This window comes from Lentzea chajnantorensis (assembly GCF_054300775.1).
Window position 1 is genome coordinate 4,177,811 of record NZ_JBSDZT010000002.1, and the last position, 113,282, is coordinate 4,291,092.

103 protein-coding genes and 2 pseudogenes (1 of these 105 cut by a window edge) are annotated in these 113,282 nt (G+C 71.6%); 56 read left to right on the plus strand and 49 right to left on the minus strand.

What is annotated here, in order from left to right:
- Positions 1 to 193: 193 nt before the first annotated feature.
- Positions 194 to 592, plus strand: a complete 399-nt coding sequence (locus ACVDFE_RS21130; protein WP_458431553.1) for an NUDIX domain-containing protein — start codon at positions 194 to 196, stop codon at positions 590 to 592.
- A gap of 22 nt (positions 593 to 614) precedes the next feature.
- On the opposite strand, the gene ACVDFE_RS21135 is transcribed toward ACVDFE_RS21130, so the two are convergent.
- Together ACVDFE_RS21135 and ACVDFE_RS21140 are read right to left on the minus strand one after the other, a co-directional pair.
- Entirely contained in the window at positions 615 to 1,517 is a 903-nt protein-coding gene (locus ACVDFE_RS21135; protein ID WP_458431554.1) for a phosphotransferase family protein, read from the minus strand.
- Positions 1,517 to 2,746 carry a helix-turn-helix domain-containing protein gene (locus tag ACVDFE_RS21140; RefSeq protein ID WP_458431555.1) on the minus strand — a complete coding sequence of 410 codons (1,230 nt, stop codon included), beginning with the start codon at positions 2,744 to 2,746 and terminating at the stop codon, positions 1,517 to 1,519. Before ACVDFE_RS21140 ends, ACVDFE_RS21135 begins: the two co-directional genes overlap by 1 nt.
- A 515-nt stretch (positions 2,747 to 3,261) precedes the next feature.
- Here ACVDFE_RS21140 and ACVDFE_RS21145 point away from each other — a divergent pair.
- The 8 genes from ACVDFE_RS21145 (at position 3,262) to ACVDFE_RS21180 (ending at position 9,176) form a co-directional block, all read left to right on the plus strand.
- On the plus strand, positions 3,262 to 3,906 hold the full coding sequence (locus tag ACVDFE_RS21145; protein ID WP_458431556.1) for a hypothetical protein: 645 nt from the start codon (positions 3,262 to 3,264) through the stop codon (positions 3,904 to 3,906).
- Positions 3,907 to 3,912: 6 nt separating this feature from the next.
- A complete protein-coding gene (locus tag ACVDFE_RS21150) occupies positions 3,913 to 4,062 on the plus strand; it encodes a helix-turn-helix domain-containing protein (protein WP_458431557.1) in 150 nt (49 codons plus the stop codon).
- On the plus strand, positions 4,059 to 4,304 hold the full coding sequence (locus ACVDFE_RS21155; protein WP_458431558.1) for a hypothetical protein: 246 nt from the start codon (positions 4,059 to 4,061) through the stop codon (positions 4,302 to 4,304). Before ACVDFE_RS21150 ends, ACVDFE_RS21155 begins: the two co-directional genes overlap by 4 nt.
- A 574-nt stretch (positions 4,305 to 4,878) precedes the next feature.
- Positions 4,879 to 5,304, plus strand: coding sequence for a PPOX class F420-dependent oxidoreductase (locus tag ACVDFE_RS21160; protein ID WP_458431559.1), 426 nt, complete (start codon positions 4,879 to 4,881; stop codon positions 5,302 to 5,304).
- 5 nt (positions 5,305 to 5,309) lie between these two features.
- Entirely contained in the window at positions 5,310 to 6,065 is a 756-nt protein-coding gene (locus ACVDFE_RS21165; RefSeq protein WP_458431560.1) for an HAD family hydrolase, read from the plus strand.
- Positions 6,058 to 6,954, plus strand: coding sequence for a phosphotransferase (locus ACVDFE_RS21170; protein ID WP_458431561.1), 897 nt, complete (start codon positions 6,058 to 6,060; stop codon positions 6,952 to 6,954). The genes ACVDFE_RS21165 and ACVDFE_RS21170 overlap by 8 nt, the downstream gene beginning before the upstream one ends.
- Before the next feature lie 81 nt (positions 6,955 to 7,035).
- Positions 7,036 to 8,556 carry a UbiD family decarboxylase gene (locus ACVDFE_RS21175; protein ID WP_458431562.1) on the plus strand — a complete coding sequence of 507 codons (1,521 nt, stop codon included), beginning with the start codon at positions 7,036 to 7,038 and terminating at the stop codon, positions 8,554 to 8,556.
- Entirely contained in the window at positions 8,553 to 9,176 is a 624-nt protein-coding gene (locus ACVDFE_RS21180) for a UbiX family flavin prenyltransferase (protein WP_458431563.1), read from the plus strand. The genes ACVDFE_RS21175 and ACVDFE_RS21180 overlap by 4 nt, the downstream gene beginning before the upstream one ends.
- 13 nt (positions 9,177 to 9,189) lie before the next feature.
- On the opposite strand, the gene ACVDFE_RS21185 is transcribed toward ACVDFE_RS21180, so the two are convergent.
- The gene (locus ACVDFE_RS21185; RefSeq protein ID WP_360393363.1) at positions 9,190 to 10,224 is read right to left on the minus strand and encodes a LacI family DNA-binding transcriptional regulator; all 1,035 of its coding nucleotides are present in this window, start codon (positions 10,222 to 10,224) and stop codon (positions 9,190 to 9,192) included.
- A 189-nt stretch (positions 10,225 to 10,413) separates the two neighbouring features.
- On the opposite strand from ACVDFE_RS21185, the gene ACVDFE_RS21190 reads away from it, so the two are divergent.
- Entirely contained in the window at positions 10,414 to 11,421 is a 1,008-nt protein-coding gene (locus ACVDFE_RS21190) for a glycosyl hydrolase (protein WP_360393365.1), read from the plus strand.
- A 92-nt stretch (positions 11,422 to 11,513) separates the two neighbouring features.
- Here ACVDFE_RS21190 and ACVDFE_RS21195 read toward each other — a convergent pair whose 3' ends face one another.
- Complete coding sequence (locus tag ACVDFE_RS21195) at positions 11,514 to 13,922, minus strand: hypothetical protein (RefSeq protein ID WP_458431564.1); 2,409 nt, start codon at positions 13,920 to 13,922, stop codon at positions 11,514 to 11,516.
- 176 nt (positions 13,923 to 14,098) lie between these two features.
- On the opposite strand from ACVDFE_RS21195, the gene ACVDFE_RS21200 reads away from it, so the two are divergent.
- From ACVDFE_RS21200 to ACVDFE_RS21215, 4 genes are all read left to right on the plus strand, one after another.
- Positions 14,099 to 16,858, plus strand: coding sequence for an ATP-binding protein (locus tag ACVDFE_RS21200; RefSeq protein ID WP_458431565.1), 2,760 nt, complete (start codon positions 14,099 to 14,101; stop codon positions 16,856 to 16,858).
- Positions 16,859 to 16,913: 55 nt separating this feature from the next.
- A complete protein-coding gene (locus ACVDFE_RS21205; protein ID WP_360393374.1) occupies positions 16,914 to 17,234 on the plus strand; it encodes a hypothetical protein in 321 nt (106 codons plus the stop codon).
- Complete coding sequence (locus ACVDFE_RS21210; protein WP_458431566.1) at positions 17,213 to 18,601, plus strand: aminotransferase-like domain-containing protein; 1,389 nt, start codon at positions 17,213 to 17,215, stop codon at positions 18,599 to 18,601. Before ACVDFE_RS21205 ends, ACVDFE_RS21210 begins: the two co-directional genes overlap by 22 nt.
- Before the next feature lie 70 nt (positions 18,602 to 18,671).
- Complete coding sequence (locus tag ACVDFE_RS21215; protein ID WP_360393379.1) at positions 18,672 to 18,830, plus strand: hypothetical protein; 159 nt, start codon at positions 18,672 to 18,674, stop codon at positions 18,828 to 18,830.
- A 55-nt stretch (positions 18,831 to 18,885) separates the two neighbouring features.
- Here ACVDFE_RS21215 and ACVDFE_RS21220 read toward each other — a convergent pair whose 3' ends face one another.
- The 4 genes from ACVDFE_RS21220 to ACVDFE_RS21235 form a co-directional block, all read right to left on the minus strand.
- Complete coding sequence (locus tag ACVDFE_RS21220; RefSeq protein WP_360393382.1) at positions 18,886 to 19,032, minus strand: twin-arginine translocase TatA/TatE family subunit; 147 nt, start codon at positions 19,030 to 19,032, stop codon at positions 18,886 to 18,888.
- A gap of 12 nt (positions 19,033 to 19,044) precedes the next feature.
- Positions 19,045 to 23,094 (minus strand): hypothetical protein, encoded by a 4,050-nt coding sequence (locus ACVDFE_RS21225; RefSeq protein WP_458431567.1) that lies wholly within the window; start codon positions 23,092 to 23,094, stop codon positions 19,045 to 19,047.
- Between the two features lie 2 nt (positions 23,095 to 23,096).
- A complete protein-coding gene (locus ACVDFE_RS21230; protein ID WP_458431568.1) occupies positions 23,097 to 26,273 on the minus strand; it encodes a hypothetical protein in 3,177 nt (1,058 codons plus the stop codon).
- A 112-nt stretch (positions 26,274 to 26,385) separates the two neighbouring features.
- Entirely contained in the window at positions 26,386 to 27,000 is a 615-nt protein-coding gene (locus tag ACVDFE_RS21235; RefSeq protein ID WP_360393390.1) for a TetR/AcrR family transcriptional regulator, read from the minus strand.
- 90 nt (positions 27,001 to 27,090) lie between these two features.
- Here ACVDFE_RS21235 and ACVDFE_RS21240 point away from each other — a divergent pair, with 90 nt between their 5' ends.
- The 7 genes from ACVDFE_RS21240 to ACVDFE_RS21270 all read left to right on the plus strand — a co-directional run bounded on the left by ACVDFE_RS21240 (position 27,091) and on the right by ACVDFE_RS21270 (position 34,098).
- Positions 27,091 to 27,954, plus strand: a complete 864-nt coding sequence (locus tag ACVDFE_RS21240; protein ID WP_458431569.1) for an NmrA family NAD(P)-binding protein — start codon at positions 27,091 to 27,093, stop codon at positions 27,952 to 27,954.
- A 46-nt stretch (positions 27,955 to 28,000) separates the two neighbouring features.
- On the plus strand, positions 28,001 to 28,897 hold the full coding sequence (locus ACVDFE_RS21245; RefSeq protein ID WP_458431570.1) for a TIGR03619 family F420-dependent LLM class oxidoreductase: 897 nt from the start codon (positions 28,001 to 28,003) through the stop codon (positions 28,895 to 28,897).
- A gap of 231 nt (positions 28,898 to 29,128) precedes the next feature.
- Entirely contained in the window at positions 29,129 to 29,299 is a 171-nt protein-coding gene (locus ACVDFE_RS21250; RefSeq protein ID WP_458431571.1) for a hypothetical protein, read from the plus strand.
- Between the two features lie 76 nt (positions 29,300 to 29,375).
- Positions 29,376 to 29,876 carry a methylated-DNA--[protein]-cysteine S-methyltransferase gene (locus ACVDFE_RS21255; RefSeq protein WP_458431572.1) on the plus strand — a complete coding sequence of 167 codons (501 nt, stop codon included), beginning with the start codon at positions 29,376 to 29,378 and terminating at the stop codon, positions 29,874 to 29,876.
- A gap of 277 nt (positions 29,877 to 30,153) precedes the next feature.
- On the plus strand, positions 30,154 to 31,320 hold the full coding sequence (locus ACVDFE_RS21260) for a cellulose-binding domain-containing protein (RefSeq protein WP_458431573.1): 1,167 nt from the start codon (positions 30,154 to 30,156) through the stop codon (positions 31,318 to 31,320).
- Between the two features lie 222 nt (positions 31,321 to 31,542).
- Positions 31,543 to 32,814: a glucuronoxylanase gene (locus tag ACVDFE_RS21265; protein ID WP_458431574.1), complete on the plus strand. Its 1,272-nt coding sequence runs from the start codon at positions 31,543 to 31,545 to the stop codon at positions 32,812 to 32,814.
- Positions 32,815 to 33,135: 321 nt separating this feature from the next.
- Positions 33,136 to 34,098 (plus strand): bacteriocin fulvocin C-related protein, encoded by a 963-nt coding sequence (locus tag ACVDFE_RS21270; protein ID WP_458431575.1) that lies wholly within the window; start codon positions 33,136 to 33,138, stop codon positions 34,096 to 34,098.
- A 108-nt stretch (positions 34,099 to 34,206) separates the two neighbouring features.
- Here the strand turns inward: ACVDFE_RS21270 and ACVDFE_RS21275 are convergent, their stop codons facing one another.
- Positions 34,207 to 34,731, minus strand: a complete 525-nt coding sequence (locus ACVDFE_RS21275) for a hypothetical protein (RefSeq protein ID WP_458431576.1) — start codon at positions 34,729 to 34,731, stop codon at positions 34,207 to 34,209.
- 109 nt (positions 34,732 to 34,840) lie between these two features.
- Entirely contained in the window at positions 34,841 to 35,395 is a 555-nt protein-coding gene (locus ACVDFE_RS21280; RefSeq protein ID WP_458431577.1) for a hypothetical protein, read from the minus strand.
- 213 nt (positions 35,396 to 35,608) lie between these two features.
- On the opposite strand from ACVDFE_RS21280, the gene ACVDFE_RS21285 reads away from it, so the two are divergent.
- The gene (locus ACVDFE_RS21285; protein ID WP_458431578.1) at positions 35,609 to 36,721 is read left to right on the plus strand and encodes a vWA domain-containing protein; all 1,113 of its coding nucleotides are present in this window, start codon (positions 35,609 to 35,611) and stop codon (positions 36,719 to 36,721) included.
- Entirely contained in the window at positions 36,718 to 37,320 is a 603-nt protein-coding gene (locus tag ACVDFE_RS21290; protein ID WP_458431579.1) for a class F sortase, read from the plus strand. The genes ACVDFE_RS21285 and ACVDFE_RS21290 overlap by 4 nt, the downstream gene beginning before the upstream one ends.
- 12 nt (positions 37,321 to 37,332) lie before the next feature.
- On the opposite strand, the gene ACVDFE_RS21295 is transcribed toward ACVDFE_RS21290, so the two are convergent.
- On the minus strand, positions 37,333 to 38,190 hold the full coding sequence (locus tag ACVDFE_RS21295) for an NAD-dependent epimerase/dehydratase family protein (protein WP_458431580.1): 858 nt from the start codon (positions 38,188 to 38,190) through the stop codon (positions 37,333 to 37,335).
- 138 nt (positions 38,191 to 38,328) lie between these two features.
- Here ACVDFE_RS21295 and ACVDFE_RS21300 point away from each other — a divergent pair, with 138 nt between their 5' ends.
- Positions 38,329 to 39,201: a LysR family transcriptional regulator gene (locus ACVDFE_RS21300; protein WP_458431581.1), complete on the plus strand. Its 873-nt coding sequence runs from the start codon at positions 38,329 to 38,331 to the stop codon at positions 39,199 to 39,201.
- On the opposite strand, the gene ACVDFE_RS21305 is transcribed toward ACVDFE_RS21300, so the two are convergent.
- A complete protein-coding gene (locus tag ACVDFE_RS21305; protein ID WP_458431582.1) occupies positions 39,151 to 39,612 on the minus strand; it encodes a hypothetical protein in 462 nt (153 codons plus the stop codon). The genes ACVDFE_RS21300 and ACVDFE_RS21305 overlap by 51 nt on opposite strands.
- 320 nt (positions 39,613 to 39,932) lie before the next feature.
- Between ACVDFE_RS21305 and ACVDFE_RS21310 the strand changes: the two genes are divergently transcribed.
- The 3 genes from ACVDFE_RS21310 to ACVDFE_RS21320 all read left to right on the plus strand — a co-directional run bounded on the left by ACVDFE_RS21310 (position 39,933) and on the right by ACVDFE_RS21320 (position 42,754).
- Positions 39,933 to 41,141 (plus strand): PucR family transcriptional regulator, encoded by a 1,209-nt coding sequence (locus ACVDFE_RS21310; protein ID WP_458431583.1) that lies wholly within the window; start codon positions 39,933 to 39,935, stop codon positions 41,139 to 41,141.
- A 125-nt stretch (positions 41,142 to 41,266) separates the two neighbouring features.
- On the plus strand, positions 41,267 to 41,737 hold the full coding sequence (locus ACVDFE_RS21315) for a TraR/DksA family transcriptional regulator (protein WP_458431584.1): 471 nt from the start codon (positions 41,267 to 41,269) through the stop codon (positions 41,735 to 41,737).
- A gap of 51 nt (positions 41,738 to 41,788) precedes the next feature.
- The gene (locus tag ACVDFE_RS21320) at positions 41,789 to 42,754 is read left to right on the plus strand and encodes a universal stress protein (protein ID WP_458431585.1); all 966 of its coding nucleotides are present in this window, start codon (positions 41,789 to 41,791) and stop codon (positions 42,752 to 42,754) included.
- Between the two features lie 10 nt (positions 42,755 to 42,764).
- Here ACVDFE_RS21320 and ACVDFE_RS21325 read toward each other — a convergent pair whose 3' ends face one another.
- Entirely contained in the window at positions 42,765 to 43,259 is a 495-nt protein-coding gene (locus tag ACVDFE_RS21325) for a cation:proton antiporter regulatory subunit (protein WP_360393443.1), read from the minus strand.
- A gap of 113 nt (positions 43,260 to 43,372) precedes the next feature.
- On the opposite strand from ACVDFE_RS21325, the gene mbhE reads away from it, so the two are divergent.
- The 10 genes from mbhE to ACVDFE_RS21375 all read left to right on the plus strand — a co-directional run bounded on the left by mbhE (position 43,373) and on the right by ACVDFE_RS21375 (position 52,808).
- On the plus strand, positions 43,373 to 45,661 hold the full coding sequence (gene mbhE, locus ACVDFE_RS21330) for a hydrogen gas-evolving membrane-bound hydrogenase subunit E (protein ID WP_458431586.1): 2,289 nt from the start codon (positions 43,373 to 43,375) through the stop codon (positions 45,659 to 45,661).
- Positions 45,658 to 46,122, plus strand: a complete 465-nt coding sequence (locus ACVDFE_RS21335) for an MnhB domain-containing protein (RefSeq protein WP_458431587.1) — start codon at positions 45,658 to 45,660, stop codon at positions 46,120 to 46,122. The genes mbhE and ACVDFE_RS21335 overlap by 4 nt, the downstream gene beginning before the upstream one ends.
- Positions 46,119 to 46,556, plus strand: a complete 438-nt coding sequence (locus tag ACVDFE_RS21340; RefSeq protein ID WP_360393451.1) for a sodium:proton antiporter — start codon at positions 46,119 to 46,121, stop codon at positions 46,554 to 46,556. Before ACVDFE_RS21335 ends, ACVDFE_RS21340 begins: the two co-directional genes overlap by 4 nt.
- A 5-nt stretch (positions 46,557 to 46,561) precedes the next feature.
- On the plus strand, positions 46,562 to 47,938 hold the full coding sequence (locus ACVDFE_RS21345) for a complex I subunit 5 family protein (RefSeq protein ID WP_360393453.1): 1,377 nt from the start codon (positions 46,562 to 46,564) through the stop codon (positions 47,936 to 47,938).
- A 14-nt stretch (positions 47,939 to 47,952) separates the two neighbouring features.
- Complete coding sequence (locus ACVDFE_RS21350; RefSeq protein WP_458431588.1) at positions 47,953 to 48,441, plus strand: Na+/H+ antiporter subunit E; 489 nt, start codon at positions 47,953 to 47,955, stop codon at positions 48,439 to 48,441.
- Positions 48,442 to 48,447: 6 nt separating this feature from the next.
- The gene (locus ACVDFE_RS21355; protein WP_360393459.1) at positions 48,448 to 48,717 is read left to right on the plus strand and encodes a monovalent cation/H+ antiporter complex subunit F; all 270 of its coding nucleotides are present in this window, start codon (positions 48,448 to 48,450) and stop codon (positions 48,715 to 48,717) included.
- Positions 48,714 to 49,022, plus strand: a complete 309-nt coding sequence (mnhG, locus tag ACVDFE_RS21360) for a monovalent cation/H(+) antiporter subunit G (RefSeq protein ID WP_360393461.1) — start codon at positions 48,714 to 48,716, stop codon at positions 49,020 to 49,022. The genes ACVDFE_RS21355 and mnhG overlap by 4 nt, the downstream gene beginning before the upstream one ends.
- Before the next feature lie 108 nt (positions 49,023 to 49,130).
- Positions 49,131 to 50,078: an IS481 family transposase gene (locus tag ACVDFE_RS21365; RefSeq protein ID WP_458429237.1), complete on the plus strand. Its 948-nt coding sequence runs from the start codon at positions 49,131 to 49,133 to the stop codon at positions 50,076 to 50,078.
- A gap of 251 nt (positions 50,079 to 50,329) precedes the next feature.
- Positions 50,330 to 51,643: a peptidoglycan DD-metalloendopeptidase family protein gene (locus ACVDFE_RS21370; protein ID WP_458431589.1), complete on the plus strand. Its 1,314-nt coding sequence runs from the start codon at positions 50,330 to 50,332 to the stop codon at positions 51,641 to 51,643.
- A 1-nt stretch (position 51,644) separates the two neighbouring features.
- Entirely contained in the window at positions 51,645 to 52,808 is a 1,164-nt protein-coding gene (locus tag ACVDFE_RS21375) for an FG-GAP-like repeat-containing protein (RefSeq protein WP_458431590.1), read from the plus strand.
- Between the two features lie 149 nt (positions 52,809 to 52,957).
- Here the strand turns inward: ACVDFE_RS21375 and ACVDFE_RS21380 are convergent, their stop codons facing one another.
- From ACVDFE_RS21380 to ACVDFE_RS21460, 17 genes are all read right to left on the minus strand, one after another.
- The gene (locus tag ACVDFE_RS21380) at positions 52,958 to 54,106 is read right to left on the minus strand and encodes an ABC transporter permease (protein WP_360393469.1); all 1,149 of its coding nucleotides are present in this window, start codon (positions 54,104 to 54,106) and stop codon (positions 52,958 to 52,960) included.
- Entirely contained in the window at positions 54,103 to 55,296 is a 1,194-nt protein-coding gene (locus ACVDFE_RS21385; protein WP_458431591.1) for an ABC transporter permease, read from the minus strand. The genes ACVDFE_RS21380 and ACVDFE_RS21385 overlap by 4 nt, the downstream gene beginning before the upstream one ends.
- 30 nt (positions 55,297 to 55,326) lie before the next feature.
- Positions 55,327 to 56,265, minus strand: a complete 939-nt coding sequence (locus ACVDFE_RS21390; RefSeq protein WP_360393474.1) for an ABC transporter ATP-binding protein — start codon at positions 56,263 to 56,265, stop codon at positions 55,327 to 55,329.
- A gap of 13 nt (positions 56,266 to 56,278) precedes the next feature.
- The gene (locus ACVDFE_RS21395) at positions 56,279 to 57,307 is read right to left on the minus strand and encodes a right-handed parallel beta-helix repeat-containing protein (protein WP_458431592.1); all 1,029 of its coding nucleotides are present in this window, start codon (positions 57,305 to 57,307) and stop codon (positions 56,279 to 56,281) included.
- The gene (locus ACVDFE_RS21400) at positions 57,298 to 57,813 is read right to left on the minus strand and encodes a holo-ACP synthase (RefSeq protein WP_360393479.1); all 516 of its coding nucleotides are present in this window, start codon (positions 57,811 to 57,813) and stop codon (positions 57,298 to 57,300) included. The genes ACVDFE_RS21395 and ACVDFE_RS21400 overlap by 10 nt, the downstream gene beginning before the upstream one ends.
- Complete coding sequence (locus tag ACVDFE_RS21405) at positions 57,810 to 58,583, minus strand: alpha/beta fold hydrolase (RefSeq protein ID WP_458431593.1); 774 nt, start codon at positions 58,581 to 58,583, stop codon at positions 57,810 to 57,812. Before ACVDFE_RS21405 ends, ACVDFE_RS21400 begins: the two co-directional genes overlap by 4 nt.
- Before the next feature lie 46 nt (positions 58,584 to 58,629).
- Positions 58,630 to 59,478 (minus strand): ester cyclase, encoded by an 849-nt coding sequence (locus tag ACVDFE_RS21410; protein WP_458431594.1) that lies wholly within the window; start codon positions 59,476 to 59,478, stop codon positions 58,630 to 58,632.
- Positions 59,469 to 59,912 carry a holo-ACP synthase gene (locus ACVDFE_RS21415; RefSeq protein WP_360393487.1) on the minus strand — a complete coding sequence of 148 codons (444 nt, stop codon included), beginning with the start codon at positions 59,910 to 59,912 and terminating at the stop codon, positions 59,469 to 59,471. The genes ACVDFE_RS21410 and ACVDFE_RS21415 overlap by 10 nt, the downstream gene beginning before the upstream one ends.
- On the minus strand, positions 59,909 to 60,823 hold the full coding sequence (locus ACVDFE_RS21420; protein ID WP_360393490.1) for an ACP S-malonyltransferase: 915 nt from the start codon (positions 60,821 to 60,823) through the stop codon (positions 59,909 to 59,911). The genes ACVDFE_RS21415 and ACVDFE_RS21420 overlap by 4 nt, the downstream gene beginning before the upstream one ends.
- A 51-nt stretch (positions 60,824 to 60,874) precedes the next feature.
- Positions 60,875 to 61,756 (minus strand): alpha/beta fold hydrolase, encoded by an 882-nt coding sequence (locus ACVDFE_RS21425; protein WP_360393493.1) that lies wholly within the window; start codon positions 61,754 to 61,756, stop codon positions 60,875 to 60,877.
- Entirely contained in the window at positions 61,753 to 63,003 is a 1,251-nt protein-coding gene (locus tag ACVDFE_RS21430; protein ID WP_360393495.1) for an FAD-dependent oxidoreductase, read from the minus strand. Before ACVDFE_RS21430 ends, ACVDFE_RS21425 begins: the two co-directional genes overlap by 4 nt.
- Positions 63,000 to 63,728 carry a nitroreductase family protein gene (locus ACVDFE_RS21435; RefSeq protein WP_458431595.1) on the minus strand — a complete coding sequence of 243 codons (729 nt, stop codon included), beginning with the start codon at positions 63,726 to 63,728 and terminating at the stop codon, positions 63,000 to 63,002. Before ACVDFE_RS21435 ends, ACVDFE_RS21430 begins: the two co-directional genes overlap by 4 nt.
- Complete coding sequence (locus tag ACVDFE_RS21440) at positions 63,725 to 65,998, minus strand: beta-ketoacyl-[acyl-carrier-protein] synthase family protein (protein ID WP_360393500.1); 2,274 nt, start codon at positions 65,996 to 65,998, stop codon at positions 63,725 to 63,727. The genes ACVDFE_RS21435 and ACVDFE_RS21440 overlap by 4 nt, the downstream gene beginning before the upstream one ends.
- A 46-nt stretch (positions 65,999 to 66,044) precedes the next feature.
- Entirely contained in the window at positions 66,045 to 66,899 is an 855-nt protein-coding gene (locus tag ACVDFE_RS21445) for an aminomethyl transferase family protein (RefSeq protein WP_458431596.1), read from the minus strand.
- Between the two features lie 227 nt (positions 66,900 to 67,126).
- Positions 67,127 to 67,606, minus strand: a complete 480-nt coding sequence (gene fabZ / locus ACVDFE_RS21450) for a 3-hydroxyacyl-ACP dehydratase FabZ (RefSeq protein ID WP_360393506.1) — start codon at positions 67,604 to 67,606, stop codon at positions 67,127 to 67,129.
- Positions 67,603 to 67,908 carry an acyl carrier protein gene (locus ACVDFE_RS21455; RefSeq protein WP_360393509.1) on the minus strand — a complete coding sequence of 102 codons (306 nt, stop codon included), beginning with the start codon at positions 67,906 to 67,908 and terminating at the stop codon, positions 67,603 to 67,605. The genes fabZ and ACVDFE_RS21455 overlap by 4 nt, the downstream gene beginning before the upstream one ends.
- Positions 67,909 to 67,963: 55 nt before the next feature.
- Entirely contained in the window at positions 67,964 to 68,710 is a 747-nt protein-coding gene (locus ACVDFE_RS21460; RefSeq protein WP_360393512.1) for a 3-oxoacyl-ACP reductase family protein, read from the minus strand.
- Between the two features lie 142 nt (positions 68,711 to 68,852).
- Here ACVDFE_RS21460 and ACVDFE_RS21465 point away from each other — a divergent pair, with 142 nt between their 5' ends.
- Positions 68,853 to 70,463 carry an FAD-dependent monooxygenase gene (locus tag ACVDFE_RS21465; RefSeq protein ID WP_458431597.1) on the plus strand — a complete coding sequence of 537 codons (1,611 nt, stop codon included), beginning with the start codon at positions 68,853 to 68,855 and terminating at the stop codon, positions 70,461 to 70,463.
- 210 nt (positions 70,464 to 70,673) lie between these two features.
- Here the strand turns inward: ACVDFE_RS21465 and ACVDFE_RS21470 are convergent, their stop codons facing one another.
- A complete protein-coding gene (locus ACVDFE_RS21470) occupies positions 70,674 to 72,149 on the minus strand; it encodes an AfsR/SARP family transcriptional regulator (protein ID WP_360393518.1) in 1,476 nt (491 codons plus the stop codon).
- Entirely contained in the window at positions 72,146 to 73,366 is a 1,221-nt protein-coding gene (locus ACVDFE_RS21475; RefSeq protein ID WP_458431598.1) for a macrolide family glycosyltransferase, read from the minus strand. The genes ACVDFE_RS21470 and ACVDFE_RS21475 overlap by 4 nt, the downstream gene beginning before the upstream one ends.
- Before the next feature lie 247 nt (positions 73,367 to 73,613).
- Between ACVDFE_RS21475 and ACVDFE_RS21480 the strand changes: the two genes are divergently transcribed.
- On the plus strand, positions 73,614 to 74,723 hold the full coding sequence (locus ACVDFE_RS21480) for a DegT/DnrJ/EryC1/StrS family aminotransferase (RefSeq protein WP_458431599.1): 1,110 nt from the start codon (positions 73,614 to 73,616) through the stop codon (positions 74,721 to 74,723).
- Between the two features lie 30 nt (positions 74,724 to 74,753).
- Here ACVDFE_RS21480 and ACVDFE_RS21485 read toward each other — a convergent pair whose 3' ends face one another.
- The 5 genes from ACVDFE_RS21485 to ACVDFE_RS21505 form a co-directional block, all read right to left on the minus strand.
- Positions 74,754 to 76,148 carry an NDP-hexose 2,3-dehydratase family protein gene (locus ACVDFE_RS21485; protein WP_458431600.1) on the minus strand — a complete coding sequence of 465 codons (1,395 nt, stop codon included), beginning with the start codon at positions 76,146 to 76,148 and terminating at the stop codon, positions 74,754 to 74,756.
- Positions 76,149 to 76,167: 19 nt separating this feature from the next.
- Positions 76,168 to 76,734, minus strand: a complete 567-nt coding sequence (locus ACVDFE_RS21490; RefSeq protein ID WP_458431601.1) for a dTDP-4-dehydrorhamnose 3,5-epimerase family protein — start codon at positions 76,732 to 76,734, stop codon at positions 76,168 to 76,170.
- Between the two features lie 75 nt (positions 76,735 to 76,809).
- Positions 76,810 to 77,781, minus strand: a complete 972-nt coding sequence (locus tag ACVDFE_RS21495; protein ID WP_458431602.1) for an NAD-dependent epimerase/dehydratase family protein — start codon at positions 77,779 to 77,781, stop codon at positions 76,810 to 76,812.
- A gap of 2 nt (positions 77,782 to 77,783) precedes the next feature.
- Positions 77,784 to 79,010, minus strand: coding sequence for a methyltransferase domain-containing protein (locus ACVDFE_RS21500; RefSeq protein ID WP_458431603.1), 1,227 nt, complete (start codon positions 79,008 to 79,010; stop codon positions 77,784 to 77,786).
- A gap of 33 nt (positions 79,011 to 79,043) precedes the next feature.
- Positions 79,044 to 81,767, minus strand: coding sequence for an AAA family ATPase (locus ACVDFE_RS21505; protein ID WP_458431604.1), 2,724 nt, complete (start codon positions 81,765 to 81,767; stop codon positions 79,044 to 79,046).
- A gap of 659 nt (positions 81,768 to 82,426) precedes the next feature.
- Here ACVDFE_RS21505 and ACVDFE_RS21510 point away from each other — a divergent pair.
- On the plus strand, positions 82,427 to 82,645 hold the full coding sequence (locus ACVDFE_RS21510) for a hypothetical protein (protein WP_458431605.1): 219 nt from the start codon (positions 82,427 to 82,429) through the stop codon (positions 82,643 to 82,645).
- Positions 82,646 to 82,672: 27 nt separating this feature from the next.
- Here the strand turns inward: ACVDFE_RS21510 and ACVDFE_RS21515 are convergent, their stop codons facing one another.
- The 3 genes from ACVDFE_RS21515 to ACVDFE_RS21525 all read right to left on the minus strand — a co-directional run bounded on the left by ACVDFE_RS21515 (position 82,673) and on the right by ACVDFE_RS21525 (position 84,957).
- Positions 82,673 to 83,689, minus strand: coding sequence for an alpha/beta hydrolase (locus ACVDFE_RS21515; protein WP_458431606.1), 1,017 nt, complete (start codon positions 83,687 to 83,689; stop codon positions 82,673 to 82,675).
- A 78-nt stretch (positions 83,690 to 83,767) separates the two neighbouring features.
- Complete coding sequence (locus ACVDFE_RS21520; protein ID WP_458431607.1) at positions 83,768 to 84,556, minus strand: SDR family oxidoreductase; 789 nt, start codon at positions 84,554 to 84,556, stop codon at positions 83,768 to 83,770.
- 38 nt (positions 84,557 to 84,594) lie between these two features.
- A complete protein-coding gene (locus ACVDFE_RS21525) occupies positions 84,595 to 84,957 on the minus strand; it encodes a nuclear transport factor 2 family protein (protein WP_458431608.1) in 363 nt (120 codons plus the stop codon).
- Between the two features lie 78 nt (positions 84,958 to 85,035).
- Here ACVDFE_RS21525 and ACVDFE_RS21530 point away from each other — a divergent pair, with 78 nt between their 5' ends.
- Positions 85,036 to 85,830 carry a MerR family transcriptional regulator gene (locus ACVDFE_RS21530; protein WP_360393545.1) on the plus strand — a complete coding sequence of 265 codons (795 nt, stop codon included), beginning with the start codon at positions 85,036 to 85,038 and terminating at the stop codon, positions 85,828 to 85,830.
- A 26-nt stretch (positions 85,831 to 85,856) separates the two neighbouring features.
- Here ACVDFE_RS21530 and ACVDFE_RS21535 read toward each other — a convergent pair whose 3' ends face one another.
- Positions 85,857 to 86,558: a Vgb family protein gene (locus ACVDFE_RS21535; RefSeq protein ID WP_458431609.1), complete on the minus strand. Its 702-nt coding sequence runs from the start codon at positions 86,556 to 86,558 to the stop codon at positions 85,857 to 85,859.
- A 543-nt stretch (positions 86,559 to 87,101) separates the two neighbouring features.
- Entirely contained in the window at positions 87,102 to 88,673 is a 1,572-nt protein-coding gene (locus ACVDFE_RS21540) for a putative glycoside hydrolase (RefSeq protein ID WP_458431610.1), read from the minus strand.
- Positions 88,674 to 88,827: 154 nt separating this feature from the next.
- Here ACVDFE_RS21540 and ACVDFE_RS21545 point away from each other — a divergent pair, with 154 nt between their 5' ends.
- Positions 88,828 to 89,799, plus strand: coding sequence for a polysaccharide deacetylase family protein (locus ACVDFE_RS21545; protein WP_458431611.1), 972 nt, complete (start codon positions 88,828 to 88,830; stop codon positions 89,797 to 89,799).
- A 576-nt stretch (positions 89,800 to 90,375) separates the two neighbouring features.
- Positions 90,376 to 91,176, plus strand: a complete 801-nt coding sequence (locus ACVDFE_RS21550) for a hypothetical protein (protein WP_458431612.1) — start codon at positions 90,376 to 90,378, stop codon at positions 91,174 to 91,176.
- Between the two features lie 390 nt (positions 91,177 to 91,566).
- Here the strand turns inward: ACVDFE_RS21550 and ACVDFE_RS21555 are convergent, their stop codons facing one another.
- Positions 91,567 to 94,914 (minus strand): ABC transporter transmembrane domain-containing protein, encoded by a 3,348-nt coding sequence (locus tag ACVDFE_RS21555; RefSeq protein WP_458431613.1) that lies wholly within the window; start codon positions 94,912 to 94,914, stop codon positions 91,567 to 91,569.
- 183 nt (positions 94,915 to 95,097) lie between these two features.
- Between ACVDFE_RS21555 and ACVDFE_RS21560 the strand changes: the two genes are divergently transcribed.
- From ACVDFE_RS21560 to ACVDFE_RS21580, 5 genes are read left to right on the plus strand one after another with little or no spacing between them, the layout of a single operon-like run.
- Positions 95,098 to 96,342, plus strand: a complete 1,245-nt coding sequence (locus ACVDFE_RS21560; RefSeq protein ID WP_360393565.1) for a DegT/DnrJ/EryC1/StrS family aminotransferase — start codon at positions 95,098 to 95,100, stop codon at positions 96,340 to 96,342.
- A gap of 11 nt (positions 96,343 to 96,353) precedes the next feature.
- Positions 96,354 to 97,301: a phosphotransferase gene (locus tag ACVDFE_RS21565; RefSeq protein WP_458431614.1), complete on the plus strand. Its 948-nt coding sequence runs from the start codon at positions 96,354 to 96,356 to the stop codon at positions 97,299 to 97,301.
- Positions 97,302 to 97,332: 31 nt separating this feature from the next.
- Positions 97,333 to 97,881 carry a nucleoside 2-deoxyribosyltransferase gene (locus ACVDFE_RS21570; protein WP_360393571.1) on the plus strand — a complete coding sequence of 183 codons (549 nt, stop codon included), beginning with the start codon at positions 97,333 to 97,335 and terminating at the stop codon, positions 97,879 to 97,881.
- Complete coding sequence (locus ACVDFE_RS21575) at positions 97,878 to 99,092, plus strand: hydroxymethylcytosylglucuronate/cytosylglucuronate synthase (protein ID WP_360393574.1); 1,215 nt, start codon at positions 97,878 to 97,880, stop codon at positions 99,090 to 99,092. Before ACVDFE_RS21570 ends, ACVDFE_RS21575 begins: the two co-directional genes overlap by 4 nt.
- A complete protein-coding gene (locus ACVDFE_RS21580) occupies positions 99,085 to 100,392 on the plus strand; it encodes a UDP-glucose dehydrogenase family protein (RefSeq protein WP_458431615.1) in 1,308 nt (435 codons plus the stop codon). Before ACVDFE_RS21575 ends, ACVDFE_RS21580 begins: the two co-directional genes overlap by 8 nt.
- Positions 100,393 to 100,499: 107 nt before the next feature.
- Here the strand turns inward: ACVDFE_RS21580 and ACVDFE_RS21585 are convergent, their stop codons facing one another.
- Together ACVDFE_RS21585 and ACVDFE_RS21590 are read right to left on the minus strand one after the other, a co-directional pair.
- A complete protein-coding gene (locus ACVDFE_RS21585; protein WP_360393580.1) occupies positions 100,500 to 101,564 on the minus strand; it encodes a Gfo/Idh/MocA family protein in 1,065 nt (354 codons plus the stop codon).
- Complete coding sequence (locus ACVDFE_RS21590) at positions 101,564 to 102,523, minus strand: radical SAM/SPASM domain-containing protein (protein ID WP_458431616.1); 960 nt, start codon at positions 102,521 to 102,523, stop codon at positions 101,564 to 101,566. The genes ACVDFE_RS21585 and ACVDFE_RS21590 overlap by 1 nt, the downstream gene beginning before the upstream one ends.
- A gap of 333 nt (positions 102,524 to 102,856) precedes the next feature.
- Between ACVDFE_RS21590 and ACVDFE_RS21595 the strand changes: the two genes are divergently transcribed.
- From ACVDFE_RS21595 to ACVDFE_RS21605, 3 genes are all read left to right on the plus strand, one after another.
- On the plus strand, positions 102,857 to 104,335 hold the full coding sequence (locus tag ACVDFE_RS21595) for a hypothetical protein (protein ID WP_458431617.1): 1,479 nt from the start codon (positions 102,857 to 102,859) through the stop codon (positions 104,333 to 104,335).
- The gene (locus ACVDFE_RS21600) at positions 104,316 to 105,515 is read left to right on the plus strand and encodes a DegT/DnrJ/EryC1/StrS family aminotransferase (protein WP_458431618.1); all 1,200 of its coding nucleotides are present in this window, start codon (positions 104,316 to 104,318) and stop codon (positions 105,513 to 105,515) included. Before ACVDFE_RS21595 ends, ACVDFE_RS21600 begins: the two co-directional genes overlap by 20 nt.
- Positions 105,516 to 106,075: 560 nt before the next feature.
- The gene (locus ACVDFE_RS21605; RefSeq protein WP_458431619.1) at positions 106,076 to 106,456 is read left to right on the plus strand and encodes a hypothetical protein; all 381 of its coding nucleotides are present in this window, start codon (positions 106,076 to 106,078) and stop codon (positions 106,454 to 106,456) included.
- A 275-nt stretch (positions 106,457 to 106,731) separates the two neighbouring features.
- Here ACVDFE_RS21605 and ACVDFE_RS21610 read toward each other — a convergent pair.
- A pseudogene (locus ACVDFE_RS21610) lies at positions 106,732 to 107,350 on the minus strand (IS5 family transposase); the annotation flags it as partial.
- Between the two features lie 20 nt (positions 107,351 to 107,370).
- Positions 107,371 to 108,222, minus strand: a complete 852-nt coding sequence (locus ACVDFE_RS21615) for a helix-turn-helix domain-containing protein (protein WP_458431620.1) — start codon at positions 108,220 to 108,222, stop codon at positions 107,371 to 107,373.
- A gap of 107 nt (positions 108,223 to 108,329) precedes the next feature.
- On the opposite strand from ACVDFE_RS21615, the gene ACVDFE_RS21620 reads away from it, so the two are divergent.
- The 3 genes and pseudogenes from ACVDFE_RS21620 to ACVDFE_RS21630 form a co-directional block, all read left to right on the plus strand.
- Positions 108,330 to 109,250 (plus strand): alpha/beta hydrolase, encoded by a 921-nt coding sequence (locus tag ACVDFE_RS21620; RefSeq protein ID WP_458431621.1) that lies wholly within the window; start codon positions 108,330 to 108,332, stop codon positions 109,248 to 109,250.
- A 175-nt stretch (positions 109,251 to 109,425) separates the two neighbouring features.
- Positions 109,426 to 109,812 (plus strand): DDE-type integrase/transposase/recombinase, encoded by a 387-nt coding sequence (locus ACVDFE_RS21625; protein WP_458434371.1) that lies wholly within the window; start codon positions 109,426 to 109,428, stop codon positions 109,810 to 109,812.
- A pseudogene (locus ACVDFE_RS21630) lies at positions 109,805 to 109,909 on the plus strand (IS3 family transposase); the annotation flags it as partial. The gene ACVDFE_RS21625 and the pseudogene ACVDFE_RS21630, both read left to right, overlap by 8 nt.
- Positions 109,910 to 110,567: 658 nt before the next feature.
- Here ACVDFE_RS21630 and ACVDFE_RS21635 read toward each other — a convergent pair.
- Complete coding sequence (locus ACVDFE_RS21635) at positions 110,568 to 111,956, minus strand: KamA family radical SAM protein (RefSeq protein ID WP_458431622.1); 1,389 nt, start codon at positions 111,954 to 111,956, stop codon at positions 110,568 to 110,570.
- A gap of 129 nt (positions 111,957 to 112,085) precedes the next feature.
- Between ACVDFE_RS21635 and ACVDFE_RS21640 the strand changes: the two genes are divergently transcribed.
- Entirely contained in the window at positions 112,086 to 112,550 is a 465-nt protein-coding gene (locus ACVDFE_RS21640) for an FxsA family protein (protein ID WP_360393610.1), read from the plus strand.
- On the plus strand, positions 112,547 to 113,107 hold the full coding sequence (locus ACVDFE_RS21645; RefSeq protein WP_458431623.1) for an N-acetyltransferase family protein: 561 nt from the start codon (positions 112,547 to 112,549) through the stop codon (positions 113,105 to 113,107). The genes ACVDFE_RS21640 and ACVDFE_RS21645 overlap by 4 nt, the downstream gene beginning before the upstream one ends.
- 60 nt (positions 113,108 to 113,167) lie before the next feature.
- Here ACVDFE_RS21645 and ACVDFE_RS21650 read toward each other — a convergent pair whose 3' ends face one another.
- Positions 113,168 to 113,282, minus strand: the end of a protein-coding gene (locus ACVDFE_RS21650) for an SsgA family sporulation/cell division regulator (protein ID WP_458431624.1). The gene runs 281 nt beyond the window's last position; the window shows 115 of its 396 coding nt (coding positions 282–396); its start codon lies beyond the right edge, outside the window — the gene reads right to left on this strand; the stop codon is at positions 113,168 to 113,170.

A 113,282-nucleotide genomic window follows, 5' to 3' on the forward strand; every position in this document is an offset into this window, starting at 1 on the left:
GGTCGACGCGCTCACCGAACCGGAACCCACGCTGTTCTGAACTCCGGCACCACCCGCGCAGGCTGCCACCCCCCCCGTCAGCCGACCGCGAGGAACGCCCGCCGGATGTCCACCACCAGCCCACGCATCGGTGCTCGGGTACTGCTGCTCGACGCCCACGACCGCGTGCTGCTCATCCACGCCTGCGACCCGCATGATCGCGACCACCACTGGTGGGAGCTTCCCCGGCGGCGGCCTCGACGAGGGCGAGAAGCCGGAGGACGCCGCCCTGCGCGAGGTCGCGGAGGAGACCGGGATCATCATCCCGTCGCTGGGCCACAAGCTGTGGATCCGCGAATCCCGCTTCCACTACAAGGGCCGCGACCACCACCGCGAGGACCACGTGTTCCTCGGCCGCATCACCGACACCGAGCCGAAGGTCGCGCTCAAGCCCACCGAGAACGAGAAAGCCGGGTTGATCGAGCGCCGCTGGTGGTCAGCGCCAGAACTCCACCAGTGCACCGACAAGCTCCTGCCTGCCAGCCTCCCGAATCTGCTCGACGACCTTCTCGCCGGCGCACTGAGCGCGGCACCGCTGCATCTGTCCGACTGACCGACCAGGGTTCGTCCCACGGTCAGAGGATGCTCCACGGCTGGGCATGATCGTCACCCAGTTGAGCGATCCGTCGTGTGACCTCTGCGGCCTGCGGGGTTCCCGGCGCGGACTTCCGCGCGTTCGTGGTGATCATCCTCAGCTCGCGGAGATCCCTGAAGACCTCGTAGCCGTCCCACTCCCGGACGTCACGTCCGTAGCGCTCGCAGAAGTTGTCGTACTGCTCCGGAGGGAACCCGAACCTGCGGCAGTGGACCTCGATCGTCACGAGGTCCCATTCCGCGGGGCCGAACACCGCACTTTCCCAATCGCAGAGGACCGCCTGACCGCTTTCGTCCCACAACGTGTTGCGGTGCTGGGGATCGCCGTGGATGAGGCGAGGCTCGCTGAGCTCGACCTGCTGCAGCCGAGAGGTGACGTCGCTGAGATGTCGCTCCAGCCGGTTTCGCTCAGCAGCCGACACGATCGTGCTGGAGTCGATGGAGCGCCGGATCGCACCCAGGGCATCAAGTTGCGGCAGTTCGATCGGCGCTGTTGTCAGTCTGTGCAGCGAGAAGAGCGGCTCAGCGATCTCGCCGGCCGACATCTCGCGGTTCTGGGGGAGGTAAGGCCACAAGGTCACTGCGCAGCCGGTTATGTCCAGCGGCTGCTCGATGTCGAGCAGCGACAGCGTGGGAACGTGCCGCTCGGACAGCCAGCGCACCAGCCTGACGACGTTCTCGGTGTGCCGGATGTTCGGGCGCAGGACCTTCACGATCACCGGTGCCGTGACGAGCCGGTACACGGCGTTCGTCTGATGCCTGAGCAAGACCATCCCAGCCGGGTCGAGACCAGCCCGCCGGCTCGCCTCGGCCGCGACGAGCGCGGTGCGATCAGGTTCGAACGTGGATTCAGTCAGGCGTGGGAGTTCGTGGATCGCCGCCATCAGTTGTTGCTGACCGGCGCCACGAGTTCGCGCAGCTCACTGACTGCGGGACGCTGCCACCGCTGTGTTGGTATGGCTTTCACGACATCGGTTGCGCGTGTCAGCACGATTCGCGTCCGGTGCTCTCCAGGAAGTTCGAGAAGCGTGTTCACCGCCAGCGCGCACGCGTCGTCGACGTCGCCGTCGGCAGCCTCGCCGACGGCCTGGTCCAGCTTGATCAGCGCCGGGTCGATGACCAGCGTCGGATCGGCACGGTAGCGGTGCAGGGCTTCCTGCTGCACCTGACGAGCGCGGTCGAACTCGCCGAGGTAGGTCAGGGTGCCGGACAAGTACAGCAACAACCGCTTGTCGTTGAACTCGAACGCGGCGTCAGTCGATGGTGTGTCGAGCTGGTCAACCAGACGCTGGGCGGTGGCCATCGCGCGTTCGGCGCCGTCGGCGTCACCGAGCCGCGCGAGTGCGCGCCCTTCGGCGGCCGCGGCGAGAGCGGTGGCGCTGCTGACCGCACCCGCGGCGAGCGTCTGAGCTTTCTGCGCCAGGGAGACGGTGCGTTCCAGACGCCCGTAGTAGTACGGGAGCATTGCTTCCTGTGCGCGAACCTGCGCTCGCAGAAGGCCGTCGGTGGTGTCGTCGGCGGCCAGACGAGCGGTGCCGTACCAGGAGCGCGCGCGGGTGACCTGACCGAGCTTCATCAAGGCGTCCGCGTTCAACAGGCTGAGCACCGCGGTTGCCGTGGACAACCGTTCCTGCACCTTTGCGGGCTGCCGCTCGTCGGCCAGCTCGCGTACTTCGAGGAGGTCCGGCATCAGGTCGTCGAGCATCTCGGCGGGCGGGGTGTGGGTGTAGTTGTCGATCCAGTCGACGATCCGTTCTTCGATCAGCTCCAGGCGTCCCATCGAGCCGAGTCCTTTCGAGAGGGTGCTGTCGACGAGGCTGCGCGTTTGGTCGAGACGTGCGAAGAGAGTGTCCTGAGTGGACGACTGGGCTGGCCAGATGACCGAGACAGCGGTCGAGCCGTCTGGGGTGGTCTGGGCGAGTACGGCGTCGAGATCCGCAAGCGACAGGTCGAGCGCAGTAGCGAGCCGCTTTCGTTGCCGTGCCTGCGGTCTCTGGCCTGAGCGCCACCGTGCGACGGTTGAACGGTCGACTTCCAAAGCCTCAGCCAGGGAGTCGATCGTGAAACCGGCGTCCTCGCACGCTTTGATCAACGCGTCGCGTTTTGGACTCATCGACGTCCTCTCCGTCGCCTCCACCCTACGGTAGCGGACGCGCATCCTTGCAGGTCAAGCCAGATATGCGTACAAGATGCGCACGGACTGCGACCGAACTGCGCACTTGATGCTCTGGTCGAATGACTCGGGTCCCACTTTCCTGAGTGAACCATCTGGCGGTGAACAACCTGTCGCCGATGTCCATGGGAACGCACAAGGTGGGTGATGGCTGTGGCGGTCGTTGTTGTCGTGGATCTGACGCCAGCGGAGGCCACTGTTCTGGCCCGAGCTGCCGTGGTGGTGACTTCGGCGCTGGATTGCAGGGAGTTGAACGCGGCAGAGCATGGCCTCCTGTCGTTCCGGGCGGCAGTATCGCGTGCGCTCGCGAACGAGATGCCGCGGGCTTTCGGCAGAGCGGCCACTGCGATTGCAGCGGCAACGCCGCCAGGCGAGTTAGCGGTCTTGTTCAGTGAACTTCGTCGTCGACCTGACGACAGTCTCGAACCAGCGGCACGAACGAAAGCACAGGAGAGATGACGAAAACCGACCAGCGCAGTCTCACCGTGGCACCACACGTAACCTCGTGGTCTGCTGAACAGAACCTGCAGTGCAGCGTGGTCGTGCGCCCCGACCGCCATGGCGTCGGTCACGTGAACGAGCTGCCGGGCGACCGCGATGAGCACGGCGTTCTGTGGATGAAGGTCGCCGAGCGCCACGGTGCAGGCAAACCCGATTTCGCGCGGGTCCATCCGGCACGGCAGCGGCGGGCGATGAAAGAACTGCGGTGTCAGGTCTGTGCCGAGCCGGCTGACCGAACGTCGGACGGTGTCCTGTGGTTGATGCGGGATCACCGGGAGACCGAGGGACCGGACTGGCCTGAAGACATGGCGTCGGTGGAACCTCCCATCTGCGTTCCATGCACAGAGATCTCGTTGCAGCGCTGTCCTGCGCTTCGTCGTGGCGCTGTCGCAGTGCGGGTTCGCGAGTACAGCGTCATGGGAGTCCGTGGCACCTTGTACCGGCCCGGCGTGTTCGCGCCGCAGCCGATCAAGATCGAGCACCTCGTCTACGGCGATCCGACCACCAGCTGGATGGTCGCGGCGTCCTCGTTCCGCGTGCTCCAGGATTGCAGCTTTGTCTCGTTCGAGGAGTTGGGCATTGCGGCAGGTCTGGGATAGACCGCGATGCCAAAGGACTTCCGGGCCACGGCGCTCGAACGCGCTCTCGGGCGGAAGCTCGCTGCGTGGCGTCATCTACGGCAGCTCAGCCTGACCGAGGCTGGTCGTCTGGTGGGTTTCAGCAGTGCCAAGCTTTCGATGATGGAGAACGCGTGAAACAGGCACAGCATGCCAATCTGGTCCGTGCGGTCACCGATGACGTCGTGCTGTTCGACCCAGTCGAGGATCTTCCGGCGCTGGTCGGCAAGGCGACAGGTCTGGAGACCTTCGCGCCGGATGCCGACGACCCTGTCCGTGGTGCCAGGCATGCCGTGATCAGGCATGCCTGGGCGCAACGGCGCCGCGACGGCGAGTCGGTGGAGCTCATCGCCGAGACAGCGGCTGAGCTGTCCAGCTAAGTGACTCACTTGATCGAATGAATTGAGTGCCGCTTTGCTGGCGTCTTGGAGCAGCTCCAAGACGCGAACTTCCACCCGGAGTTGAGTGGCTCTTGGTCGAGTCCTCACCGACGCCCAGTGGCCGGGCTCGATGTGCTGCTGCCCGACCCGACGTGCCTGGACGGTCGTGGCGGATCACGCAGGTGGCCAGACCGAGGAACGCCTCGTCAATGTCGATGACCATGAACGTTGAGTCACCACAGTTGACCAATCTGTGAGGAACTTCTAGCCGCACCCGACACGCATGAGCGACACGACGGACCTGTGGGTGCCGACAGCGTGTGGCGAGGACTGAACTCGTTTAGAAAGGTGTTCCGAGAGTTGGAATGAGTTCTGGACACGTCTTGGGTCGCTTGGTTCACTGTCCACACCCAACAGAGAATCCTGTAACCGCTGTGATTCCAGGAGGCGAATTGCGCTCGTCGGACCGGTGAGCTCGCACGCCGGCCGGCTCGGAAGTCGAACACATCGTGGCTGCCTGCATCGGACGAACAGTTCGTTGCAGCAGACGACACATCTTGGTTCAGGAGGTTCGATGTCCAAACCGTCGTACGGGGTCGGAGAGCTCGATGCCGCCTCTTTGCAGCCTGACGAGATGGAACGCCTCTTCCGAGCGCCGATCATTGCAACGGTCAGCACCGTGAGTCCGGCCGGGTACCCGCAGTCCAGCCCTGTCTGGATCAAGTACGACAACGGTCGTTTGCTGTTCTCCGCGGCCAGCAACCGGGTCAAGATCCGCCACCTGCGAGCGAACCCGAGGGTGAGCGTAATGGCGTTTGATCCCGAAAGCCCACGTAGCTACGTTCACGTACAGGGCACGGTCACGATCACGCCCGACGGCGCGATGGAACTGATCGACGAACTGTCGCTCGCCTACTGCGGCAAGCCCTGGGCATCGCAGCGCGGCGAGGAACGGGTAGTGGTGCGGGTGGAGCCCTCCAAGATATTCGTGCGGCGGTAAGTCGCATGATCAAAGCCGTGTTGTTCGACGTAGACGACACCCTGATCGACTACGGGAAAGCTGAACGCGACGGAATCACCGCTTACCTGCGGTCTTTGGCCGTGGCCTGCGATCCCGCCGCCGCGGTGGCAAGGTTCGGTGAGTTGCAGGGCTACTACTTCGATCGCTATCTCGCTGGCCTGATCGACTACGTCGGGCAGGCGACCGCCCTTGCGGCCGCGATGATCGATTGGCTGGAACTGTCCCCGCTGGACGATCCGTACGACTGGTTCTTGGGCTATCGCCGGCACTACGAAGCGTCGCTGACCCTGTTTCCCGATGTGCTCGACGGGTTGGCGGCACTGGGGGACATTCCGTTGGGCATCGTGACCAACAGCGACTCCGTGTACACCAGAGTCAAACTTCGCCGCACCGGGCTGCTTGCGCGGTTTGATTGCATCGTCGGAGTGGACACCGCCGGCGTGTCGAAACCTCATCCTCGGATCTTCCAGAGCGCATGCGCGGAGATGGGACATCTCCCTGCCGTCGTCGCCTACGTCGGCGACAAGAAGCTCAGCGATGCCCAGGCCGCGGACTCCGCAGGCCTGCACGGTGTGTGGCTGAACAGGTCCAATGACGGTGCCGGGGGCTTGACCGACCTCCGTCAGCTCGCAACTGCTCTCGGGCTGTGCCCCGATCGATCGCCATCACACCGCGCGACCGTGGCGGCGGGAGTCCAATCCGGAGTGATCGGTGCCGAGGTGGCTACCTGTGATGGATGACCCGTTCGACGCTCAGCAGGCTCAGGGCGTGCTGAAGGCGGCTTGTTCGACGATCGACCTCGACTCCGGCGACGCGGAGCTCATACGTCTCGGCGAAAACGCCGTGTTCTGGCTGCGATCACGCTCTGTCGTAGCACGGATCAGCCGCAGCAGTGCCCAGGCCGCCCAGGTGGACCGGGAAGTGCGATCCGCCCGGTGGCTCGCGCGGATGTCCGTTCCTGCTGTTCGCGCGCTCGATGTCGACCAACCCCTTTTCTTGGACGGGCACGTCGTCACGTTCTGGGAATCAGCGAGTACGAAAAACGACCATGGCAGCCCTGCTGACCTGGCCGGCTTGCTGCGCGATCTCCACGCCCTGGAAGCACCTCCGGAACTTGATCTTCCAGTCGCCGACCCGTTTCGTCGTGCACGCACCTGCCTCGATCGCGCGAAAGCACTGAGCGAAGAGGACCTGTTGTTCGTCAACGGCCTCCTGAACGACCTGGCGGCCAGGTACGAAGACCTCTCGTTCGCCCTCCCTCAAGGCGTCGTGCACGGCGACGCGAACGTGTGGAACGTCTTCCTGGACCACCGTGGAGCACCTGTCCTGGGAGATCTCGACACCTTGGCGGTAGGACCACGGGAGTTGGATCTCACGCCCGTGGCCTTGTACCACCACCGACTCGGTTGGCACACCGCAGCCGAATATCGGGGTTTCGTCGGCGGATACGGATTCGACGTGAAGGACTGGGAGGGATACGAGGTGCTGGCGGATGCGCTTGAGATCGAGCTGATCGCATGGCTTGCGCAGAACGCCCATCAGAGCCCCGCAACCTTGACCGAGGTCGTCAACCGCATCGAGACGATCCGCACCGGAGCTTCCAGGCTCGGGTGGACCCCGTTCTTGTGAGCTCGGGAATTGCTTCGTTCTCTGCCAGGGCGTCCAGAGGTCAGCCGCAAATTGGAGCTGTAGACGATGGGGGAACCAGCCGTGGCCATCCGTCCCGAGCCGAGGAACGGCTCCAGGAGCTTTCGCGACTACCTGGAAGTGTTGGACGAGCTCGGCGATCTGCGCGAGATCGACTGGAAGGTCGACACGGACCTGGAGATCGGCGCGATCATCCGGCACAGCAGTGAGACGTGTGCTCCGGCGCCGTTGTTCACCAACATCCTGGGCCACGACGGGTACCGCGTGGCCGGCGCTCCTCTGGCCTACAGCTCTGATCCCGGTGCCAGGATGGCCAGAGTCGCGGTCGCGCTGGGATTGGACCCGGCGACACCCGGTCCGCGCATCGTCGAAGAGCTCGCCGCCGCACTGCGCAACGATCCGATTGCCCCGGTCGTGGTGCAAGAGGCGCCCTGTCAGGAAAACGTCCTGCTCGGCGACGACGCGGACTTGACCGACCTGCCGGTTCCGCTGCTGCACGTCGGAGACGGTGGCCGATACCTGAACACGCTGGGCATCTTCGTGCTGAACAGCCCTGACCGGAAGTGGACGAACTGGTCGGTCGCCCGCGCCATGCTGATCGACGGTCGGCGCATGACGGGTGTGGTCAGCGGGGACCAGCACAACAACGTCATCCGCCGGATGTGGCAGGAGCGAGGCGAGCCGATGCCGTTCGCACTCGTGCAGGGAGCACCGCCCGCGGCGTTGTTCGTGGGCGGGATGCCGCTGCCCGACGGCGTGAACGAGGCGGACTTCCTCGGTGGTTACTTCGGCGAGCCGATGAAGACCGTGCGGTGCAAGACGGTGGACGTCGACGTTCCCGCTTCCTCGGAGCTCGTCATCGAGGGCTACCTGGACATGTACGAGACCTGGCCGGAGGGACCGAGCGGTGAGTACCACGGCTATCTCGGCTCAGGTACTAAGTTGCGCCCGGTTTACCACATCACCGCGATCACTCATCGAAACGACCCGATCCTGCCGGTCGTCTGCGGCGGCAAACCCGTGGACGAGGACCACACCATCTGCGGACCCGCCATCGCCGCCGTCCTCCTGAACGAGCTGCGGTCAGCCGGACTGCCGATCACGTCCGCCTGGGTCGTTCCAGAAAGCGGATGCACCATGCTCGCGGTGTCGGTTGCACCGGACTGGCGGCAACGCACCAAGGCGACCTCGTCCGAGTTGGCGCGGCGCGTGCTGGAGGTGTGCAAGGCACCTGGCGCCGTTCACGCGGGCTGGTGGATCAACAGGCTGATGGTGCTGGACCAGGACATCGAGCTGTCCGACCACCGCGATCTGATGTGGGCCTGGGCAACCCGGTGCCACCCTGCCACCGGACGTCAGGTCGTCACCGACCAGCGGATCCCGGCGGGGGTCGTGTCCTACGACGACGCGGAACGCAAGGCCGCACGCGGCCCGGTCGAAGTGCTGGACTGTTTGACCCCTGCTGACCTACTTGCGTCGCGGAGCACCGCGTTCGCCGACAACTACCCGGTGGAGCTGCGTCACAAGGTCCTCGTCGACCTGTACGGCGACCGCCGGACAGGCAACGGAGGTTCGCTCGCATGACCATGGGGGAGCTGAGTGTCAACGGGCAGCACCGTCGCCACCTGGACGAGCCTCATCGCGGCCGCGACCTGCCCGTGGTGGTCGGGATCAGCGGCGGCAGCGGGATGATCTACGGAATCCGTCTGCTCCAGGTTCTGCGAACGTTGGAGATACCGTCCCACCTGGTCATCTCCGTCGGCGCCCGGAAGGCGCTGCCCTACGAGTGCGACCTGTCGGTGCGTGAGATCGCCGCGCTTGCGGATGTCCACCACAGCCCCTCCGACATGGCAGCCGCGATTTCCAGTGGTTCGTTCCGCACCAGAGGCATGATCGTCGCTCCGTGCTCCGTGAAGTCGCTGGCACAGATCGCCACCGGTGTGTGCGACACCTTGTTGACCAGGGCAGCCGAAGTCACGCTCAAGGAGCGTCGGCGTCTGGTCCTGATGGTGCGGGAGACGCCTCTCACCTTGACGCATCTGCGGAACATGGCCACGGCCACTGAGAACGGTGCGATCATCGCGCCGACGGTGCCGGCTTTCTACACCCGCCCGCGGACGCTCGACGACGTCGTGGACCACACCGTGGGTCGTGTACTGGATCTATTCGACCTCGACACCGGAGCGTTTCCCCGCTGGGCATAGGGGAAACAGGCACTCAGCGGGGACTCAGGCCGCGCTGCGCGAACGCCGTCGTCGACCGCGGCACGAGCCGAGGAGCCGGCACCTCCACCGCACCCTCCACGTCCCCGCCGGCGATCACGTCGAGCATCAACCGCGCCACCCGCGCCCCGTACCCGGCCACGTCCCGGGCCAGCGCCGTGATCGCCGGCCGCATCACCTGGCACAGCTGCGAGTCGTCCCACGCCACCACCGAGAGGTCCGCGGGAACGGAGAGCCGCATCTCGTCGGCCACCGACATGCCCGCCACGGCCATGATGCTGTTGTCGTACAGGATCGCCGTCGGGCGAGTGGGGGAGCTGAGCAGCCGGCGGGTGGCCTGTGCGCCTTCCAGGCCGGTGTAGTCGGTGTGCACGACGTCGGCCGAGTCGAGGGTGCACGACGTGGCTGCCGTGTGGAACGCCTCGTCGCGGCGGCGGGTGTGGAGCAGGTCGGGGAGGCCGGCGATGCGGGCGATGCGGCGGTGGCCCAGGGCGGCCAGGTAGCCGACGGTGTCGGTGGCGGCTGCGGCGTCGTCGGCCCAGACGTGGGGGAGGGTGCCGGTGCCCGTGGGGCCGCCGACCACGACGGTGGGCAGGGCCAGTTCTTCCAGCAGGGGGATGCGGGGGTCGTCGGCGCGCAGGTCGACCACGATCACGCCGTCCACGCGGTGGCCGCCCCACCAGGACCGGTAGACGTCCAGCTCGGCGTCGGCGTTCGCCACCACCTGCATCATCAGCGCGTAGCCGGGGGCGGCCAGCACCGACTCGATGCCGCTGACGAGCTCCATGAAGAACGGTTCCACGCCCAGGGTCGTGGCGGGGCGGGGGAGTGCCAGACCGATCACGTTCGTGGTGCCGCCGGACAGGACGCGGGCCGCGCTGTTGCGGTGCCAGCCGATTTCGTCGGCAGCGCGCTGGACGCGCTGACGGGTGCGGTCGGAGACCCCAGGGCGGCCGTTGAGGGCGAACGACGCCGCGCTGATCGACACGCCCGCGCGGCGTGCGACGTCGGAGATCGTCGGCCGCTTCAACCCCGGACCTCCTCGTTGGCTGGTGATCTCAACCTAGCAGGTAGCTAAAGCGTTCGATGGACATAGCTGATGAACGCGTCTATCTTCGAGCAGACAAACAAATAAAGCGCTTTAGTCAATCGGCTCGCCGCCGCAGCCACCGCGCAGTCCCGCCCGAACGAGGTGCGGGGTCGACGAGGAGGAGAGCGAGTGCGACACACGAAGACAGCGCCGCAGCGTTTCGGCGCGGCATTGGTTGTTGTCCTGACCGCCCTGGCCACGGTGTCACCGCCGGCGCAGGCGTTCCCCAGGTCGTCACGGCAGCAGGTGATCGACTACCTGGGCTCGGTCACCGGCCGGTACGTCGTGTCCGGCCAGCACAACAAGGAGCCGGCGAGCAACCCCGGCCAGTACACCCAGCAGGTCAAGGACATCACCGGCCAGTACCCCGGACTGTGGGGCGGTGACCTGATGTTCCGGCCTGAGGACGTGGCGAACCGGCAGCGGGTGGTCGACCAGGCGAAGGTCGAGTGGGCCAACGGGTCCCTGGTCGCCCTGACCTGGCACGTGTGCACGCCCACCGGCCCGAGCACCTGCCAGTTCGACGGCGGGGTGAAGACGCAGATCGGCCAGAGCCAGTTCACCGAGGTGGTCACCAGCGGCACCGCGCTCAACAACGCCTGGAAGCGCCGCCTGGACGAGGTCGTGCCCTACCTGCAGCAGCTCAAGAACGCGGGTGTGCCGGTCCTGTTCCGGCCGCTGCACGAGATGAACGAGGCCTGGAACTGGTGGGGCAACCGGCCGGGACCGGAGGGCAGCGCGAAGCTCTACAAGATCACCCGCGACCACCTGGTGGGCAAGGGGCTCGACAACCTCATCTGGGTGTGGAACGTCCAGGACAACCCCGCCGGCAACTGGGCCGCGTACTACCCCGGCGCGCAGTACGTGGACGTCGTGTCCCTCGACGTCTGGTACAAGGGCCTGCCCAGTTCCGGTGACTACCAGCAGGTCCAGAACATCGCCGCCGGCAAGCCGATCGCCCTCGCCGAGACCGGGAAGGCGCCGAGCGCGGCGTTCCTGGACGCCCAGACCCGGTGGAGCTACTTCATGATCTGGTCGGAGCACCTGCGCGGCAACAACACGGCGGCGGAGGTCCAGACCGCCTACTTCCACCCGCGCACGCTGAACCAGGGCGAGTTCACGATCCCGGGCGCGTAGCGCCGGCGGGTGCTGCCGGTGCGCTCCACGACGCCGGCACCGGCAGCACCCGCGCGGGCCAGGAGGTCCTGGCCCGCGTCACGACCGTGCGGTCAGAGGCGTTGCAGGGTGTAGGTCCCGCTACCCGCCTTGTTCACCAGCACCACGCCGTACCAGCCGGTGGCCGGCGGGGTGAACGTGATGGTCTCCACCGCGCCGGGACCGCCGACCGCGGCACCGGCGGCGACACTGGTGCGGCTGCGGACGTAGGTGGCGGACTGGCCGGCCACCGAACCGACGAGGAACAGCTCCGCGTCCTGCGAGGCGCTGCCCGGCGTGACCTTGATGGTCACCGGCACGCCCGCGGTGAGGCTGGTGTCGCGCACCGCCACGACCTTGGTGCTGGACATGGCGATGGACTGCGCGGACGCCGCGGGCAACGTGGTCGAGCCCTGGGCCAGCTCCAGGCTGTAGCCGCCGGTGCCGGAGGAGGCGTTGACGCGCGGGTAGAAGTCGCCGAGCGGCGTCGTCCCCGAGTTCGAGTTGATCGCCACGAAGTCCACGACACCGGCGGCCAGGCTCGCGCCCTTCTGCACGGTCTGGGCCTTGTCGTCGTACACGCGCAGGTCGTAGTCGGCGCCCGCCGGTGAGCGCAGGGCCACCACGGACCACGCATTGGTGGTGGTGTTGAAGGAGAAGTTGTGCGGCACCGGGGTCGGCCGGGACACCGCGGTGTTGTTGGCCAGCGGGTCGCGGAAGGTGTAGTCGATGGTGTTCTGGTAGAGGGACGCGAGGCCGCCGCCGGCCGCGGTGTTGAAGCCGTCGGCGGTGCGGTGGGCCCAGAACTCGGCGAACGTGTTGGACTTGTGGTTCAGGAACGTCGTCCAGATGTTGCCGGGGTTGCGGCCGCTCTCGGCCAGCCGGTCCCACGGTGCCTCGTCGGTGCTGTCGGACAGGTCGATCAGCGCGCCGGCGACGCGGCCCTCCACGGTGTCGCCGTTCTCCCACGGGAAGCTGCCCCACCACGGGTTCCAGGTCGAGCCCCAGGTGGCGCTCTCCAGGTCGATCCAGTTGCCGTCCGCCCAGTTCCACACCGGGTCGTTGTAGACCTGCACGGGGGTCCACTCGGCGAAGCCCTCGACCCAGGCCAGGCCCGCGGTGCCGTGGGTGTGGACGCCGTGCGGGCCACCGGCGCCGGGCACCGGGCTGAACTCGTAGACGTCGTCCATCACCGAGTGCGTGGCCTCGTGCACGGTGACGTCGCGGGAGTTCGGGTCGTTGGCCATCAGGTGGATCTGCCGGGTGGGCGGGTCGTAGTAGGTGCCGGTGACCGAGTCCCAGCGCCAGTTCACGACCACCCTCGGGCAGGTCGCGCCGCCGGCGTCGTTGGCGTCCCAGCAGGCGCCCGGCTTCCAGTTCCAGAAGTCGTTGATGGCGTCGTAGGCCTGCACACCGCGCTGGTGCAGCGGGTCACCGGGCTGGAGCTGGCCGAAGTTGTGCGTGGTGCCCGTGGCGAGGTTGGCCGCGACCGGGCTGTCGTAGGAGTAGACGGTGCCGGTGCCGGTCTCCTGCACCCGCCACATGTTGTTCTCGGCGACGAACCGGACGTAGATGTCCTGGCCGCCGTTGGCGACACCGCCGTCGGTGTCGGTGTTGTCGAAGCAGACGGAGTAGTTGCCCGCGCCGTCGGTGGCGACCACGCCGAGCAGGTCGTGGGCGTCGTTGACGTCGCGGTCCCACACCTGCACCCCGTAGTTGGGGGAGCTGCGGACGACGGCGAGGTTGTCGGTGTAGGTCCAGCCGCCGGTGACGCAGGCCGTTCCGGCCAGCGCGGTGGTCCCCTCGACCTGAGCGGTGGGCCTGGCGGGGGTGGTGGCGGCGGGGCGGTGGGTCAGCTGCGGGGCGACGCGACCGGCGGTGACCACGGCCGGTGCGGTGGTGGTGTGCGCGGAGCCCGCCATGCCGGGGGAGGACTTGCCGCCGCGGTCGGCGACGGTGAGGTACACGTGGTCGGCGGGGATCGGGGAGTGCTCGTCACCGGCGGACACCGCGCGCACCGCGATGTCGGCGGGACCGGCCGCGGTGGCCCTGACCCGGCCGGTGAACCGCTGGGTGCCGCCCGCGGCCAACGCCGTGCCACCCTCGGCGCGACGCACCCCACCGCGGTCGGCGGGCGTGGCCGGGGTGACCTGGCGGCTGCCGAGGCCCGCGGGCACCTGCTCCCATTCAAGGCCCGCCGGCAGGTCCACCTCGACGCGCACGTCGGGGCGGGCGAACTGGGCGGCGACCTCCACGGTCAGCACCGCGGACTCGCCCACGGCGGGCAGGGCGGCGAGCCCGGCCGAGACGGACACGCAGCTGCGCCACTGGTGCCGGTCGGAGACGTGCGGGTTCGGTCTCAGCGCGCAGGCCTCGGGTCCTCGCGCGGCGTACGCTCCCGGCGGGGCGCCGGTGACCAGGCCGCTCGCGGTGAGCACGACCAGTGCGGTCACCCATCGGGCACGCGCCTTCGCTGCAGACATCGCTCACCACTCCTCGTGCGTCGAAAGTGCTTGGGAGCACAACGATCGCCGCGCGACGCCGGACCGGACAGGCCCACTGCCCCCGCGGAAGGGGTGGACCACTGCGGGAGGTCGCCGAAAAATCCGCGCGGGAGATCACCGGCGCCATTACCGTTGTGGCGGGCGGAAGGGGGAGCGTGGCCGGTTCGCAGCTGGTGGGACGGGAGCGCGAACTCGCTGCGGCGGCGGAGGTCCTCGCACGGGCGCAGGAGCGCACCGCGCGGTTGCTGCTGTCCGGCGAGGCGGGGATCGGCAAGAGCGCGCTGTGGGAGCGGGTGCTGGCCGACGCGGCGGAGCGCGGCTGCACGGTCCTGTCGTGCCGTCCGGTCGAGTCGGAGGCCCAGCTGGCGTTCGGCGGTCTGGTCGACCTGTTCGACCGCTTGCCGGACAGCGCTTTCACGCTTCTGCCGCAACCACAGCGCACCGCGCTGGAGGTGGCGCTGCTGCGCCGCCAGGCCGGCGAGGGCGCGGGTGACCAGCGTGCGGTGTGCCTGGCCGCGCTCAACGTCGTCCGCTCGCTGGCCGCCGCCGCACCGCTCGTGCTGGCCGTGGACGACGTGCAGTGGCTGGACGAGTCCAGCGGCCGGGTGCTCGCGTACGTGGTGCGCCGGTTGGCCGGGGAACGCGTGGCGGTCGTGGTGTCCGTGCGCGACGGGGACGGCGGTGCCGCGCCGCTCGGGCTGGCCGGGCAGGACCACCTGGTGCACCTGCGGCTGAGCGGGTTGAGCATCGGCGCGCTGCACCGGTTGGTGCGCGGTGCGGTCGGTGCGCCGCTGCCCCGGCCCACGCTCGTCCGCCTCCAGCGGGCCAGCGGCGGCAACCCGTTCTACGCGCTGGAGCTCGCCGGTGTGCTGGACGACGGTGGTGCGCCAGGACTTCCGCTGCCGACCCCGCGCGCGTTGGGTGAGCTGCTCACCGACCGGATGGTCGCGCTGCCCGCCCACAGCAGGGAGGCCCTGCTCTACGCCTCGGCGCTGGCGCAGCCCACCGTCGACCTGGTCGCCCGCGCGATGGGCGACGCCGAGTCGGCGGACGAGGCGCTGGCCGACGCGGAGGACCACGGTGTGGTGGAGGTGCTGGCGGGCGCCGTCCGGTTCACGCACCCGCTGCTGCGGTCCGCCGTCTACTCGGCCGCGCCGAACGGGCGCCGCCGCCGGGTGCATCGGCGGCTCGCGGAGGTGCTGGACGACCCGGAGACCCGCGCCCTGCACCTGGCGTTCGGGGCGAGCGGCCCCGCTCCCGAGGTGGCCGACGCCCTGGGCGAGGCCGCACACCTGGCCCAGCAACGCGGTGCGCTCGAGAACGCGGCCCGGCTGTGGGAGCTGGCGGCCGGTCACGTCACCGAACCGGAACGCAGGGCCGGGCTGCGGGTCGCCGCCGCGCAGTGCCTGTTCTCCGCCGGGGACGCGCAACGGGCCCGCGAGCTGTTCGAGGCCGCCGTGGCCGATCTGCCCGCCGGCCCGCACCGCGCGGTGGCGTTGCTGGAGCTCGCGGTCGCGGTGTTCTTCGGCGGCGGCCCGGTGGAGGCGACCGCGCTCAGCGACGAGGCGCTGGCCTGCGCGGGGGACAACCCGGTGCTGCGCGCGACGACGTACCTGCGCCGGTCGTTGTTCTGCCAGAACGACACCGCCGAGCGCTACCGCAACACCCACCAGGCGCTCGACGAGATCACCGGCCACGAGGAGGAGGCGCCCGACGACCTGGTGGCGTGCATCCTCGTCAGCAGCGCCTACTACAAGCTGCTCGCCGGACTGGGCCTGCACCACGACTACCTGCGGCGGGCCGCGGAGCTGGTCTCGCCGACGGCCCAGAACCGGGACGCCAGGGCGGCCCGCAGCCTGCTGCGCGTGGTCGCCAAGTACACCGACCCGGTGCGCGGGCGGCAGGAGTTCGCCTTGTCGCGCCGCGCCTCGCTGGACCGGGGCGACGAGGCGATCGCCGTGCACGAGCTGGTGCACCTGGCCGAGCTGGACGTCTGGCTGGGTGACTGGTCACTGGCCGCCGCGGAGGCAGCGGAAGCCGTCGACGCCGCCGAGCAGACCGGGCAACGACCGTGGGTCGCCTACGCCCTCTACACCCGCGCCCTCGTCGACGCCCACCGCGGCGACCACGACGAGGCCTGGGAGGCGGCGACGGAGGGGCTGCGCATCGCCACCGACCTCGACGACTCGTGGGTCACCGTGCACCTGCGGGCCGTGCTGGGCTTCACCGAGCTGTCCCGGCACGAACCGGCGGCGGCCAGGGAGCACCTGCTCGCCGCGCTGGAGCTGTGCGCGGCGGTCGGGCTGGGCGACTTCCCGCTCAGCTCATTGTACGGCGACCTGGTGGAGGTGAGCGCGGAGCTGGGGCTGGTCGCGGAGGCCGAGGCGCTGCTCGCGGACCTGGAGCTGCGCCGCGACCGCGCGCCCCGCCCGTGGGTCACCGCGGTGGCCGCCCGATCCGCCGCCGTGGTGCGGATGGCGCGCGGTGACCTGGCGGGCGCGCAGGAGGCGGCGGAGGCGGCGCCGGAGCTGCCGATGCCCTTCGAACGCGCCCGCGCCGACCTCGTGCGCGGCCGGATCATGAGGCGCCGCAAGGAGAAGCTCCTGGCGCGGGAGCTGCTGCTGGCCGCCAGGCAGGAGTTCGAACGGCTGGGCGCACGCCGGTGGGCGGCCGAGGCCGACACGGAGCTGAGCCGGCTGGGGTTGCGCCGCGACGACGAGCACGGCCTGACCGCGACCGAGCTGCACATCGCCCGGCTCGTGGCCGGCGGGCTGAGCAACCGCGAGGCGGCCGCGGCGGCGTACGTGACGACCAAGACCGTCGAGGCGCACCTGAGCCGGATCTACCGCAAGACCGGTGTGCGCACCCGGCGCGAGCTGAGCCGGTTGGGGTTCCTGCGGGAGCCGCGGGACTGACTGTGGGGTCGTTCCCCGATTCCCGCGGGGGTGTCCCCGCCGCAGGCTTGACCGCATGACGACGGAGCCGGCGGGTCAGCTGTTCCTGGTGGAGTGCTACCTGCCCGGCGCGGCCGCGGAGGAGGTCGCCGCGGCGATGTGCTCCGTGGTGGCCGCTGGTAGGGGAACCACGGCATTCGTCTGCTGCCTGGCGATACCGGGCGACGACACCTATTTCGGCCTCTTCGGCGGCGGCACGCCGGACCACCTGGAGCTGACCTTCCGCAGGGCCGGGGTGCCCTTCGAGCGGATCGTCGAGGCGACGCGGGTCGGTCTGGACGCGGCCGGGGAGGCGTTCGCAGGACAGGGGGAACGATGCGCGACCAGGAGAGCCTGACGGTCCCGATCGGGCTGGACCGCGGTACCGGCAGGCCGTTGCAGGAACAGCTGGCCGACCAGCTCGCCGCGGCGGTCGACCGGGGTCAGCTGGCCAGCGGCCACCGGCTGCCGTCCACCCGGACGCTCTCCGAGCGGCTGGACGTCTCGCGCGGCGTGGCGCTGGCGGCCTACGAGATCCTCTACTCGCGCGGCTACCTGGAGAGCCGCCGCGGTTCGGGCACCTACGTCGCGGGCCGCACGGCCGCCGTGCGCACGCTGCCCGCGCCGAAGGCCGGTGCCGAGCTGGTCGACTGCACGCCGGGTCAGGCCACCCGCGACGACTTCCCGCTGGCCGCGTGGCGTGCGGCGTGGCGGCACGCGAGCTTCCAGCCGCCGCTGACGTGCGACCTGCCCGCCGGTGGGCTGCCGGAGCTGCGCCAGGCGGTGGTCGAGCACCTGCGCCGCACGCGCGGCCTGGTGGCGGACGACCACGAGGTGCTGATCACCACCGGTGTGCCGCAGGGCGTGCAGCACGTGCTGGCCGCCTTGGCCGGTCGCGGACGCGTCGCGGTGCAGGACCCGGCACCGCCCGCGCTGGGGCAGGCGGTCGAGTACGCGGGGGCCACGGCCGTGGCGCTGCCCGCGGACCGGGACGGCCAGTGGACCGGTGTGGTGCCGCCGTCCTGCACGGCCGTCGTGGTCTCACCTGACGGGCAGGTGCCCGCGGGCGCGGTGCTGCCCGCGTTGCGCCGCGGCCAGCTGGCCGACTGGGCCCGGCGCGAGGACGGGTACGTGGTGGCGGTGGCGGTGGACCACATCGCGCCGTCCGCGGCACCGCTGCCGAGGCTGCTGCACCTGGCCGGCCCGCGGGTCGTGGTGGTGGGCGACTTCCGCACGGTCTTCGACCCGTCGCTGCACGTCGGTTACGTGCTGGTGCACCGCAGCCGCGCCGACGAGGTGACGCGCAGCGTGCGCCGCGGCCACGACCAGCCCTCCGCCGTGGCGCAGTCCGCCATGGCGCACCTGCTGGCCGAGGGGCACGTGACGCGCAGGCTGCGGCGGCTGGAGCGGTCGTTCGCCCGCAAGGACGTCCTGGTGCGCGCGGCTCTCACGCCCCTGCGGCTCGCGGCACCGGGTGTGCCGGGCGTGGTCGTGGTGCACCTGCCCGACCACGTCCGCGCCGCGCAGGTGCAGGCCGAGCTGCGCCTGCGCGGCGTGGTGGTGCCGGTGCTGGCGGCCTACCACCTGCCCGGCCGCCCGGCGGGCAACGCACTGGTGTTCGGGCACGGGCACCTGTCCGACCGGGCGCTGCGCACGGCACTGGACGCGCTCACCACCGTGCTGCGCGCCGACCACGCCGTCACCGACCGGGCGTGCGGCCTGTAGCGCGGGCCGCTCGACGACTCCCGCGCAGTCCGCGCGGCGAACGCAGGAAGAACGAAGGGGAGGGGTTCTCATGAACGTCCGCAAAGCAGTTCTGGCGGCCGCACTGGCCTTGGCCGCGGCATTCGCGGTCACCGCGGGACCGGCGGCAGCGGTGACCGGTGCCGACCCGGTGGCGCAGCAGGACGCCGAGCGCGAGGGCGGTGGCGGCGAGGGCGGTGGCAGCGCCTGAGACGAGCAGGCACGGCGCCGTTCCCCTCTGCGGAGGGGGACGGCGCCGTGCCGTGTCAGGACTTGCTGTCGTCATCGCCGCCGCGGCGCAGCTCCCTGCGGGCGTCCGAGATGGACCTGGCCAGCTTCGGCAGTCGGCTCGCGCCGAACAGCAGCACCACGACGAGCAGCACGAGCAGGATCTCCGTCATGCCCAGTGGCACGGCACACTCCTTTCAGGACAGTGCGACGGTGTCGGTGTGGACCAGGCGGGTGGCGGCGGTGCCGCCGTTGCCGTCGCGGTGGACCTCGAACTCCTCGACGGCCAGCCGCAGCGCCCCGGCCCCGGTGGGCAGCGTGACCGTGCCGGTCCAGGTGTGGACGCCGCTGTCGTTGACCGGGGTGGAGATCGTGGTGGCGAAGCCGCCGCCGGCGGGCTGCCAGCGCAGCACCGGGTCGGTCACGCCGTCGAGCTGCCGCTCCACGGTCACCCTGACCTCGTTGGGACGGCCCGAGTGGGTGAGCGAGGGACCGGGGCCGGTCACCTGCACGGTCCGGGTGGAGCCGCTGCCGGTGACCACGACCGCCCGGTCCGGTGCGAGCTGGGTGAAGTCCGCGGTCGCCACCGCGGACAGGTGGTGGCCGGGGATCGAGCTGGGCTGGTAGCGGGCCAACGCCAGGCGCACGAACGGGAAGTAGCTCTTCAGCGGGTCGTCACCGGTGCGGGTGATGCGGATGTCGCAGAACCACAGCCCGCGCGCCGAGTCGTAGGCCACGTCGTACGCGGCGAACTTCAGCTGGGTGTCCGGGAACTCCGGCACCGCCATGCCCGTGCCGTAGATCGCGGCCTGCGGGAACGAGCTCGCGGTCACGTCGTCGGGCATCACGGTCGAGTGCATCGCCGCGTCGGCGCCCCAGGCCGTGACGACGTTGCGCAGGTGCTCCGGTGCGTCGTTGACCGTGTCCGGCCACATGAGCACGGCGAGCTTCTCCCCGTCACCGCTGGAGAACCACGGCCGCTCCAGGTACACCCGCAGCCCGCCGCCGCGCCGCACGCTCTGGCCCGGCGCCGGGTTCTCCCAGCGGAAGACCGGCAGGACCTGGCGGATCCTGGGCGCGGCCGGACGGGCGGTGCTGGGGATGTTCTGCTCCAGCACCGCAGGCGCGCTGCGCGTGTCCGGGCGGACGAACGACACCTCCAGCGTGCGGCCCGTGGTGAGGTTGCCGCCGTTGGTGCGCCGGAACGTGCCGGTGGCCGCGTCGGTGACCACGTAGTCGCCGGACGCGTGCTCCGGGCTGCTCCCCGGCGGGGCCTGCCGGTACTGCCGGTGCGTGTCCCTGTCGGCCACGACCAGGTGGGCGGGGTCGATCGGCACGCCGAGGGTGTGCTGCGTGCCGCTGAAGGCGACCTCCCTGCGTTCGCGGAAGAACTCGCTGAAGCAGGTCACCGCCCGCGCCTCGTACCGCACGCGCCGGTGCTTGGTGTCGCCGAACTCGTGCCGTGCCTGGAACTCCAGGGTCTCCGTCACCGGCGCCGGCCCGTGCACCTGGCTGACCGGCACGGTGATCGGCGCGGCCCGGAACGTGCGGTCGAGCACCGGTTCCGTGACGCCGTCGTCCACCGGCATCCGCCAGCTTCCGGCGAACTCCACGCTGCTGGTGCTCTTGCGGCTGACCTGCACGGACGGGCCGAGCACCACGTGCGTCGAGCCGGCCTGCCCCTCGACCGGCCGCCGGGCGGTGACGGAGCCGATGCCCGGCACGGCGAGCGGGGTGCGCACGGCGTGCGTCAGCGTCAGCGTCCTGGCCGGGGTGAACATCCAGTGCCGTCCGCCGACGACCGACTGCCGCAGCGCGGTCACGTTGACCTGGTTGCCGGGGTGGGCGGCGTTCCACTCGGCAGCGCCCTGCTCGACCAGCGGCCACAGCGCCATCAGGTCCAGGTCGGCCGCGTCGAACTGGGCGGAGAGCTGGAGCCGGTAGCTGTCGCCCGGCATGAGCCGCACGGTCAGCACGCGGTCGGTCCCGTTCCACGACCAGCCCGCCGTGCCCTGCTGGAGGCGGATGCGGAAACCCTTGGCGTTCGGCCACGTCGCCGGGTCGGCCGCGGTGATCGTCGTGGACGTGGTGGCGCCGGGCAGTCCGCGCACGAGGATGCGCCGCGCCAGCGGTTCCGGCAGGTAGGGAACGGGCAGCTGGTCGGTGTCGTAGTACCAGTGCCGGTCAGCGGGTGCCGGCAGGGTGCGCGCCGAGGCGTGCTGCTCCAGCGCGGCGGCGTCCCGTGCGGCCAGGTCGGCGTAGGCGACGGCGTCCACCGGCCGGCCGGTGGTGGTCCGGTCGAGCATGCCGTGCTGCTCGGCGACCTGGACGGTGGTGCGCGGCGGCAGCACGTGCCGGTCGGCGGTGCCGACGTTCGTGTCGCTGCCGGTGTTGCCGCGCAGCACCATCACCTCCAGCGACTCGGCCGCACCCGGCACCGACCGCAGCAGCACCTCGGGAGCGGAGACCGGTTCGAACCGGCGGAACGTCTCCGCCGTGGTGCTCAGCGCCGAGTCGGTGAGCGCGTCGGCCTGCTCGGTGGTCAGCGAGTTGCCGGCGATGTCCACCGCCCGCGCCCGCAGCCGGTAGCGGCGGCCGAACCGCAGCCGCGGCAGCGCACGGGCACCGAACGTGGTGCGGAACGGGAAGTCCGGGTCGGGCGACCCGCTGCCGTCGGCGAGCCCGTTGTCGCCGGCCAGCGACTTGCCGGGCCGGCCGACGGCGAGGCTCCAGCCCGCCCAGTGCACCAGCGACTCCTGCAGGTACAGGTCCTCGTCGCCGCCGGCACCGGAGGTCGTGGGCGCGGTCTGCGCGGCCGTCTCCTCCAGCACCTTCACGTTCTCGTCACCGCTGCGCACGAACACGTACGCGCCGTCGCGCCACATCAGGGAGAACCACTGGCCGGCGGTCTCGTCGCGCACATCCCACCGGTAGCCGCGCACGACGTCGTCGGCGGTGAGCTCGACGTCGTCGGTGATCTTGTCACCGCCGGAGGTGAACGCCGCGTCGTTGACCTGCCGGCCGCGTTCGACCTTCTGCGCCAGCCGGACCGCCCGCGACAGCCGGCCCACCGAGAAGCCGGCCGTGCGCAACGCCGGCAGCGCGTGCTCGTCCGGTGTGGTCGCACTGCGCTTGACCACCTGCCCGCCGCGCTCGACCCGCAGCCGGGTGACCGTGTCGGCGAACTGCCGCACGGCCAGCGCCGCGGCGTCGGGGTCGACCTGCACCACGGCGAACCGGTCGGTCTCGCCGACCCGCAGCAGCCCGTCGCGCAGGTCGCTGTCGGTGTCGAGCGGACTCGCGGCGAACACGTGCCGCGCGCCCTTGCCGATCCGGCAGCGCATCAGCGGCCGCACGTGCACCTCGGACTCGCTGCCCAGCAACGGTTTCAGGTCGGTGACCACCCGGACACCGGTGACCCGCTCGTTGCCGCGCACCAGGTTCAGCACGGCCGGATCGGCCGACTCGAAGTCGAGGACCAGTCCCAGCAGCCGCTGGAGGTGGTGGTGCTCGCGGGTCATCGCGACGGCCTGGTGGAAGTCCAGCTTCGGCGCGGCCAGCGGCGGCAGGTCGCCGGTCACCGGCGCGCGCCTGCGGTGGAACCGCTCGGCCTGCAGGAACGTCAGCGCGACACCGTCGGCGGTCGAGGCGTCACCCGGCCGGAACGGCACCGCCCACCGCGCGGGGTCCTGCGGGTCGAGGCTGAACAGGGCCTCCAGCCGGTCGCGCAGCCGTTGCTTGCGGTCCAGGCCGGGTCCGGAGTGGTCGCCGTCGAACTCGAACCCGACGGCACCGAACGCGTCGCTCGCGGTGAGCTCGTCGAGCGTCGGGAACTCCTCGGGGAACCGCGCGCCGAACCGCCCGTAGCGCTGGTGCACGAAGTCGCGCACGTGCTGGGTGGGGTAGGAGCGGATGCGCCGGCGGGCGAACCGGGTCAGCGCGTGCCCTTGGACGTGCGAGGTGGGCGTGAACAACGCGGTCCAGTGCCGGCTCACCGGTGTGGACACGCGTCTGGCCGTGGCGCGCACGGGTCTGCCGCTCTGGTCGAGGACACCGGGGAACTCCAGCTGGAACGCCGCCGCGGCCACCCTGGCGGTCCAGTCGGTCCAGTCGGGGAAGGCGCTCAGCTGCGCGGAGCCGGCCGTGGGCAGCAGCCGCGGCGCGACGTGCACGGAGAACCGGACGAGGTCCAGGCCGGCGGTGACCCCGCCCGGCAGGACGGTCCAAGTGATGGTCTGCTTGCTCATGATCAGGCTCCGACGGGGGCGAACGCGGCGCAGTACCCGGCCCAGTCCTGCTGGGTGAAGGCGGCGCCGAACGGGTGGGCCGGCAGCTCGGGTGCGGCGGCGAGGGCCGCGCGCCGGGCCGACGGTGCGGGCGTCTTGGCGAACTCGCGGCGGGTGCGGACGGTGAACGTCTCGCTGAACAGCCACAGCTCGATGGACACGGTGATGCTCGCTTCGCCGACGAGCACCGAGCTGCCGTCGGCCTTCTCCTGGTAGGTGAGGCCGAGGTAGAACTCGACCGACACGGACACCAGGCCGAGGAACCGCAGGCTGCCGCGCATCCGCAGGTAGGCGGCGAGACCGGCCTGCTGGCGCACGACCTCGGTGCCGTTCTCGACGACCTCGACCTTCTCCAGCAGGTACGAGATGCCGCCGAGGGCCTCGATGCCGCCGCTGGCGACGCCCAGGTCGAGCGCCAGCGCCGCGCCGAAGACGAAGCCGACCTCCAGCCGTTCCAGACCGTCGGCCCCGAGCGCCACCCCGGCGTAGCCGCCGCCGGTGAACCCGAAGATGCGCAACGAGAACGGCCGTTCGCGGGTGTTCAGGTCGAAGTTCACCCGCACCGCGCTGCCGTCGAACGGGATGGCCACGGCGGCGTGCACCGTCAGCTCGCTGATCTGCAGCACTCCCAGCGGGATCGTCGGCACCGCGAACCGCAGCCCCGCCTCGACGCCACCGGTGCCCGCGGTGATCTCCAGCTTGCTGCCCAGGAACGAGCACAGCTCGGCCAGTTCCTCGACGTACTTGAAGGCGTTGTGGAAGCTGACCTCGCGCAGCCCGCAGTCCACGGCCGTCTTGCTGCCGCTGCCAGAGGAGTACCGCAGGAAGTCGAACTCCAGCGAGATGATCCGCCGCGGCCCGGTGGTGCCGAACAGGTGCAGGGCGAAGTCGCGCAGCTCGGCGTTGACGCGGTAACCGGACTCGACGCCCGCGTCGACCGGGTGCGTGTAGACGGCGAGGACGGTGAGCGGGTCGGTCGTCCCCAGCGGCTCGAACACCGGCAGCGCCTTGGGTCCCGCCTCGATCTTCGGCGTCCAGAGCATGGTCCACTCGTGGGCGCCGATGTCGTCGCGCAGCCGGTGGCTCATCCTGGGGGCGTTGTCCGGAATGGACGCCGGCGGTGAGGTGAGCGCGGGCAGCAGGTCCTTGACGGGAACGCCGCCGAGCACCTTGGCCTTGGTGACGTCACCGAACATCTTCGCCGGGTCGTACACCTCCTTGGCCGCGTCGACCGGCACGACGGTGACCGGACCGTTCTTGGCGGACATGGCTTTGATGTCACCGCTCGGCGTCGCCATGCCACCGGTGGCGGCGGCCGAGAACGCGAGCGGTGTCTGCGGCGCTGCCGGGTGCAGCGCGAGGTAGACCCCGCCGGGGTTGTTCGTGGAGTGGTCGATCCCGTTGACGAGGTAGGCCTCGGCGAACTCGAACGGTGTCGCCCCCACCGCCCCGCCGGTCAGCGCGGCGACCTCCGGCAAGCGCACCACGGCCCGTTCCAGCACGGGGTGGAACGGAACCTGGCCGGTCGTCTTCGCGGAGCCGAACACGATCCGGTCCACGTTGCTCGCGGTGCTGCCGGCCGGGTAGGTGCCGCGGTGCGCCAGCGCGACCTTGTGCCCGCCCGTCTCCGCGGCCCGCAGGGCGAGGACCTCGGTGGTGGTGCGGGTGTTGTAGGCGGTGTGGATCGCGTCGAGCAGGTCGTCCGCGTTCTGCGAAGTGGTCGTGGAGTCCGGCACGAACAGCACCGGCACGGTGAAGTCGACCTCCTGCCCGTCGTGGTCGACGCCGCGCAGGTGGAAGGGGAGCGGCGTCGTCGATGCCGACGCTGCCTTCGGGATGAACGAGGTGGCGATCCGACCGCCGGCGAAGTCCTGCGGTGTGGCCAGCGGCGGGGTGATGCGCGTGAGGACCTCGATCGCGGCGAACGGCACCTCGCGCCCGCGCCGTGCGAGCGTGGTGTCGGCCCAGTAGGTGCGTCTCGTCTGCTGCACGACGATGTGCTGGGTCCGGTGCAGGTAGGCGTACCACGGTCCGGGCGTGCCGTCGGGGTTGGGCCTGCGCCCGAACCGGCGTTCCGCGACGTCGACCAGCGAGGCGCGATGTCCGTACGGGAACAGGAATCCCGCGTTCTCGGTGCGCACCAGGTGGTCACGTCCGAGACTGGCCCTGTGCTGCCATCCCTTGAGCTGCAACGAGCTCGTGGACGGGTACCTCCAGGTCCCCTCGGCTTCGAAGGTCGCGCCGAGGCTGCTCAACGTGACCCCGGTGGCCTCGACGGGTTTGGGCAGGGACGGGTCGAGCCCGGTGCGCAGCGTCGGATCGGCGCTCAGGCGGACGAGCGCGAACCGCTGCCTCGGCCCGAGCACGTGCGGGACGTCGTCGGCTTCGGGCACTGACGACGGAGTGCGCACCCACGACGCCATCTGCGGGTCCGCGAGCCAGATCGCCCGCAGCGCACGGGCCTCGGCGTTCTCCTGACCGGTCTTGGCCGCGAGCCGGGTGTGCCACAGCTCGGTCCACCCGTTGCGCGTCACCGGTCCCGCGGAGTGCCGCCACCCCTGGTTCTCGTCGGGGGACAGCAGCACCCGCCACGGCAGCTCCAGCGCCGTCTCGGTGTCGATCGGCGCCACGAGCGCGGACGCGGTCTGCGTGGCGGTGGCGGTCGCGGTCAGCCGCGGCGTGAACGCGGCCCACGCCAGCAGGGCGTCCACCGTCGTGGCCATCGGCAGGGCGGAGGTGATGTCGAAGGCCAGCCGGCTCGGTCCGGCGACCCTCGTGGCGAGCGGCAGGTCGCCACTGGTCAGCGGAGCGGCGAGCTGCTTCTCCAGCACAGCCTGCGGCGGGAAGTGCACCACCATGAACGCACTGCCCGCGGCGACCTTGCGCAGCTCCGTCCCGTTCGCCGCCAGGTCGGCGTTGAACAGGTCGATCCTGAGGTTGAGGGCGTCCTCGCGGCGCCTCAGGTGCAGCGTGCGGGTGGCGGTGGCGGTGAGTGCGACGTCCGCCGTCGTCTCGCCGGGTCCTGTCCCGCCGGCCCTCGCGACCGCCAGCACCAGACCGCCCGCACCCGTCAGGTACAGGAACCGGCGGCGGCTGACGGTCTTGTCCTCGTCGTGCGCCGGCCGTTCGTCATCGCTCATCGCTCGTCCTCACCGGGTCGTGGAAGTGCGTTCCAGCCTCGGGTGAGGTCGTGCGGGGCGGCAGGTCCACTACCGGTCGAGCTGTGCTGGGCCACTGCCCGCGGCGGTCGGGCTAGGGCTGCGCCAGTTCCTCCAGCGCCTTCTCGACCTCCAGCGACGGGTCGGCGATCCGCGCCGCCCGCAGCGCGCCCGCGAGCACGGTCATGAGCATCTCCGTGACCTGGTCGACGTCGAACGCGTGCTCGCTCAGCAGGTGGTCGCGTGCGAGCTGGTCGGCCGCCGTCGTGTACATCCGCATCACGGCCCTGACCGCCGGTCGTGCGAAGTCCAGTCCCAGGTTCTCGCACAGCTTCCGGTTGCCGTCGTCGCGCACGCGGTCGAACGACTCCTCGACGCCCCACGGCTGCAGCAAGAGGTTCAGCGCCAGGTCGCGGTGGGCGGCCAGGTACGTCAGGTGCGCCTTGTGGGACTGGCGGATCCGCCTGCCCAGCGGCACGGCCGGGTCGCTGACGTGCAGGTTGAGCACCTCGGCCCCGATGGCGCACAGCACCTCGCCGTAGAGGCCCTGCTTGCTGCCGAAGTGGTGGAACACCAACCCGTGCGCGACGCCGGCCGCCCGTGCGATGTCGGCGGCTTTGACGTCGTCGTAGCCCGAGGTCATGAACAGCTCACGTGCGGCGGCCAGGACCTTCTCCCTGGTGGCGGCGGCGGAGGCGGCGCGGGTCATGGGCTCCACGCTAACAGCTCGTTGACTCGAAGTCAGTGAGACGGTATTCATTGATTACAAGTCACTGACTTTCAATCAACGTGGTGTGACATGGCGAAGACCTTGATCATCGGAGCGACCGGCACCGTGGGCGGCCTCGTCCTGGAAGAGGCCGTGCGCCGCAACGTGGACGTGCGTGCGTTGGTGCGCAACAAGGAACGGGCGAACCTGCCCGGCACCGTGGAGGTCGTGCAGGGCGACCTGGCCGACCGGGAGGCCGTCGCGGCGGCGCTGAAGGGCGTCGACTCGGCGTTCTACGTGTCGCCGCACGAGACCAACGAGGTCGAGATCGCCACGGTCTTCGGTGAGGAGGCCCAGCGCGCGGGTGCCCGCCTGGCGTTCGGCGGCTTCCACGTCGAGGACGAGGAGGCGCGTGCGGCGGCGAGCCGTGCCATCCCGGCCTACGGGCCGAAGCTGGCGCTCGCGGCGTTCCTGGCGAGCACCGACACCCGGCCCGCCCTGTTCAGCCTCACCAACTTCGACCAGAACGACGAGGTCTTCCGCGCGGACATCGAGGCGGGCGTGTTCCCGACGCCGCTGCACCCCGGCGGGGTCAACCGGATCGACCTGCGCGACGCCGCCGAGGTGATCACGAACGCGCTCACCGACCCCGGTTTCGAGGCAGGCGCCTACCAGTTGCTGGGACCGGAGTCGCTGAACGGCGAGCAGAGCGCGCGGATCTGGGCGGAGGCACTCGGCCGCGAGGTCGTCTACACCGGTGCCGACCCCGAGTGGCGCAAGGCGTTCGAGCGCAGGCTCTCCGGCCAGAAGCTCGTGGACTGGATCCGCAGCTTCGAGCTGCTCAGCGCGGCGCCGATCGGGACCGACCCCGCCGAGGTCGAGATCATGACCAAGCTGCTCGGCCGTGCCCCGCGCACGCTGCGCGACTACGTGCGCGACTCGGTGAACCGCTGATGGCCGCGTCAGTGCGGGGTTCGGGGGCGTTGTGTTCGGGGGCGTTGTGAAGATCGGTTTCACGTTGCCGCAGGCGGGCGGGGTGGCCTGGCAGGCGCCGCGGGTGGCCGAGTTCGCCCGCGCGGCCGAGGGGCTGGGAGCGGACAGCCTCTGGGTGATCGACCGGTTGCTGTCGCCGGTCAACCCCACGACCGGTCACAACGGGGCCGAGAGCTTCCCGGACGAGTTCCGTGCCGTCCTGGACCCGTTCGTGCTGCTGAGCGTTGCCGCCACGGCCACGGAACGCGTGCTCATCGGCAGCAACGTCCTCAACGCCCCGTGGTACCCGCCCGCGCTGCTCGGCCGCGTGCTGACCTCGCTCGACGTGCTCAGCGGCGGCCGGCTCGTGCCCGGCCTGGGGATCGGCTGGTCGCCGGAGGAGTTCGAGGCGGTGAACGTCCCGATGTCCGAACGCGGCACCCGCCTCGACGAGACCCTCGACGTGCTGGAGCAGCTGTGGACCGCCGACCCGGCCGAGTACCGGGGGAGGCACTGGACGCTGCCCGCGACCCGTGCCGCGCTGAAACCGGTGCGCCGCCCGCCGATCTACCTGGCGGCGTTCGCGCCCGCCTCGATGCGCCGGGTGGCCCTGCGCGGTGACGGGTGGCTGCCCGCGCTGGTGCCTCCCCGCACCACCGACGTCGAGGCGGCGGTGAACCGCCCGCTGGCGGCGATCCGCGGCATGGCGGCCGAGGCGGGCCGCGACCCGGCCGAGCTGGACGTGATCCTGCGGATCTACCCGTCGGTCCGCTCCGCCACCGCGGTGGCCGACGTGGCCGCGTTGATCAGGCGGGTGGAGGCGGAGACCGAGGTCCGGCACGTGCTGGTGGACCTGATGTACCTCGCCGACGACGTCGACCACGTGCTGGAGCTGGTCGAGTCGGTGCTGGAGAACGGCCGCTGAGCGCGGACGGACCCGCCCGACGATCGCCGGTACCCGCACCGGTCAGAAGGCGCTGCTGGACACAGTTTCCAACGCGAACGGTCAGCCGACCGGGTTCGGCTACGACCAGACTGGAAACCCGACCGGCGTGAGGCCACCCGCGCCGATGGGGCGCTACAACCTGATCAGCAAACGGACTCGATGACGAATGGAGATCATCCCGACATGAAGGTGTCCAGTCGACGGAACCGCGTGTTCGCCGTGCTCGGCTTGCTGCTGGCCGGGGCGCTGGCAGGTGTGGCGGGCTCTTTTCTGGAAGAGGCGACCGGCCAGTTCTGGCTGCGTTACCTGCCGATGGTCGTGGTCGTCGCCGTCGCCGTGATCGCGATGTTCCGCGCGGGACTGATTCCGCCGAAGAAGTGACCTGACGAGTTCGTGGAGGCGCAGTCCGGCGAGCAGCGTGTTTGGCAGGACATGGTGCACCAGGCCAAGATTCACCGTGCACGTTCACCACACCGTCGTCGACTCACCGGTCGGGCCGCTGACCCTGGTCGGCGAGGGCTCGGCCCTGATCGGCCTCTACTTCGACGGCCACCTGCGACCTCCGCGCCTCGGCGACCTCGGTGACGCCGACCCCTCGGCGTTCGACGAGCCCCGCCGGCAGCTCGACCAGTACTTCGCCGGGCAGCGGCGGAGCTTCGACCTCGAACTGGCGCCCCGGGGCTCGGCGTTCGAACGGAGCGTGTGGGCGCTGCTGACGTCGATCCCGTACGGCCAGACCCGGACCTACGGCCAGTTGGCCGCCGAGCTCGGCGATCCGGGCGCCGCTCAGGCGGTGGGCAACGCCAACGGGTGGAACCCGATCAGCATCATCGTGCCCTGTCACCGCGTGGTCGGCGCCCGCGGCAGCCTCACCGGCTACGCGGGCGGGCTGGGCCGCAAGCGCTACCTGCTCGACCTCGAAGAACCTCCACCGGAGCAGGACGGCCGCCTGTTCTGAAGGCCGGTGGTGACCGCGGCCGGCAGTGGCAAGGCTCGCCAGGGCAGCGCGCCAGGCCAGTCAGCGGGCACGGGATGCGGCAACTGGCCGGTGCGGCAGAGCGATACGGCCGACTCCGGCGTCCCGGTAACCCGGATGGGCCTTGCTTTATCGCTCAAGAAGGGCGAACTCTGTGGTCCGCGCTCGCTTTCTCCGCCAGCAGCACCACAACAGCGAGAGCTGCCGCGATGCACGCCTTCACCGCCGCCATCGGTCGACCACGACAGGAGAGCAGCACATGCGCCGGAGAAAGAGCGGTCTCGCGATCATGGCGGCGGCGGTGGCAACCGCCATGACGGCCGTGATCATCACGAACCCCGTGTCCGTCCAGGCGGTCGACGCGCCGGCGTGCGCGGTCGGGTACCAGGTCGACCAGTGGAGCAACGGCTTCGTCGCCCAGGTCAAGGTGACCAACAACAGCGCCCCGATCGACGGCTGGACGCTGACCTGGACCTTCGCCGGCGACCAGCGCGTCACCTCCGGGTGGAGCGCCGACGTCACGCAGTCCGGCAAGGTCGTGACCGCGCGGAACCAGGCGTTCAACCGCGGCATCGCGACCGGGGCGTCCGTCCAGTTCGGATTCCAGGGGACCTTCCAGGGCGTCAACGAGACACCGGTGGACTTCACCCTGAACGGCGTGCGGTGCAACGACACCAACCCGCCGACGACGACAACGACAACTACGACGACGACCACGACGACCACCTCGCAGGAACCGCCCCCTGGGTGTCCGAGCGGCGCGTTCTGCGACGGCTTCGAGAACCAGACGGGGACGACGCCGGCCGGTGACTGGTCGCTGACGTTCCCGAACTGCCAGGGAACCGGCACCGCGACCGTCGACAGCTCGACCGCGCGCAGCGGCAGCAAGTCGATCCGCGTCAACGGCCGCGCCGGCTACTGCAACCACGTGTTCCTCGCGACGCCCAGGAAGACGACCGGATCCAGCCTGTACACCCGGTTCTACGTGCGGCACACCACCGCGCTGCCGGAGGCGCACGTGACGTTCGCGGCGATGAAGGACACCGCCGACGGCGGCAAGGACCTGCGCATGGGCGGCCAGAACCGCGCCCTGCAGTGGAACCGCGAGTCCGACGACGCCACGTTGCCGGAGCAGAGCCCCAACGGGGTCGCCCAGAGCACCCCGCTGGCGGTGGACCGGTGGACCTGCGTGGAGTTCGGGATCACCGGCTCGGAACTGCGGACCTGGGTCAACGGCACCGAGGTGCCGGGTCTGCGCGTGGACGGTGTGTCCACTCCGGACGTCGACGCGCAGTGGTTGCGCCGCAGCGGGTGGAAGCCCGCACTGACCGATCTGCGGCTCGGCTGGGAGAGCTACGGCAGCGGTGACGACACGCTGTGGTTCGACGACGTCGTGATGGCGGCGTCACGGGTCGGCTGCTCCTAGGTCCTCCGCGCGGCCGGCACGATCGGGACCGGTCGTGCCGGCCGCCCGCGACCTCGGCCAGGACTCGCCATCGCCGAATCGTAAATCGACTAATCACCGCGCTGAATTTCTCCGCAATTCGACACAATCGAACGACATTCGACTTGACTGTGTGTTACGCCACTGTTAGGACTGATTCTGGGAGCGCTCCCAATCACCTGAGGCCGACTTCCTGGAGATGTCATGGCAGAGCGTCGAAACCACTCGGACACCGCGGGTTCGCAGCCCGTGCGGCGACGGACCCTGCTGGTGGCGGGCGCCGCGCTGCCGGTGCTGGCGGCGGGGGCGACGCCGGCCGCGGCAGCCACCTCGGTGGTCGTCGAACCGTCGAACGTGCAGCAGACGATCCTGGGCTTCGGCGGGATGAACCACACCGTCTGGGCCAGCGATCTCACCGCCGCCCAGCGTGAGACGGCGTTCGGCAACGGCGCGGGCCAGCTCGGGTTCACCGTGCTGCGCATCCCCGTGCACGAGGACCGCGCCAACTGGAGCCGCGAGGTCGCCACGGCTCGGCGCGCGATCGAGCTCGGCGCCAAGGTCATCGCGTCACCGTGGAACCCGCCGGCCTCGATGACCGAGACCTTCTCCGGCGGCAAACGCCTGCGTTACTCCTCCTACGGCGCCTATGCGCAGCACCTGAACGACTTCGTCGCATTCATGGCGAACAACGGGGTGAACCTCTACGGCATCTCGGTCCAGAACGAACCGGACTACGCCCAGGAATGGACGGCGTGGACCCCTGCTGAGATCGTCAGGTTCCTCCGCGAGAACGCGGGCTCGATCAACGCCAGGGTCATCGCCCCCGAGTCGTTCCAATACCGCAAGAACCTCACCGACCCCATCCTCAACGACCCCGCCGCGCTGGCGAACGTGGACATCATCGGCGCGCACCTCTACGGCACCCGCCCCGCGGACCTCCCCTACCCGCTGTTCCAGCAGAAGGGCGGCGGCAAGGAGCTGTGGATGACCGAGGTCTACCACCCGAACAGCACCGACTCCGCCGACCTGTGGCCGCAGGCGCTCGACGTGGGGGAGAACATCCACCGCGCGCTGGTGGACGGCCGCTTCCAAACCTATGTGTGGTGGTACATCCGCCGCTCGTACGGCCCGATGCGCGAGGACGGCCAGATCAGCAAGCGCGGCGCCAACATGGCGCACTTCTCGAAGTGGGTGCGCCCCGGCTACTCGCGGATCACCGCGACCGCGAATCCCCAGTCGAACGTCTACATCTCGGCGTTCAAGAGCGGGGCACGGATCGTGATCGTCGCCATCAACAAGAACACGTCACCGGTGGACCACGTGTTCACCCTGCGCGACACCGGTTCGGCGACGGTCTCGACCTGGCTGACGAGCGCGACCGCGACCCTCGCGCACTACAACGACTTCACCGTGTCCAACGGGACTTTCAACGCCCAGTTGCCGGCCCGCAGCATCAGGACGTTCGTGCTGAACTGAGGCTGTCCCAAGGCTCCGGCTGTTCAAGTTTCTTCAGATCCCGTCGTCGAACGTGAACAACGCCGCCGCGTCGTGAACAAAGACTGTTCGTGGACAAACCAAGATCGGCGAAGTAACCATGAACCCGGTCTCGGTGGAACGTCGGTCCGTTGCGGTGATCATCAACCTACCGACATCAGTCCGGCAAACGGTTGCTGCTCCGGGGAATCAGCGGTTGTGCCCACCCCTGCCTGTGAAAGGGGGCGCTGAACGTTCCCTGCGCCGAGGCGACATGCCGACGATGGGGTTAGCACGATGAACGAACCACGAACACGTTTGATCTTGGCCTTCGACGGGTCCTGCGGGCAGTGCCGGCAGATCTCCCGGTTGGTCGAGCGGGCCTGCGAGGGAAAGCTCGAAGTCCGCCCCCTGGGCAACCCGGACGTTCTGCGCTGGCGGGAACAGGCCCTGGGTGCGGAGGCACCGTGGGCACCGACGCTCCTCCGGGTCGAAGGGGACGAGGTCCGCGCATGGGTGGGCCGGGCCATGGCCGTGCCGTTGGTGCGACGGCTGGGGTTGCGTTCGACGGTCCGGGTGGTCCGGGCCTTCGGACAGCTCCGCGTTTCCGCGGCACCTCCGGCCGAAGGCGCCGGCGACGTGATGGGGCGCAAGCAGTTCCTGCAACTCGGCGTCGGTGCCGCCGTGGTGGCCGGCCTGGCCGTCACCGGGCAGGTACCCGCGTTCGCCCGCAGCGGCCGGTCCAAGTCGCGGGCGTGGGTCGAGGCGAACATGCACCGGCTGCCGCGCCAGTACGCGGACTTCTCCACCTACCCGATGACCTACCGCAGGCAGATCTACCCGCACCTGCCGCCCGAGACGAAGCGGCAGCTCTGGCTGGACCACCTCAGCCAGTACCGTGCGAACGCCGCAGGACTGACCCCGGCCGGAACCGCGGTGCTGGACCGGGCGACGGCCATCGTGCGCGACGAGTGCACCTTCACCTCCGTTCCCGAACCGGGCTCGAAGTTCGACCGAACCCTGCGGGAACTGCGGCAGAAGGCCATCCGGCAGTTCGGCCGCGACGAGGCCAACGCCATGCTCATCACGCTCGGTCCCGTGCAAGACCCGGTCTCCTCCCCGGTGGAGGAGGACGACGACCTGGACGTCACCTGCTCCTGCTCGGACCAGTGCCACGACGAGTGCCCCGGTAGTGACCACTGCGAGTACCAGCTGCACAACTGCGCATTCATCACGGACTGCTGCGCGTTCTGGCTGTACGTCTGCAACGGGCTCTGCACGCGGTGATGCGCCGGGCGTGATCTGTTGCACCACCTGGCCCGTACTCCGGCGAGCGCCACTTCGCCGGAGTACGGGTCGTGCGTGTGGCAGAGGAGGTACCAGGCGTTCGGCGGCTCAGAGGACTGCGGTGAAGGTGACCGTGCCGCTGACGCTGGTCAAGCCCTCAGGGGTGAGGCAGGCGGTGAGGTCGGTGGCGGGCAGGACCTTGGTCTGGACGACGGTCGCGCCTGCGAACAGTCCGTCGACCACGGTGCCGGTCAGGACGAGCACCGTGGTGCCGCCGGGCTTGAGGTTGACCTCGAAGCCACCTCGGACGGTGCTGCTCTGCCCGGTGTTCCAGTGGTAGGCCGAGGTGTGGGTGGTGGAGCCGGCCAGGCAGCTGAACGTGCCGCTGACCAGTGAGGTGAAGGTCGCTCCGGTGATCTCGGGATGGCTGGGGGACACGCAGCCGCCCAGCGTGCCGGTGGCGGTGAAGTCGATGTGCCTGGGCAGCAGCGTCATGCCGGGGGAGTAGGTGCCGATTTGGGTGCCCAGTGCGCAGTTGACGTCCACCGCGGACGCCGAAGCGGGTACGTGGAACAGCCCTGCGGCGCCGAGCAGCCCGCCGACCACGGCGACGATCGATGAACGCAGACGCATGAGGATTCCCGTTCTCCGAAAATGGTGATGAGCGAATCCAGTTTTGCGATTCGCTCATCCGCTCTCAATCGGCTGAACGGCTTGTGCTGGAACGCTGTCCGCGGCCGGGTCAGGCGAGCTGGGTGATGGTGATGTTCGCGGGGCCGCTGGTGCCGGTGACGCCTTCGGGGGTGAAGCACTGGGCCGGTGTGGTGTTGAGCAGCGCCGCGGTCATCACGACGGTGGCCCCGGTGAACCTGCCCGCGGTCACCGTGCCCTCGTAGACCACGACGACCTCGTTCGCGGGACGCAGCACCACGAGCCCGACTGCGGCCACGGTGGTGGTCTCGCCGGTGTTCCAGGTGATGGTCACGGTGATGGAGACGCCGCCGCCGAAGCAGGACACCAGGCCGTTGGCCACGATCGCGTACCCGCCGGAGGTGATGGTGGGGGACCCGGTGGAGACGCAGGAACCGTAGTCGGCGCTGGAGTTGATGGCGACGACCCCGGGTTGCGCGGTGACCCCCGGCTGGTACGTGTTGGCGCCGCTGCCCGTGCAGGACAGCAGCTCGGTCGCTGCCTGGGCCGTGGACGCTGTGGCGACGAGTCCGGCTGCCATCACGACCGCGACCACGGCGCCCGTCAGGGACCGCCGCACCATTGACAACAGACCTGCTGTTTCCATCGGAGTCCTCCTCACGTCCGGGACCTGGCCCGATCACACTGTAATCCCGCAATAAGGCGCCAAATGAGCGAAAAACCGCTGGCTCTCCTCGCTGCAGGCGTGAGCGGTGGTGCCCTTTTGCGTGTTGCGTGAAATACACCCGTTCGGCGGATATCCGCATACGTCGCGGGCTCGTTGAAGGAGGGCGAATTCCGCGACGTGAGGACATGACGGATGAGAAGGCTTGGAGCCGGGGTGGCCGCCGCTGTGCTGGTGGTGGCCGGCGGTGTGCCGGCGAGTGCGGTGGACGGCACGCTGCCCGGTGGGATCGGCATCGCGGTGGACATCGAGACGCCGCTGCCCGACACGGTGATCCCCAAGGGCACCACCACGGTGGTCGGCACGGCGTCGATCGGCACCAGGACCGCGACGCCGAGGACGTCACTGGTCTACGTGCTGGACAGCTCCGGCAGCCTCAGCCAGGCCGGGTGGGACGCGGAGAAGCAGGCCGTCGCGCAGTTCCACCGGGAGGTGGCGCAGCAGCCGTACCTGGGCGTCGGCACCGTCGGCCTCGCCGCGTTCTCCACCACCGGCCGGGTCTTCTGGACCGGGCAGGCCGCCGGTCCGCAGTTCCAGAACGCGCTGGCGGCCCTGCAGTGGCAGGACGGCAGCACCAACTTCACCGCCGGTCTGAGGGCGGGCACCGAGGCCGCGAACGCGACGACGGAGCCCCGATCTCTCATGATCTTCCTGTCCGACGGCCGCGACAACCACGCCCTGGAGAACTTCGAGGGCGCGCTGTCCCAGGTGCCGGAGCGGGTGGACATCCACACCGTGGCGTTCGGTCCGGACGCCGAGTGCGGCAACGGCCCGCGCAGCCTCAAACGGATGGCGGACGCCACCGGTGGCACGTGCGTCAAAGCTTCCGAGGTGGGGGACCTGCCGGCCGTGCTGGGGACGTTGTTCCCGTCCGAGCTGCAGCGCCTGACGCTGACCGTGGACGGCGGGCCGGAGCTGCCGATCACCGACATCACCCCGGCGCTGCCCCAGCCCGGTCCGCGCCAGGTCCGCTACACCGTCGAGACCCCGCCGCTGGACGTGGGCAACCACCCGTTGTGCGTCACCGCCTACGGCACCGACCACGCGGGACGGGGGAAGGTCACCGACTGCACCAACGTGATCATCCGCGAACCCGCGCCCGGCACCACCACGGCGGTCCCGACCACCAGCGCCACCCCGACCAGTCCCGGCAGCCCGCCGCCGACGGCGGCACTGCCCGGCAACCGGCAGGTCAGCGTCATCCCGCGCGGGGGCGTGGACACGGGCGACGGCACGGCGGCACCGTGACCGCCCGCAAGCGCGCGCTCATCGCCGCCACCGCGGCCGCACTCCTGATCGCCGGCCTGCTCGCCGCCGGTCTGCTCCTGCCCTCCGGCGACGACGGTCCGGCCGCGCAACCAGCCGCGCAACCGGCTGCGGCGCAACCACCGACGACGTCCGCCGCGGCACCGGTCGAGGTGCGCATCCCCGCCCTCGGCGCCCGCTCCACCCTGATCCCGCTGGGGCTCAACCCCGACGGCACCGCCGAGGTCCCACCGCTGGACCAACCCCTCCAGGCAGGTTGGTACAAACACGGCCCCGCACCCGGCGACACCGGCCCCGCCGTTCTGCTCGGCCACGTCGACGGTCACGGTCAGCCCGGCATCTTCCACGACCTCGCCAAGCTGAAGTCCGGTGATCGCGTCGAGGTCGTCCGCCACGACACCAGCACCGCGACCTTCGCCATCAGCCGGGTCGACCGCGTCCCCAAGGACCGCTTCCCCACCGACACCGTCTACGGCGAGACCACCACCCCGCAGCTGCGCCTGATCACCTGCGGTGGCGCCTTCGACTCGGCCACCGGCGACTACGGGGACAACGTCATCGCCTACGCCGACCTCGTGTGACCGCCGCCCGGTTCATCCGGCGGCGAGCTCGGTCAGCGGGTCGGTGTGCACCGGCGTCCACCCCAGCTCGCGCCGCGCCTTGGCCGGGGTGAGCTCCTGGTCGAGCGCGAACGCGTCGGCGATCGGGCCCATCTGCTCGCGGGCCCGCTCGATGCCGAGGGAGGCGGTCTTCCCCTCGAGTCCGGCGCCGCGGGCGCAGGCCTCGGCGACCTCCTTGGCGGTCGGGTTGGTTCCGCTCACGCCGAGGTACGCCGAGCCCGCCGGAGCCGACAGCGCCGCCACGTAGAGCCGGGCGAGGTCCTCGACGTGGATGAGGGCCCAGTGGTTGCCGCCGTCGCCGATGTACGGGATCGCGCCGTTCTCCTTGCCCGGCTGGACGAAGAAGATGTCGATCAGGCGGTTGTCGCCGCCGTGGAGCAGGCCGGGGCGCACGACGACCGGCCGTCCGCCGTCAGCGGCCCTGGCCAGCACCGCGTCTTCGACGGCCTTGCGCCAGGCCACGATCGACGGGGGGTTCCACGGCGCGCTCTCGTCCTGCATGCCGTGGGTGTCGCCGTGGACCCAGCTGCCGCCGGTGTGCACGTAGGTGCCGCCGCCGACGCCGTCCTGCATCGCGGTGGCGGCCGCCAGGTCCTCCTCTCCGCTGGTGGCCTGGGCGAGGTGGACCACGGCTTCCGCCCGCGCCGCGGCGCGGGTGAGCACGCCGAGGTCGGTCAGGGCTCCTCGGACCGCGCTCGCACCGGCCGCGGCCACGGTCGCCTCGGCGCGGTCGCTGCGGGCGAGCGCCTCGACGACGTGCCCGGCGCGCACCAGCTCGCCGATCGTCGCGCGGCCGATGTAACCCGACCCACCGGTGACGAAGACCCTCATGACTGTTCCTTCCTCCGCGTTCTGCTGCTCCTCCACGGTGGCCCCGGCACCCGGCATGCGTCCAAGACCTGTTCCGCGCGCTGTGATGCCGCGTCGGCATCACCGGCCTGCGATGATGGGGCGATCGGACCGGAGGTGGTGAGCGACGTGGACTTCGACCTGCGCAGGTTGCGGTATTTCGTCGCCGTGGCAGAAGAGCTGCACTTCGGGCGGGCCGCCGCGCGGCTGCACATCGCCCAGCCCGCGCTGTCGCGTCAGATCCGCGCCCTCGAGGACGAGCTGAGGACGGCGCTGTTCGTCCGCGACCGCCGGACCACGGTCCTCACCGCGGCGGGCGAACAGCTCCTCGCCGACGCCCGCGACCTGCTGGCAGCGGCCGAAGCCGCGCACCGCCGCGTCACGGCAGCGGCCGGGGCGAAGCCGGTGCTCACCGTCGGTTTCATGCCGGGCATCGTGGTCACCCCGGCGGTGCGGGCGCTGGCCCGCCACCGGCCGGAGGTCAGCGTCCGGCTGCTGCGCACGAGCTGGCACGACCAGGTGGAGGTCGTCCACGACGGCCGCGTGGACGTCAGCATCGTCCGGCTGCCGGTCGACCAGCGCGGGCTCACCGTGCGGCCGCTGTTCACCGAACCCCGCGTCGTGGTGGTGCCCGCCGGTCACCGGCTGGCCGGGAAGGAGTCCGTGTCGGTCACCGAACTCGCCGACGAGCACCTGCTGCAGGACCCCGCCGCCGTCCCGGAGTGGCGGGACATCGCCCTCGAACTGCGCCGGCGGGACCGCCCGGAGGTGCCGCGCGTGGACAGCGTCGAGGAGAAGCTGGAACTGGTCGCCGCCGGAGCGGGGATCTGCGTCATCCCCCGGTCGACGGCGTTGTTCTACACCCGCCAGGACGTCGTCGGCATCCCGGTCGAGGACATCGCGCCGAACCAGGTGTGCCTGGCCTGGCTCGCGACCCGCCGGTCACCCCTCATCGACACCTTCGCCGACGCCGCGGTGAGCCTGGCGCCCTGATCCCGGCGAGCGCGACGGCCGAGACGCCGTGCGGCGCGGGGAAGCCGGTCGGGACATCGGTGCTCTGCCCGCTGATGGCCTCCTGGGTGCCGGAGCCGCACCCTTGCGCGAGCGTCCTGCCGGCACAGGTGACATGTGGTGCGCGATGATCCCGATGATGAACATTACGACGCCGAGGACCCAGTACACCGTGCCCGAGAGCAGTCCGACGACGAGGAATGCGAGGCCCGACGCCAGGAACACGGCCAGGTGCTTGATCGGTGCTCCGGGCGTCAGGCTGCGCGCGATGATCCGTTCCGAGTTCCACGGGTTGCCGTGATCGAGCGGTGCCCTGCAGTCGGGTGACGACGTCTTCGTGTCCATTGCGGTGAGCTCTTCCTCCGATGGTGTGGTCGAGATGTGCGTGCTCATCTGCTTCCACCATGCGTGCAAGGACGGGGAAAGGCAGGAGCGCCCGTCGGTCGAGTGGGGCGAGATCAGTTTGCCGACGCCCGGCAACGCCCATATGGTCGCGCCGGAGGCCGGCGAACATCGGGGGTCCCGATGTGCGCGAGCTCGCCGATCGGCTTCAGCTGCGCCACAACGGCGTTGTCGAGCCGGTCGGCACGGCGCGAGGTCAGGACCTCGTCGCGCGGGCCGCGTGACGGGCGGGGCCGGGTTCGAGACGGGTCGGGGGTTCCGATGACGCGGCAAGCGATCAGCATCCGCCGGGAGTGTGGCGAGGGGTCTCGATGACCTCCAAGGGCCGGCGCAGGAGCCGGAAGGCGGACCCGGACGAGGTCGGTGACGCCTGGCTGGCCGCGGTCGCCAGGGACGTGAGTGCCGCGGCGGGTGACGTGCCGGTCGAGCTGCTGGGCGACTTCCTGCCGTTGCTCGCCGACGCCGCCGCGAACGGGCGCCGGCCGCGGCGTTCGGAGCTGGAGGCGGTCGAGGCGCTCGGGCGCCGTGCCGCGGAGCTGGGGGTGTCGGCCGGTACCGCGGTGCAGCTGTACCTGTCGGCGTCCTGGCGGCTGTGGCGGGAACTCCCGGTGGTGGCCCGTTCCACCGACAGCGAGGTCGTGCGTGCCGCCGCCGAGGCGGTGATGCACGCGGTCGCCGACGCGGTGGCGATCCTCGCGGACGGGTACAACTCGGCGCGGCGCCGGATGGTCAGGCGCGAGGAGGCGTTGCGGCGGGAGCTGGTCGACGACCTGCTGCGCGGTGATGCCGACGTCGGTGGCGTCGTGGAGCGCGCGGAACCCTTCGGCCTGGACCTGACCCGGCCGCACCAGGTCGCGCTGGCCGCACCGCGGCGGCGGCTGCCGGACGTCGACGCCGCGACGAGCTCGCTGGAACGCCTCGTGCTGGACCTCCTCGGCGACCGCGACGTCCTCGTCGCGGCGAAGGACGGACTGGTGGTCGTGCTCGCACCGGGGGAGTCCGAAGCGCTGGACCTGGGTTCGCTGATGCTCGCCGAGCTCGACCGGTTGCCGCGGGGCAGGCCGTGGCGGGTGGCCGTGGGTCGGGCGTATCCGGGGTCCTACGGCATCGCGCGTTCCTACGAGGAGGCGCGCGAAGCGCTGACGATGGCGGCGCGGCTGCACCTGGACACCCCGGTGATCCGGGCCGAGCAGCTGCTCGTCTACCGCGTGCTGGTGCGTGACCAGCCGGCGATCGTCGACCTGGTGAACGCCGTCCTGGGTCCGCTCCGGAAGGCCCGTGGCGGTGCGGAGCCCTTGCTGGCCACCCTGGAGACCTACTTCGCCACCGGGGACGTGGCGACCGAGACCGCTCGGCAGCTGCACCTGTCCGTGCGCGCGGTCACCTACCGGCTCGGCCGGATCAAGGCGCTGACCGGCTGCGACCCCACCGACCCCGGCCACCGGTTCACCCTGCACACCAGCGTGCTGGGCGCGAGGCTGCTCGGCTGGCCGGGCGACGACACCATCGACGGGGCCTGATCAGGTTGCCGACGGTCGGCAACCTGATCACGGACGAGTTGACCGGCCGGACGCGCTGCCGAACCCGGGGTGCGCGGGGCAGAGTTGATGTCAACCGGCCGAAGTCCTCGACGAAGGAGGTTGACGTGCGTCGTGCCATGCACAGCGTGTCGATCGTGCAGACCGCGCAACACAACCGGCTCACCGGCCACCTGCCCGCGTTGAAGGACCGGCTGGAGCGGGAAAGGGCGTTCCGGCGCGAGCAGCTCGCGGAGCTCGACGCACCGCCCCCCCTGCCCGGCGACCACGCCCTGCGCGAGGTGACCGAACAGATCACCGCCGCTGCCAGGATCGCGCTCACCGACATCGAGATCGCCCTCCTGCGCATCGACATCGGTTCCTACGGCCGCTGCCAGACCTGCCACGCGGACATCCCGTTCCGTCTGCTGGAGGCGATTCCGCAGCTGCGGCTCTGCCCGGCCTGCCGGCACGACGACACGGGCGAGCAGTCCCGTCGTGGTCGGCCGGTCAGGCGGCACCGAGCACGTTCCTCCTGGGCTCGTGGCACCACCCGGCCGAACTCATCGGTCTGCCTGACGTCCAGCGGAACCAGGTGACCGGATGACCTCCGCCGAACCGGCTCCTGTTGCACCAGAAGGGAGTGAGCGATGAGCTCCGACCACTTGGGACAGCACCTCGGTCACCTCCGGCAGCGGCCGGTCGTGGTCGGCTACAACGGCAAACGGCACGCCCGCGTGGCGCTGGCGTGGGCGGCCGAGGAAGCCGCCCGGCGGCGGGTGCCGCTGGTGGTGATGAACGCCGCGAACTACCCGGGGATGACGCTCGGGCCTGCTTCCGGTCTTCTCGACCCGTCACCCCGCGGGCTGGAAGCCGACGAGGAGGTGACCGCCGCGGGTGTGGCCGAGGCGCGGGCCCTCCAGCCCCGCCTGCACGTGTCGGGCGTGACCCTGGCGACCGCGCCGGCCGACGCGTTGGCCGACGCCGCCGCGAGCGCCGGGCTGCTGGTCGTCGGCAGCCGCGGGTTCGGCCGGGCCCTGTCGGTGCTCCTCGGGTCGGTGGCCTTCTCGGTCGCGGCCCGCGCCCGCTGCCCCGTCGTCGTGGTCAGGTCCGACGGCCGCCCCCGGCCCGCCGGTGCGACACCCGAGGTGGTGGCCGGGTTCGACGGTTCGCCGGAAGCCGCCGCGGCACTGCGCTTCGCCGCGGACCACGCCGCCGCGACGTCGAGCGGGCTGCTGATCGTCACCGCCACGGGCGGGGACGTGTCCGCGGGCGACGGTTCCGACCGGCGGCTCCTCGCCGTGCGGAACATCGCGGAGGAGGGGCGCGAAGCGGTCGGCCGGGCACATCCGCACCTCGACGTCGTCACCGCCGTCGAAGACGGTCCCGCCGAGCGCGTGCTGGTGACCGCTTCTGCGGCGGCGCGGCTGGTCGTCATCGGTACCCGTGGGCGCGGCGCGTGGCGCGGGATGCTGCTCGGTTCGGTCAGCCAGCAGGTCGTCGACGGCGCTCGCTGCCCGGTCGCGGTGATCGGCGCCGACCCGCCGGTGGTCGACCTCGTCGAGGTGTGGGGCCGCGACTCGTTCCCGGCCAGCGACCCACCGGCGAACTGGTAGGGCCGCGGACTCAGCCCTGTGCGGCGCCGAGCAGCCTGGCGCGGACCTCCGCGATGTCGGCGCGGTGCCCGACGATGAGGAGCTGGTCGCCGGAGCGCGTCAGCTCGTGACCCTCCGGTTTCATGACGGTCTGCTCGCCCCGCACGATGGCGACCAGCGTCGCCGAGGCGTGGCCGTCCAGTCCCAGCTCGCTGACCGACAGGGACCGGGCCTCCGGCTCCACGGTCAGCCAGTCGATCGCCACCGCGCCGAACACGGCGGGTGCGTCGTGGTTGCCACCGGCCGGTTCGAAGTAGACACCGGCGAGCACGGCACCGAGCGTCCGCGCCTGGAGCTCGTCGAGCTGCACGGCACTGCTGGCCGCCTCCGCGTCCTCTTCGAACGTGTAGAGGTGACGCGTGCCGTTGTTCTGCACGACGACAGCGACTCGGCCACCGCTCGTGCAGCCGATCTCGAACAGCTTGCCCAGCCCTGGCAAGTCACGCCTGCGCACCGGGACGTCCATGACTCGACATTGGCACAGGCTCTGGTACCGGGCAACACGCGCTCACAGCGGATGCGCACCCGTCTGGGACCCAGTACGGTCGGGAGCGTCCGCCGCCTGCGGAAGGAGTTGCCGTGACCGTGCGAAGCGGAGGCGCGGCACCACCTGACGACGGCGAGACCCGTGCCGAGCCGGCTGCCGACTGGCAGGGGTGGACGGCCTGCGCCGCCGCGGCCGCGGGGTTCGTGCTGTGCCTGCTCGGCTGGCTGGCCGGAGGCGGCGGGTTCTCCGCCCCCTGGGCCCCGAGCCTGAATCTGCGGCTGAGCTTCACCTTCGACGGTCTCAGCGCCCTGTACGGGTTGCTGGCCACCGGTGTCGGCGCCCTCGTCTTCGCTTACGGCACGCGCTACCTGACCCTGCACCTGGAGCACCAACGCCGATCGGTGGTGGAGCGGTGGCGGTTCTGGCCGTGGATGCTGCTGTTCGCCGTGTCCATGGTGGGCCTGGCGACCGCTCAGGACCTCGTGCTGGTGTTCGTGTTCTTCGACCTGACGGCGGTGTGCTCGTACTTCCTCATCGGGTTCGACCGGGCTGATCGCGAAGCGCGGACCTCGGCGTTGATGGCGTTGCTCGTCACCGTGATCGCGGCCGTGGCGATGCTCGTGGCCGCGGTGCTGCTCTACGCGCGGCACGGCACGTTCTCCATCCCGGAGTTGCTGGCGCACAACGACTCCTCGACGACCACCGCCGTCGCGGGCGCGTTGCTGGCGGTGGCAGCGCTGGCCAAGAGCGCCCAGGTCCCGCTGCACTTCTGGCTGCCCAGGGCGATGGCGGCGCCCACCCCGGTGTCGGCCTACCTGCACTCGGCGGCGATGGTCGCGGCCGGTGTGCTGGTGATCGGCCGGGTGCACCCGCTGCTGGCCCGCACCGAGGCCGTGCTGACCGGCCTGCTGGTCGTCGGGGCGACGTCGGTGGTCGTGGGAGGGGTGCTGGCACTGCGGCGTGACCGGCTCAAGCAGGTGCTCGCGTACTCCACGATCTCGCAGTACGGCTACGTGGTCATGATGTACGGCATCGGGGGAGCCGCGGGCAACGGCGCCGCGGCGTTCTACGTGCTGGCGCACGGCGTGGCCAAGAGCGCTCTGTTCATGACCGCGGGCGCGGTCACGACGGCCACCGGCGAGGACCGGCTGTCCAGGCTGGGCGGGCTCGGCCGCCGCATGCCCGTGCTCGCCGTCGCGGCCGGAGCCGCGTCGGCAACGCTGGCCGCGCTGCCGCTGACAGTCGGGTTCTTCAAGGACGAGCTGTTCTTCACCGCGGCGTTGGAGCACGGACCGATGACCGCCGCACTGGCCGTTCTCGCCGCGGTGCTGACGTTCGCCTACATCGGCCGGTTCTGGACGGCGCTGTTCCTCGGGCCTCGGCGCGGCGAGGTGGTCACCTCCTCCGGACTGCTCGTCACCCCCGTCGCGATCTTGGCCGTGATCGCGGTGATCGGTGGCGTGGTGGTGGAACCGTTCGCGCGGCTGGCGGAGGACGCGGCAGGGGTCTCTGCCGGAGAACAGGTCGCCCTGTCCCCGGCCTACCACCTCGACGCGCGCCCGGAGAACCTGATGGCGCTCGCCGCGTGGGGGTTGGGCGGGCTGCTGCTGGCCCTGCCCCGGGTCACGGGCCGGGTGTCGCTGGCCGTGGCCGCGGCGGGGGAGCGGTGGGGACCGAGACGGGCCTACGAGGCGGCACTGCACGGGCTGGACCGGCTGTCGTCCGTGCTGCACGACCGCGAGGTGCGGGACCTGCGCACCAGCATCGCCGCGGTGCTCGTTCCGGCCGGTGTGCTGATCGGACTGGCGTTCGCGGCCACCCCCACCGCGGGCGCGTACGTCGTCGGCCCGGTCGCGGGGGTCGACTGGGTGATCTTGCCGCTGCTCGGGCTGGTCGTCGTCACGACCGCGGTCATCGCCAGGTCCCGTTCCCGGATCGCCGTGGCACTGGCCCTGTCCGTGGTCGGCTTCGCACTGGCGGCGCAGTACGCGTTGCTCGGCGCCCCGGACGTCGCGCTGGTCGCCGTCGTGGTCGAGACCATGCTGACCCTGGTCTTCGTCGCGGCACTGGCCAGGATGCCCGACGCCCACCCGGTGAGGGACCCGGCCGTCCCGCTGCGCAGGCGACGCCGGCGCGACGCACTCGCGGGTGCCGTCGCAGGGCTCGCCGTCTTCGTGTCGGTGTGGGGCTTCCTGTCCCAGCCGGCGCCGGACAGCGTGTCCGCGGAGCACATCCGGCTCACACCGGACGCGCACGGCGGCGACGTCGTCACGGTCATCGTGGCCGACTTCCGCGGCCTGGACACCCTGGTGGAGATCACCGTCCTGCTCGCGGCGGTGGTCGGCGTGGCCACCCTGATCCGGCGCGGGCGGCTGTGGTGAGCCCCGGTGACGGCGACGACACCCCGGACTCCGTGGTCCGGGTGGTCGCCCGGCGGCTGCCCGGCCCCAGCGTCGTGGTCGCGGCCGCGCTGATCGTCAAGGGCTACGCCGAGGTGGGTGACGGCTTCGCCGCCGGGGTGATCGTGGCGCTCGCGATCTCGCTGGTCTACGTGGCCCTCGGGGCCGAGGCGGCGGAGTCCGCGCTGCCGTTGCTGCGCCACGCGCCGAAGCTCGCCGTGGGTGGTCTGCTCCTCGCTCTCGCCAGCGGGTTCTTCCCCCTCGCGCTCGGCCGGCCGCCGGTGTCGCACCGCCCCGGCCCAGGAGAACACGTCGTCAAGATCGGCGCACTGGAGCTGTTCACCCCGCTGCTGTTCGACATCGGGGTGTTCCTGCTGGTCGTCGGCGTGCTGACGATCCTGGTGCACCACCTGGCCCGGCCGAGAGGGGAGCGCACGCGGTGATCCTCGCCTTCGCCCTCACCGCCGCCGTCCTGTTCGGTTCCGGCGCCTACCTGCTGCTCAAACGGGACCTCATCCGCATGGTGGCGGGCATCATGCTGATCTCGCAGTGCGCCGTCGTCACGCTGCTCGCGTCGAGCCTGAGCCGAGGTCAGGCGGCGATCGCGGTGCGGCCCGGTGACCTGGTGAGCGATCCGCTGCCCCAGGCGCTCGCGCTGACCGCCCTGGTCATCGGCCTGGCAACGGTGGCGATGCTGCTCGCCCTGGTGCACCGGGCCATCGTGGTCTTCCGGACCACCGAGCAGGACGAACTGGCCGCGACCGAGTCCGAGCACGACGCCGGGCTGGAAGCGGAACGGCGGGCCGAACGCGAGGAGGTCGAGAACGGACCCGACGAGGAGTGGGAGCCGCACACAGAGGACGGGCGGGTCCGCTGATGCTGATGTCGGTCGCGCTCCTCGTGCCGTGGGTGTCGGGTGTCCTGCTCGTCGCGTTCGACGGGCGCCGGCGCGTGGTGACCTGGCTTGCCGTCGTGTCGCTCCTGGTGACGCTCGCCGTGCTGGGCGTCCTCGCCGTCGAGGTGTTCACCGGGGGCGGCAGCGAGGTCGTCACCGGTGGCTGGGCGCCCGGCGTCGGCATCGTGCTGCGCGCGGACGCACTGGGCGTTGCCTTCGCGTGGCTCTCGGTGCTCGTGCTGCTGGCCGGCGCCGCGCACGAGGCGATCGGCCGGGTGCGGTCACGGACCTTCCCCGGTCTGGTCGTGCTGCTCGCCGCCGGGCTGACCGGTCTGTTCGTCACGGCCGACGTGTTCACCTTCTACGTCTTCTTCGAACTGGCCATGACCGCGTCGTACGCGCTCAGCGCCTACGGGGGCAAACGGCGCCAGCTGCGGGCCGCGCTGGTGTTCACCGCGGTGAACCTCCTGGGCTCGTTCATCTTCCTGCTGTCCGTGGCCGGTGCGTACCGGGTGACCGGAACCCTCGCGATGGACCAGGTCGCCCAGCGCATGCTGACCGTGAACCCCAACGCCGCGATCCTCATCGCGGCCGGGTTCTTCATCGCGTTCAGCGTGAAGCTGGGCCTGTTCCCGTTCCACTTCTGGCTGCCGACCGTCTACGCCGGCTCCCGGCCGGCCGTCGCGGCCATCCTCAGCGGTGCGGTGGCGAACATCGGCGCCTACGGCCTCCTGCGCTTCGGCGCCGGGATCTTCCCGGAACAGCTGCGGCTGACGGGAGTGGCGCTCGCCGTCCTGGGTGCCGTGTCGATCGTCTACGGCGGGGTGCTGGCCATCGGTCGCGGCGACACCGCCGAGATGCTGGCCTACTCCGCGATCGGACAGGTGGGGTACGTGCTCGTCGCCCTGGGGGTGGGCGGACCGGTCGGGCTGACCGCCGCGGTGCTCTACAGCGTGGTCAACTCGCTGAACAAGGCGTTGCTGTTCTTGGCCTCCGGGACGCGCGGGCCGCTGGTCGCCGCCGCGTTCGCGATCGGGGCCCTCAGCGTGGCGGGGGTGCCGCCCACAGCGGGGTTCGTCGGCAAGCTCGAACTGTTCCGCACCGGGGTCGTGGCCGGCAGCGTCGCGCTCGTCGTGCTCCTCGTGGCCGGCAGCGTGCTCTCGCTGGTGTACCTGTTCCAGGTCTACCAACGCCGCTTCTGGCGCGAAGGTCCGCCGCCGGCCGGTGCGCGCAGCCCGTTGCCGCAGCGGCTGATCACCGCCGTGCTGGCCCTGCTCGTGCTGGCCACCGGCCTGTGGCCGGAACCGCTGCTCGCGCTCAGCGGTCAGGCGGTCGACGCCCTGCTGGCCGGTGCCCCGGGATGACGAGGGAGGTAGGGATGCTCGCACTGCTGGTCCGTGTCGTCGTGCTCACCACGATCTACCTGCTGGTGCTGACGAGCCTGCATCCGGGGGACGTCGCCACCGGCCTGGTGCTCTCGACCCTGGTGGTGGTGGCAGCCGCCAGGGTGAGCTCGTCGCAGTCGGCGCCGAGCTCGTCGTTGCCGCGCAGGCTGGCCGGTGTGCCGGCGCTGATCGGAGGGACGGTCGTGGACCTGGCGAAGGGCACGTGGGACACCGTGCGGTGCCTCGTCGGGCGAGGTCTGCCGCACGGTGGCCTCGTCGAGGTGCCGATACCGCCCAGCGGGCCGGCCGCCGCGGCGGCCTGGGGGATCAGGGTCGGGTTCGTGCCGGACACCGTCGTCGTCGAGATCGACGAGCGGAAGGGGACGATGTTGTTGCACGTGCTCGACGCGCGTGATCCCGATGCCGTGATCGCCACGCAGACCGACTCCTACGAGCGGCGCCAGCGCCGCGTGTTCCCCTGACCGCCCATGCCTGCCTTCGTCATCGTCCCCGCCCTCATCTGGGTGACACTGCTGCTGGTCGCCGGCGGCCTGGTGCTGGCCCGCGCCCGTGACGTGCTCCAGCGGATCGTCGCACTCGACCTCCTGGCGGTGGTCGTCATCGCGTTGCTGGCCCTGCTGAGCTTCGTGAGGGACCAGCCGTACTACCTCGACGCCGCGGTGGCGCTCGCCCTGATGTCCTTCGTCGCCACCGTGGCCACGGCTCGGTACCTCGACAGGGGAGGGCCGTTCGGATGATCTCGGTCGTGCTCGACGTGGTCGGCGGTGTGCTGTTGCTGCTCGGTCTGGTGCTGCTCACGATCAGCCTCGTCGGCGTCCTGCGGCTGCCCGGCACCTACGGCCAGCTGCACGCCCAGGGGTTGGCCACCGGTCCCGGTGTGATCGCGATCCTCGCGTCCTCGGTCGCGACCGAGGACGCCGCGACGATCACCTTCGCCGTGCTCGCGATCGTGTTCATCGCGCTGACCTCGCCCGTGTCCAGCCACGCGATCGCCCGCGCGGCCCACCGCCGTGGTCAGCGGCGGGGCGACCAGGGGGACTAGGTGTAGTGACTAATCAGGTTGTTGACGGCGTGTCGGGTTGAACATGGGAGGACCTCCGGGCGGAGTGGATGTGTCTGACGCATCCCATCGGCACACGGAGGTCCTCGCGTGCACAGTAACGCCCGCACCACGATCCATGCCCGCAGGCTGATCGTGACCCGCCGCGCGGCCGGGTGGTCACCGGCGTGCATCGCCGAGCAGCTCGGCATCTCCCGCGCCACCGTGCACAAGTGGCTGGCCCGCTACCGGCGTGAAGGCGACGCGGGCCTGGCCGATCGCAGCTCGCGTCCGCACCGCAGCCCGGCCCGCACACCGGTCGAGGTCGAGGACCGCATCCTGGCCGTGCGGCGGGAGACGCGGCGGGGCCCGGTGCACCTGTCCGGCCTGCTCGGGCTGCCGGCCTCCACGATCGGCCGGGTCCTGCGCCGCCGCGGCGAGCCCGCGCTGGCCGCGGCCGACCCGATCACCGGTCTGCCGGTGCGGCGTCGCCACAGCGGCATCCGCTACGAACGCCCCCGGCCCGGCGACCTGCTGCACGTCGACGTCAAGAAACTCGGGCGCGTGCCCGACGGCGGCGGCTGGCGGGTCCACGGCCGCAGCGAAGCCGTGCGCGGCCGCGGTATCGGCTACGACTATCTGCACGTCGCGGTCGACGACCGCACCCGCATCGCCTACGTCGAAGCACTGCCCGATGAGAAAGACCGCACCTGCGCGGGCTTCCTGCACCGGGCGGTGGCCTGGTTCCGCGACCAGGGCGTCGTGGTGCTGCGGGTGCTCACCGACAACGCCAAGGTCTACCGCGTCGGCAGCACCTGGGCAGCGGTCTGCGTCGCGCTGGGCATCCGCCGCCGATTCACCAAACCCCGCTGCCCCTGGACCAACGGCAAAGCCGAACGCTTCAACCGCACCCTGCAAACCGAGTTCGCCTACGCCCGAGCCTGGACCGGCAACAACCACCGCCTGGCCGCCCTGCCCAGCTGGGTCCACCACTACAACACACGACGCGCCCACACCGCCCTCGGCGGCCAGCCACCCATCACCCGACTGACCGCCTAGACATCAACAACGTCACGAATCAGTACAACTAGGGCCTGCGTAGAGGTAGGTCAGAGCCTGACGCTGTTTGCAGGTCTCGAGGTCGAAGGCCTTGCTCGTCGCCTTCGGCGTTCTGCGGGACGTCACCGTGATCGACACGCGTGGTCGCCCGTGGACCGGCTGAAGTCCGCCATCTGCCGCGTGTAGGGTCCGTGTAGGTCATTTCCGTGTAATCCAGGGATTCATCTCCTGGAAGAAACGGAAATTGCGCGATGTTACTCAGAATCAGCAGCGCGGTCGCCGGCGTCACCGCCACCGTCGCCGCGCTGGTGCTCGTGCCCACCACCGCCCAGGCCGCCGCTCCCGCACTCGAGCTGCCGTTCATCTGCGGCACCTCGTGGGTGGGCAACTCCGGTGCCAGCAGCGCGCACCGCAACAACGAGATCGACTGGAACATGTCCGGCACCTCGGGCAACGAGGACCTCGGTGAGCCCGTGCTCGCCGCGGCGGCGGGCACGGTGAGCGCGGAGGGTGGCGAGACCTCCGCCTACGGCAACTACCTGGAGATCGACCACGGCGGCGGCTATTCGACGCTGTACGCGCACCTCGACAAGAAGTCGGTGCACGACGGCGACACCGTGCGGCAGGGCCAGGTGATCGGCACGGTCGGCAACACCGACGGCAACACCTCGGGCCTGTCCGCCCACCTGCACTTCGAGTTCCGCAACAGGGGAAGCGGCCAGAGCTATCCCGACTACATCCGGCCGGCCTCGTTCCACGGCGACCCGTTCGACTACGCCGGCGGCACCGAGACGTACGTCAGCCAGAACTGCGGCGCGGTCAACCGCGCGGCCAAGAGCGTCAACGGCGACAGGTACGACGACGCGGTCGGCATCGACCCCTCCGGCAACGCGTGGCTCTACAAGGGCAGGGCGGGCGGGGGCTTCGACGCCGCTGTCCAGATCGGTACCGGCTGGAACGACTTCTCGCGCATCGCCGTGAACGACTCCAACGCCGACGGCTGGGCCGACCTGTTCGCGATCCGCGACGGCTCGCTCCACTACTGGAACAACCGGGGTGACGGCACGTTCGCCATGGCCCGCGTGATCGGCCCCGGCTGGAACGCCTACGAGTACGTGTCCTTCGTGGACATCAACGGGGACAACAAGACCGACATCCTCGCCCGCGACGGCGGCAAGATGTACGTCTACACCGGACAGGGCAGTGGCGCGTTCTCCGCGCGGTCGCTGCTCGGCGAGGGCTGGTCGGGCTACGCCCGGCACACGGGCGGTGACGCCGACGCGGACGGCGACGGCGACATCTGGGCGACCAACGGCTCGGGCGAGCTCTTCTTCTGGCGCAAGGACTCCGGCGGCTACGCGACGGGCGAGCAGGTCGGCAGCGGCTGGAACGGCTTCCGCCAGGTCGTGTCGATGGACGTCAACGGCGACGCGAAGGCCGACCTCGTGGCCATCCGCACGTCGGACAACACGCTCTGGCAGTGGCTGGGCGGCGGCGCGGGCAGGTTCGGCAGGGCGACGCAGATCGGCCACGGCTGGTCCGGCTTCGACCTGGCGGTGAACTGACGTGCGCGTCCTGCCCGGACTCCTGGCCACGGCCGCCGCTCTGACCTGTTTCGCCCTGCCCGCTCAGGCCGCCGGTGACATCGACCTGTGCGTGTCCAACGGCCGCACCGCCGGGTTCACCGGTGAGAAGCTGGTCGTCGCGGTGGCGGTCGGCATGGCGGAGTCCCGGTGCGACCCGCTCGCCCGGTACGTGAACAGCGACAGCCACAGCTCGGTCGACCGCGGCCTCTGGCAGATCAACGACTACTGGCACCCCGAGGTCAGCGACTCCTGCGCCTACAACGCCGCGTGCAACGCGCGGGAGGCGTACCGGATCTCCGACCAGGGCACGGACTGGACGCCGTGGTCGACCTACAAGTCCGGCCGCTACAAGGAGTTCGTGGACGACGCCCGCGCGGCCATCGGCTCTCCACCGGCGCCAGTGCTTGCGTCCAAGAGCGTGAACGGCGACAAGTACGACGACGCGCTGGGGGTGGACCCGAACGGCAACGCGTGGATCTACAAGGGCCGTGCCGGCGGCGGGTTCGCGGCCGGCGTGCAACTCGGCGTGGGCTGGGGGAAGTTCACCCGGATCGGCATCGGCGACTCGAACGCCGACGGCTGGGCGGACCTGTGGGCCATCAGCAACGGCACGCTCTACTACTGGAACAACCGCGGCGACGGCACCTTCGCCGCGGCGGCGACCGTCGGCACCGGCTGGGCGTCCATGGAGAACGTCGCGTTCGGCGACGTGAACGGCGACAACCGAACCGACATCCTGGCCCGCGACGGCGGCAAGATGTACCTCTACGTCGGCCGCGGCAACGGCAGGTTCGCCGAGCGCGACCTCGTGGGTGCGGGCTGGGCTTCGCTGTTCCGGCACACCGCCGCGGACGCCGACGGGGACGGTGACGGCGACATCTGGGCGACCGACACCGCCGGTGAGCTGTTCTTCTGGAAGCGCAGCGGCGCCGACTTCGCCACCGCGGTGCAGGTCGGGCAGGGCTGGAACGCGTTCCGGCAGATGACGTCGATGGACGTCAACGGCGACGGCAAAGCCGACCTCGTGGCCATCCGCACGTCGGACAACACGCTCTGGCAGTGGATCGGCACCGGGACCGGCGGGTTCGGCGTCGGCACGCAGATCGGGCACGGTTGGACCGGCTGGGACCTGGCGGCGAACTGACGGCGTGAGGCCGGCACCCCTCGCGGGGGCCGGCCTCCTGTCGTGCCCGCGGCACCTGGTCGACAGGGCCGAACCGGCGCAGGCCGGCCAAGATCCGGGCCACCCGTCCGCCGGGAGCGTCCCGGTGCCCGAGGCGACACCCCACCCGTCTAGACCGACGCCAGCGCCCGTCGCTGGAACACCACCAGCGCGACACCGAGCACCACCACCGCCATGCCCGCCAGGACCCCGGCCTCGACCAGGACCGACCCCAGCCCCGCCGACGGACGGGACAGGGTGAGCAGCGCGTCCATCGCCCACGAGTGCGGGAACAGGTAGCCGATCGTGCCCAGCACCTCGCCGGCCACCTCGCGCGGCCACAGGCAGCCGCCCAGCATGCCCAGCACGATGCCGACCGGGGGACCGATGGCCGGTGCCTGCTGCGGTGAGCGCACCAAGGCGCCGACCAGCATCGCGGCGCCCGTGGCGATGAGGCAGAACAGCGCGACGACCACGCCCACGCCCAGCGGGTCGCCCCACCGCACGTCGAACAGGAACCGGCTCACCACGATGATCAGCAGGGACTGCGCGAGCGCCACCGCGAACCGGCTCAGCGCCTCGCCCAGCAGCACCTGGCTCCGCCGCACCGGTGCGGCCAGGGAGCGGCGGACCATGCCGATGCGGCGGCTCTCGACCAGTGCGGCGGCGACGGCCATCGAGTTGACGAACGTGAACAGCAGCAGGTTCGCGGGTGCGGTGTAGGCGAAGCCGGTCGGTTTGGCGGGCTCGTCGCCTCCTGTCGAGGCGACGGTGACGGCCACCGACTCCTCCTTCGCCTTGCGCACGTACTGCTCGGCCTGCTCCGATGACGCGCCCGCCGCCCGTGCCGCGCGGGTCGCCTCCAGCACCGCCGCCACCTTGCCGACCGCCACGTCGATCTCGCTGCGCGCGGCCATGCCGCTGCCGCTGGTCTGGGTCATGACCAGTTCGAGCTCGGTGTCGCCCGGTGTCACGACCAGCCCCGCGGCCAGCTCGCCGCGGCGGACGTCGTCGCGGACCTCCTGCGCGGACTCCGCTCGCCGCACCTCCAGCGCCTGGTCGGACTCCAGCTCGGCGACCACGGCCGCCGACACCGGGTCGGAGGTGTCGGCGACCACGGCCACCGGCAGCTTCGCGTCCGCCGCGTCGCCACCCAGGGCCAGACCGACGAACACGATCGTCACGAACGGCATGACGACGATGAAGAACATGCCGACCTTGTCGCGCAGCTGGCGCTTCAGGTTGGCCAGCACCAGCGCGGTGACGGGACGGGGACTCATGCGAACCTGCCCTTGCGGAAGCCGAGCAACGCCACCGTGCCCGCGACGACGCCGATGCCGGTGACCACGGCGATCGGCACGAGCACGGCGGACGGTCCCGCGCCGGTGCCCGCCAGTTCCGACAGGCCCGCCGACACCCACCCGTTGGGCGTGATCAGCGAGATGCCGCGCAGCCACTCGGGCAGGTTGTAGACGGGCACGATGCTGCCGCCCAGGAACGCGAACACGAACGCCACGCCGAGCGTGTAGCCGTCGGCCTGCGCATCGGTCTTCGCGCGGCTGGCCACCAGCATCACGATCGCTGTCGCCGCGAACACGTGCGCCAGCAGCAACCCGAACACCCCGAGTGGGTTGCCCCAGCTCGCGCCGAAGATCAGCACGGACGACAGCCAGGTCGCGCACATGCTGACCAGCGCCAGCCCGAACCCGACCGCGCTCTTGCCCACCAGCGCTGTCCACAGGGGCACCGGGGCGGCGCGCATCCGGTCGAGCGTGCCGTTCTGCCGCTCGCTGAGCAGGCTGCGGGCGGTGGTGCCGACGACGAAGAACGCGAACATCACCGCCATGCCCGCGCCGTAGTGCACAGCCAGGTCGACCCGCCCGCCCGCGACCGGGTCGCCGATCAATGACAGCGTCGGCCCGGCCTTGCCGTTCTCCTCGACGAACAGCTGCACCCGGTCAGCGGGCACGCCCGCCTCCAGCGAGGCGCGCACGGCCAGCGTCCTGGCCTCGACCAGGGCCGAGATCCGGTCGACCATGCTGCGCGCCACCACACCCGCCAGCGGCGACTCGGGTGACTCCAGCACGGCCACCTGCCCGCCGCGGCCCGCGCCGACGCCCTCGCTGAACCCGGCGGGGAACACGAGGGCCGCACCCGACTCGCCGCCGTCGACCGCACGGCGCGCCGCGGCCTCGTCCGGGTACTGGCGGAAGGTCAGCACGCCCTTGAGCTCGTCGGTGTTCAGCGCCTCGCGCTGCACGCTCGCCGGGAACTCACCGCCGTCGAGGTCGACCACGCCGATGGTCGCCTTGAGCGGCGGGTCGTCGTCACCGCCCAGCGCCAACCCGAACATCGTCGCGAGCAGGATCGGCGCGACGAGCGCGATCAACGGCGCCGTGCCGTCCCGCAGCCGCGACCGCAGCTCATGGCCGCCCACGACCAGCAGGGCACGCAAAGTGCTCTTACCCAAGGTTTTCGCCCATCCCTAGCCCGGTCCGCGTCAGTCCCGCAGGGTGCTGCCGGTGAGGTGCAAGAACGCCGCTTCGAGGTCGGGTTCGACGACCTCGACACCGGTCACCGCTCCCGCGTCACCGACGGCGGCCAGCAGCGCGGGCAGCAGGTGCCGCCCGTCGGCGACGAGCAACCGGATCGACGACGACCCGGTGACCACCGCCTCGGACACGCCTTCCACGGCACGCAGCTTCTCGGACGCCGCGGTGACGTCACCGTCCAGCGTCAGCTCCACCCGGTCCGTGCCGCCCAGTTCGGCGACGAGCTCGCGCTTGGTCCCGTCGGCGACCACGCGGCCCTGGTCGATGATCCCGACCCGCGTGCACACCCGCTCCACCTCCTCCATGTAGTGGGAGGTGTAGAGCAGGCTCATGCCTTCGCCGACCAGCGCCTCGACGCGGTCCAGGATCGCGACACGGCTCTGCGGGTCCACGCCGACCGTCGGCTCGTCGAGGATGAGCAGGCGCGGCCGGTGCAGCAGGGCGACGGCGATGTTGGTGCGCCGCTTCATGCCGCCGGAGTAGGTGTCCACCTTGTCGTCACCACGACCGGTCAGGCCGACCAGGTCGAGCACCTCGCCGATGCGCGAGGTCAGCTCACGCCGCGGCAGGCCGTGGAGCCTGCCGAAGTAGCGCAGGTTCTCCTTGGCGGTCAGCTCCGGGTACAGCGCGATCTCCTGCGGCACGTACCCGATGAGCCGCTTGGCGGCTATCGGGTCCTCGTCGACGTCGATGCCGCCGACCCGCACCGAACCCTCGTCCGGGCGCAGCAACCCGACGAGCATGGAGATGGTCGTGGTCTTGCCGGCCCCGTTGGGACCGAGCAACCCGTACGCCTCCCCCTCGTCGATGTGGAAGCCGACCCGGTCGACCACCGTCTTGTCGCCGTAGCGCTTGACCAGGCGCTCGCACACCAGCGCAGGCGTCATGTCGTCCTCTCGATCAAGATCCGCACCCGTCGATCCGCTCCGGCTGGGAGGCGCCCACCACGTTGTTGCGGAAGCGCTGGTTGCCGGGGTCGGTGCCGATCTGCAGGTCGAACGGGCTGTTGCCGGTGATGGTGTTCCACTCGAAGGAGTTGTCGGTCGAGTCGGAGCCGCCCCAGTCCGCGGACGAGGCCAGCACCAGCGCGGCGCCCATGACCGACGGACCGGTGGGTTCGTTGCCGTGCAACCGGTTGCCGACGACCGCGACGCGCTGGACGCCGATGGCGGCGATGCCGACGCCGGAGATCGGCGGTCCGGCGAAACCGAGCACGCCGGGCTCGTCGCCACCGGAGGCCAGGGTGTTGCCGGTGATGTCGTTGTCCGCGACGAGCACGTCGGCGACGCCGCCGGGCAGCTCACCCTCGTAGGTCTGGTGCAGCAGCAGGACACCCGCCGCGTTGCCGTGGCAGCGGTTGCGCAGCACCCGCGCGCGACTGGAGTTGTCGACGAACACGCCGAACGCGTTGGCGGTGCTCTCGCTGTCGGCGATCACCGCGTCGGCGGCCGGGCAGAACGCCAGCGCGATACCGCCGTACTGGCTGCCCTCCGCACGGCAGCGCAACACCTCCACCGCGGCCGACTCGCGCACGTACAGGCCCCACACCGCGTTGCCGGCCGACTCGACGTCGACGAGCCGCAAGCCGGTGGCGGTGTGCGCGTAGACGCCCGCCCCGGAGAAGCCCCGCACGGTCAGGCCCTCGACGGTCACACCGGACACGTCGTGCACGGTGATGCCGCTGACCACGTCGGCGGGCGCGTCGTGCAGTGCCGGCACGGCACTGGGCGCGACGGCACCGGGCACGATCACCGTGCGGCCGGCGCCCGCGCCGATGAGCGCCACGTCCGGGCGGCCGATCACCAGGCTGCCCTCGTAGGTCCCCTCCGCCAGGCGCAGCACCGCGCCCGGTGCGCAGCCGTCGAGCGCTTCCTGGACGGAGTCCCCGGGGTGAATGCGGACTTCGGTCGTGACCTCGGTCACGGACATCGCAGCGCTCCTCTCGGCGTGGCGATCAGTATGGCAAGGGCGACGATCAGGTCACCGCGGAAACCCCACCGGGCCATGCCCGCGACGGCCGCGCCGTCGCCGGGCTCCGCGGACCGCTCGGTGAGCCGCGCCAGTGCGGCCGAACCGCTGGCGCCGAACACGGTGTAGGCGCACCGCTCGGTCATCGAGACCCTGGTGGCCGCCTCGACCTCGGGCACGGCGGCGGCCAGCAGCGCGTCCGCCCACTCCGCACCGGGCGGCGGCGCCTCGCCGCACGCCTCGAAGTCGTGCCAGGAGAACCCGCGCGGCCGGCCGCCGACCGCCTTCACGAGGCACTCCTTCACCGCCACCGCGGCCGCGGTGGCGAGGCCGGGGTCGGCGTGCAGGTCCCGCTCACCGGGGGAGGCGACGTGCCGGGTGTAGGCGGGCCCGCTGTAGGACATGGCGCGGGTGACCCTGGCGACGTCGACCACGTCCACCCCGAACAGCATCGGCGGCGCGGTCACCCGGTGACCTCGCCGAGGAACCGCAGCAGCTCGGCGGTGTAGACCTCGCCGCGCTCGATCATCGGGATGTGCCCGCAGTCCTCGACGGTGACGAACTCGGTGTTCGCGTGCCGTGGCACCAGTTCGAGCCACGGCTCGATCGGCGTCATGCGGTCGTGGCGGCCCCAGACGTACAGCGACGGGCAGGTGACCTTGTCCATCGCCGGGTCGACCCGGTAGGTCCTGGTGGCGCGGATGCTGCGGGCCATCGCGACCATCGCGGAACCCTGGCGCAGCAGCTGCGCGGTCGACTCCACCTGCTCGTCGGTGAACAGCGGCTCACCGTGGAAGAGGGCGGCCAGCATGCGGTCGCGGAACTGCTCGCCCTGCAACCGCACGTCGCCGCGCCGGTCCATGTTCAGGCCCACGTCGGGGTCGGCGCTCAGGCCGGGCGCACCGCTGACCGCGATGGCCTTCACCCGGTCAGGAAAACGGCCGGCGAGGTCGATGGCGACCAGACCTCCCAGGGAGTTCGCGCAGACCACGACCTCCTCCGCGCCGGCCGCGTCCACGGACTCCATCAGGGCGTCCCCGAGGCGTTCGATGGAACCCGCGATCTTCGCGTCCACGCCGCAGATGGGCTCTTCGGTGCGCAGCACCGGCCACCCGGCGTCGGCGAGGGCGGTGAACGGGTGGTCCCAGATCCAGCCACCCGCGAACAGGGCGGACATGAAGGCCACCAGCGGTCGCCCGCCCGCCGCGGGCCGGTGGTCGGCGGTGAAGACCGTCATCGGGCAGCTCCTGGCATCGTCAGAACAGAGCGTCGGAACGGAGAAGTCAGAACAGGGGGTCGGGGGCCGGGGTGGTGCCGCACGCGCAGGTCCTGCCCGCGCCCGCGTCGACCATCTCCTCGCAGTCGGGGCAGCGCAGGTGGAAGCTCTCCCGCTCCAGCACCCACACGCTGGTGTACGCGCCGGTGCACAGGCCGCCGCGGAAGAACTTCCGCAGGGACCGCTGGTGCGGCCGGGCGTGCACGGCGCGGACCGACTCCGGGCGGTCGAAGGCGCTGATCGTGTACTTGCGGGCGCCGATCTCGAACGTGCTCATGCCGAGGAAGCCCTTGGAGGCGCGCATCGACTTGACCACCTCGGTGCTGAGCAGGTCGACCTCCGCGCCCTCGACGTCGTCGCGGACGTCCAGGTAGGTGAACGTCAGCACCCGCGGGTAGTCGGTTCTGTCCATCGTGGTGCGTGCGCTGATGCCGTACTCCTGCACCTCGTCGTGGCTGAGCAGGAAGCGCGCCGTGTGGCCGAGCGACGAGGCCAGGGCGACCCGGTCGAAGTGGCGCCGCACGCGCACCGCGCCGTCCACGACGGTCAGCACGTCCACGCCGTCCACCCGCGCCGCACCGCCCGTGCCCGGTATCCCGAGGTAGGGGGCGCGGTGCGTGCCGGTCAGGGTCCAGGTGAGCACGGCGGTGCCGCCCGCGTCGGCGGCCGGTGCGAAGTCGAGCACCAGGTCCGGGAACCGGGTCAGCACGGCCTCGACGTGCGCGACGAGGTCCGCGCCCGCCACCGGCTCCGGGGTGTCCGGGTCGGCGAACTCCGCCACCGCGCCGGCGATGGCGGCGGCGTCGCGCTCGCGCCAGGCCGCTGCCCACCGCACGGCGGTCTCGATCAGGTCCATGCGGTCACCGCTTCCAGGTCGTGGTCCTCGGCCAGCCGGGCGGAGGTCAGCGCCACCGCGAACGCGAGGTCGGCGGTGTGGCTCACGGAGACCCGGACGCGGGTGCCCGGCGCCTCCCTGCCGTCCAGCGGGCCGATCAGGCGCACACCCGGCGGGTGACCGTGCAGGCAGGCCGCCGTGCGGCTGCAGAGGGGAGCGGGCAGCGGCAGCACCTCCACCGCACCCAGGTTCTCCGCGGTCACGGGCTCGTCCAGCAGGCGCAGCACGGCGTACTTGGCCGCGAGCCGGCCCGCCCAGTGCTGCAGGGTGCGGCCGGCGCCGGACCGCAGCCGTTCCGGGCGGGTGAACACGACCTCCAGCGGCATCGGCTCGACCAGCTGCCACGGCGCGGTCAGCTCGCCGAAGGCGACCGCGGCGCTGCCCCACCCGGTCATGCCGCGGGCTCCGGGCGGCGCAGCCTGCGCACGGCGGCCGGGTCGGCCATGCTGACGCAGCCGGTGCCGACGCCGCGGAGCAGTCCGGTGAGCACCTTGCTGTCGCCGACCTCGACCAGCGTCTCAGCGTCGGCGAGCACGCGCATGGTCTCCGTCCACCGCACCCGTTCCGTGAACTGAGCGATCAGGGCGTCCACAATGGTCGGCAGGTCCGTGGTGGGTTCGGCGGTCGTGTTCGGGACCACCGGGACGCGCGGCGAGCGCATCGGTGTCGCGCGCACCGCCTCGGCCCAGCCGTCCAGCGCGCCCGCCATCAGCGGCGAGTGGAACGCGTTGCTCACCTTGAGCGCCACCACCTTGCGGGCGCCGGCCGCCGTGGCCAGCGCGACGAGCCGCTCGACGGCGGCGGTCGCGCCGGAGACGACGGTGTGGTCCGGCGCGTTCTCCAGACCGACGACCAGCGGCTCGTCCGGCCCTGCGGCCTCGGCGGCCAGCTCCTCCACCCGGTGCGGCGTCAGCCCCAGCACGGCCGTCATGCCACCGGTGTCCGGCAGGTCGGCCATGAGCCGGGCGCGGACGGCGACCAGGCGCAGCGCCGTGTCGGCGTCGAGCACGCCCGCCGCGCACAGCGCGCTGATCTCACCGACGCTGTGCCCGGCGACGACGTCCGGCTCCACGCCGCGGTCCCGCAGGACCGCGAGCGCGGCGAGGTTGCACGCGGTCACGGCGGGCTGCGCGTGCAGGGTGTCGACGAGCCTGTCCAGCGGCCCGCGGGCGCACAGCTCCGACACCGGTTCGGGCAGCAGCTCGTCGGCGCGCGCGACCACCGCCGCGCCCACCGGGTCGCGGCGCAGCCAGCCGCCCATGCCGATCCGGACCGTTCCCTGGCCGGGGAACACGAAGCCGATCACCTGCGCACCTCCAGTCCTCTGCGCTGCCCTTGCCGACGAGCCGGGTGCCGGTCAGAGCCGGCGCCGCCGGGACGGCACCGCCGCGGCCTTCTCGGTGCCCAGGAAACCCAGCAGCAGCTTGGTGACGATCTCCGGCTGGTCCAGCGGGATCCAGTGGCTGGCGTCCTCGACGCGCTCATAGCGCCACGAGCCCTTGACGAACTTCACCGAGCCCGTCATGCCCTCTTCGAGCAGCGCCTTGTCCCCGGTGGACCAGATGCCGAGGGTGGGCGCGAGCACGGGCGGGAAGTTGCCCTCCACGCGCAGTTCGGACTCGGGGGAGCGGTTGGCGCGGTACCAGTTCAGCGCCGCGGTGAGCGCGCCCGGCTTGGCCAGCTCGCGCGGGTAGCGCTGGTGGTCGCCCTCGCCGCCCATGATCTCCTTGAACAGCCGCCACCCGTTGCGCCGCAACAACTGCTCGCTCACGCCGGGGAACTGGTAGAAGAGCATGTACCAGCTGGCCTTGCGCTGCTCGATCGACGGCGTGCTGAACACACCGGGGTGCCCGACCGACAGCACGGCGAGGTGGTCGACGCGGCGCGGCATCAGGAACGCGTACATCCACGCGATGGCGGCGCCCCAGTCGTGTCCGACGATGTGCGCCTTGGGGATGCCGAGGTGCTGCGTCAGCGCCACGACGTCGTTGACGATCGTGCGCATGTCGTACGCCTCGACCTCCTGCGGCTTGCCCGACTCGCCGAAGCCGCGCAGGTCGGGTGCGATGACCCGGAAGCCCGCCTCGACCAGCGGGTCGATCTGGTGCCGCCACAGGTAGTGCGAGTCGGGGAAGCCGTGCAGCAGCACGACCGGGTCGCCCTCTCCCTTGTCCACGTAGGCGATGTCGATGCCGTTGACGTGTGCCGACCCGGTCAGCAGGGTGTCCTTGACGCTCATGCCCTCTCCCTGAACAGCCTCTCGGCGAAGAACTCGCTGAACCCGAACTCCGGCACGTCCTCTGGCGGGACCATGTTGAGCAGGCCGGTCACCGACGCGGCGAAGTTGTCCGCCATCAGCTCGCGCGCCCGGCGCCGGCGCTCGGCCGCGACGGGACCGAACTCGCAGTGCAGCTTGGCGATGATGTCCGCGCCGAAGTGCAGCCGGTCCATCCGGAACTTCCGCTCGGCCAGGTACCCCTCGAAGGCCGCGGGGGACCAGTCGTCGCCACCGGTCAGCACCTCGCACACGGCACGGGTGTCGCGCAGGCTGCACGACAGGCCGGTGCCGAGCACGGTGTCGGCGTTGCCCGCCTCGTCCCCGACGAGCACCACGCCGTCCATGACGATCGGCTGCTCGGGGAACATCGCGACCGACGGCCACAGCTTGAGCGGCCCGATCGGTGTCGCGGCGGTGTAGACGGCCTTGCCGCGGTCGGGCAGCGACGCCAGCTCGAAGTCCGCGATGAACCGCTTCTCACCCTCCGGGCCCTGGTAGAGCTTCCGGTTGGCGGTGGGGAAGTTGATGTAGAGCCGGGCGTTGCCGTCGCCCTGCGGGAACACCATGAACATCTTCTCGTCCTCGGTGCCCATCGCCTGCACGTCCATCGGCCAGTCGTCCAGGCCGGTGACCCGCAGCCCGCCGCCCCAGTGGTGCACCGAGGTCGCCATGGACACGCCGACCTGGCGGCCGACCGTGCAGCCGCGGCCGGTGGCGCCGATGACGATGCGCGGCTTGGCCAGGTGTTCCTGCCCCGCGTGGGTCCAGCGGACCTCCGGGCTGGTTCCGGCGGTGACCTGGACCCGCTGCGCGCCCATGACCACCTCCGCGCCGCCGTCCTCCGCCTGCTCGGCCATCAGCGCGCAGACCTCGTGGTGCGGGAACGACATGGGGCCGCCGACACCGGGCACGAACCGCGTCATGTCCACGGTCTCCGCCTCGGCCGGGTCGACCGTCTCGTCCCACTGCGTCCACTCGCGGATCTCCCACGCGCCGCCGAGGCCGAACGCCTCCTCGACGCCCAGCGTCTGCGCCTCACGCAGGCCCCACGGCGCGATCCACTCACCGCGCACGATGTCCCGGTAGGTCTCCTGCTTCTCCAGCAGCACCACGGACAGGCCGTTCTGCACGAGGTTGGCCGCGGCGGACGCGCCCGCGATACCGCCGCCCACCACGACGACGTCGACTCCGGTGTGCTCGACGGTCATGCCTGCCACCTCTCCCAGGACGTGCGTTCCTTGGCCGGAACCCGCTTGGCGGGGCGGAAGTCCGTGCCGATCGTGTAGGCGACCGGTACCAGGCAGACCTGGGTGACACCGGCGGGAATCCCGAGCAGCTCGCCCACCTGCCGCTCGAACGGCAGGTGCATGCACGTGATCGTGCTGCCGAGCCCGCGGCTGCGCAGGGCCAGCTGGAACGACCAGACCGCGGGGAAGATCGAGCCGTAGAAGTTGCTGGCCCGCATGGCCCCGATCCGCACGCCCTCCTGCCAGGTGCCGAGGTTGCGGGTACCGGTGGAGCCGAGCCACTCGGCGTCGATCGCGCCGATGTCCGGCGGACGGCCGAGCACGCACGGGATCACGAGCGCCGGCACCCTGGCGATGGTCTCGGCCAGCGCGGCGGCGGAAGCGTTGTTCTTCTTGGCTTGCGGGCTGTTGCGGCGGCGCCCGGACCGCGTCCACACCTCTTTCTGGTGGAACTGCCAGGAGATGTCGAACAGCTCCGCCAGCTGGTCCTTCACCGCCTGCTCGGTGATCACCACCCAGCGCCAGTTCTGCTGGTCGTTCGCGGTCGGGGCTTGGACGGCGATCTCCAGCGCCTCCTCGATCACCGCGCGCGGCACCGGCCGGTCGAGGTCGAGCCGGCGGCGCACCGACCGGGTGGTGGTGAGCAGCCGGTCGGTCTCCAGCACGTCGAAGGGCAGGCCGGTCACACCGCACCCAGCAGGGTTCCTCCGCGCACCGAACCGGGCGCGGCGCTGAGCACGAGGGCCTTGGCCGGCCTGGCCGGCAGCTCGGGCTTGGTGACGTAGGACTCGACCGTGCCGGCACGGGGGCTGGTCAGTCCCGCGATGGCCGGTGCGACGCCGTCGCGCAGCGCGAGCGCGGCCAGCGCCAGGTTCAGCGCGCCGGTGGCCGCTCCCGCGTCACCGGTCAGTCCCGCGGTGGCGGTGAGCCGGGCGGACGGGACGGCGCCGAGCACCGCGCCCGCCTCCGCCTCGTCGGTCGCGCTGCCGGTGGCCGCACCGACCACCAGGTCCACGCCGTCGGTGGGCAGCGCGGCGATGGCGCGTTCCACCAGGGCCTGCTCGTCGTCCGCTCCGGCGCTCGCGTGGGCGCTGCTCAGCACCCGCGCGTACGGGGTCGCGCCCCTGGCGGCGGCGTGCGCGGCCGACTCGACGACCAGGGCCACCGACGCCGACGCGGACGCCTCGCCCGAGTTGCGGTCGTAGGGGTCGACCTGCGCGCCGTCGCCGGGCTGCGGTGACTCGTCGGCGGCGACCACGACCACCACGTCCGCCTTGCCGGACCGGATGATCTCCACCGCGCAGTCCAGCGCGATGGACGCCGACGCGCCGCCGTTGCAGATCGTCGTGGTCGGGCCGCGCAGGCCCAGGGTCTGGCACACCGCGCCGCCGGTGGCGTTGAGCACCACGTTGGAGAAGCTGAGCACGGCGGGCTTGTTCGGGTTGGCCAGCACGCTCTCGTCGAACCCGCCGGTGCTCTCCACCGAGCCCGCCGCGGTGGCGAAGACGACGCCCACGTTGTCCAGGGCGGCGCGGGGCAGCTTCAGCCCGGCGTCCTCCCAGGCCAGCCGGGAGGCGGCGATCGCCATGCGGGACAGGTGGTTCATGTGCCGCCACAGCGAGCGCGGCGCGAACGTGCGGCCCTCCAGCGACGGCTCCGCGCCGACCGCGGTGCGGCCGTTGGCGACCGCCTCGGCGACCTCGGCGATGCCGGTGCCCAGACCGGTGACCGGTCCGAGGCCGGTGAGGACGACCTCGGTGGCCGGCAGCTCGTCGTACTCGCGCGGGCCGCCGGGGCGGCGCAGCACGAGCGAGGCGTTGTTGCCGCCGAACGCGTAGTTGTTGGACACCACGACGTCCATGTGCAGCGGACGCGCGGTGTTCGGCACGAAGTCCAAAGTGGACTCCGCAATCGCCTCGTCGGTGAACCCGATGGTGGGCGGCGCGGTCGCGGTGCGCAGGGCCAGCACGCTGGCCACCGCCTCGACCGCACCCGCCGCGCCCAGCGTGTGCCCGATGAAGCTCTTGATGCTGCTGGTCGGCACCTGAGGCGCCCGCTCGCCGAACACGGCGCGCATGACCTTCTTCTCCATGGCGTCGTTGGCGGGCGTGCCGGTGCCGTGCCCGTTGACGTAGTCCACCGCGTCGGTGTCGAGACCGGCGTCGGCGAGAGCCCTGCGCATGGCCGTGATGCCGCCGCGGCCGGTCGGGTCCGGTGCGGTGGCGTGGTAGGCGTCGGCGGACAGGCCGTAGCCCGCGACCTCCGCCAGCGGCTCCGCACCCCTGGCCAGCGCGTGGTCCAGCGCCTCCACGACCAGGAAAGCCGCGCCCTCACCCAGGTTCAGGCCGTCCGAGCGGCTGTAGGGGCCGCACGGGCGGGCGCTGAGGGCCTGCAGGCCCGCGAACCCCGCGTAGGTGCCGAACAGCAGCGGGTCGACGCCACCGGCGAGCACCACGTCCGCCTCACCGGTGAGGATCTTGTCCTTGGCCAGGCCGACCGCGTTGCCGCCCGCCGCGCACGCGGTCGAGACCAGGACGCGCGGGCCGGTCATGCCCAGCTTGCCGGCGATGACGTCACCGGTGGCGTGCATGGGCTGGTAGCCGCCCGCCGCGGTCGGGGTGGCCTGGCACTTGCCGAGGACCAACCCGAACCGCTCGCCGGGCAGCTCCGCGGGCGTGGCCGCGCCCAGCCCCGCCCTGCTGACCGCCTGCCGGGCGGCGACGAGGGCGAGCCGGGCCGTGCGGTCCAGCCCGGTGTCCTCGGCCGGCAGCTGCGCGTCGATCCACTCGTCGGGCACCTGGCCCGCGAACCTGGCCTCGAACGCGGCGAACCGTTCGTCGTCCACGGCGGTGATGCCGCCCGCGCCGGCGGTGAGCCGGGCCCAGAACTCCTCCGGGTCCCTGCCCGCCGCGCAGATCACCCCGACTCCGGTGATGACCACTGGCCGCAGCGCCATGCTCGCTCCTCCTCGCAAACCCCGGGCGACCGCCCGGGGGACCAGATCAGATGATCGGGGTGCTCCAGCTCTTGGGCGTGACGTACGGGCTGGTCAGCGTGACGACCTCGGTGTCGCCGACGGTGACCGTGAGCCCGGCCGCGGCCAGGTCCGGCGGCAGCCGCAGCAGGCCGAGGGAGGACTTCAGCCCGATGCTGTGCACGGCGTGGACGACCTCGCCGATCTTCTCCCCGCCCACGGTGACCGGCGTGCCCGGCGCGGGCACCTCGGTGCCGCCGGAGAAGCCGACGGTGCGGCGCTCGGCCGTGCCCTCGAAGGCGGCCACGACGGCGGCACGCCCGACGAACTCGTCCTTGGTGATGTCCACCAGCCAGCCCGCGCCCATCTCCAGCACGTCGACGCCGTCGCCCGCCTCGTGGCGCACGACCGGCTGCCGCACCTCCAGCATCGCCAGCTCCACGGCGTCCTGACCGGCGGGCACGGCGTGCTCCAGCGCCTTGGTCCACAGCCGCTCTGCCGACTCGCGCGGCACCAGCACCTTGTACCCGTACTCGCCCGTCACACCGGTGCGGGCGAAGAGGATGTCCACGCCGTCCCACTGGCTGTCCACAACGGACTCGAACGGCAGCGCGGCCAGCTCGCCGTCGATCAGCCGGCCGACCACGCCCCACGCGTACGGGCCCTCCAGGCCGAAGAGCGCGTACTCGTCCGTGCGGTCGGTGATCTCCACACCGGGCTCGGCGTGCGCGCGCAGGTGCTCCAGCAGCCGGGTGCCCGCGCCGGTGGAGGACTCCAGCAGCAGGCCGTCCTCCCGGCCCCACACCACGACCTGGTCCACGACGGTGCCGTCCTCGGCGAGCACCAGGCTCGTCATGCAGCGCTCGGCGGTCAGGTACTCCACGTCGCGCGCCAGCACCTTCTGCGCGAAGTCGACGGCGGCGCCGCCGGAGAAGCTCGATGATCCGCTCGCCGGACAGGTCCAGCAGGGCGGCCCGCTCCCGGATCGCCTCGTACTCGGCGTCGAGCGTGCTGAACCGGAGCGCGACCTCGGCGTCCAGGACGGTGCCGTGCGCGGTGCCCTCGGGGTGCGCGGCCTTCACCGGCGACGTCAGGGGTTCCATTGGCGTGTCAAACCTTTCCGGTAGGGCTGGTGGCTGCCGGGTCGGCGATGGTGATGGTGCCCTCTGCGGCGATCTGGCCGTCGACCCTGGCGCTCACCTTGAACTCGCTGAAGCCGCGGGCTCCCGCCGTGCGGTCGGCGGTGATGACGAGCTGGTCACCCGGCACGACGGGGCGGCGGAACCGCATCGACCGCACGCCGGCGAGGTAGCCGATCGGCCCCGCGCCGGCGAGGGCGAACACCACGCCGGCGAGCTGGGCCATCGCCTCGACGACGATCACGCCCGGAAGCACGGCCGCGCTCGGGAAGTGCCCCTGGAACCACATCTCCGTGGCCGCGACGTTCTTGATCCCGACCGCGCCGACACCGGGCTCGACCTTCTCGACCCGGTCGATCAGCAGGAAGGGCCACCGGTGCGGCAGGACCTCCCGGAGCTGGTCGTTGGTCAGCGACGTCCCCGCACGCACGGGCTCCCGGGTCGTGGTCATGCCGAACCGGTCGAGGCCTGCTCGGCCAGTGCCGGGTTCACGTGGTCGGCCAGGCGCGACACCGAACCGAACACCGACATGTCGCTGTCGTAGAGGGCGACGCCGAACTCGGCCTCGATCGCCACGTACAGCTCCAGCACGTCGAGGCTGTCGAGCTCCAGTCCGCGGCCGAACAGCGGCTGGTCGTCGGTGATCCACGCGGGCTCGATCGGCAGGTCGAGCCGAGAGACGATCATCTTCTTGATCTGGGCGCACGTGTCGTGCCGGGCGGCCGCCGTGGCGCGCAGTTCGTCGAGGGTCACGCTTGTCCTTCCGTCCGCTGGGTTGTCCGGCTCGGGGGTGTTCCGGCCCGGGGGATCAGCCGAGCCCGCCGCCGTTGGCGACGAACGTCTCGCTGGTGATGTAGGACGCCTTGTCGGAAGCCAGGAACGTGACCAGGTTCGCGATCTCCTCCGGGCGGCCCATGCGGCCGAGCCGGATGCGCGAGGAGTAGTCGTCGCGCAGCTTCGCGGGGATGACCTTGGTCATGTCGGTCTCGACGAACCCCGGCGCCACCACGTTGACGCGCACGCCGTGCGGAGCGGCCTCGTAGGACAGCGCCTTGGTGAACGCGATGATCGCGCCCTTGGACGCGACGTAGTTCGTCTGGCCGGGGAAGCCGCCGTCCAGGCCGCTCGCGGAGCTGAGGGTCACGATCGCCCCGCGCCGCTGGTGCTGCATGATGCGCATCGCCTCGCGGCAGGCCAGGAACGTGCCGTGCACGTTGATGTCCATCGTCTCGCGGAACGTGGCGCTGCTCATCGCGACCAGGTGCCGGTCCCGCGTCACGCCCGCGCTGGTGACCAGCACGTCGAGCCGGCCGTGCTCGGAGCGCACGGAGCGGAACAGCTCGCGCACCGCGTCCTCGTCGGTCACGTCGGCCCGCACCGCGCTCGCGCTGCCGCCGTTCTGCTCGACCTGCGCGACAAGTTCCTCGGCCTGCTCCTCCGAGCGGGAGTAGTTGACCACGACGTGCACGCCGTGGGCCGCCAGGTCGACCACGACGGCCCGCCCGATCCCGCGCGAGCCGCCGGTGACCACGGCGACCGATCCTTCGGCGAACATGGTGCCCCCTCACGTTGTCCAAGGCTTGCCCGCTGTGCACGCCGTCGTTCGGCGCAACGCTACTGACCTGCGACTTCAGTGCTCTATCACTTCGATATCCGCCTCCTTGACGTCCCCGCGGCGGTGTCGCAGGCTCCTGCTCATGGCTGACTTCGAGGTCGACGTCCTGATCGTGGGTGGTGGCCCGGTCGGCCTCGCCGCGTCGATCGAGTGCTCCCGCAACGGGTTGACGTCACTGCTGGTGGAGCGGCACCAGGGGACGTCGATCTTCCCCAAGGCGCGCCTGGTGTCCACCCGCACGATGGAGCTGGTGCGGGCGTGGGGAGTGGGGGAGGAGGTCGAGCGCGCCGGACTGCCGCGCGAGGACAGCCTGGCCGTCGGCGTCGGCTCCTCGCTGACCGCGGACGACTTCCACCGCGAGGTCGCCCCGCTCGCCGAGGACGCGCCGCACAGCCCCACGTACACCTACATCTGCGCGCAGGACAGGTTCGAGGTGGTGCTGCGCGGCCTGGCCGAGCGCTCGCCCGGTGCGGACGTCCGGTTCGCCACCACCCTCACGTCACTGGAGCAGGACGAGTCCGGTGTGGACGCCGTGGTCGAGTCCGCCTCCGGCCGCGCCACCGTGCGCGCCCGCTACGCCATCGCCGCGGACGGCGGGCGCAGCACCGTGCGCGAACGGCTCGGCATCGGCGTCGAAGGCCCGCCACCGCTCGGACACATGATCAGCATCATGTTCGACGCCGACCTGGTGCCGTTGCTGACCGGCAGGATGTGCGCGCTGTACTTCATCCGCAGCGCGATCCCGTGCGCGGTGGAGGCGGTGGACAACCAGCGGCGCTGGATCATCCAGACCGGTTACGACCCGGCGGAGGGTGGCAGCGAGGCCGACTTCACGCCCGAGTTCTGCGTGCAGGTGGTGCGCGAGGCCGTCGGCGTGCCGGACCTGGACGTCGAGCTCGTCGGCGTGATGCCGTGGCTGCAACAGGCGGTGACCGCGACGCGCTTCCGCTCGGGCCGGGTGTTCCTGGCGGGCGACTCGGCGCACGTGTCGACGCCGCAGGGCGGGTTCGGGATGAACTGCGGCATCCAGGACGCGCACAACCTGGTGTGGAAGCTGGCGGCGGTTTTGTCGGGCACGGCCGGCGAGGCCCTGCTCGACACCTACGACGCCGAGCGCCACCCGATCGGCGAGCGCACCGTCGGCGAGAGCCTGGCGAACGCCTTCATCACGTTCCAGATGATGGAGGGCAAGCTGTCCATGAAGGAGGCCATCGCGCAGCAGGCGGGCCGGCGCAGCTGCGAGGGCCTGGTCCTCGGCTTCCACTACGACTCCGCCGCCGTCGTGCCGGACGGCACCGGCGCACCGGTGGTCGAGGACCCCTACCGGACCTACGTCCCGACCGCGCGACCGGGCCACCGCGCGCCGCACGTGCCGCTGACCAGGGGTGCGGAGTTGCTGTCCACATTGGACCTGTTCGGCGCGGGGTTCGTCCTGCTCACCCCGGCGGGCAGCGGCTGGGCGCAGGCGGCGAAGGAGACCGGCTCCCGGACCGGCGTGGCGATCAGCGCGGTCGAGGTGTCGGCCGACGGTTCGACCGCGGTGGTGTCACCGGACTGGGCCACGGTCTACGGCGTGGGGGCGGCAGGTGCGGTGCTGGTGCGGCCGGACGGGCACGTGGCCTGGCGCAGCACGGACACCGCGTCGACGGACGCGCTGTCAGTGGCGGTGGACGCCGTTCTCGCACGTGGTTGACCGGCCCACTGGCCGGAGTGGTGCTGCCCGCCGCGCGGTGTGGCGGGCAGCACCGGTCAGGCGGGCACGTCGCGCGGTTTGGCGCGCCGCGCCGTTCAAGCGAGCATGCCGCGAGGTTGGCGGGCGGTACCGGTCAGGCGGGCACGTCGCGAGGTTGGCGGGTGGCACCAGTCAAGCGGGCACGTCGCGCGATTCGACGGGCCGCACCGGTCACGCGGGCACGCCGGTCAGCCAGCGGCGGTCCTGGCGGTGCGGTGCCGGCCGGACGCCCGCCGCCGCGCGGCGCAGCGGCAGCGGGAAGCCGTCCGCCGAGCCGACGATCCTGCTCGCCTCACCGCGTTCCTCCGCCACCCAGTCGTTCCCGAGCAGCATGGTCAGCAGCTGCCACGACTCGTCCGCCGTCAGCGGCTCCAGGAACGCCCGGTGCGCGCCCTGACGGGCGACCAGCTCGTCCATCGGGTGCCTGCTGGTGACGATGGCCCTGGTGTGCGCGCCGCTGGGCAGCAACGGCCGCACCTGGGCGTGGTCCACCGCACCGTCCAGCACCACCAGCACCCGCTTGTGCGACACCGTGCTGCGGTACAGCGCGACCTTCTCACCCGGATCGTCCGGAATGGACGCCGCGGGCACGCCGAGCGCCCGCAGGAACCGGTCGAGCACCACGGCCGGCGGCACCGGGCGGCCGAAGTCGTCCACCAGCTCGGAGTGCAGCTGCCCGTCCGGGAACCGGTCGAGGCGGTGGTGCGCCCAGCGCAGCGCCAGCGCCGTCTTGCCCACCTCACCGGGGCCCGACAGCACGACCACGCCCGGCACGTCGGTGCCCGGCGCGAGGGCGGCGTCCAGCCCGGCCAGCTCGGCCGACCGGCCGGCGAACGGCAGGACCTGGCGCGGCAGCTGGGACGGTGCCACCGCCGGCACCTCGACGCGGACCGGCGCGAGCAGCGCCGGCGCGTCGCGCAGCACCTGCTCGTGCAGCTCCCGCAGCTCCGGACCGGGCTCCAGGCCGATCTGCTCGATCAGCACCCGCCGGGCGTCCTGGTAGGTGCGCAGCGCGTCGGCCCGCCGGCCCGACCGGTACTGGGCCAGCATCAGCTGCGCCCGCGCCCGTTCGCGCAGCGGGTGTTCCGCCACCACCGCGGCCAGGTCCTTGCCGACCCGGTGGTGCAGCCCGAGCCGCAGCTCCAGCTCGGCGCACGCCTCCACCGCGTCCAGTCGCGCCGACTGCAGCGACACCGCCTCCGCGCGCAGACCGGGCAGGTCCTCGAACGGCACACCGCGCCACAACCCCAGCGCCTCGCGGTACAGCGCCGCGGCGCCCGCCACGTCACCGCTCGCCGCGCGCGGCCGGGCCCTGCCGACGAGTCCGTTGAACCGCAACCAGTCCACGGAGTCCTCGTCCAGCCGCGCCACGTAGCCGGGGCTCGCGGTGTCGACGGCCCTGCCCGACTCGCCGAGCGCCCGCCGCAGCCGGGACACGCAGATCGCGATCTGCCCGCGTGCGCTGGCCGGCGGGTCGCCGTGCCACACCGCCTCGATGAGCCGGTCCACGCTGACCACGCGGTTGGCGTCGAACAGCAGCCGTGCCAGCACCGCGCGCTCGCGGGGACCGCCCACCCGCACTTCGACGCCGGCGCGCAGGAACCGGATCGGGCCCAGCACGCCGAACTCGACAGGGGCGGGGGTCAACGCGACCGCGCCAGGTGCTTCTCGACCTCGTCGGCGGCGCGCGCCGCACCGCCCGCCTCCGCGACGGCCTTGCGCATGAGGTCCGACCTGGCCGCGATCTCCTGGTCACCGAGCACCGACGTGACCGCGTCGACCAGCACCTCGGGCGTGAGGCCGGCGGGGTCGAGCACGGTGCCGAGGCCCAGTTCGCGGACCCGCCACCCGGTGGGCCGGTCGAGCGCGGAACCGGGCACGCACACCATCGGCGTGCCGGACCGCAGTGCCTCCATCACTGTGCCCATGCCGGCGTGGGTGACGCACAGGGCCGCGTGCTCCAGCACCGCCACGTGCGGCACGAAGTCGTGCACCTCGACGTTGGGCGGCAGGTCGCCGAGCGAGGCGCGGTCCACACCGCCGCCGGTGGTCATCACCGCGTGCCACGGCCGGCCGCGGAACGCTTCGACGCACGTGCGGAAGAAACCCTCGTCCTCGTTGAACACCGCGCCGAGCGACACCAGCACCACGGGCAGGTCGCCGGCGGGCGGCGTCCACGTCCCGAGGAAGCCGCGGTCGCCGACGCACGGCCCGACGAACGCGAACCGCTCGTCGAAGGTCTCACCCGCGTACTGGAACTCCCGCGGCACGGTGACCAGGCTCAGCGGCGGCACCTCGAACCACACCTCGTGCGGCGCGGCGGCCACCCCGTAGCGGGCGCACAGCGCGCCGATGCGCCCCATCGTGGTGGCGACCCACTCGGGCATCTCCCTCGGCCGTTCCCGGGCCGGCTGCTCCGCGGCGTCGGACTCGGGGTTGTACATGGCGTTGAGGAAGGAGAAGTGCTCGTTGGAGGCGAACACCGGGATCACCTGCGCGGCGGGAACGTCCCAGTGCCGGGCCAGCACACGGGCCCCGTGGAGCACCGAGGTGTCGTAGACCAGGCAGTCCGGCCGGTCGCCGTCGAGCTCGGCCGTCGCGGTGGCGAGCATGGCCTCGCTCTCGTCGAGCAGCACGCCCATCAGGTAGCCGGGATCGTTCGCCACGAGGGCGAAGTCGGCGTCGCGGTACCGGGACGGGTAGGTCACGACGGTGGCGCCCGCCTCGGCGGCGATCTCCGCCATGCTCGGTGCGGTCAGGTAGGTGACCCGGTGCCCGCGCGCGGCCAGTTCGGTGACGACCGCGAGGTTCGGGATGACGTGCCCGTGGTCCGGGTGGCACATGAACAGGAAATGCCGCGACATTTGTCGTCCTCGCCCCGATTGTTGTGCTGGAATCCGGCGACCCTGCCGGGAGCGTGGTCACCGTAAAGCGACCGGAAGCGGCCTGGACACCCCTATCACTCCTGTTCCCCGGCCATGGACGAGCGGGTCGCCGGTTGCCTCCAGGGGGTCGGTTCCAGCCACCCTGACCTGCAGATTAGGGGTTACCCCCTAGCCGGGGGCCAGACCTAGGCTGGCCGGGAAGCCGACCACAGCGAAAGGGCTGCCGATGGCCACGCTCGTCTGGGACTACTCGCGCGAATACGAAATGGAGCGCAAGGACATACTCGACGCGGTCGAGACCGTGTTCTCCTCCGGCAGGCTCGTCCTCGGGCCGAGCGTGTCGTCCTTCGAGGCGGAGTTCGCGGCCTACCACGGCGTCGCCCACTGCGTCGGCGTGGACAACGGCACGAACGCCCTCCGCCTGGCGCTCCAGGCGCTCGGCGTCGGCCGCGGCGACGAGGTCGTCACGGTGTCCAACACCGCCGCGCCGACCGTGCTGGCGATCGACGCCGTCGGCGCCGCACCGGTGTTCGTCGACGTGGACCCGGACACCTACCTGATGGACGTCGCCCAGGTGGCTTCGGTGATCACGCCGCGCACCAAGGTCCTGCTGCCGGTGCACCTGTACGGCCAGTGCGTGGACATGGAACCGTTGCAGGAGCTCGCACGGCAGCACGGCCTGCTGGTGCTGGAGGACTGCGCCCAGGCGCACGGCGCGCGCCACCACGGCCGGGTGGCCGGGTCGATGGGCGACGCCGCCGCGTTCTCCTTCTACCCCACCAAGGTGCTCGGCGCCTACGGCGACGGCGGCGCGACGATCACGAACAACCCGGAGGTGGACGCGAACCTGCGCCGCCACCGGTACTACGGCATGGAGAAGACCTACTACGTCGTGGAGACGCCCGGCCACAACTGCCGGCTCGACGAGGTGCAGGCGGAGATCCTGCGCCGCAAGCTCGTCCGCCTGGACGACTACGTGGCGGCGCGGCAGGCGGTGGCCGCGCGGTACGCGGAAGCGTTGGCGGACACCGACCTGGTGCTGCCGTCGACCGCGCCGGGCAACACGCACTCGTACTACGTCCACGTGGTGCGCCACCCGCGGCGCGACGACATCCTGGAACGCCTGAAGGCGCACGACGTCCACCTGAACATCAGCTACCCGTGGCCGGTGCACACCATGACCGGGTTCGCACACCTGGGCTACGCCGAGGGCAGCCTGCCGGTGACCGAGCGGGTGGCCGGCGAGATCTTCTCGCTGCCGATGTACCCGTCGCTGCCCCAGGACACGCAGGAGCACGTGGTGGACGCGCTCAAGCAGGTGCTGGCGACGCTCTGACCGGGCCGGTGGCGGGCGGCACCGCCCGCCTCACCCGCGCGGGAGGAGGCTGCGCAGGCACAGCAGCAGGCTGCGGGCCTGGATGTTGACGTAGAAGCTGTGCCGCAGCAGCTCCTCGTACTGGTGCAGGGTCAGCCACCGGTACTCGGGGTCGTCCCGCGCGACCTCGGCGTCGGTCTCCACGACCAGGTACCGGTTGCGGGCGCCGAGGAACCGGCCGCCCTCCTCGGACAGCACGGCGTCGAAGCGGATCTTGGTCGAGCCGAGCACCTCGTCGAGGAACCGGGGCCGCGCCGGCAGGTGGTCGTGCGCCTCTGGCACGCACTGCACGGTGGGCGCCAGCTCGGTCACGTCGGCGTAGCCGGGTTCGGTGCGCGCGTGGGTGAGCACGTGCAGCACACCGCCGATCTCCTTGACCAGGAACGCGATCACCCCCGTGCCGACCGGTTCGATCATCGGCTGGGACCACGCTCCGACCTCACGCCCGCCGGCCCGCACGTCCACGCCCACGACGGTGAAGAACCCGCCGCTGCGGTGCGCGATGACGCCGTTCTCACGAGTCCAGTCCGGCAACCCGGCCAGCGGGCCGAGGGCGACCCGCAGGTCGGTGCGGGTGCGGACCTCGGTGATCCAGCTCAGCACCTCTCCGGTGGTGTGCACGCCGGGCGTGGCCGGGTCTCCCGACCGGACCAGGGCTTCGCTGAACGGGTCGGTGGCCGCCGCGGCCAGTGCCGCGCCGCCGCCGGGCAGGCAGGCCAGCACCGTGCGGGCGTCCATGTTCACCAGGTCCGGCACGGTCATCAGGCCGGCGATCTCGCCGAGGGTGAACCAGCGGAACCCCTCACGCACCTCGACGTCGCCGTCGACCTCGACGACCATGTTGCGGTTGCGCTTGCGGTAGAACCACGCGCCCTGCTCTGACTGCCGGATGTCCACCAGGACGTGGTGGCCGGAGGTGTCGCGGAAGTGCTCCAGGTAGGGGATGGGCTTGCCCTGGTGCACGCGGGTGTAGTTGCTGCGGGTGGCCTGCACGGTCGGCGACAGCTGCAGGCCGTTGGCGTTGCCCGGTTCGTGCTTGGCCTGCATCAGGCAGTGCAGCACGCCGTCGACCTCCCGCACGAGGATGCCGAGGATGCCGATCTCCGGCTGGTTGATGATCGGCTGCGACCAGTGCGGCACGAGCGCGCCGGGCAGGTCGACGGCGAGCGACTCGACGCTGAAGAACCGGCCGGTGTGGTGGCGCAGGTTGCCGGTGCCCGGTTCGGTGAGCCAGCCGGCGAGGTCGTCCAGCGGCACGCGCTCGACGTTCATCCAGCTGTGCTCCGCGGTGCGGGCGAGCCAGGCGTGCACGGCGTCGGCGTCACGCGCGGCGAGCATCGACTCGGCCAGGCGCGTCCGGGCAGGACGGCGGGTGGGTGCGGTCACCTGGGGTGCTCTCCTCTGCTCAGGTGGCGTGGACCGGCAGCAGTCCGGTGTCCCGCGCGAGGGCCAGGCCCGGTGCGGCGCGGTCGCGTTCGGACAGCACGACGTCGGCCGGAACGGGCAGTGCCAGGTCCGGGTCCACGATGGACACCGCCAGCTCGTCCGCGGGTTCGTAGCCGCGGGACAGCAGGTAGTGCACGGTGGAGTGGTCGTCGAGGGCGATGAACGCGTGGCCGAGCCCTGGCGGGAGGTAGACGGCGCGGAAGCCGTCGCCCGCCAGCTCGACGGAGTCCCACTCGCCGAACGTCGGCGAGCCGACCCGCAGGTCCACCACGATGTCCAGCACCCGCCCGCGGGAACAGGTCACGTACTTCGCGCACCCCGGTGCCGTGCGGGCGTAGTGCACGCCGCGGGCGACCCCGCGGCGTGACACGCTGGCGCTGGCCTGGGCCACGGCGAACAGCGGCGCGCCGACCGCCTCGGCGAACACGTCGTGCTGGAACGGGGAGACGAACAGGCCGCGGTCGTCCGGGAACACCTCGGGCTCGAACTCCCAGGCCCCGCCGACAGAGAGTGCGCGGGCTTTCATCGACGACCTCCGTCTCAGGACGGTGATCAGCGTGCAGCGGCCCGAACCGCGTGGTCAACCAGCTTAGGGGAACCCCTATCCGCGGTTAGGGGTGTCCGGCCGCAGACCGTCCACTGAGGACTGAATCAGGTGGGCGACGGTCCTCGACACCGCGTCGGCGAGGGGAACCCGGGCCCGCCACCCGGTGGCGAGGGTGAGACCGGCCGGGTCGGCCACGAGGCTGTGGAAGTCCGACGCGGTGGCGTACGGCGGTGGTGGCACCGACAGCACCGGCACGGCCGGGCGACCGGTGTGTTCCGCGACGGTGGCGGCGACGAGCTCGAACAGCGCCCGCACCGGGACGCCCGTGCCCGAGCCGACGAGCCACGCCCGTCCGGCCAGCCGGTCGGCGTGCGCCACGGCCGCCGCGAACGCCTCGGCGACGTCCTCCACGAACACCAGGTCGCGCCGCACGTCCCCGGCTCCCCACACGGTCAGCGGCTCGCCCGCGAGCGCACGCCGCGCCATCGCGGTCACCACACCCCGGTCAGGAGAGCCGGGGGAGGGGCCGAACACGGTGGGCAGCCGCAGGGAGCAGCCGCCCGCGTCGAGCACGAGCCGTTCGGCGGCGCACTTCTGCCGGTCGTACTCCGACTCGGGGTGGTCGGTCTCGGTGCCGTCGATCCGCTCCGGCGCGCCTGGCCCGACCTGCGAGGTGGAGCCGGCGAACACGACCGTCCCACGAGCCGCGTCCACGGCCTCGGCGACGATGCCGACGTTGACCCTGGCGGCGTCGGCCGCGCCACCGGCGGCGACCCGCCAGGTGCCGCCGCCGGTGAACAGCACCAGCGGCAGCACCACGTCCGCGCCCGCGACCGCGGCGGCGACCGCGCCGGGCTCGGTCAGGTCGGCCGCGACGACCTCGGCCGGGAACGGCGGCACGCCGGGACCACGTGCCACCACCCGCACCCGCGCGCCCCGCGCCGCCAGCCGTGCGGACACCGCGGAACCCACGAACCCCGACCCGCCGAGCACCGCGACGAGAGCGCCGCCCAGTTCTCCCGGCACGCTCACACCACGTGGACGTCGGGCACGTACAGGATCCACTTGCCGCCCGCCTCGCGGAACGCCTCCTCCTTGGCCATGATCTCCTCGGCGTGGTTCCAGGCGAACAGCAGCGCGTAGCCGGGGTAGGGGTCGGCGAAGGCGGCCGGCGGGCGCACCGGGATGCCCGAGCCGGGCGCCAGCCGGTGCTGCTTGGCGGGCGTGGTGTCGCTGATGAACTCGACCAGGTCCGGTCCGATGCCGCAGAGGTTCGTGACGGTGGCGCTCTTGGCGGTCGCGCCGTAGCCGACGACCCGCTCGCCCTTCGCCTTCAGCTCGTTCAGCAACGCCAGGAGGTCGGTGCGGATCGTCCGGACCCGGTCGCCGAACCCGTCGAGGACGGCGCGGTCGTGCAGGCCGCGCGCTTGCTCCTCGGCGAGCAGGGCGGCGACGGCCGCGGACGGGGTGCGCGCACCGGGCAGGGCCAGGGTGTAGCGGACCTCGCCGCCGTGCACCGGCAGGCGTTCGACGTCGACCAGCTCCAAGCCGTGCCGGCGGGCCATGGCGTCCACGGAGGTGGCGCTGAACAGGAAGAAGTGCTCGTCGTAGATCTGGTCGAACGAGGTCTGCTCGACGATGTCACCGAGGTAGGGGTCCTCGAACACGAACGCCCCACCGGGCTTGAGCAGCGCCACGACACCGCGCAGGATCGAGTCCGCGTAAGGGATGTGGCAGAACGTGTTCGCCGCGTACACGAGGTCGGCCGGACCGTCCTGGTCGCGGATGGACAGCGCGGTGGACTCCTCGAAGAAGTCCTTGCGGACCCGCACACCCGCCTCGGCGGCCAGGTCGGCGACCGCGCCGGACGGTTCCACGCCCAGGTGCCGCACGCCCGCCGCCGCGACGGTGCGCAGCATGGTGCCGTCGTTGCAGCCCAGCTCGACCACGAGCGGGTCCTCGCCCGCCAGCTCGGTGCTCAGGAACCGCTCGGCCAGCGCGCGGAAGTGCTCGCGCATCACCGCGGACCCCTGCGACAGGTAGGGGTAGTCCTGGTGGAACATCTTCTCCCTGGGCACCTCCTCCATCAGCTGCACCATCGCGCAGTCCGCGCACGCGCCCACGGCGAGGCGGTAGGTGAACTCGACGGAGGTTTCCTCGGGCAGCCGGAACGCGTCGGACAGCGGCTGCTGACCGAGGTCGAGGAACTCGGTGACCGTCCCTGCGCAGACGCGGCAGGTGGACTGGTTGGGCATTGGCGGGTTCTTTCTACTCGGGAGGGGCACGGGTCACCCCCGTGCTTCGAAGGCCCGTGGTCCGGCGCCGGTCCGCTGGGACAGGCGGCGCGGCAGGTCCGCCCGGCTGCGCATGCCCAGCTTGCGGTAGACCCTGGTGAGGTGTTGCTCGACGGTGCTGACGGTGATGTAGAGGATTCCGCTGATCTCGCGGTTCGTGTGGCCTTTCGCGGCGAGCTCGGCCACCCGCAGCTCGGAGTCGCTCAGGACCGATCGCCCGTCACCGGTGTCGCCGTCCTCCCAGCCGGCCGGGAGGGGCAGGGCGCCGGGGCACGACGCCCCGGTCTCGGCCACCGCGATCTGGGACAGCTCGCGCGCCTCGGCGTGCTGGCCCAGGGCGTCGAGCGCGTCACCCAGGTCGGACAGGGCACGGGCCAGCTCGACCCGGTCACCTGCCCGCCGCAGGTGCCGTACGGCCTCGCGCAGGAGCGCGGGTCGCTCGGCGGGCTCGCCCGCGGCCGCGAGGACCCGCAGCGCCGCACCGCGGGTGCGGCGGTCGCCGGCCGGCAGCAGCATCTGCTCGCTGATCAGCTTGCGAGCCGCCTCCGGTCGGCCGAGGGTGAGGTTGGCCTGGGCGAGGCCGCAGCGCCACGGCGCGAGCACCGGCAGGTCGAGGCCCCACGCGAGCATCCGGGTGCCGCAGTTCTGGAAGTCGCTGATGGCGGCGAGCACCCGCCCGACGGCGAGGTTGCCGTTGCCGCGGGCGTGCAGGTAGCGCAGGCCGGCGGCGGTGGCGAACATGGCGTCGGGCACGCGCTGCCGCATCACCTCGGCGATCACGTGATGCCGGCCCAGCGCGGTGTTGGCCTCCAGCAGCACGGCCAGCGGGTAGCCGATGGACAGGCCCCAGCCCTGGTGCGGCAGCAGGGCGAGTGCGGTCTCGGCGCGTGCGGCGGCCACCGCCACCTCCCCGCGCCGCAGGGCGATGTCGGCCCGGACGACCTCCAGGACCGCCTGCCAGGTCACCGCGCCGCCGCGGACGGCCTCGGCGGTGAGCCGGTCGCACCACCGCTCTGCCCGGTCGGGGTGGCCGCTGTGCACCAGGATCAGCAGGGCGGTGAGCACGACCTCCAGCGACATGTCGCCGAGCCGGCAGCTGCGCAGGATGTGCTCGGCGCTGGCGATGGCGTCGGGGTGGAACTCGGCGGTCCAGAAGGTGCCGATGGCCTGTGCGGCGGCCACCCACGGGTCCGCGTCGGCCACCACGTCGCTGGCCACGGCGCTCGCCGGGTCGAGGCCGTGGAACCACTGGCAGACGATCCGCAGCTCGGCCGCGCTCTGCGCGTCCAGCATGCCGGGGTTCTGGTTCAGCACGGCGAGCGCGCGCACGGCCGTTGCCTCGTCCCCGATCCACAGCGCGTGGTGCACGACGGTCATGGCGTCGCGCCCGCGCAGCCGGCCGGCCCACATCGCCTCGTGCAGGGGTTCCATGTGCACGACGGCGGCGGCCGGGTTGACCCGCCACAGCGCCCGCACCAGGACGCTGGTGATGCCCAGCCGCTCGTCCGGCTCGACCACGGGCAGCGCGGGTTCCAGGTAGCGCACGGCCGCTGCCACGTCGTCGCCCATGAGCGCCTGTTCGGCGGCGATGCGCAGCACGGAGACCGGCCAGCCCGGCGCGACCCGGTCGGCGGCCACGAGGTGGTCGGCCACCACGGCCGCCGCCGCACCGCGCTGGTAGAGCAGCTCGGCGGCACGGGCGCGCAGCCGCACCCGTTCGGGACCCGGCGTGCTGTCGAGGACCGCCGGCCCCGCGCCGGGGTGGCGGAAACGGCCGTCGAGTAGCAGACCGGCGGCGGTGAGCACGTCGACCGCCTGCTCGACGGCCTCGGGCGTGGTGCCGGCCAGCCGGCCGAGCAGGACCGGGGTCCGCTCCTCGCCGAGCACGGCGATGGCGCGCGCGACCTCGAGGAGCCCCGCCTCCCAGCGGTGCAGGCACTCCAGCACCGCGCGCTTGAACGCGGGACCGACCTGGTCCTGACCGATCTCGTGCCCTGCCTCGAAGTCCTCGACCATGGCCCGGACCAGCATGGGGTTGCCGCCGCTGAGGCCGTGCCAGGCGGGCGCGAGCGCGTCGGGATCGGGCACCCGGTCGCGCAGCAGCTCGGCGATCCCGCACACCGACAGCGGAGCGAGCCGGATGCGGTGGTGCGGCCGCCGGGTCAGCTCGGCGTGGAACAGCGGCAGCGTCGGCTGCGGCTGCTGCCACTCGGCGAGCACGACGACCACCCGTCCTGCTCTCATCCGCCGCCTCAGGTAGAGGATGAACTGCAACGAGGAACTGTCAGCGAATTGCACGTCGTCCACGCACAGCACGACCGGTCTTTCCCGCGACAATTCGAGCAGAATTTGACACAGTTCATGCACGGGCCGCACATAAGAATGAGGAATTCTCCGCACGTCCGCGCCGGGGTCGGTCACGGTCGCGGCAATCGGCGTGATGAGGTGGGAAACGCGGTCCGCTATTTCCGGCGGCAGACCTGCGCCGTGGAACAACTGGTCGATGACGCCCGCCTGCAGGGGACGCTCGGCCGGCGCGCCGGTCGCGGTCAGCAACAACGCGCCCGAAGCGGCGGCGTGCCGCTGGAACCGTTGCAGCAGCTCGGTCTTCCCGCTGGCCACGCCGCCACTGACCAGCGCGAGCCTGCCTGTTCCCGCAGAGCACTCCGCGAGCAGGCCGACCAGCTCGGCAAGCGCACCACCATGGTCTGTCGGCACCAACCGTCCAGTTCCCTCCAACATGGCCACCGATGGTCTTTCCGCTGCAGCTCACCCCAAGTGGACGCTTTATAGCACGGCTTCCCGGCTTGTCCAGCGCCTTTGGTGACATCGCCCGAGAACAGCGGCCAAACGTGTTCGCGGCACGCCTGGCAACCATTGGAATCACGAATCCGAATGTGGCCGATCGCGTCTCAATTGGCGGCGAACGGGCTAACCGGTACGGCCGAATCGCGGTCTGCCGAACCTCGGGTGCGCGATTCCGGAGCATGCCGTAGCACAGCCTGGGCGGGACATCATCGTGTTGATCGAATCCGTGTCGCAACCGTAGTCACGCCGCCGCGGCGGGTACGGGACACCGAAGTGCCGCACGCCGGGCGGCGCCCCGGTGCCGCCCGGCGCGTCCGGGCCACGGCCAAGATCCACAGGTGGCCTCGGGGCCGGTGCATGGCAAATGACATGGGTAACCGATACACCGCCGGAACGGTGAATCCTTCCCGCGAAACGGACATAACTCCGAATATGTCGACTCCGGTGTGGACGCTGGGGCCGACCATTTTCCGCGCACCCACGGCGTGTTCACGTGGTTGCGTCGACAATCTTCCGCTTGCGGAGGTTTTTCCGGTATGCGTTGATCACCCGGTAGGCCTTGGACAACGTTGCCACGTTGTCGCGATAGGACGGCGTGGCGAGCACCTGCCGGACGGCGCCGGCACGACCAGCTCGGCGAGGTCGTCGTCGGCCGGCGTTCCCCGCGTCACCACGACGACGGGGCGGTCACCGTCCAGTTCGGACCACCAGGCGGGTTCGGCCAGCGGCTCCACCGGCAGTACGAGGACGTGCTGCTCGAACGCCTCCTGGGACCGCTCGGCCGCTGACGCGCCCGAGCGGTCCCGCTCAGCGCCTCACCGGGAGGCCAGCTGACGGCGCAGCCACGCCGCTCGGGCGGCGATGGCGTCCTGCGAGAGCACGGCGTGGGGCACCACGACGTCGAACCCGTGGAACCCGCCGGGCCAGACGTGCAGCTCGACGTGGCAGCCCGCCTGCCACATGCGGGTCGCGTGGGCGACGTCCTCGTCCCGGAACGTCTCGGCCGACCCGACGTCGACGAACGCGGGCGGCAGGCCGGAGAGGTCCGCGGCGCGGGCAGGCGCGGCGTACGAGGACACGTCCGGTCCTCCGCGGACGCCGTCGCCGAGGAGCGCGTTCCACCCGGTCTCGTTCGAGGAGCTGTCCCAGATGCCGAGGCTGCGCATCTGCCGCGCGGAGGGCGAGTCGTTGCGGTCGTCGAGCATCGGCGACAGGAGCAGCTGAGCCAGGACCGCCGGGCCGTTGCGGTCGCGTGCCATCAGCGTGACACCCGCCGCGAGGCCGCCGCCGGCGCTCGCACCGCCGATGACGACGCGCCCGGGGTCGATGTTCAGCTCGTGGGCGTGCTCCGACACCCACACCAGGCCCGCGTAGCAGTCCTCGACGGGACCGGGATGGGGTGTCTCGGGTGCGAGCCGGTACTCGACCGAGACCACGGCCATGCCCATGGGTTCGGCCAGGTCCAGCATCTCGGCCAGGCCGAACCGGTTGTCCCCGACGATCATGCCGCCGCCGTGGACGTGGTAGATCGCCGGCGTCGGGGTCGCCGCGTGCACCGGGAGGCAGATCAGCAGCGAGATGTCCGGCTCCCCGTCCGGTCCCGGCACCACCCGCTCCCGCACGCTGTAGGCGCCACCGCGCGAGAGGACCTCGTCGGTCGGGGTCTCCACCCCGGGAACGGGCTCGCGCATCTCGGCGATGTTGTCCGGACGGTACGCGTCGGGAGGACGCAGGCTGCTCAGCACCTCGACGACGGGAGCGAGCTCCGGGTCGAAGGGCGGCGGCGGTCCGACCGGCCGCCCGGAAGACCGCTCCGTTGTCCGCGTGGTCATGGGTTCTCCTACCGGCAGGCGGCGGGATGTCCGCCTGCCGCGGTCACAGGTCGTCGATGAGGTGGAAGGGGTTTCGGCTCAGACGGTCGGGACGGTCCCGCCGTCGATCACGTACTCGGCGCCCACGATCGCCGTGGCGCGGTCCGAGACCAGGAACCCGACCAGGTCCGCGATCTCCTCGGTGTTCGCGAACCGTCCCAGCGGTACTCCTCCTAGGGAGTCGTAGATGGTCTGCTTGGCTGCTTCCCGCGTGATCCCGTTGCCCTCGGCGATCCGGTCCACGAACCGTTCGTAGGCTTCGGTCTCGATCCCGCCGGGGCTGATGGCGTTGACCCGCACGCCGCGCGGCGCGAGCTCGTTGGCCAGTCCCTTGCTGTACGTGCGCAGCGCGGCTTTCGCTGCCGCGTAAGCCAAGGACGCGTCGTACTGCGGCAGCTCGCGCTGGATCGAGGTGAAGTGCAGCACCACGCCCGACCCGGACTCGATCATCGCCGGGAGGAGCGCCCGATCGAGCCGCACCGCTCCCAGGAAGTTGAGGTTCAGCTCGGTGAGCCACTGGTCATCGGTGATGACCGCGAACCCGCCGGCCGGTGTCGACGCACCTCCGACGACGTGCACCAGGATGTCGAGTGCGCCGCCGGTCTCGCTGATCCGAGCGGCCACGGCGTCGGCGCCCTCGACCGTCGTCGTGTCCGCTTCGATGAACCGGTCGGGGTGCTCGTACCCGTCGGGCATCGTCCGCGCCGTCACGAAGACGTCCGCACCCATCTCCCGCAACCTCTCGGCGACGGCCTTGCCCGAGCCCTTCGAACCGCCGGTGACCAGCGCCCGGCGACCGTCGAGGCGGTCGCGATCCGAACTTGACATTTGTCTCTCCACTGAAGATCGATGTGACGCGGGCGCGGTCAGGCTGCGTGGTTGGCGATGACGAGTTCGGCGACGAGGTCGTCCCGCAACGCGAACCGGTAGTCGAGCTCGGCGACACCACCGGGGAAGGTGCCCTCGATCCGGACGGTCACCACCCAGTGGCTGCCGTCGACGCGGTGAGCGCCGATCTGCTCGGTCGTGTACTCGAACTCGGACCCGGCGTCCCGCAGGAACGCGTGGGTCTCCTCCCGGCCGCGGAAGGTCTCGTCCTGGTCGACGATCACCGCGTCCTCGGTGAGGAACGACGAGGCGGTGTCGGCGTCGCGGGCGACGTGGGCGGCGAAGAACTCGCGCACGGTGGCCGGGAGCAGGTCGGACGGGAGGTCGGTGTGCTGTGTCATGAGCCCACCGTGTCGCCTCACGGCGCGGGAGGGTCAAGCCGTGGACCCTCTCCCAGGGGGAGAGTCCACACTGAACGGGTGCTGACCATCGGGGAGTTTTCGCGTCTGACCCACCTGAGCGTGCGGACCCTGCGCCGCTACCACGAGGCGACCCTGCTGGAGCCCGCCGTGGTGGACGAGAGCACCGGCTACCGCTACTACGCCGTCGACCAGATCCCGACCGCCCAGGTGATCCACCGGCTCCGCGAGCTCGACGTCCCCCTGAGCGACGTGCAGCGGATTCTGCGGACCCCCGACCCCGGTGTCCGGGCGGCACTGGTCGCGGACCACCTGCAGCGCCTCGAAGACGTGCTCGACCGGACCAGGGCCGCGGTCGTGTCGCTGCGGCGCCTGCTCCGGCCCGATCCCGCGCCGATCGCCGTCGAGCTGCGTGCGGAGCCGGCCAGGACGGTCGCGGCGGTGGAGGCCGTGGTCGCAGGTCGTGACATCGCGTCCTGGTTCGCGGGCGCGATGGCCGAGCTGGAGGCGGCCGTCGGCTCCGCCGCGACCGGACCTCCCGGCGGTTGCTACGACAACGCCCTGTTCGAACAGGAACGCGGTCACGCGCTGCTCTACCTGCCCACTGCGGCACCACCCCGCACCGGACGCGTGCACCCCGTGGTTCTCCCGGCCGCGGAACTGGCCGTCACCACCCATGTCGGCGAGCACGACAACGCCGACGTCACGTACGGCGAGCTCGGGGCCTGGGTGGTGGAGAACGCGATGTCGGTGGCCGGGCCGGTGCGGGAGGTCTACACCGTCGGCCCGCGTGACTCCGGTGATCCCGCCGCGTGGCGCACCGAGATCGGCTGGCCCGTCTTCCGCGTCACCTGAGGCGGCCGGCGCGGTGGGAGGTCTGGTCAGGTGGCGCTGATGTCCAGCTTGCCGACCCTGTTGGTGGTCAGCAGGCCGAACCACACCGCGCCGGGTTGGTGGACGTTGATGTCGCACGGGTAGGAGGCCGACGACGGCGTGCTCCACATCCGGACCTCGTGCGTGACCGGGTTGAACCGGGCGACCTGGTTGCCCAGCCCGAACAGCGCGGGGAAGCTGACCGAGAAGTAGATGTTGCCGTCGCTCGCCTCGGCGATCGGTCCCGGCATCGGCAGCGGGTTGCCGATGCTGCCGACCCCCAGCCCGTTGAGGATGCCGGTGAGCAGGCCGCCCACGCCCAGCAACGGGTACTCGGTGATCTGCCCGGTGGCGGGGTCGATGCGGGCGATCTTCATGCCGAGGGACTCGCCGACCCAGATCGTGCCGTCCGCGGCCGTGCGCACGCCGACGGGGAAGGAGGCCGGCGTCGGCATCGTGTACTGGGTGAACAGGTGGGTGTCGACGTCGAGGGTGGCGACCTTGTTCAGTTGCGGCAGGTCGAACACGACGGTGCGTCCAGGGCCCGGTTTGATGATGCCGAACAGCGCGGCGACCTGACCGAGGACCTCACCGGGCACGCGGTACTTGATCCACTGCCCGGTCGCCGGGTCGTAGCGGCCGATGGAGTCCAGCCCGCCGAGCGTGAACCACAGGGCGTCGTCCGGCCCGCGGGCGAGGTCGTTGGCCAACCCGAGGCCGCTGTGCAGCGGCAGCCCCAGCGGTTGCGGGGTGAACGCGCCCGCCCACGGCAGCGGGAAGCTCGGTCATGGAGCCGTCGGCGGTGTCGACGCGGAGCAGGCTGTTGCCCGTCACCTGGGGCATCCACAGGTCACCCGCCGCGTCCAGGTCCATGCCGCCGGGCACCGACAGCGGCATCGGCGTGGAGAAGTTGGTGAACTGCCCGGTGGCCGGGTCGAACCGGGCGACCTGGCTGCTCAGGTACTGCTCGACCCACAGGTTTCCGCTGTGGTCGAACTCCACCTCGCACACACCGCCGACCGGCAGTGACGAGGGAACCGGGCCGTACTCGGTGATCGGCGTCGCCGCGCCGGCGGTACCGGGTACGAGCGCCGACGCGAGCAACGCCGCGGCAACCGCGAGCAACTGTCTGTGCCGTGCTGGTCTCATGGTCCACTCCAGGGAATCCGCCGTCTGGCCAGGTCGTGCTGCCAGAACGAGTAAAGCGGCTTCGCCACACGGCCCCGTGAACCTTCACCTGAAAAGCGCAGTCGTCAGCTCTTCGGCTCCAGCGCGGCCGGGTCGTACCGGCAGGCCGGGTCCCACAGCAGGAACGACGGCGCGCCCGCGGCCTTCGAGGCGTCGATCTGAGCGCGGACCTCCTTGGGCCCGTAGGAGACGCCCATGCTGAACGCCTGCAGCCACGGGATGATCTCGCTGCCGGTGCCCTCGACCTTCTTCAGGAAGTCGGCCACGGACCGGTTGGTGATCTCGTAGGGCTCGCTGTCCGGGCGGCTGACCCCGTACTCGCCGGGACCCCAGTGCGACGGGTAGACCATCGGCGCGACGTAGTCGGCGTACTCGGCCATCCTCGGGATGTCCTGGGCGACCGCGCCCGGTCGGGTCGCGGCGATGCCGAACACCGACACGCCCACGAACGTCCCGTGCGCCCGCACCGCCTTGCGGCTCTGGGTCAGGAAGTCGACGATGGCGTCCTCGGGGGAGCCCTCCAGGCCGGGCAGCCGCATCTGCTCCAGAGCGCCCTCCGGCTTGCGGATGTAGTCGTAGAGGATGTCGTCGAACCCGAGCCGTGCGGCCTCCTCGGCCAGCTCCACGTTGTAGGCGACGACGTCGGGGTTGGCGAAGTTGGTGAACGAGTACTGGCCGTACGAGCCGGCCCACGGGGTGCCGGCGGAGGACTGGATGACGCGGTCCCGCTTGCCCGACTCCCAGGACGCCTTGGCGAGGACCGGGTCGCGGAACGCCACGAGCCTGCCGACCACGCGCACGCCGAGCCGGTGCAGCTCGTCCACCGTTGCCTTGGCGTCGTAGTAGTCCCGGGTGGCGCCGATCTCGCCCGCCAGCGGGACCTGGGAGCGGTAGCCGATCTCGCCGCTCTCGTCCTTGATGTCGAGCTGCACCGTGTCGATGCGGCGTTCCTTGATCATCTGCAGCACCGGCTCGCGCAGCACCTCGGCCGACCACCCGGCCGCGGACATGTGCACCGCGCGCATGCCGGGGTGGCGCGTCTTGACGGCGAACTCCTGCTTGGCGACGTTGCCCGCGACGTCGCGGGCCTCGAAGCGGGCGGTCGCGGCCGTCGGCAGGGTCACGGCGAAGCTACCGCCGTCGCCGAGCTCCACGGGCTTGCCGTCCACGCTCAGCGCGGACGCGCCCTCGGCCCTGCCCTTGACCTCGACGGGCTTGCGGAGGTCGGTCACGGCCTCGGAGTCGACCGTCAGGACCGGCGGCGCGCTGTCGACGGTGAACCGCCTGCTCACCTCGTCGTCGGGGAGCAGGGGCACAGCGCCGGGGGACTGCGCCGTGAGGACGTGCTCGCCGTCGGCCGGCTCGGTGCCGGTGACCACGAGCCGGTTGCCCTCGGCCGTGGTGGACACCGGGTTGCCGTCGAGCAGCAGCCGCACCTCGCCGTGATCCATGCCCTCCGGCAGGGTGACCGCCAGCTCCTTCGCCGCGGCCGCCGTCAGCACGGCGCCGTCGTCCACCCCCATCACGACGGGACTGGCCGAGAAGGCGCGAACGGTCAACGGGGTGACGACGGCGAGCGCGACGAGCACGACCGCCCCCACCAACACGCTGCGGCGACTGCTGTTGCGAGATCGCATGCGCACCCTCCCGGCCGATGTCGTTCCGCTGTGGCGTATCCAGCAAGGTCCGTTTCAACCAAAACGCACACGTTCGTGTCCGCGTGTTGCGGCCGCCTGGATCGCCGTCAACCGTGAGAACGTGACTGGTAGGCGTGTTGGCGCACTGGGCGCGATGGCTGTCTTGTTGGTCGCGTGCGGGACGGCTCCCGAGCCGCCCCTGGCGGCGGCACCGTCCTCATCGGAGCGTGTCACCACCCCGCCCCCGGACCCCGGGACGTACTCGGCCAACGAGCTCGGTGACGTCCCGGTGCTGATGTACCACCGCATCGTCGACACCCCGGCGACGGTGTACGACCGCACCCCCGCCGACTTCCGCGCCGAACTGGAGCGCCTCGCCGGGGAGGGGTACGTCCCGATCACCACGGCCGAGTACGTCTCCGGCGAGATCGACATCCCGGCGGGCACCCACCCGGTCGTCCTCACCTTCGACGACGGCCACCCCACGCAGTTCGCGCTGACGCCGGAGGGGACACCCGTTCCCGGGACGGCGGTGGCGATCATGCTGGAGGTCGCCGGCCGCCACCCCGGCTTCCGCCCGGTCGCCAGCTTCTACGTCAACGGCGACCCGTTCGGGGACCCCGGCGGCAAGCGGACGCTGACGTGGCTGGCCGACCACGACATGGAGGTCGGCAACCACACCCTGACCCACTCGAACCTGGGCGCGGCGCCGGCGGAGGAGGCCCAGCGCGACATCGCCCGCGGCGACGCCGCCATCCGTGCGGCCGGGCCGACGCCGGTGACCATCTCCCTGCCCTTCGGCGTCCACCCGGTCCAGGAGGAGCTGGCCGTCAAGGGTCGCGCGGACGGTGTCGGCTACGAGTACACGGGCGCACTGCTCGTCGGCGCGAACCCGGCCCCGTCGCCGTACTCCGCCGACTTCGACCGGCTGCGCATCCCGCGCATCCGGTCCCAGGGCCCGACCGGCCAGGAGGCGGCCTTCGGCTCGTCGGCGTGGCTCGACAAGCTCGCCGCCGGCGCGAGCGTGCGCTACACCTCCGATGGGGTGCGCGACCGGATCGCCTTCCCCCAGGGCGGTTCCCGCTCGGTGGCGGCGGGCTACCAGGCCATGGCCCACTCGTACTGAACACCGGCCCAGCACCGGGGAACACCCCGACCGGCCCAGGCACTCGGGCCGTGTTCAACGCGAATTGGTTGACACCGGTTGAACACCATTTATCAGCACGTTTCCAAGGTGCCCCTGGGATAGTCGCAACGCACAGGAATAAGCATGCGTGACGGCGATTCTCCTTATTTGGAGAGAGGCGTCAGGCCACCCGATCGGAGGTTCCGCGCGGTCGCGGGTGACTGAAAGAATTGCTGCTTCGCTGGCGGGGACACAGACATGGGATGAGCGGAGGTCGACGCTGGTGGGCATATCACCGCAGGTCAGAACGGTGATGCGGGCGCAGCGAACGCGCAGTGGTGTTGGCGCGGATGCAGGACTATAGCAGTGGAAGGGCGATTCGTGGTCAGCGGAGCGGACTCGGGCAAGGAGACGGGCGCGCGGTTGTCGACATCGGCCCTGCCGGGAGTCGGCGACACAGTGGAAATGGTTCCGCCCGCTTCTCTCATTCCCGGCGACTCGCCGCGCAGTGGTGGCGAGGACATGGCGCACGTGCGCCGTTTGGCTGATTCCGCGACGACATTCCCGCCCATCATCGTGCACCGTTCGACGAAGCGGGTGGTCGACGGCATGCACCGCCTGCGTGCGGCGGTGCTGCGCGGGTCGGCGACCATCGCGGTGCGGTGGTTCGACGGCTCGGCCGACGACGCGTTCGCGCTCTCGGTTGGGGTGAACGCCGCGCACGGCCTGCCGCTGACGCAGGCGGACCGGACCGCCGCGGCACAGCGGCTGCTGGTGTCGCACCCCGGCTGGTCCGACCGCGCGGTCGCGGCGACCACCGGCCTGGACAACAAGACCGTGGCCGCGCTGCGCCGTTCAACCGAGGAGGTTCCCCGGTTGGCCAGCCGGGTCGGCAAGGACGGCAGGCGCAGGCCGGTCGACCCCGCTCCCGGCCGGATCGCGGCGGCGGAGCTGATCTCGGCCAACCCCGGCGCGTCCCTGCGCGAGATCGCCAGGACAGCGGGCATCGCCGTGGCCACGGTCAAGGACGTCCGCGAGCGCATGCGCCTCGGCCGCGACGTCGTTCCGGCCAGGACCCCCGACCGCGCCCCGGCCCTGCCCCGCCGCCCGCCGCCGAGGCCGGTCGGCGGCTTGGACGTCCTCAAGAACGACCCGTCGGTCCGGCACACCGAGAACGGCCGCAACATGCTCCGCCTGATGGCCGCCACCTCCGCCGACGCGGACTGGTGGAGCGCGATCCTCGACTCGCTCCCCGAACACTGCGCCGACGCGGTCGTCGAAGCTGCTCAGCAGTGCGCCCGCCGGTGGACGGACCTGGCGACCCGCATCGAACAGCGCCACACCGGCGGACGCCACACCGGCAAACGCCCCGCCTGACAACGGCGCAGGCTCCCGCGAGGGCCACCTGGCACCGCACCGGTGGCCGCCAACACCGGACGACGGCACCCGGACGAGCGCGACGGCGGCCAGTGCGGGCACGCACGCCGCGACCAGGCGCACCGGGGACGACCCAACGCCCCGCACCGGCGGCAGGAACCGGGCGCGCGCAGTTGTCCGCCGCGCCCCGGCCGTCCGCCGCGTCATGTCTCGCGGAGCAGGCCGGGCACCGGCCCCGCCAAGCGGGCGCGGCCGGCTCCGCTGAGCCCGGTCACCCCGGCACCACCGCGCCGGGGCGGCCGGGCTCAGCACCAGCCAGCCATTCGGCCAGCCCACCGAGCCCGGCCCAGGACCGCACCGCGCCGCCGGCGCCGCACCGCCGGCGCCCACTCAGCCTTGCGCGGCCCGCAACAGCCGGGCGTAGGGGCCGTCGGCGGCGGCGAGGTCCGCCGGCGCGCCCAGTTCCACGATGCGGCCGCGGTCGACCACGGCGACCCGGTCGGCGGCTGCGGCGGTGTGCAGGCGGTGCGCGATGGCGATCACCGTGCGGCCGGCCAGCACCCGGTCCACCGAGCGTTCGAGGGACCTGGCCGTGCCCGCGTCCAGCAGCGAGGTGGCCTCGTCGAGGACCAGGGTGTGCGGGTCGGCCAGCAGCACCCTGGCCAGGGCCAGCCGCTGGGCGACGGCGGGTGGGACGGGAGCCCCGCCGGAGCCGACCGCGGTGTCCAGTCCGTCCGGTGTGGACTCGACCCAGGCGAGCGCGCCGACCGCGGTCAGCGCCGCGGTGATCTCCTCGGTGCTGAACTCGCCGCCGCCCCGGCGGGCGGGCAGGGTCAGGTTGTCGCGGATCGTGCCCGCGAAGACGTGGTTCTCCTGGGTCAGCAGCAGGACCTCGCCGCGGCGGACGTCGTCCGGCATGGCGGCGACGTCCGCCCCGCCGATCAGCACCCGGCCCGCGGTCGGCGCGGCGATGCCGGCGATGAGCCTGCCCACCGTCGACTTGCCCGCGCCGGAGGGCCCGACCAGGACCAGCCGCTGCCCCGGCGGGACGACGAGGTCGATGCCGTGCAGCACCTCCTTGCCGCCGGGGTAGGCGAAGCGCACGCCGCAGAGCACCAGGTCGCGGCCCTCGGGTGGCGAGCCGTCGCGGACGGTGGCCGTGCCGCGGACCTGGCTCACGCCCAGGACCCGGCGCAGCGCCGCGGAGGCCACCTGCAGCTCCTCCAGCCACCACAGGGCCTCGTTGAGCGGGGTGATCATCGCCAGCAGGTAGGCCAGAACGGCGGCGACCTCGCCGAGGCTGGCCCAGCCGCGCTCGTGCGCGAGGCCGCCGAGGACCAGGGCGACCGCGATCGGCAGCAGGTAACCGATGTCGAGCGTGGCCAGCCACCGCACCCGCAGCCGCCGGATGCCGCGCTCGGCGGCCAGCGCGTCCGCCAGCGCGGCATCGGCCAGGTCGCGGCGGCGCCCGCCCAGCGACAGCGCCTCCACGGCGCGGGAGCCGTCGACGCTCTCGTGGACGGTCGATTGCACCCGACCCCACCGGCCGAGCGCGGTGATCATCGCGTCCGGGACCCTGCGCTGGTACCAGCGGTTGCCCGCGACCAGCACCGGCAGCGCCACCAGCAGGCACAGGCTCAGCAGTGGCGAGGTCAGCAGCATCGCCGCCGTGGTCAGCAGCACGGTCGTCACCGCGATCAGCACCTCGGGCACGGCGACGCGCACCGCCTGGTTCACGCGGGACACGTCTTTGGTGGCGCGGCTGAGCAGGTCGCCCGCGCCCGCGGTCTCGACCACGTCCAGCGGCAGCGCGAGCGCGTCGTCGACCAGGCGCTCGCGGGTGTCGGCCAGGACGGTCTCGCTGAAGACCCGGCACCTGGCCTTGGCCAGGCCGCGGGCGGCGGCCTGGCCTACCACCGCGAGCAGCAGCAGGCAGGCCAGCAGGTCGACGTGCCCCCGGCCGGCGCCGGAGCCGACGCCGTCGACCACGGCCCCGAGCAGCCTGGGCCGGGCCAGGCCGATCAGGGTGGCCAGGCCGAAGCAGAGCAGGACGACGGCGAAGCGCCCGCCGTGGCGGCGGGCGGTGGCCACGGCCCAGTCGCGGACCGCGCGCGGCGGCGCGGTGGGCAGCCCGGTCACAGGGCCACCGCCCCTGCGGTGACGACCCGGTCGGCGACCCCGGCCCACAGGGGGCTCTCGCTGAGCACGACGGTGGTGCGGCCGCGCCGCAGCCCGGCCACCCCGGCCGCGACCCTGGACTCGGTGTGCGCGTCCACCGCGGAGGTGGGCTCGTCGAGGACGAGGACGTCGGCGTCGGTTGCCAGCGCGCGGGCGAGCGCGAGGCGCTGGCGCTGGCCACCGGAGAAGCTCGCGGCCGCGCTCGCCGACCGCGTGCCCGAGCCCGCCGTCGAGCGCGTCGACGACATCGTCGGCGTCCGCCGCGCGCACGGCCGCGGCCGGTCCGACCGTCCCGGGGTGCGCGGGGGTCAGCTCCTCGCGCAGCACGCCCGCGAACCAGGGGTCGTCGTGGCGGGCCAGCACGACCCTGCGGCGCAGCTGGCTCAACGCCACCTCGCGCACCGGCACGCCGCCGACGAGCACGTCCTGCCCGGGGGCCGGGTCGGCGAGGCGGGCGAGCCGGTCGGCCAGGCCGGGAGCGGGTCCCGCGACGACGGTCAGCGCCCCGGCCGCGAGCACCAGGCCGGTCTCGGTGTCCACGAGGGACAGTGGGCCGGGTGGCAGTGGCACCGGTGCGGCGGCGTCGGCCAGCGCGGGCTCGATCGCCAGCAGGGCCAGCACCCGGTTGGCCGAGACGACGCCGCTGGAGAGCGCGTCGACGGCCTCGGTCGCGGTCGTCACCGGGATGACCAGGTACGCCGATGCCCCGTAGAACGCCACCAGCTCGCCCGCGGAGATCTCGCCCGCGACGGCCAGCCTGGCGCCCAGCCAGACGATGACGACGGTGACCAGGCCGGGGATGGCGACGTTGGCCGCCGACAGCACGCCCTCGCTGCGCCCGACCGGGCCGCCGGCGTCACGGGCCCGGCCGCTGGCCGCGGCGAACCGCGCGCGGAAGCGGCGTTCACCGCCGGTGCCGTGCAGCACGCGCAGCCCGGAGGCGATGTCCGCGCCGAGCGTTCCCACCGCGGCGAACAGCCCGCGCTGAGCGGCCTTGCGCCGTTGCAGCGGGCGGAACAGCGGCTTGATCGACACGACGGCGAGCGGCACGCCGAGCAGCGCGGCCAGCCCCAGCGGGGCGGACGTGGCCAGCAGCGCGGCCGCGGTCACCGCGAACCCGACCGTGGTGCCGAACGCGCGCCCGACCGACTTGCACGCCGCGCCGATGTAGTCCACATCGGACGAAGTGACGGCGGTGACGTCGCCGACCGTCGTCGCGCTGTGGACGGCGGGGCCGACCCTGGCCAGGTGCGCGGTCACCAGCCGCTGGGTCAGCTCGGCCCCGTGCAGGCGCAGCCCGGTGTTCAAGTGATCCGACGCCGCGCTGAGGACCGACTGCGCCACACCGAGGGCAACCGCGACGGCGGCCCACCACCACACCCGCGCGGTGTCGTGCGCGTCGATGGCGCCCACGCCGCCGCCGACCACCAACGGCAGCAGGGCCCCCGGTGTCGCCCACAACGCCGAGGTGCCGGCGGCCGCGGCGACCAGGCCGGGCCGCGCGCGCAGCACCCCGGCCAGCCAGCGCGCCCCGCTAGTGCCCGGGAAAGGCGGTGTCAAGTTCTTCCGATGGATTTCCGAATTCATATTCGCGTCACCTGGACCCTTCGCCTGCGGTGCCTTGACAGCCTGCGAGAGCCTACTTCAAACTCAAATCAATCCCAGCGGACAAGCACTCGACATGAATGTGCACCGGAATTCTCCGCCGGTGCGATTCTCATTCTTCGGAAGAGGTTCCAGCGCATGGGTGCATTGGCAATTCTCGGTGGTGAGCCGCAGCGTCCGGCGAAGATCACCGCGCGGTTCGAGCCGACCGGGGCGACCAGGCAGCGGGTCGCCGAGCTGCTCGCGGACGGGGCGCTCAGCGACTTCTACGGCGGCCGGTGGTGCACCGAGTTCGAGCGGCGCTTCGCCGAGCACTTCGGCGTCCGGCACGCGATCGCGGTCAGCTCGGGGACCTCGGCGCTGCACACGGCGGTGACCGCGGCGGGCATCGGCCCCGGCGACGAGGTGCTGGTGCCCACCAGCTGCTTCTTCACCGCCGCCACCGCGGTGCTGCAGCTCGGCGCGGTCCCGGTGCTGGTCGACTGCCTGCCGGGGTCGCTGGCCATCGACCTCGACGCCGCGGCGGCCCAGGTCACCGCGCGCACCAGGGCCGTGCTGCCGGTGCACATGTACGGCTACCCGGGCGACGCGCCCGCGCTGACCGCCTTCGCGCAGCGGCACGGGCTCGTCGTGGTCGAGGACGCCTGCCAGAGCCACGGCGCCCGGTGGGGCGACACGCTCATGGGCACCTTCGGCTCCCTCGGCTGCTTCTCCTTCGCCGCGCCCCGCAAGCACATCAACACCGGCGAGGGCGGCATGGTCGTCACCGACGACGACGAGCTCGCACTGCGCGTGCGGCGAGTCGCCAACAAGGGCAAGGACAACGGCTGGTTCACCCACAAGGTGATGGGCTTCTCCTACAACCTGCCCGAGATGAGCGCGGTGCTGGGCATCCAGGGCGTGGAGGCGCTCGACGCCGAGGTGGCCGCCAGGCGCGCGGTGTCCGACGCCTACGACGACGAGCTCGCGGGCAGCGGCCTCGAAGTGCAGCGGCCGCCGGACGTCGCGTTCCACTCGTACTTCCGCAAGGTGGTGCTGCTGCCGCCGCGGTACCTGCCGCTGCGCGACTGGTTCGTGCGCGCGGTGGAGTGGGAGAACGTCTCCGCCAAGCCCCCGCACGCCGCGTTGCACACGATCGAGTGGTTGCGCGGGCGGGTCGGCGGGGCGGGCGAGTTCCCCGTCGCCGACCTCGACCTCGGCCGCGCGGTCGACCTGGAGTCGGGGCCGCTGATGACGCCGGACGACGGCGTGGTCAGCGCCCGCGCCGTGCTCAAGGTGTGGGAGTGGGTGCAGGCCAACGAGGACGCCGCCTTCGCGTTCGCCGCCCAAGGTGGCCGCTACGACGACAAGGGCCCGCAATTGACCGCGGCGGGTTCGCGGTAGGGTCGGGAAACGTGATCACGAACAATTTCCTCGACGCCGTCCTCGACCACTACGGGCTCGCCGGAAAGCCCGTGGAACCGCTCAACCAGGGAGCCGACAACTTCACCGCATCGGTGAACTCGGAATTCGTGCTCCGCTGTTACCGGGTGACCCCGGCCGATGAGGTCGACGTCGAGCTCGACCTCATCGACCACCTGGTCGAGCGCGGTTTCCCGACCCCGCGCGTGCTGCGCACCGCGGACGGCGCGCGGCGGGTCGAGCACGAGGGCACGCACGCCGTGCTGTTCGAGCTGGTGCCCGGCTCGCCGATTGACGAGGACGCCCCCGCCAGCCGCCGCACGGTGGCCGAGCTGGCCGCGAGCCTGCACCTGGCGACGGCCGACCTGCCCGCCGGGGCGCGCCGGTCGCGCTCGGACCGGGGCCGCATCCAGAACCTGCTGGCCGAGCTGGACGCCGGCGGCCCGCTGGCGACGAAGGCAGGGGCGAGCGAGCTGGCGGGCGAGCTGCGCACATTGCTGTCCGAAGTGGACGACCTGCTCGGCGCGGGCCTGCCGCACGGCGCGGTGCACCACGACTACTACCACGAGAACGTGCTCGTCGACGCGGGCGGCCGGGTGCTCGGGCTGATCGACTTCGACGAGGCCTACCCCGGCCCGGTGGTGCTCGACGTCGCCGCCCTGCTCACCACCTGGGCCACCGACGACGAGGACCGCTTCGACACCGCGGCCATGCGCTCCCTGCTGGCCGACTACGAGCGGGTCCGCCCGCTGTCGGACCGGGAACGGGCGGCGCTGCCGCTGGCGGTGCGGGTGTTCAACGCCGCGGACGCCGCCGAGTACATCCAGCGCAACCACCGCAAGCGGCCGGACGCCTTCGAGATCGCCGAGTGCCGCTCGCTGCAGACCTACCACGCGCTCACCAGCCAACACGACTGGCTGCGCGGGTTCGCCACGGACTGACCCGCGCGCCGTCCGTCCCCAGGAGGACGACATGACCGACGACTTCCGCGTGTTCCTCGCCGCCCCGTTCGCGCAGTGGCTCGCGCCGGACGGCACCGTGGACCCGGTGGCCCGCAAGCGGCTGGAAGGCCTGCGCACGGCCTTCCTCGACCTGGGCCTGCCGGTGTTCAACGCCCACCACAACGAGGGCTGGGGCCAGGGCTGGCTGCCGCCGGAGGTGTGCGTGCCCAACGACTTCCGGGCCATGCAGACCGCCGACGTGGTCTGCGCCTACCTGGGCACGCCCGCCTCCGGCGGGGTCTGCCTCGAACTGGGCTGGGCCTCGGCCATGCACAAGCCGGTGCTGCTGGTGCTCGACGAGGGCGTCGAGCACAGCCAGATGGTGCAGGGCCTGTCCACCACGACCCCGGTGCGCGAGCTCGTGGTGCGCGACGGCCTCGACCCCTCGGCCCACGACGCGATCACCGCGGCGACGGTGGAGCTGGCCAGGGAGTGCTCGCCGCCGGTGGCGTGGCGGGGCACCGCGCTGGACACCTCGCTCGGCTACGTGCGGACCGCGACGCCGGAGCTGGTCGGATGACCGCCCTCGCGCCCACCCTGGCGGTGGCGGCCGCGGAGTTCGGCTGGGGCAGCGCGGGCAAGCTCAGCGCGGTGCTGGCGGCGCTGCGCGCCGGAGACCCCCGGCCGAGGCGGGTGGTGCTGCTCGGCTCCGGCCTGGGCCGCCCGCTGCTGGCCGGGCACGGGATCGACGCCGTGCACGAGGTGTCCACGCCGGGTGCGGTGGCCGAGGTGCTGGCCGAGGAGGAGGTGGACGCGGCGCTGGTCGTGCTCGACCCCGCCATCGCCAACGCCTGCACCGCGGCCGGTGTGCCCACGACCTACGTCGACAGCCTGCCGTTCCTGTGGACCAGGGGCGACCTGCCGGGGTTCCCGGTGGCCGTGGCCGCCTACTGCGCGCAGCGCTGCCTCGAGCTGCCCGCCGGCAGCGAGGAGGTGCTGGGGCACGTCCAGCGGCTGCACTGGGTCGACCCCGTCGTCGAGCACGCGGCGGCCGGCGGGCCGGGTGTCCCCGCCGGGCGGTGGCGCGGTGCGGGCGGCCGGGCGCTGGTGAACCTGGGCGGCCTGCGGTCGCCGCACGCCGCCGACTGGGCCGCCTACCCGCGCCTGGTGGTGCCCGCGGTGCTCACCGCGCTGCGCGACACCGGGTTCGAGGAGGCGCACGTGGCCGGCAACGTGCCGGCCGAACTGGCCGCGGAACTCGTCCGCTCGGCCCCGGAGCGGCTGCGGGTGTCGGCGGGGCCGTTGGCCCGCGCGGACTTCCTGGCCCGCCTCGACGGCGGCTGCGACGTGCTGGTGACCTCGCCGGGGCTGACCACGCTGCTGGAGGCCAGCAGCCGGGGCGTTCCGGTGGTGGCGCTGCCGCCGCAGAACCTGAGCCAGGTCTTCAACGCCCGGTTCCACCGGGCCGCGGTCGGCGACCGCTTCGGCGTGCGCTGGCCCGCGGGGGTGTTCACCGACGAGGAGGCCGTCGCGGCCAGCGCGGGCGGTGAGGAGGCGGCGCTGGAGGTCGTCTACGGCGGCATCTCCCGCGCCCGGCCCGCAGCCGTGCGCCCCGCGCTGCGCACCGCGCTGGCCGACGCGCTGCGGGCGGTGGCCGCGGGCGGGACCGACTGGGGCGCGCTGGCGGCCAGGCTGGGCACGTCCGGGGCCGCGCAGGTGGCCGAGATCGTGCTGGCGACCGGCGGGCGCGAGCACCGGCACCGCGCGGTCGACGCGCAAGCGCGTGGCTGAGCGGGGCGCGCGGGCGACCGCGGTCGTCGTCATCGGGGCCGGGTACGTCGGGCTGACCACCGCGGCGTGCCTGGCCTCGCTCGGCCACCGCGTGGTCTGCGCGGACGTCGACGCCGCCAAGGTCGACCGGTTGCGCGCCGGCCGGGTGGACATCCTGGAGCCGGGTCTGCCGGAGCTGGTGGCGGCCGGCCTGGCCGACGGGTCGCTGCGCTTCGAGCTGGGGGCCGGGGCCGCCGTGCGCGGCTGCGTTCCCGGCGCGCGGGCGGTGTTCCTCTGCGTTCCCACGCCTTCGGACGCCGACGGCCGGGCCGACCTGACGGCGGTGGAGTCCGCTGTGGACGAGGTGGCCGGAGCACTGGTCGCAGGCGACGTCCTCGTGCTCAAGTCGACAGTTCCGGTGGGGACGACGCACGCCGTGCGCGACCGCCTGCGCACAGCGGGCGTCGCGGTCGCCAGCAACCCGGAGTTCCTGCGGGAGGGCTCCGCCGTCACCGACTTCCTGCACCCCGACCGGCTCGTCATCGGGTGCGACGACCCGGCCGGGACCACCACGCTGGCCGGCGTCTACGCCGGGGTGCCCGCCCCGGTCGTGGTGACCGACCCGGTCAGCGCCGAACTGGTCAAGTACGCCGCGAACTGCTTCCTGGCCCTGAAGCTGTCCTACGTCAACAGCATCGCCGAACTGTGCGAGCGGGTGGGCGGCGACATCGGGTCGGTGGCGGAGGGGATGGGCCACGACCCGCGCATCGGCCCCGGCCACCTGCGCCCCGGCCCGGGGTGGGGCGGTTCCTGCCTGCCCAAGGACACCAGGGCCCTGCTCCACCTGGCCGACCGCCGCGGCGTGGACCTGGCCCTGGTCCGGGCCGCGGCGGACCTCAACTCCGCCACCCAGGACCGCATCGCGGACAAGGTCCGCACCGCGGCCGGGGAAGCGGGTGGCGACCGGGTGGCGGTGCTGGGGCTGGCCTTCAAAGCGGGCACCAACGACCTGCGCGAGTCCCCCGCACTGGCCGTCGCCGCCCGTCTGTCGGCCCACGGCCTGACCGTCGTCGCCCACGACCCGGCCATCGCCCCCGGAACCGCGCCACTGCCGGGCATCACCCTGGTCGACGACGTCGACCTCGCCGTCAAGGGCGCGGCAGCGGTGGCGCTCCTCACCGACTGGCCGCAGTACCGGGCGCTGGACTGGAACCGCGTGGCCGGCCTGATGGCCGGGACCGTGGTCGTCGACACCCGCAACCAGCTCGACCCGGAGCAGCTGCGCCGCTGCGGTCTCGACCGGCGGGGAATCGGGGTCTGAGTCCGCGGCCCGGTGACCGGTGGTGGTGTGGGCTGGACAAGTGGCGGTCCCGTCTGCGGGCGGGACCGCCACTCGGCTGCCCAGGTCGTGATGGGCCTGCCGGCGCGTCACACCGGCGTCCGCAGCCCCTCCGGCCGCACCCGCCGCCCCTCTCCAGCCGACGTCAGCACGGCGTCGAGCACGTCGACCACGTGCAGCGCCAGCTCCCCGCTGGCCCGGTGCTGCCCGCCCTCCCTCAGCGCCCGCACCAGGTCGACCACGCCCGCTCCCCGCCGCACCGGCGGTCCGGCGGGCTCGGGCAGCTCGACCTCCGTCCACTCCTGAGAGCCGCGCCGTTGCAGCAGCACGGGTCCGTCGTACGAGCTGGGGTCGGGGCAGCGCAACGTCGCCTCGGTGCCGTGGACGTCCAAACTGGACACATCGGCGGCGGTGTCGAAAGAGGTCGTGAGGGTGCCGACGGCTCCGCCCGCGAACTCCAGCACGGCGGAGAGGTGGGTCAGCGTCTCGACCTCGACCACGGACCCGGCCAGCGGGTCGCTGGTCACGGTGCGGGTGGGCCAGGTCGTCGCGGCGGCGGCGGAGACGGCGGCGATCGGGCCCAGCAGGCAGACCAGGGCGCTGAGCTGGTAGGGGCCCATGTCGAACAGGGGACCGCTGCCGGACCGGTAGAAGAAGGCCGGGTCCGGGTGCCACCACTCCGGCCCCGGGCTCAGGGTCAGCGCGGTGACCCCCACCGGCGTGCCGATGCGGCCCTCGTCGACGAGTCGCTTGGCGAGCTGGAAGGCAGGGGACAGGAAGGTGTCCGGCGCGCTGCCCACGCGAACCCCGCCCGCGGCGGCGGCGTCGAGCAGAGCGGCGGCCTCAGTCCGGTCAACGCCAAGGGGTTTCTCGGTGTAGACGTGCTTTCCCGCGGCGATGGCGGCGAGGGCGACATCGGCGTGGTGGGCGGGCGGTGTCAGCACGAGGACGACCGCGACCTCCGGGTCGTGGTGCAGTTCCTCGACGGGCACCGCGCGCAGTCCGGGGACCTCACGTGCCAGCGCGCTGGCCCGCGCCGGGTCGGCGTCGGCCACAGCGGCCAGCCGGACCGAGGGCTGCTTGGCGAGGTGTTTGGCGTAGGAGCGGCTGATCATGCCCGCCCCGACGATGCCGAGGCCGACCGGTGCGCTCATCAGGAGACCTCCACGGCAGTGGCGCGCTCGCGCAGGAAGTGGTTCATCACGCGCGAGCTGACGTCGCAGCGCCCGCAGGCGCTGTTGGTCCCCGACGCGCAGCGCGCCCGCAGGGACAGGGCGTTGAGGCTGTTCCACGCGTCGCGCGGGCGCCAGGTGAGCAGGTTGCCGATCGGCGCGTCGGCGTAGACGAGCATGTTGCAGCCGAACACGTCACCGGTGTCGGCGCGGACGTAGGCGGTGAAGGTGGGCACGCTGCACGGGTGCGGCGAGTCGTCCTCGGCGAAGCCCTCCTCGCGGGCGATGAGCTGCACGCCGGCGTCGGCGCACCGGACGCGCAGCCGCCCGATCACCGCGGTGGCCCGCCGCACCTGCTCCGGCGTCGGCAGCTGCTCCGCCTCGCCGCGGATGGGGATCAGGTGCCACCAGTCGGGCAGCCTCGGCTGCGACAGCAGCACGTCGCCCAGTTCCTCCAGGTCGTCGATGCCGATGCGCTGCAACACGGAGTTGACGCCGAAGGGCAGGCCGACCTCGTGCATGCGGCGCATGGCGGACACGCACCGGTCGAACAGCTGCGGGGTGTCGCGGATCGTGTCGTGGCGCGCACCGACGGCGTCGATGCTGAGCACCACCTCCTGACACCCGGCCCCGGCGAGCTCGGCGACCTTGGACGCCAGGACGCGGCCGTTGGAGATCACCGACACCCTGGTGCCCGCGTCGGTGGCGCGGCGCACCAGCTCGGACAGGCCGTGCAGCAGCAGCGGCTCGCCGCCGGTGAAGCGCAACGACTTCGGCGCGAGCTCCAGGACCTTGTCCAGGACCTCGCGGTAGTGCTCGACGCCGAGGGTGCTGCGCGGCAACAGCCAGCAGTCGCACATGTTGCAGCGCGCGTTGCAGTTGTCGAACAACCCGAAGTACACCAGGTCAAGGCCGGTCTGCGGCCTCGTGGGCGACACCATGGTCGGGGTACCTCCTTGCGGGGTGGGCGGTTCAAGGCCGCAAGGTAGGCGGGCCGGGTGCACGCGGCCAAGACCGCCACCGTGCACACCGTTGGTGTTCAACATGATTGCCGGCCACGCGCGGTGGTCGGCGAGGCGCGGCGCCGGGCGCGCACGGGTGAGGACGTGACCTGCGTCCACACTGGCCAGACGCGCTGAGTGAGATCGCGTGCCGCACCCGGCATCCGTTGCTCCATAAGGACTGTTCAGCACCACACGCGCGCCTTTGCCCCGGCCACGGCCGCTTGTTAGCGTCCGATCGCCCGACCGCCGCGACCGACAAGGCTGGTGCTGATGGGTCTCTCGCTGACCGACCACCTGGACAACCTCGGCCCCCTCGCGGGCAGCGCACCCTACGTGCGCACACCGGCGGGTCTGATGGGCCAGGACCTGGCCCCGCCCCGGCGCGACGTCGAGCGCGAGCGCGAGCAGCTGCGGCGCTACTTCGACGGTCTGCCGCAGGCGCACCGTGCCAGGGTGCTGGCCCTGGCCGACCGGCTGCCCCCGCTGGACCCGCGTTGCCGGATCAGCGTGCAGGTGCCCGCCCGGTTCGAGGCCGAGTACCTGCGCCGCTTCCTCGACGTCTACGCCGACCAGCGCGACGTCGACGGCTCGCCGCTGCCGCCGGGCAGCTTCGACGTGCTGGTGCTGACCAACCGGCTTGCGGGCGAGGACCCGGACGACTCCGCCGCGGTGTTCGAGCGGTTCCGCGCCGAGGCGGGCGCGGTCGGCGCGGCCTTCCACCTCGTCGACGTGGTGCTCGACGCGGACGAGCCGTACCCGCTGACGCTGTGCAGGCGGCTGTGCGCGGACATCACCGCGGTCAGGGCGCTGCGCGGCCGGCAGCGCGCGCCGCTGTACTTCGCACTGGAGGACGCCGACACGGTGTGGCTCGACCCCCGGCAGCTGGCCATCCAGGTCGCCGCGCTCGACGCCGACCCGGCGCTGGACGGCGTGCGCGGCCAGCAGGACCGCTGCCCGTGGATCATGTGCGAGAACGACCTGCTCGTGCTGCTGCGCCGCTCGTGGAACTTCACCGAGGCCTACTTCATGCGCGAGTCGCTGCACCCGCACCGCAACCCCGACTACGACTTCACCTGGAACCGGGTGGTGACCAGCGGCTGGAACACCGCGATCACCGCGGAGGCGTTCGCGGCGATGGGCGGCTACACCCCCGACCGCCGCCTCGGCGAGGACGTCGACCTCGGTGAGCGGCTCAGCTGCGTGCGCGGCCGCTGGGACGGGCCGGTGTTCCGCCCCGAGGTGGGCACTGTCGGCGCGCTGCGCACCAGGGCGGAGGGCTCGCCCCGGCGGTGGCTGCTGCGGGTGGCCGCCGACGTGGAGCCCTACAACCGGTCCGGCGGCTACGCGAACTTCTTCTCCGCCGACGTCACCGCGCGCATCAAGTCCCCTGACCCGCACGACCTGCTGGAGCTGGCCCGCCCCTCGGCCAGGCTCACCCGTGAGAACGCCGAGCTGTTCGAGGACGTGCTCTCCGGCGACCTCGCCTTCACCCGCAAGGTGCGCAAGCGCCGCGACGCCGCCGACGAGCAGTGGCGCTGGGTGTGCCTGGCGCTGGGCCTGCGCCCCTCGGACTGGCGGGTCGACGGCGACCGGGTGCGCCTGCTGCGCCTGGACGCCCTCGCCGGCGCGCTGGCCGGGTTCCGCGCCAGGCACCGGGGCAGGCCACCGCGCATCGGCGAGTCAGCCCGTCCCACCGGCCGCATCCCGCACCGCCCCCAGGAGGAGACCCATGCGCACCCCAGCGCTTGACGGCGGAACCCCCGCCTTCGACGCGAACGAGGCCAAGGCCCTGTGGCCGGGCACGCACCCCGACGAGCTCGACGGCCTGCGCCGGGTCCTCGACTCCGGCGTGTGGTCGCGCAGCCGCGACAGCGACTGGGCCGGCGGCGAGGTCGGCCGGTTCGAGGCCGCGCTCGGCGGCTACCTGGGGGCCGAGCAGGTCACCGCCACGGCGAACGGCACGGTCGCCATCGAGTTCGCGCTCGCCGCACTCGGCGTCGGTCCCGGCGACGAGGTGATCGTGCCCGCGTCGACGTTCTTCGCCTCGGTCTCACCCGTGGTGCGCCTGGGCGCGATCCCGGTGTTCGCCGACATCGACCCGGCGACCTTCACGATCTCTCCCGCGTCGGTGGCCGAGCGGGTCACCAGCCGCACGGTGGGGGTGCTCGTCGTGCACCTCGCGGGCATCCCGGTCGACCTGGACGCGATCGGCGAGCTGTGCGCGCGGCACTCGCTGTTCCTGGTCGAGGACTGCGCGCAGGCGCTGGGCTCGACCTGGCGCGGCCGCCAGGTCGGCACGTTCGGCGACGCGGGCACCTTCTCCTTCCACCAGGAGAAGCAGCTCACCGCGGGCGAGGGCGGCGCGGTCGCCACCCGCGACCCGGCCGTCGCCGGACGGGTCTTCGCCCACCACAACGGCTTCTGGATGCGCGGAGCCCCCAAGCAGGACAAGCACGAGGTCTCCACCAACGGCAGGCTCACGCCGTTCCAGGCCGCGGTGCTCAGCGCCCGGTTGACCCGCCTCGACGAGCAGGTCGAGCACCGGGCGGCCAACGCGGAGGCACTGCGCGCGGCTGTCGTGGACGGGGTCGAGCAGGTGACCCCGCTCGCGGCGACGACCAGGTGGAGCCTGTTCGCGGTGCCCTTCCGGGTGGACCCGGAGCAGGTGTCGCGCGACAAGCTCGTCGAGGCGCTGTCGGCGGAGGGGGTGTCGGCGCACGAGGGCCACCTCGACCCGGTGTACCGGCGCCCGCTGTTCCTCGACAACCCGATCGACCACCGCAACGACGGCTGCCCGGAGGCGGAACGGGCGGCGGACACCACCGGGTTCGTCATCTCGCACAAGATGTTCCTCGGCCCGCGGGCCTGGATGACGCGGCTGGGCGAGGTGCTCGACGAGCTGGTCTCCTCGGGGCGCGTCCGCCCGTGAGCCGCCACCCGGCCGCCCGCGCCGCCCACACCGACAGCTGATCGACAGACCGGCGCGGCGGACCAGGGTGCGGGCAGCGCGGCGGGGCAGAGGCCGGCGCGGAGCCGGACGCGGTGGTTCGGGTCGCCGCGAGCAGGTCGGCGAGCGCGGTGGCATCAGCGGTCAACTCGATCTCGTCCGCACCGCGCGGTCGCCCGGCGAACTTGTCGTTCGGCTCTGCCACGCGGGTCACGTGCAGGCGGGTCGGCAGGCCCTCGGCGGAGGCGGACGGCATATCCAGCGAGCAGACCGCCGAGAACGGCTGGTCACAACGCGCGCCGCGCGCTCGTCGGCACCCAGACCGAAGCCTGCCCGGCCGCCATGACGTCAACGAGCAGCCACGGGACAGGTCTCCAGACGCCGCGCTGACCGCGTTCGCCCAGCAACACGGAGAAGCATCCACCAAACGGGTTGGAGTCAAACAATACTCGATCGGGTTGTTCTGGCGCTGAAGGGTTCACACGATGGGGTGGAAGCGGCTTGATGGAGTGGCGGGCACGAAAGCGTCCGCCGACCACAGAGTGGAGATCACGAACATGCCGCATTGGGGCAGAATTGCCGCCACGACCGTGATGGCGGTGGTGGCCGGGCTCGTAGCGGCCACGACGGCCACCGCTTCCCCGGTCGGGGTGCAGACGCTTTACCAGGTCACCTACGGCTCTCTGGGGCGAGCGGACTTCGACAGCTACGGGGAGGTCCTGCGGGCCTGTGACACCCGGGAGGACGGTCTCGACGTCAACGCCACCCTGACCGTGCAGGGACGGACCTACTCGGTTTCCGACAGTGGCGCGGGTTCTCCGTGCGGGCAGAAGAACCTGGACCTGCCCGAGGGCTTGTCCGGCACGCTGCAGGTATGCGTGCCCGGCAGGGGATGCAGCAGCACCGCCGTCAGCACCACCTGATCTCGGTCAGGTCTCGCAGCTCCATCCACCGCGCCGCGAGCGGATCGGCACGGAGACTGCGAGTGGGCTGAAGCTCGGCGGTGTCGGTGGTCATCGCGGGCAGCCCGACCAGCACGGCCTCATGATCCCGCGCTTTCCGCGGCCCGGAAGCGCGGGACCATCGGTGGCGCTGGCTCGCGTCCGGGGTCCGCTGGGGAAATGAGCAAGCGTCCGCAAGCAAAACGAGCACCCATTGGTGCTGCACCTGCGTAGTCCCGGTAACGGCGCTGCTGGACTCAGAACTCCTGGCTCGATGGGAGGTTGCGGAGGCGGCGCCAGCAGATGAGGCCGCAGGCCAGGCTGAGGAAGACTTCGTGGATGTCGTCGCGGATCTCCCAGCGGGTCCGCAGGCGGCGGAACCAGTGCAGCAGCGCGAAGTCTGCTCGACGACCCAGCGGTGCACGCCCAGTCCGGAGCCGTGTTCGCTGCCGCGGCGGGCGATTACCGGTGTGATGCCCTTGTCGCGGAACAGGGTGCGGTACTTGTCGTGGTCGTAGCCGCGGTCTGCGTACAGCGTGTTGGGTCGGAACCGTGGCCGGCCGCGTTTGCCGCGCACCGGCGGGATCTGGTCGATCAGCGGCATCAGCTGGGTGACGTCGTTGCGGTTGCCGCCGGTGAGTGACACGGCCAGCGGAATGCCGTGTCCTTCGGTGATCAGGCGGTGCTTCGAGCCCGTTCCGGCGCGGTTGACCGGGCTCGCCCCGGTTTTGGGCCGCCTTTGAGGGCGCGGACGTGCGAGCCGTCGATCACCGCCCGCGACCAGTCCAGCGCGTGCGCGGCGTTGAGCTCGGCGAGCAGGTTCTCGTGCAGCCGCTGCCAGACCCCCGTCTGGTGCCAGTCCCGCAGCCGCCGCCAGGCGGCCTGACGACTCGTGCTCAGACCGTCGGCGGAGATGACCGGCGGTCGGTGCACTTCCCCACGCGTCCATCGTCCGCCGCACCCGCCACGAAAACCTTCGCGGGCACGTACCAGATGAGTCGTTCCCGCCCGTCTTCGCTGAGCAACGCGTAGCAGTCGTAGTCGATCGGACCGCGCTGTGGATGGCGCAGTCTCTTCGTCTCACTCCGGCGGATGGCGACGTCCTGCTGAGCCCACAGCCGTGCGAACCAGGAGCTGTGCGCGGTGAGCACCTCGATCAAAGCTCTGGCATCAGGATCATCCGGTCCGCGGCGAGCGACACCGATCCGCAGGTCCGCGATGAGCGCCTCGGCTTCCGCTTCGTGACAGCTTTCATCGAACTGTGCCCGCACGGCCGGATCAGTGAACCACCGGTACACGTAGCTGTCGGTCAGCTCCGAGGACTCGGGAATCGGGCCGTGCAGTTCGGCTGCCGCGTCGTTCTGCGCGAGAACGATTTGCAGATCCGTGCTGACATAGGCGGGAACGTCGTCCCCGAAACGGCTGAGAAGATCCCGCATGGCGGGGTGCAGGACCGCCCCGGACGAGCGGCGCGGCTGGTGCCGCCCGGCGAGGGTGAACGCGTGAGCGCGCTCGTCCTCGCTCATTTTGAGCACCTCGGCGAAGGCGTCGAGAACAGCCGATGAAGGTTGAGCCGTTCCGCGCTCGATCTCGATGTAGTAGTCGGTGGAGACGTGCGCGAGCTGGGCCACCTCATCCCGGCGCAGGCCTGTCACCCGCCTGCGGGAACCCATCGGCAGCCCCACGTCAGCGGGGCGCACCCGGTCGCGACGTGAGCGCAGGAACGCGCCGAGCTGCGGAAGATCCATCGCAGCCAGTATGAGGGACCAGCACCGGCGCTTCAACGCGTCACGTGCCCTGAGAGGGGGGTCAGCCTCCCCTGGTTCGGCCTGGTCACGCTGACAAGGCTGGACGCGTGGACGAAGAACAGATGTCGAAGATGCTCGACGCGATCGCCGCCAACTTCCGCGGCAGCCAGCGCGCCCCGGTCATCGGTACCCCCGGCGATCTCGGGCTGGCGTACGAGGACGTGACCTTCCCCGCCAGCGACGGGGTGCCGCTGGAAGGCTGGTTCATCCCGAACACCGGCGACAAGCTCGTCATCGCGAACCACCCGATGGGCTTCACCCGTACCGGCCTGCCCAGCCACCTCGATCCGTGGTGCTCGATCTGGGCGCCCAGCGGCAACAACATCGAGATCCCCTTCATGCCGGACTACAAGATCCTGCACGACGCGGGCTACAACGTCCTCACCTACGACCTGCGCAACCACGGCTTCAGCGGGTCCGCCAACGGCGGCATCACCTCCAGCGGCATCTACGAGGCCCGCGACGTGATCGGTTCCCTCACCTACGCACGCACCCGCACCGACACCGGTTCGATGCGGATCAGTCTGTTCAGCCGCTGCCTCGGCGCGAACGCGACGTTCGCGGCCGCCTACCAGGACCCGGCCGCGTTCGAGGGCATCGACTCCCTCGTGGCCGCCCAGCCGGTGACCACCAAGGTCATCATGACCCACCAGCTCGGTCTCATGGGCATCCCCGCGGTGCGTGTGGACGACCTCGACCGCCGCATTCAGCTGGTGACCGGCCTCGGGTTCGACGCGCAGGACCCGGTGCCCTGGGCCGGCGCGGTCAGCGTACCGACGTTGATCTACCAGGTCCGCGACGACAGCCTCGTCACCCCGCACGACGTGCGGTCGATGTACGACGCGATGCCCACGAAGGACAAGCACCTGCACTGGATCGAAGGCAGCAACCGCCGCTGGGACGGCTACCTGGAGTTCCAGCGCAACCCGCACCCCATGCTCGACTGGATCGCCCAGCACGCCGCCTGACCTGGGAAAACGCTCACCGCCCACGAACACGTTGCCCGTGGGCGGCGAGCGCCATGTCGGAATCGAGGGCATCAGCCCTCGCACGTTCACGGTGAGAACGACCGTGACCGACCCGTCCGCGTCGTTCCCGCCGGATCTCGTCGAGCGCGAGTTCGACCAGAGCCGGCTGAACGCCGTGTGGCTGACCGACATCACGTACCTGTCCTGTGGTGAGGGCGAGATGTTCCTGTGCGCGATCCGCGACGGGCACTCCCGCACAGTTCTCGGCTACAGCGTCGCCGACCACATCGGCGCCGAGATGGTCACCACCGCCATCGAGGCCGTGGTGGCCGCCCGTGGAGGTGACTGTCGTGGCACAGTCCTGCATTCCGACCGCGGCGGCGAATACACGGCGAACCTGACCGCGCGGGCGTGTTTCCGGCACGGGCTGCGCCGATCGATGGGCGCGACCGGGATCTGCTGGGACAACAGCCCCGCGGAGTCGTTCTGGTCGACGTTCAAACACGAGGACTACTACCGGCACGTCTTACGCCACCAAGACGGAACTCGTTGCCGCGATTGACAATTGGGTCATTTTCTACAACAGTACGCGGCGGCACTCCAAGCTCGGGATGCGCAGTCCCAGCGACTATGAGAAGTCACTCCGAGCAGCTGCCTGAACTTCTTACGCCCCTGTCCACCGTTCGGGGTGAACCTCAGTCTCTGGTTGCGGCACCCTCAACGTGGATCTCCGTCAGCTTGGAGTTCGGGCGCGGAAGTCGAAGTGACTGGCGGGCAGCTCAGCGATAGTAAAACTGATCGCCACCCCTGTTCGGGCGAAGTAGATCTACGCCAGCCATTCGCTCAGTCATCCTATCGCCAGCGTCAGCGCCTGCCACCGCGGCTCAGCGGTGTGAACGGAGGGCGACCGTCGCACGCGTCCAGGAATTCCGACGGAAGGTTCAACAGATCGGCGTGCCGCGCTCTCCGGCCTGACTCGAAGTGAGCCGCCAAATCGAAGCGTTCCGGAGCGCGAGTGGTGTGCGGACAGCAGCACAAACACGAGTCGGATGTCGTCGGGCTTGGCGACTTGACTGCTCCGCGTGGAGGGATCGCTGTCGCAGGGGACTGTATCTGCGTGACGGTAGGAGAGGTGTCACCGCGTACTAGACCATTGACGGACCAAATGTGTCCGCTGTGGACTGTGAAACCGTCTATTTTGGACTCTCTGGGCCCCTTGGCTTCGAAGCTTGACGAGTCACAATGGGCCTGAACAGGCAAAACGTGGCGATGGGGCCGTCTTCGGGGATGTCCCGAAAACGGCCCCATCATGGCCCATCATGTCTGGTCGGCCCACCACTTCTGGCCGGCCTCGCCGAGCGTGGAGATCGGGTCGTAGTAGGGGTAGCGGCGGTCGAGCGCCTCGGGATCTTCGAGCTCGATCCCGGTGCGGTAGTTCTTCGTCCAGTACGAAATGCCCAGCTCACGGTCGTACTCGGCGAGCTGGTTGACCCACCGCTTCCCGACGTACGGCACGTCGCACACGATCCGCGGCGTCGCGTACCCCGGCAGGTAGCCCATGATCGCGTGCTGGAGCTCCTGCGCCTCCCACACGGCAACGCGCCAGTGCTCGGCGTTGGGGATCATGTCGCACATGTAGAAGTAGTACGGCAGGATGTTCGCTTCCCCTTGCAGGGCGAAGCAAAGGTCCAGCAGGTCGGCCGGGGTGGCGTTGACCCCGCGCATCAGCACGCCCTGGTTGCGCACGTCCCGCACACCGACTTCCAGAGCGGTGCGGGCGGCCTCGGCGACGAGGGGGGTCACGGACTGTGCGTGGTTCACGTGCGTGTGGATGGCGAGGTTCACGCCGCGGCGGGAGGCGGTGCGGGCGACGCGTTCCAGACCCTCGACCACTCGGGGCTGGAGCCAGTGCTGGGGGAGGCCGGCCAGCGCCTTGGTGGCGAGGCGGACGTCGCGCACGGTCTCGATGTCCAGCAGGCGCATGAGGAACGACTCGAGCTGCGGCCACGGCACGTTCGCGACGTCGCCGCCGGAGACGACCACGTCGCGGACGCCGGGGGTCTTCTTCAGGTAGTCGATCATCTGGTCCTGGCGGTCGACCGGCTTGAGCGACAGCTTGTGCTTGTCGATCAGCGGGGTGGAGTTGCCGACCAGGTCCATGCGGGTGCAGTGCCCGCAGTACTGCGGGCAGGTGGAGACCATCTCGGCCAGCACCTTGGTGGGGTAGCGGTGGGTCAGGCCCTCGACGACCCACATCTCGGCCTCGTGCAGCGAGTCGCGCTGCGAGTGCGGGTGCGACGGCCAGTGCGGGTCGCGGTCGGAGGAGACCGGCAGCATGTAGCGGCGGACCGGGTCGGCCAGGAACGCCTCGGTGAAGGCGTCGGGGGAGAGGTCCGCGCCGACCGCCATCGTGTTGAACATCTGCGGCGGGATCAGCATCGACATCGTCGCGAAGGCGTCCATGTCCTTGGCGAGGTCGTCGTAGAACCTGTCGGTGAGCAGGTCGCCCGCGACCTTGCGGAGCTGCTTCACGTTCTTCACGCAGTTGACCCGCTGCCACTGGGCGTCACGCCACTGCGCCTCGGTCACGTGCGCCCAGCCGGGGAACCGGCGCCAGTCGGGCTCGACCAGCTCACGGCGGACGTACGTGTACGGCTGGCGGTCCAGCCGCTCCAGCGCCGTGGGGGCGTCGTGCAGCGCGGTCATCCGTACTCCTCAGCGTCGAGGTCGCGTAAAGATATCCTGTCACACCGCTAGCGTGCCGTAAATATTTCGGCTCAAGCCCTGGTCGAAGAGGCGTGGGAGCAACCGCGGGCGTCCGTGCGTTGTGGAGGTATGCCCCTTTTCGCGCTGCTGCTCGCCGGGATCTTCGCCGAGGTCGCGGTCATGCTCGCCGTCGGCAACGCCATCGGCCCGCTGGCCATGATCGGGTTGCTGCTGGTCGGCACGCTCGTCGGTCTCGTGCTGGTCCGCAGGCAGGGCGCGCAGACGATGGCCGCGTTCTCCGAGTCGGTGTTCAAGCGGCAGCAGCCGCACCAGGAGATGGCCGACGGGGTGCTCATCGCCGCCGCCGGCGCGTTGATCATGGTGCCCGGCTTCGTCAGCGACGTGGCCGCGCTGTTCCTGCTCTTCCCGCCCACGCGCCGGCTCGTCAGCCGCCGCATCGCCCGCAAGGCGGAGGCCGCCGCGCTCAAGTTCGAGCACGAGCGCCGCTTCGGCCCCGGTCAGGTCGTCGAGGGTGAGGTCGTGACGGTCGACGCGGACCACGTGGTGGTCGCGGAACGCCGCGAACTGCCGTGATCCGCGCGTACCACCCCGCCGACCTCGACGCGCTCCACGACATCTGCCTCGACACCGGCAACGGCGGCCGGGGCGCCCGCCACCTGTTCGACGACCCGCGCCTGCTCGGCCACGCCCACGTCGGCCCGTACGTCGCCTTCGAGCCCGACCTCGCGTTCGTGGCGGAGGACGACGACGGCGTCTGCGGCTACGCGATCGGCACGGCCGACAGCCTCGCGTTCGAGGACCGCCTGGACCGCGACTGGTGGCCCGACCTGCGCGTTCGCTACCCGATGACACCGAGCGCGAACCGAGTGGTCCGCCACATCCACAACCCGGCGCGCGTCGACCCGATGCTCGCCATCGACTATCCCGCGCACATGCACACCAACCTGCTGCCGCGTGCGACGGGCAAGGGGTACGGCGGCAAGCTCGTGCGTGCCGTGCTCGAACGCCTGGAGAAGGGCGTCCATGTGCACGTGCGCCGCCACAACACACACGCGATCGGGTTCTGGCAGCACCTCGGGTTCCGGCAGATCGCCGTGGAGGAGAAGCTGGTGCTCGGCCTGCGGCTGTGACCAGACCGGCGGGGACCAGACCGGCGAGGACCAGATCAGCGGGGACCAGACCGGCAGGGACTAGGTCAGCAGGTCCTTGAGCAGCAGGTCGAAGTCGATGACCTCGCGCCCGGACGGCACCACCTGGTAGGTCGACTGCAGGAACCGGTGCAGCTCCTCGGCCGGCAGGTGGAAC

Excerpts from the sequence above, each read along its gene's own strand:
- ACVDFE_RS21380 (WP_360393469.1), bottom strand. The coding sequence starts at position 54,106 with ATGAGTCCCCGTCCCGTCACCGCGCTGGTGCTGGCCAACCTGAAGCGC.
- ACVDFE_RS21305 (WP_458431582.1), bottom strand. The coding sequence starts at position 39,612 with ATGAGCACGCACATCTCGACCACACCATCGGAGGAAGAGCTCACCGCA.
- ACVDFE_RS21345 (WP_360393453.1), top strand. The coding sequence starts at position 46,562 with ATGTCGGTCGCGCTCCTCGTGCCGTGGGTGTCGGGTGTCCTGCTCGTC.
- ACVDFE_RS21570 (WP_360393571.1), top strand. The coding sequence starts at position 97,333 with ATGACCGACGACTTCCGCGTGTTCCTCGCCGCCCCGTTCGCGCAGTGG.
- ACVDFE_RS21500 (WP_458431603.1), bottom strand. The coding sequence starts at position 79,010 with ATGCCCAACCAGTCCACCTGCCGCGTCTGCGCAGGGACGGTCACCGAG.
- ACVDFE_RS21425 (WP_360393493.1), bottom strand. The coding sequence starts at position 61,756 with ATGAGCGTCAAGGACACCCTGCTGACCGGGTCGGCACACGTCAACGGC.
- mnhG (WP_360393461.1), top strand. The coding sequence starts at position 48,714 with ATGATCTCGGTCGTGCTCGACGTGGTCGGCGGTGTGCTGTTGCTGCTC.
- ACVDFE_RS21350 (WP_458431588.1), top strand. The coding sequence starts at position 47,953 with ATGCTCGCACTGCTGGTCCGTGTCGTCGTGCTCACCACGATCTACCTG.
- ACVDFE_RS21395 (WP_458431592.1), bottom strand. The coding sequence starts at position 57,307 with ATGTCCGTGACCGAGGTCACGACCGAAGTCCGCATTCACCCCGGGGAC.
- ACVDFE_RS21285 (WP_458431578.1), top strand. The coding sequence starts at position 35,609 with ATGAGAAGGCTTGGAGCCGGGGTGGCCGCCGCTGTGCTGGTGGTGGCC.
- ACVDFE_RS21265 (WP_458431574.1), top strand. The coding sequence starts at position 31,543 with ATGGCAGAGCGTCGAAACCACTCGGACACCGCGGGTTCGCAGCCCGTG.
- ACVDFE_RS21320 (WP_458431585.1), top strand. The coding sequence starts at position 41,789 with ATGAGCTCCGACCACTTGGGACAGCACCTCGGTCACCTCCGGCAGCGG.
- ACVDFE_RS21225 (WP_458431567.1), bottom strand. The coding sequence starts at position 23,094 with ATGAGCAAGCAGACCATCACTTGGACCGTCCTGCCGGGCGGGGTCACC.
- ACVDFE_RS21170 (WP_458431561.1), top strand. The coding sequence starts at position 6,058 with ATGGATGACCCGTTCGACGCTCAGCAGGCTCAGGGCGTGCTGAAGGCG.
- ACVDFE_RS21635 (WP_458431622.1), bottom strand. The coding sequence starts at position 111,956 with ATGACCGCGCTGCACGACGCCCCCACGGCGCTGGAGCGGCTGGACCGC.
- ACVDFE_RS21430 (WP_360393495.1), bottom strand. The coding sequence starts at position 63,003 with ATGACCGTCGAGCACACCGGAGTCGACGTCGTCGTGGTGGGCGGCGGT.
- ACVDFE_RS21475 (WP_458431598.1), bottom strand. The coding sequence starts at position 73,366 with ATGTCGCGGCATTTCCTGTTCATGTGCCACCCGGACCACGGGCACGTC.
- ACVDFE_RS21235 (WP_360393390.1), bottom strand. The coding sequence starts at position 27,000 with ATGACCCGCGCCGCCTCCGCCGCCGCCACCAGGGAGAAGGTCCTGGCC.
- ACVDFE_RS21355 (WP_360393459.1), top strand. The coding sequence starts at position 48,448 with ATGCCTGCCTTCGTCATCGTCCCCGCCCTCATCTGGGTGACACTGCTG.
- ACVDFE_RS21560 (WP_360393565.1), top strand. The coding sequence starts at position 95,098 with ATGGGTGCATTGGCAATTCTCGGTGGTGAGCCGCAGCGTCCGGCGAAG.
- ACVDFE_RS21415 (WP_360393487.1), bottom strand. The coding sequence starts at position 59,912 with ATGACCGGGTGGGGCAGCGCCGCGGTCGCCTTCGGCGAGCTGACCGCG.
- ACVDFE_RS21520 (WP_458431607.1), bottom strand. The coding sequence starts at position 84,556 with ATGTCAAGTTCGGATCGCGACCGCCTCGACGGTCGCCGGGCGCTGGTC.
- ACVDFE_RS21130 (WP_458431553.1), top strand. The coding sequence starts at position 194 with ATGATCGCGACCACCACTGGTGGGAGCTTCCCCGGCGGCGGCCTCGAC.
- ACVDFE_RS21160 (WP_458431559.1), top strand. The coding sequence starts at position 4,879 with ATGTCCAAACCGTCGTACGGGGTCGGAGAGCTCGATGCCGCCTCTTTG.
- ACVDFE_RS21410 (WP_458431594.1), bottom strand. The coding sequence starts at position 59,478 with ATGGACCTGATCGAGACCGCCGTGCGGTGGGCAGCGGCCTGGCGCGAG.
- ACVDFE_RS21390 (WP_360393474.1), bottom strand. The coding sequence starts at position 56,265 with ATGACGCCTGCGCTGGTGTGCGAGCGCCTGGTCAAGCGCTACGGCGAC.
- ACVDFE_RS21465 (WP_458431597.1), top strand. The coding sequence starts at position 68,853 with ATGGCTGACTTCGAGGTCGACGTCCTGATCGTGGGTGGTGGCCCGGTC.
- ACVDFE_RS21575 (WP_360393574.1), top strand. The coding sequence starts at position 97,878 with ATGACCGCCCTCGCGCCCACCCTGGCGGTGGCGGCCGCGGAGTTCGGC.
- ACVDFE_RS21215 (WP_360393379.1), top strand. The coding sequence starts at position 18,672 with ATGAACGTCCGCAAAGCAGTTCTGGCGGCCGCACTGGCCTTGGCCGCG.
- ACVDFE_RS21180 (WP_458431563.1), top strand. The coding sequence starts at position 8,553 with ATGACCATGGGGGAGCTGAGTGTCAACGGGCAGCACCGTCGCCACCTG.
- ACVDFE_RS21595 (WP_458431617.1), top strand. The coding sequence starts at position 102,857 with ATGGGTCTCTCGCTGACCGACCACCTGGACAACCTCGGCCCCCTCGCG.
- ACVDFE_RS21295 (WP_458431580.1), bottom strand. The coding sequence starts at position 38,190 with ATGAGGGTCTTCGTCACCGGTGGGTCGGGTTACATCGGCCGCGCGACG.
- ACVDFE_RS21135 (WP_458431554.1), bottom strand. The coding sequence starts at position 1,517 with ATGGCGGCGATCCACGAACTCCCACGCCTGACTGAATCCACGTTCGAA.
- ACVDFE_RS21540 (WP_458431610.1), bottom strand. The coding sequence starts at position 88,673 with ATGCGATCTCGCAACAGCAGTCGCCGCAGCGTGTTGGTGGGGGCGGTC.
- ACVDFE_RS21440 (WP_360393500.1), bottom strand. The coding sequence starts at position 65,998 with ATGGCGCTGCGGCCAGTGGTCATCACCGGAGTCGGGGTGATCTGCGCG.
- ACVDFE_RS21325 (WP_360393443.1), bottom strand. The coding sequence starts at position 43,259 with ATGGACGTCCCGGTGCGCAGGCGTGACTTGCCAGGGCTGGGCAAGCTG.
- ACVDFE_RS21240 (WP_458431569.1), top strand. The coding sequence starts at position 27,091 with ATGGCGAAGACCTTGATCATCGGAGCGACCGGCACCGTGGGCGGCCTC.
- ACVDFE_RS21310 (WP_458431583.1), top strand. The coding sequence starts at position 39,933 with ATGACCTCCAAGGGCCGGCGCAGGAGCCGGAAGGCGGACCCGGACGAG.
- ACVDFE_RS21145 (WP_458431556.1), top strand. The coding sequence starts at position 3,262 with ATGACGAAAACCGACCAGCGCAGTCTCACCGTGGCACCACACGTAACC.
- ACVDFE_RS21260 (WP_458431573.1), top strand. The coding sequence starts at position 30,154 with ATGCGCCGGAGAAAGAGCGGTCTCGCGATCATGGCGGCGGCGGTGGCA.
- ACVDFE_RS21545 (WP_458431611.1), top strand. The coding sequence starts at position 88,828 with ATGGCTGTCTTGTTGGTCGCGTGCGGGACGGCTCCCGAGCCGCCCCTG.
- ACVDFE_RS21600 (WP_458431618.1), top strand. The coding sequence starts at position 104,316 with ATGCGCACCCCAGCGCTTGACGGCGGAACCCCCGCCTTCGACGCGAAC.
- ACVDFE_RS21515 (WP_458431606.1), bottom strand. The coding sequence starts at position 83,689 with ATGACCACGCGGACAACGGAGCGGTCTTCCGGGCGGCCGGTCGGACCG.
- ACVDFE_RS21405 (WP_458431593.1), bottom strand. The coding sequence starts at position 58,583 with ATGACGGTCTTCACCGCCGACCACCGGCCCGCGGCGGGCGGGCGACCG.
- ACVDFE_RS21205 (WP_360393374.1), top strand. The coding sequence starts at position 16,914 with ATGACGACGGAGCCGGCGGGTCAGCTGTTCCTGGTGGAGTGCTACCTG.
- ACVDFE_RS21480 (WP_458431599.1), top strand. The coding sequence starts at position 73,614 with ATGGCCACGCTCGTCTGGGACTACTCGCGCGAATACGAAATGGAGCGC.
- ACVDFE_RS21165 (WP_458431560.1), top strand. The coding sequence starts at position 5,310 with ATGATCAAAGCCGTGTTGTTCGACGTAGACGACACCCTGATCGACTAC.
- ACVDFE_RS21640 (WP_360393610.1), top strand. The coding sequence starts at position 112,086 with ATGCCCCTTTTCGCGCTGCTGCTCGCCGGGATCTTCGCCGAGGTCGCG.
- ACVDFE_RS21615 (WP_458431620.1), bottom strand. The coding sequence starts at position 108,222 with ATGGATCTTCCGCAGCTCGGCGCGTTCCTGCGCTCACGTCGCGACCGG.
- ACVDFE_RS21525 (WP_458431608.1), bottom strand. The coding sequence starts at position 84,957 with ATGACACAGCACACCGACCTCCCGTCCGACCTGCTCCCGGCCACCGTG.
- ACVDFE_RS21140 (WP_458431555.1), bottom strand. The coding sequence starts at position 2,746 with ATGAGTCCAAAACGCGACGCGTTGATCAAAGCGTGCGAGGACGCCGGT.
- fabZ (WP_360393506.1), bottom strand. The coding sequence starts at position 67,606 with ATGACCACGACCCGGGAGCCCGTGCGTGCGGGGACGTCGCTGACCAAC.
- ACVDFE_RS21460 (WP_360393512.1), bottom strand. The coding sequence starts at position 68,710 with ATGTTCGCCGAAGGATCGGTCGCCGTGGTCACCGGCGGCTCGCGCGGG.
- ACVDFE_RS21275 (WP_458431576.1), bottom strand. The coding sequence starts at position 34,731 with ATGCGTCTGCGTTCATCGATCGTCGCCGTGGTCGGCGGGCTGCTCGGC.
- ACVDFE_RS21195 (WP_458431564.1), bottom strand. The coding sequence starts at position 13,922 with ATGTCTGCAGCGAAGGCGCGTGCCCGATGGGTGACCGCACTGGTCGTG.
- ACVDFE_RS21490 (WP_458431601.1), bottom strand. The coding sequence starts at position 76,734 with ATGAAAGCCCGCGCACTCTCTGTCGGCGGGGCCTGGGAGTTCGAGCCC.
- ACVDFE_RS21370 (WP_458431589.1), top strand. The coding sequence starts at position 50,330 with ATGTTACTCAGAATCAGCAGCGCGGTCGCCGGCGTCACCGCCACCGTC.
- ACVDFE_RS21230 (WP_458431568.1), bottom strand. The coding sequence starts at position 26,273 with ATGAGCGATGACGAACGGCCGGCGCACGACGAGGACAAGACCGTCAGC.
- ACVDFE_RS21590 (WP_458431616.1), bottom strand. The coding sequence starts at position 102,523 with ATGGTGTCGCCCACGAGGCCGCAGACCGGCCTTGACCTGGTGTACTTC.
- ACVDFE_RS21280 (WP_458431577.1), bottom strand. The coding sequence starts at position 35,395 with ATGGAAACAGCAGGTCTGTTGTCAATGGTGCGGCGGTCCCTGACGGGC.
- ACVDFE_RS21210 (WP_458431566.1), top strand. The coding sequence starts at position 17,213 with ATGCGCGACCAGGAGAGCCTGACGGTCCCGATCGGGCTGGACCGCGGT.
- ACVDFE_RS21585 (WP_360393580.1), bottom strand. The coding sequence starts at position 101,564 with ATGAGCGCACCGGTCGGCCTCGGCATCGTCGGGGCGGGCATGATCAGC.
- ACVDFE_RS21150 (WP_458431557.1), top strand. The coding sequence starts at position 3,913 with ATGCCAAAGGACTTCCGGGCCACGGCGCTCGAACGCGCTCTCGGGCGG.